Here is a 115,343-nt window from a genome sequence, read left to right on the forward strand (position 1 = left end):
TTTCGCCCACGCGCATGTCCTTGTATTCGAATTCGCCTGCGCCGGCCTTGGAACCGTCCACGTAGACGACAATCTTTGCGCCCTGGTAGTTCGCCTGGTCGAGCTGCTTGCCCATCTTCATGGGGGCGAGCGGGTGGCTTACGGAGCAGTTGCCGTACTTCGCGTCGCGGAACATCTGGGCGGTCTCGAAGACCTTCTTCATGTCATTCGTGAAGCTTGCGATGTAGAAGTCGACGCTCTGCTTGGGGCTCGGCAGCAGGTTGTGCTCGGCGAGGAGGTCTGCGAGGACCACGTCGCCCATGCCGAATCCGACTCCCGGGATGCGTTCGCCGCCGAGCTTTTCGGTGAGGCTGTCGTAACGGCCACCGCCAGCGATAGCACGCATGGATTTGCCCTTGTCGAACACCTCGAACACGATGCCCGTGTAGTAGGCGAGGCCGCGCACGATAGAGAGGTCGAGGTTCACGCATTCGCCGTAACCAGCTGCAGTCAGCGTGGCGAATAGGTCCTCGATTTCGGCGAGGGCGGCAGTCGCGTTTTCGCTCTTCACGGCGGCGCGGACTTCCTCGATGCTCTTGCAGCTCATGAAGTCATCGAGCTTTTTCACCTGGCCCTCGGTGAGGCCCGCTTCGGCGAGTGCCTTGGCAAAGGCCTCGGGCCCGATTTTCAGGCGGCGGTCGAGTACAGGGTAAACGAGCGCGGGGTTCGGGGCGCCGATTTCTTCGAGGTAGGTGGCCAAAAGTTTGCGGCTCGAGACGCCAATCGCAAATTCGCCGTCCTTGAGGCCGAACTTGCGGAGCATCGTCGCTATGGAGGCGAGCAGGTCTGCTTCGGCGTAGATGCTCTCGGTGCCGATAATGTCCATGTTCAGCTGGAAAAACTCGCGCAGGCGGCCCTTCTGCGCCTTCTCGTAACGGAAAAGGCGCGGCATGCTGAACCACTTGAATGGCTTCTTGAGTTCGCGGGCCTTCTGGATCACAAGGCGGGCGAGCGTCGGGGTCATTTCGGGGCGGAGCGCGATTTCGCGGTCGCCCTTGTCCTTGAAGTTGTAGAGCTGGCTTACGATTTCTTCGCCGGACTTGCCGGTGTAAAGCTCCAGATGCTCAAACATCGGGCCTTCATACTCTTCGTAGGCAAAACTTTCGGCGACTTGACGCCAGGTATCGAAAATGTAGTTCTGGATGCGTTGCGCTTCCGGGTAAAAATCGCGCGTGCCCTTGGGCAGCTGGGGGATAGAAATGCTCATAGTGTCACACAATTTAGAAATTTTTGCGCAATGTTTGCGCAAACGCGGTCAAGGATGTATATTCATAGGTTGAAAAGAAAGGGAAGGTGTTTATGGAAAAATCTTTCGTTAGGGCAATGCGCATTATCTGCGCTTCTGCACTTGTTTCGTCTACGGCGGTAATCGCCAAGCAGGTGAATGTTTCTACTGTCGCCGACTTGACTTCGGCTACTTTGAATGCCAAGGCGGGGGATACCATCTGGGTTGCCCCGGGCAAGTACGAACTGCCAACCTCCAACTGCAAGAACGACAAGTTCGTGAACGAGACTGGTCGCGATTGTGGCCTCATCTGGCTCGGTGCCGACGGCACGAAGGCCAATCCCGTTGTCCTTGCCGGTTCGGATCCTGCACATCCGTCAGAGATATTCAGCTCCGATTACAAGCACAACTACGGCGTTCACGTAACGGGAAATTATGTTGTTCTTAAAAACCTCAAGATCCATACCTTCAGCAAGGGCGTGGTATTCGACAATTCCGTCGGGGCCCTGATGGAAGACTGCGAGGTGTACCACACGGGAAATGAGATTGTCCATGTTCGCGATTCCAGCCAACAGGTGACACTGAACCGCAACTTTATCCACGGTTCTGGCTATGAAATTGCCAAGTACGGTGAAGGCATCTATGTCGGAACCTACAATACGGGATGGGCCTCTTCCCAGCAGGCCGACAGGGATGCTGGCTTTTGGGGGACTGACGCCTCACAACATCGCTATAGCGGCTATGACTGGCGCGTTAACGATACGAAAATCACATGCAACATCGTCAGCGGGACTACTGCCGAGAACATCGACGTGAAGGAAGGAACGGTCAGGGGATTTGTCCAGGGCAATATGTTCATTGGGGACAGTCTTGATTACAACGGCGAGGTGTCCTATGACGACGCAAATATCGACATGAAGGGCGCTTCTTGGACTGTTACCGGAAACTACTTCTATAATTCCAAAAAACAGGGGCTGCCTTATTACAATCCCCATTTCAACTATTTTGTGGAAGAAGTGGTGATGCCGTCAAACGGGAATAAGGCTGGGAGTAATATTGAAAAATACGAGAAAGCTGTTGGCTACGTGGTCAGCGTCGACAAATACGCGCAGAACGGCTGGTGCGACAACAGCGCAATCGATTCGAATGACTGCGTAGAAAGCAAAAATACCGTGGTAGAGGAAATACGGGAAGTTCGCAACGACTGCGAGGAACTTTTCAGAATTCCGACGTCCGAGATCGTATATTCGTCGAGCTTTACGCCGCCATCCAGCGCGTCGGTCAATCAATCCAGTTCCTCGGTCAGCCCGTCCAGTTCTTCGGCGGGGAATGAATCCTATGAGGCCGTGCGCTACGAGGCGGAGGCCGCGACTTGCACCGGGTGCACCGAGAAGACGAATGATGCTGCGTCGGGTGGCAAGTATATGCGTACCGAAACGACGGGCAACATCACGTTCAATATCAGTGTCCCTGCGGCCGGGAAGTATGAGGTTGTAATCCGCTTCAGCAACACCGCTTCAAACGCCAAGACTCAGGATATCCATGTAAACGGGACGAAGGTCAAATCCCAGGAATTCCCGGTAACGCTTGAAGGGAACTTGGGTGGGGCCGCAGCTGCCTTTGAGGATATGCCGGTGCAGGTGTCGCTCAACGCGGGGGCCAATACCTTCGCCATCATCAAGAACTGGGGGCATGTGGACGTGGACTATATCGAGGTGAAAGTGCCTGGTGGGTCTACGCGGGTTGCGGGCTTTACGCCTGTGGCGGGTGTAAAATTCCATGTGCAGGTGTCGGGTCGCAACGTTCACGTATCGGGAACGGACGGCGCTCCTGTCGCCATCATGGATATGCAGGGCAGGGGGTTGCGTTCCGGCTATTTGCAGGGGCGGCGCGGGCTCGATTTCCAGGTGGAACGGGCCGGCTCGTATCTTGTGCGCGTAGGCTCTGCGGTGCATCGCGTGAATATCGCCCGGTAGGGGAAGGTTCCTCGGGCGAACTGCTGTGCTCTAGGCGCGGTTTTGGGTGCGTCTCGGGGAGTTTTTGCGCGAAAATAGAACTAAACTACGCAAAAATGACCTTTTAGTCCTATCTATGGGCGCTTCAAATGCGTCGAATTCAAAAAATGTAGGACTAAATGCGCCAAAAGTGGCGATTTAGTCCTATCTTTGCGACGGTTTGACTCTCTTGGAGGATACTTTTTGTGCGAAAGTGACCTGTTTGATAGGACTAAAAAGGGTGAAAAGTGGGTTTTGGTACTATCTAAGGGCGTTTCAAAGGCGTCAAATTCAAAAAATGTAGGACTAAATGGATAAAAAGAGGTGGTTTAGTCCTATCTGGGGGCCTTTCGGGCGCATTTCGGACTTTCGGTGTGCATTTCAGGGCGCATTTCGTGCGCAGTTCGTGAGGCGTCGGCGCCTTGCTCTATAGCTACCAGGCAAATAAAAATGCAAGTGCTGAAATGAATGTTGCAAAAAGGACTAGGCCTTTGTAGTTTCGTTCTTTTATACAACGGTAGCCGTACTTGAATGGGGCCAGATAATAGAATTGCAACTGCGTTTTGAACATAGAAACAAGGTCGTTTTTAGAGTCATCCCGAGGATTATTCTTTTGCTCACTGTCGTACATAAATCCCAAGACCCCTAAAAAGGGAATGCATATTAAAAAAACGAATGCAACAAAATAAGTGGAGTTGAAGTTTATTATGTCCGGATATTCAGCAATAAATGCGTCTCTCGTTATCACGGTAAGACATGTAATTCCTATTGTGAATAAAATAAGCGCTGCGACATAGCGCTTGGAATACAGTCGTGTCTTGAGCGGGAGTTTTTTTTCGTCGATCTCGACTGTCTCATATTTTTCGTTAGAAGATTCTTTATGAGGCTTTGACGCTCCGCACCAGGGACAGCGGGGCTCAGAGAAATTGTAATGCTCACCACAGTTCGGACAGAACATTACAGGGAATCCTTATTTAGGTTGAGTCTTCTCACAGTTTTGAATATACATTTTTTTATTTTTCTACATTTGAGGCAATGGAAAACTGTTCCCTGAATGTCTTGATTCTGGCGGCGGGACTCGGGACGCGGCTCCGCCCGCTCACGAACGATGTGCCCAAGCCGCTCGTGCCCGTGGTGGACGCTTCGATTCTCGATTTGCAGGCCCGCAAGGCGCGTGCGATTGGCGATGTGCGCCTGCATGCGAATGCGCATTACCTGGCGGAACAGGTGGTCGCGGCGGGCGAGACTCTCGGATTTGAGAAAGTTTGGGTGGAACAGCCCGAAATTCTCGGGACGGCGGGGCCGCTGCATCGCATTTATGCTGCAGGTTACCGCGGTGGCCTGCTCGTGATGAACGGCGACGCCTACTGCAGTTTTGATTTGAAGGCTTTCGTGAGCAACGCGCAGACATTGGCCGCGCAGCCGGACGGCCCGCAGGTAGCGCTCCTTGCGGTGGACTTCCCGCAGGTGAACACCTTCCGGGTGGGCGCTGACGGTCGCTTGGCGGGCATTGCCGGGCGGTTCGGCGCTACGGAAGGCACCCCTGCGACGTTTTCCGGCGTATCGTGGTACAGCGACGCTGCCCTCTCGCGCATACGGGAAGGCGAGTTTGATATACGCGAATTCTGGAAGCAGGAAATTGCCGCAGGCCGCGCGCCCTTCGTGGACATGAGCCAGCTGAATGCCACCTGGATTGACATGGGGTCGCCCGAGGGCTTGATGCATGCGGTGGAGGCGCGCCTTGAGGAACTGGGCCGTAACCCGAACGAAGCCGTCGTCGTACCCGGCGTGGAACTGCCCGCGGGCGTGAAAATCAGGCACTCCGTGATTTATGCCGGCGCACAAATTGCCGAAGGCGAAACAATTGAGAACGAAATCCGCGGGAAAGGGTTTACCTGGAAGGTTTAGTTATGCGTAAATTTAGAGTTGTCCTAGTAGAACCGGAACATCCCCATAACGTGGGCTTTGTCGCGCGCGCCATGCACTGCTACGCCCTCGACGAACTTTATATCGTCTATCCGAAGCGTGACAAGGTGATTGAAAATTCCTATCACACGGCACCGAACAGCCACGAGGTCCTGGACAAGGCGACCATCGTGCACAAGTTCGAAGACGCCATTGGCGATTGCGCCTGCGCGGTCGCATTCAGCCGCCGCATTTACGGTTCTGCCATCAAGCATACGATGATGCCTGGGCTTTCGGAACTCTTGCCCGAGAACGGCACGATTGCGCTCGTGTTCGGGCGTGAATCCTGCGGGCTCGAAACCGAAGAAGTGAACGCTTGCACCTACCAATGCGAAATTCCTGTGCCGGGGCTCATGAGCCTCAACTTGGCGCAGGCGGTGACGGTCGGCCTGTATGAACTATGCCGCAGTGGCGCACTTGCGAACGGCGAAGGGCGCGCAAAGCGTGGCACGAAGGGGGCCTGCGAGACGGCTCCCGCGACGATCCAGCAGATTGACGGATTCAAGAAGTTCCTCGACCGCTACCTGACGGGGCAGTACCACGACCAGGCGTGGCGCGACAACTTCCTCAATACGCTTGTGCAGCGCCTGCACCCCACGCGCAACGAACTTTCGGCTCTCTTCGGGCTGTTGCGTAACTTGGCGGGAAAGCCTGCGCGTCTCGAACGTGCTGCAGATAAAGCCGCTGCCGAAAAGGCTGCGGCGGGATCTGTCAAGTTTGCCGAAAAAATCGAAAAATAATGTTTATTCGATGTACTTCTTTATGAGTCTTGCCATCAAGTCGGCGAGAATTTCCACTTCGAAGTCGCCAACAGATGCTTCCATGTGGTGGTATCCGATGCCGCTGTCGTCCGTGAGGAACACGTAGGTGCCGCCAGTCGCGAGGTCAAAGAACCTCAGCATGAATTCCGCGGGCTTGTCTACGCCGCTTGCCGCCACGGGGATCAGCTTGATGCCGTTCTTGGCGAAGAGTTTGATGGAATTCTGGAGGCTCTTGATAATCTTGTCTTCGTGGTGTGCGGGGGCGTCGAGGATGATGAAGGCGATGCGTGCGCGTGCTGATTCGTCCCAGGAAAGCTTCTGCAGCGTGGTTTCGAGGGCGGAGTGCACCGCTTCGGGGGTGTCGCCGCCGCCACCTGCATTTTGCTTGCTTATGAATGCCTGCGTCTTGGAGAGATCGCTGGAGAAATTGTCGTAGCGCGTGAGGTAGTCGTCCCCTTCGTCACGGTAGACTACCGCCGCCGTACGCAGGTTCACGTTATTTCCCGATTTGGCTTTCTCGATGATGTCGTCGAGGTCCGATTTGAGGAAGTCGATTTCGTCGCCCATGGATCCCGTGGCGTCCACGATGAAGGCGATGTCGGCCTTGGCTTCGGCCTGCTTGGCTTCGCTTACGACAAAGTTGATGTTGAGCTCTTCGTCGCCCTTGGCCGTAATTGCGAGCGGTTCCGTGTAGTCGACTCCGTCAACGCTGAGCGAATATTCGATGGTGGAATCGTCCGCAGCTCCGCTAAACAGGTTTATCCAGCAGTAGGCATAGCCTGTGTTGTCGGTCTTGGCAGCAAATTCCACATCGCCTCCCTTGAGGAGCTCGACGGAGACGTTTGCGATGCCGACGCTGTCTTCATCGATAACTTTTACTGCAACGAGTTTCTTCGGGTAAAATCCCCAGTATTCCGTATTGTTGTAGAACTCGTTCTCGTTGAGGAGATCAGTCCAGAACTTCCAATTGTCAAGGTCGTTCCATTCGCCGGCCGTGAGCAGGCCCGAATAGGTTTGATTGCCTTGTTCGACTTCCGCACCGCCACCTTCGCCAATGGCCCCACCTTCGCCGGGGGCTTCGCCACTGAAGCCATCCTTGGCGATGGCATCCTCGGAGAATTCGGTTGCGCCGGCCATATCCCCACAGCAATCGTCCGAGTTGTCACTGCAGGACATGCAGAGCGATGCAAGTCCCGCCATTAATAAATACCCGAATCCTTTTTTCATGTCGATTCCTCCTATTTATACGGTTCCCGAGGGAAGTCTATGTTAATTTTATTTTTTTTATGAAACAAATTCAAGATATTTTTTTGGCAAAAACGAATGTTTTTATAAAAATTTGTGGTCAAGTCTTTTTTATGAAACGTATTGTTTCTTATGTCGATAATGCTTTTTTTTGAAAAAAAAGATTGAACTTTTTTTATATTGTTGTATCGTGAAAATTCGCTTATCCACAGAGACTTTGAACCGGCTGAAGCGCTTCCGCAAGAACAAGCGGGCGTTCTGGTCGCTGGTGGTGCTTGTGGTGGCGTACTTCTTGTCGCTCACGAGCCCGTGGACGGTGAACGACGAACCGCTCGTGCTGCGTTACGAGGGCAAGACGTATTTCCCGGCGTTCGTGCGGTACAGCGATGCGGATTTTGGCGGGGAATACCAGACGGAAGCCGATTATGGCAAGCTTTTCGAGGCGGTTCGCGAGTGCGAGGAAGACGCTGCCGAGGGCTTTACCCGCGCGGGTGGCTGCCCCGAGGTTTGGGCGGTTATGCCCCCGATTGCGCATGACCCGCTGAAGGCGGACCTGAGCGAGGACGGAGCGCCCCCGTTTGCGCCGAGTGCAAGGCATTGGCTCGGCACAGATAGCAATGGTCGTGATGTTTTGGCGCGCCTGATTCACGGGTTCAGGATTTGTATCAGTTTTAGCCTGCTCTTGACGGTGCTCGGGACGTTCCTCGGGATTGTCATCGGCGGTATCCAGGGCTATCTCGGCAAGTTCTGGGATATTGGCATGCAGCGCATGATTGAAATTTGGTCGTCGCTCCCGATGCTCTACGTGGTGATTTTGATTGGAAGCATTTACGGGCGCAGTTTCTGGCTCTTGATCCTGATTATGGCGGCGTTCAACTGGATTTCGCTCAGCTACTATATGCGTGCGGAGTTCCTCAAGCTTCGCGGCATGACGTACGTGCAGTCGGCGAAGGTTCTGGGCATGGGGCACAGGCATATCTTTTTCAAGGAAATTTTGCCGAATGCGATGACGCCCGTGGTGACGCTGTTCCCGTTCACGCTCATTGGCGGTATCGGGAGCCTTACTTCGCTTGACTTTCTGGGATTCGGCCTGCAGCCGCCCACGCCCAGCTGGGGCGAACTCATGAGCCAGGGCCTCAACAACCTTTACGCACCGTGGATTTCGGTGAGCACGGTCGCCGCCCTCTTTGTGACGCTGCTCCTCACCACGTTTGTGGGCGAGGGCGTGCGGGATGCCATGGATCCAAAATCGGGAGATAGGTATGTCTAAAAAAGGATTGGTTCTCGAAGGTGGCGCGATGCGCGGCCTTTTTACCTGCGGCATTCTCGATACGTTCATGGAAGAGGGAATTGATTTTGATGGTGCTGTGGGAATTTCGGCAGGAGCCTGCTTCGGATGTAATCTCAAGTCAAGACAACCTGGCCGTGCCTTGCGCTATAATTTGCGTTTCGCTGGAGACAAGCGCTATTGTAGCTTCCGCTCGCTATTCCAGACGGGCGATATCTACAATGCGGATTTTTGCTATCGCAAGATTCCTCAGGAACTGGACCCGTTCGATTTCGAAACCCTTAAGAAGAATCCGATGGAATTCTACATGGGGGCAACCGATATCGAGACAGGCAAGGCGGTTTTCCCGAAACTCATAGATGGAAGCGACAAGGATTTGGAATGGATGCGTGCTTCGGCCTCGATGCCGCTTGCCGCGAAAATCGTAGAAATTGACGACGGTAAGTACATGGATGGTGGAATTGCCGATTCTATTCCGCTCCAGTTTATGCAGTCTGTTGGCTATGACCGTAACATAGTCATTCTCACGCAGCCCCGGAATTACGTGAAGGGTCCGAACAAGCTGATGCCACTAATGCGATTTATCTATCGCAAGTATCCAAAGTTTATTGAAGCGATGGCTCATCGCCACGAGATGTATAATGCCGAGACACGATTTGTATTCGAACAGGAAAAGTTGGGGAATACGCTCGTCCTTTGTCCCGAAGCCCCTCTTGGTATAAGCCGTATCGAAAAAAATCGTTCAGAACTCCAGCGTGTGTATGACATGGGTAAAAGGATTGCGTCGGAACGGATGAATGAAATCAAGAATTTCATTTCGAGGGATTGACATGGCTGAATCCTCAAGGAAGGTTGTTCTCTCGGTTGACGGTCTTTCCGTTGCGTTCGGTTTCGACAAGAAAGGAGCCCCGCGCGATGGGATTCCTCCGCTTCAGGTGACTGACAAGATATCGTTCGATATTCAGGAGGGCGAATTTTTTGCTTTGGTGGGCGAGTCGGGTTGCGGCAAAAGCGTGACCGCCATGAGCATCTTGAGGTTGCTTCCGCAGCCGAGCGCACGGATAGTAGAGGGGGCTGTCTTTTACAACGATGTCGGCGCCGATGCGACTCCTGTAGACCTTGCAAAAATTCCGCTGAATGAATTGCAAAAAGTTCGAGGTGCGGGCATTGCATGCATTTTTCAAGAACCGATGCAAGCGCTGAATCCTGTTCTGACCATCAAGAAGCAACTGCTAGAAGCGTTTTCTTTTGGAGCAAAATCGGAATCTCCTCTTGCCGAAATCAAGGAACAGCTTGCTGCGGCTGGTTTCAGCGATCCGGATCGTGTGCTGGATGCCTATCCGCATGAGCTTTCGGGCGGCATGCTCCAACGCGTATGCATCGTGATGGCGCTGCTTCCGAAACCGAAGCTGATTATTGCCGATGAACCTACGACTGCGCTTGACGTGACGGTCCAGGCGCAGGTGCTTGCGGTTTTGAAAGACATGGCGAATCGCACGGGAACAGCGGTCCTGCTGATTACGCACAACATGGGAATCGTCTCGCAATATGCAGACCGTGTAGCCGTGATGTATGCTGGCCGCATTGTGGAGTGTGGGCCTGTTCGTGAAGTAATCGATAAACCGCTGCACCCGTATACGCAGGGGCTATTGTCTGCGATTCCTGAGAACCATAACGACATGTGCAATCTGCGCTCCATCCCGGGCTCCGTGCCGCATCCGCGCGATTTTGTGAAGGGCTGCCGTTTTGCAGACCGCTGTGAAAAATGTGCTGGATTGTCTGCCGAAATTCAGGAGAAATGCCAATCGCAGGAATTGCCTCCGCAAGTGGGCTCAGAACATTTTGCCTATTGTTATTCCTTGGAACAAACCTAAAGGCGCAGTAAAAAATTCCTGCACTATTTGAGGTTGTATTTTTCCTTGATTGCAATACGGTCTTCTTCGGAGAGATTCTTCAGATAACTTCTCCAGCCGGGGCAGAAGTTGATGTGGAACCGCCAAAAACGCCCGATGAGGGACTTGGGGTTCTTGTCGTACTGGGCTCGGATTTTACAATTTGCACAGGCCATAGTGTAGCTCCTTTTTTATAAACATAAAAAATCCCTGCAGAGAACTGCAGAGATAAAAAATCAAGACGAAGTTTATCGGAGGATGGATGCAAGGCGTCCGTGCCCCGTAGCGTATAATAATACGTGAGGGGCGCGGCAACGAAGCAGACGCCTCCGAGAAACGAGTCTTACTTCACCTTGAGAGCGCCGCGTTCCAACTTAATCGTAAAGTTGGTAACGTCGCACACTTCGCTCGGACCCCAGTACTGGATCGGACCCGGATAGGTGTAGGATTCAGTCTTGGCCCAGACTTCGCGGTTCTTGGCGAAGAACTTGAACGGAGCACCGTCGAGTTCCACAAGAGCCTTCTGGATAACCGGCTTGTCGGCACCGTGACGACGTTCGATGTTCATCATCATGGTGATAGGAATGCCACCGGCAGTCCACTTTTCGATGCCCTTCGTGAGGTCACGCACAGAGCTCATGTAGCCGTTCATCTTGTTGAAGGCGAGCACAGAGGCGGTGAAGCCGAGGCTGTAGCAGTAGTCGGCGTCGAAGTTCGACGGTGCGGCGCAGCGGCCTTCGTAACCGAAGAAGTGGTTGAGGGCGCTGAACTTGCCCTTGAAGTTCTTGCGGCTCTTGAGTTCCTTCTTCACCATTTCGATGACGAGCTTTTCGGTTTCGATGAGAGAAACCTGCACGTTGCCGTGGCTGTCGCGGTCGAGCATCAGCTGGCCCTGAGTGGTGGAGGGGAGGCTCTTGAGGACTTCGGCAGAAGCCTTGGAAATCCACTTGCAGAGCAGTTCCACCTTGGCGGCGGTGTCGAGGCCTTCGACTTCCTTCTCGTGGTGGGCGAGGGCTTCGGAGAGTTCGGAAATGAGCACGCCCACATCCGGGATGAATTCGAGGAGGCCTTCCGGAATCAGGCAGACGCCGAAGTTCTTGCCGTCAGCAGCACGAGCAGCGACGATGTCAGCCACGTACTTGATGACCTGCTTCAGCTTCATCTTCTTGGCCTTGACTTCTTCAGAGATCAAGCAGATGTTCGGATGGGTCTGGAGAGCGGCTTCGAGAGCGATGTGAGAAGCGCTACGGCCCATGAGCTTGATGAAGTGCCAGTACTTCTGAGCGGAGTTGGCATCGCGCATGATGTTGCCGATGAGTTCGGAATAGGTCTTCACGGCGGTGTCGAAACCGAAGGAGGTTTCGATGTATTCGTTCTTGAGGTCGCCGTCGATGGTCTTCGGGCAGCCGCAAACCACGCAGCTAGCACCGTTGGCCTGGAAGTATTCACCGAGGACAGCAGCGTTGGTGTTGGAGTCGTCACCACCGATGATCACGATAGCGTCGAGCTTCTGGGCCTTGGCAACAGCCATGCACTTCTTGAACTGTTCTTCAGTTTCGAGCTTGGTACGGCCGGACTGGATGATGTCGAATCCGCCAGTGTTGCGGTAGGAGTCCATGATCTTTTCGTTGATCACGATGAACTTGCCGTTCTCGAGGCCGGACGGGCCGCCGAGGAAGCCGAGGAGCTTGGAATTCTTGCTGATGCTCTTGATACCGTCGAAGATACCCGCAATCACGTTGTGTCCACCAGGAGCCTGGCCACCGGAGAGAACCACGCCCACGTTGAGGGCCTTACCGGCAGCAGCCTTGGTAGCCTTCTTCATGCCGATGTACGGAGCGCCGTAGGTGTTCGGGAACAGGGCCTTGATCTTGGCCTGGTCACGGACGGACTGGGTGGGCTTGCCCTTCACGAGAGCAACTTTGAGAGCGCCGTCGCGGAGAGCGGCGGGGAGTTTCGGCTGGTAGGCCTTGCGGGCCTTGCCGAGGACGGACAGATTGTCAGCCATTGTTGTTTCCTTTTGAGTTTGCCCGGCGGGTTGACGCACAGGCAGGGTTAAAAAATTACGGGAGTAAATATAGAAAAATTTTTTGTGACAACGCCACGTTAAAAAAGATCCCCGGTCAAGCCGGGGATGACAAGAATGAGGCTCAGGATGACGCTTCGCGTCACTTAAACTGTGCGGTGATGGGCTGGCCGTTCGGAGTGAACTTGCGCGGGTTTTCTGTCGAACCGTCGCTCCAGCCGGTAAACACGGAGCCGTTGCTCGGCACTGCCTGCAATAACAGGTCGTTACCCGCGTAGAACTTGCCCTGGTAATTGCTCTTCGGGAGTTTCATGCCGTCAACCGTCACGCTGCCGCTCCCGCTCACGTTGATGCTCACGTTCACTGCATTCTGCAGGCCAAAGTATTGCTCCATTTCCTGGCGGACCGTCTGGGTGCGGTTCTGGGCATACTGAATAAGGTCGCTACCGTCGGGAGACCAATGGAAGCTGCCCTGGTTGCGCGGCCATCTCTGCTGGTCACGCTGCTGTTCGCTCGCAGGAATGGCTGCCATCATCTCTTGCACCTTCTTCTGCACATTTTCGTAGGTCAGGTAGTTGTCGAGCAATATACATGCGTTGTTGATGAACAGGCGCTTGAAATCGTTGTTGTCGAGAAGTTTGTTGAGCATCTGCGCGGGGCCCTGCTTTGCGCCGCCGAAGCCCCATCCGCCGCCGATATCCCAACCGCCCATGCCGGGGAATTGGCCCTGACCGGGCTGTTGCTGGCCGCCCTGCTGGCTGTTGTCCCTCGTGGCAGAGCCCAGCGCCCACTGGAACATGTTCTGGCTCGTTACGTCAAACCCGCTGATGCCCGGCGAGAAACCGAATCCGTGGTCGGTGTCGAATGCGACGAACTTGAACGGATTGCCGTTGCCGCCCCAGGCGCGGATGTTGTTTTCGGGCCAGTCGCCGTTGTGGAAGTAAAATTCGGCCAGCATGTACTGCGCGAAGCTGTTCATGTTGACCTTCTGCTTCATTTGTTCGTAACTCTGGTTGTTGTCGCCGGCAAAGTTGCCGTTGATAATCTGGTTCGCAATGTTCTTGTATTCGTCGGCAGAGGCTCCCTTGGTGCCGCTAGCCTCGGCGCTGTTGCCCTTGATGTTAATCATGTTGATGGACTTGCTGTCGATACCGTAGTTCGTCTCGACAAAGCTCCTGTTCAGGCGTTCGCGCAGGTCGTGAATTCCGAAGTATTCGCCGTTGTAGAAGACCACCACCTGCAGGCTGCGCTGGTAATCCACGTCGGTGCCTTCCATGAGGCTCGTCATCATGGCATCGCCGATGTAGTCCGTCCAGAAACGGTTGCCGTTGTTGCGCAGGTTGAAGCTCTTCATCTTCTTTGCTTCGGGGCGCGTCTTGAAGAACGAGTATTTGAGCACCTTGTCGCCCCATTCGTCGTTGTCCATCTTGATGGCGACGCTCTTCTTGGGCTTGTAGCGGCTCCAGTTACCGATAAGCGAAATGCCTGCATCGATTTCCCACGTCTTTTCGGTGGTGGAACTGCCCTTCTCGAAGTATTCTACGTGCACGGGAAGGGAATCTTCGCACCAGAAGTTCGCCTTGAAGCAGGGCTCGGCGCACTTGGAATTGTTGTTGTCGCTAAGGTTTACACCCATGCTCATCTGGTTGAAGTTCGGGTTGTTGCAACGGAGCTGGTTCATGGGGCCGGTCGCATAAAGGCCGTCGGTCGAGTCGAACATGTCGTGGTGATTCACGGTGAGTGCTACCACCGGCATCGAGACGTTTTCGCCGATAAAGTAGGTCTGCGTCGTGGTGTCGGCGGGCTGGCCATTCACGAACTCGCTACAGCGCACCACGGTGTTCTTGGTAATCTGCATCGCCGAGGTAATCGCCTGCGAACCCTGCGTGGGGAACGATCCGTCGAACGTGCACTTGATTTCGCCACCCTTCGTGGGGGTCGGCGGTTCAATGGTCAGGTTAGAGTAGAAACCCGCCTTGGGGAGGAACGTCGCTTTTGCCTTGTGGTTGTCGTCGTATTCCTTGAGCCCGACGGAAGAAGACATGGCGATTATCAGGGCCGACGAACTCGAAATGCCGGGCTGTGTCGTGCTGGAAATGCCGAGCTGGGCATTGCTTGATTGCGGATTGACAGGGCCCGTTGCGGAACTGAGCGGATTTTGTTGCCCCTGGCCCTGGTTCGGGTCTCCCTGCTGGTTGAGCGGATTGTCCGGATTCACCACGGGGATGGAGTCCTGGATGCCTCCGTTCGGGTCGATCGGGTTCGCGTTTGTGGGCTCGTCTGAACATGCCGCGAAGAATGTGGCGGCTGTTATAAACGAGAGAAGAGCGAGTTTTCTTTGCATAATTGACCTTGACGCTAAAACGCCCTAAGTCCACACACCATCCCTTAAATTAAAAAGATTTCGCCAATTTTGACGATTGTTAACGGATTCTTTACAGTTTTTGGAAGGCAAAAAATGGGGTGTTTTGACGCAAATCACACTCATTTCCAAAATGGCGTAACATATCTTCCCGATAATCGAAAATGTTTATATCTTGGAGGGGCCCAAAACACGATGAAGAAAGATATATCCGAGCTGTTTACCAATTTCAGGCTCCGGAAGCGACTGCTCGCGCTTGCGGACGGTTTCATCGTCGTTATTGCGGGACTGCTCGCGAATTTCCCGATTCCCATATATGCATCGCGAATCGGACGCCCTGAGCTTTTCTCGTTCATGTCGACGTGCGTGGTATGCTGCCTTGCCGCCCTCCTCCTGGTAGGTGCATACAACAAGCTTTGGCGCTACTTCTCGCAAAAGGACTACCTGAGTTGCATTATCGGTGTCGTGCTCGGTTATTCCGTCGCTATTTGCCTCTACTATATTATTACCGGGGTCTCGTATCTGCGTTTCTCGGCGCTTTCGTGCCTGCTTACCATTGTGGGCATCTGCCTGTTCCGTTTCGTGTTCCGCGACGCCTTCTTGACGATTGCTGAAGTCGGCCGCAAGGATGCGGAACGCAAGCGTACCATGATTATCGGCGCGGGCGAGGCGGGGAAGCTCCTGATTACCGAAATCAACAGGCTTTCTACGGGGGCCGCAAGCAGTGTCGAATCGAAAATAGAGCCCGTGTGCCTTATTGACGATGACAGGAACAAGATAGGATCCACGGTCTGCGGCATACTTGTTGCGGGCGGATCGCGCGATATTGTAAAGGTCGCGAAAGCAGAGAACGTGGAGCAGATTATCTTCGCGATTCCCAGTTGCCCCTCCAAGGACCGCCAGGCGATTCTCGCGATATGCAGCAAGACGGGGCTCCCGGTCAAAGTGCTGCCGTTTATCGGTAGCCTGCTCGATACTTCAAGCATTGGCGACGGCTCTACAAGCTTCGTGGAGCAGATTCGCGATATCAAGGTCGAGGATTTGTTGGGGCGCGACCCCATTACGTTTGATAACAAGGATGTCCGCGGCTATATCGAGGGCAAGGTCTGCATGGTTACGGGTGGCGGCGGCTCCATCGGCAGCGAACTCGTGCGCCAGATTGCGAAATACGACCCGAAACAGGTCGTCATTGTCGATATTTACGAGAATAACGCCTACGAGATCCAGCAGGAACTCCTTATGGAGTACGGGAATAGTCTCGACTTCGTGACCCTCATTGCGAGCGTGCGCGACTACAACCGCATGAACCAGATTTTCAAGAAGTACACGCCCGATGTGGTGTTCCATGCGGCGGCCCACAAGCATGTGCCCTTGATGGAAAATAGCCCGATGGAGGCGATTAAGAACAACGTTGCGGGGACTTTCAACGTGGCGTTCCTTTCGCTGTTCAACAAGGTCAAGAAGTTCGTGATGATCAGTACCGACAAGGCGGTAAACCCCACGAACGTGATGGGGGCGTCCAAGCGCTGCTGCGAGATGATTGTGCAGTACCTTGCCCAGCACAAGAGGAGCGGAACGGAATTTGTATGTACGCGGTTCGGAAATGTGCTCGGCAGCAACGGGAGCGTGATTCCGCTGTTCAAGCGCCAGATTGAGCAGGGAAGGCCCGTGACGGTAACGCATCCCGATATCATCCGCTACTTCATGACGATTCCCGAGGCGGTGAGCCTTGTGCTCGAGGCGGCCAGTATCGCGCACGGCGGCGAGATTTTCGTGCTCGACATGGGTGAACCCGTCAAGATCGTGACGCTTGCCGAGAACCTCATCCGCATGTACGGGAAGGTGCCTTACAAGGATGTCCCGATAAAGTTTGTTGGGCTCCGGCCTGGCGAAAAGATTAAGGAAGAACTCCTGATGGACGAGGAAGGCCTGCAAAAAACCGGCAACAAGCTCATCTTTATTGGAAAACAGCTTGAAATTGACAATGGCAAGTTTATTCCGCAGCTTCGCAAGCTCAGGGATGCGGCCTTTGCGAACGACGAGGCTGGAACCGTGCGTGCTTTGCACGAGATTGTGCCTACTTTTGTCTCCCCGGAACAGTACAACGCGACAGAAAAAGCTAAATTTGGCCAGTCTTTTTAACCGGAATGTTATGAAATTACGTTTTTTTTCTGTTTTGGTTTTGGGGTTTGCAGCGGCTTGCCTTGCCCAGACTGGCCTTATGGGTGGTTCCGACGGTGTCCACCAAATTAATACCCAGACGCTCGGTACGGGGCAGGTCATTGTTGGTACGGGTGGAAATTTTGCGATTGACCCGTGGGCGCTTTCGCGCGGAGGAATCTTCTACGACGATGGCGAAAGGAAAAAGCTCCAGCACCTGAAGGTTTCGGCGACAGGTAACTTCTTCGGCGCGGTCGGGCTCACCCGGTTCATCGATATCGGTGCCGCGCTCAACATCAACTACGACAGGTCGTATGCGGGCAGCTACTGGGAAGCGGCCGGCAATATCAGGCAGGGAGACCTGGACCTTTGGGCCAAGGCGCGCGCTCCCTTCTTTAGCGATTCGAGCGTGTTCAGCCTGGCCGGACAGTTCGAACTGTATCTCCCGATTGGCGTCCGTTCTATCGGTATCCGTCCTCGCCATGCGTGGTATATCCACGGGAAGGGCGAAACGCACCCCTATACGGCGGGCGAAGTGGTCGTCGGGATGAGCGCCGTGACGACTGTTGATTTGACAAAAGTGAACGTTCCCTTGCGCTGGAACGCGAATATCGGATTTGTCTATGCGAACGAGGGCTCGAATACGCTGGTTTATGGCACCGGTATCGACTGGGACATGTTCAAGTGGATGACCTCCTTTGTCGAATATAGCGGCGAATTCCGCGTAGAAAACAATGGGCTCCCGATTGATTTTTGGGAAGATCCGATGACCTTGACTCCGGGTCTCAGGTTCCATCTGCCGTGGAACCTGGAGCTTTCTGGCGGCATCGACTTCTCGGTGCGCATGCTCCGGACGCTCTATGACCGCGACAAGGAAATGAAGGATGTCGATAAGTGGACTATCGGCTACACCGACCAGAAGGGATACAAGAAGACGTATGGCTACACGCCGGCCCCGACGTATGCCCTGACAGGACTCCTGACGTGGAAGTTCGGCATTGCGGACAAGGTTTCCGAACGCCAGTGCCCGCAGGGACTCCCGCCCGAAGAGCCGCGCGACACGGTGACCGTGGCCCGCACGGATACGATTGTGCATGTGGACACCGTATACACGGTCGATACGGTGGTGCAGAAGCAGTCTTACGTGAAGGTGGATTCGCTGCCGGATAGCGACAACGACGGTGTTTCGGATGACCGCGACAAGTGCCCGGATACGCCTGCGGGAATTACGGTGGATACGACGGGTTGCCCGCGCGACTTCGATGGCGACGGTGTCCCCGATCATAAGGACATGTGCCCGAATACGCAGCCGAACATCGGCGTCGATTCGACGGGTTGCGCCATGGACGAGGACCGCGACGGTGTTGCGGACACGAAGGACCTGTGCCCCGCGACTCCGAAGAACGCTCCGGTGGATACGACCGGATGTCCGATGGATTCTGACCGCGATGGCATTCCCGACTATCAGGACAAGTGCCCGAACACCCTACGTGGCGTGAAAATCGACAAGAAGGGTTGCCCTGTCAACAAGCGTGAAGACCTGGAAAGGCTCAAGAAGGGAATCAACTTCAAGAGCGGCTCCACCGTGCTGACCAAGGCGAGCTACAGGACTCTCGACGACATTGTGAAACTGCTGACTAAGTTTGGCGACGTGAGCCTTGAAATCCAGGGCCACACCGATAACGTTGGCGGCGACGAATATAACGAGAACCTTTCGCAGGGCCGCGCCCAGTCGGCGGTTGATTATCTTATCCGCAAGGGAATCCCGGTCGAGCGTCTCCGTGCGGTTGGCTTTGGACCGCGCAAGCCCATTGCCGACAACAAGACCAAGAAGGGCCGTGCCAAGAACCGCCGCGTGGAACTGATTCCGTTCTATAAGGATGATCCTTAAAGGAGAGTCGATGCGTTTCGAGAAGAGAGTCTGGCTTGCTAGCCCCACCATGCATGGCGATGAACTCCGCTACATGCAGGAGGCCTATGAGACCAACTGGATGAGCACCGTCGGGAAGAATATCGACGAGGTGGAGCGCCAGGTGGCCGAGAAGGTGGGCGTGAAGTATGCCGTAGCGCTCTCGGCGGGGACTGCGGCGTTGCATTTGGCTACGCGGCTTGCGGGTGTCCGCTTGTTCGGAGTGCCCAAGGCGGGCGAGGGTTCTCTGCACGGGCAGAAGGTTTTCTGTAGCGACATGACGTTTGCTGCGACGCTCAACCCGGTGGCCTACGAGAATGGCGAGGCCGTTTTTATCGACAGCGAACGCGATACCTGGAATATGGATCCCGTGGCTCTGGAAAAGGCCTTCGAAATTTATCCGGACGTGAAGCTGGTCGTGCTTGTTCACTTGTATGGAACGCCCGCGAAGGTTGACGAGATTCGCGCAATATGCAAGCGTCACGACGCCCTGCTCATCGAAGATGCCGCCGAAAGCTTCGGGGCTAGCTACAAGGGAGTGCAGACCGGAAGTTTCGGCGACTTCAACGCCATCAGCTTTAACGGGAACAAGATTATCACCGGCAGTAGCGGCGGCATGTACCTTACCGACAGCAAGGAAGATGCCGACCGTGTGCGCAAGTGGAGCACGCAGAGCCGTGAGCCCGCGCCGTGGTACCAGCACGAGGAAATCGGCTACAATTACCGCATGAGCAACGTGATCGCGGGTGTGGTGCGCGGACAGCTGCCGCACCTCGAGGAACACATTGCGCAGAAGCGAGCCATTTACGAGCGATACAAGGCGGGCCTTGCCGGGCTCCCCGTGCAGATGAACCCCTATGACGCGGCGAATTCCGTGCCGAACTTCTGGCTGAGCTGCATGATTATCGACGAGAATGCGATAGGCGAGGGTAGAGGCAAGGCGACGCCCGCGAAAATCCTGGAAAGCATTTCTGCGATGAATGCCGAAGGACGCCCGATATGGAAACCCATGCACATGCAGCCTTTGTATGCGGGCCATGCCTTCGTGACCGCCTCGGGAGATGACGTCGGTGCCGATATTTTCGCCCGCGGGCTCTGCCTCCCCAGCGACAACAAGATGACCCCCGACCAGCAGGAGGCCATCATCGCTACGATCAGGGAGTGTTTTGAGGGGTAGCTGTCATCCCCGCAACATAGTCTGTCATCCCCGCGAAGGCGGGGATCTCCCAGAAAAACTTGTTATATTGAATTAAAATGTACTCCCGCTTCCTTAAACGCCCGATTGACTTCTTCTGTGCCCTGGCGGCAATCTGCTGCCTGAGCCCGCTGATGCTCGTGCTCACGGTTGTGGGCGCGTTCAAGATGAAGGGGAATCCGTTCTTCACGCAGCCCCGTCCCGGCAAGGACGAAAAGATATTCAAGCTCGTCAAGTTCCGCACCATGACAAACGAGAAGGATGCAAACGGCAAGTTGCTTCCGGACGACGTGCGTCTTACCGCATACGGTAAGTTCCTTCGCTCCACCAGCCTCGACGAACTCCCGGAACTATTCAATATTCTCAAGGGCGACATGGCGGTAATCGGTCCGAGGCCGCAACTCGTGCGCGACATGGTGTTTATGACCCCCGAACAGCGCAAGCGTCACACCGTACGGCAGGGCTTGAGCGGACTTGCCCAGATCAACGGTCGGAATGCTGTCACCTGGGAAACCAAGATCGCCTACGACCTGGAATACATCAAGAATATCACCTTCCTAGGCGACGTGAAGATTATCCTTACGACGCTCAACAAGGCGTTTATCAAGCGTTCCGACATTACCGAAGAGAACTGCGATACCGCCACAGACCTTGGCGATTACCTGCTGGCAAACGGACGCATTACCCGCGAGGAATACGACCGCGGTCAGGAAGAAGCGAAGAGACTGATAGCGGAGGCGAAATAGCATGTCCGCTTTGGTGTCGATTATCATGCCCAGCTATAACACGGCTCCGTACATTGCCGAGTCCATCAACTCGGTTGTTGCTCAGACCTATGCCGACTGGGAACTGATTATTGTTGACGATGCCAGCTCCGACAACACCGACGAGGTCGTGAATAGTGTTATTCAAGGCTGTCATCCCCGCGATTTATGCTGTCATCCCCGCGAAGGCGGGGATCTTTCATCGCGAATCCACTACCTAAAAAACGACCGCAACCGTGGTGCCGCCTACAGCCGTAATCGCGCCCTCCGCGAGGCAAAGGGCCGGTGGATCGCCTTTCTCGACAGCGATGACACCTGGACGCCCGACAAACTCGAAAAGCAGATTGCCTTCATGACCAAGAACGGTTATGCCTTCAGCTATACGCGTTACGAGGAAATGGGCGAGGACGGCAAGCCCACGGGAACGATTGTTGGGGGCCCGAAACGCATCACCAAGACCGGAATGTATAACTACTGCTGGCCCGGATGCCTTACCGTGATGTACGACCGCGAGGTGGTGGGCGATATCCAGATTGCCGAAATCCAGAAGAACAACGATTACGCCATGTGGCTGAAGATATGTCGCAAGGCCGACTGCTACCTCCTGGACGAAAACCTGGCCCGCTACCGCAAACGCGGTGGCTCGATAACACACTCCTGTCATCCCCGCGCAGGCGGGGATCTCCCATTGGGGCAATCTCGCCACTTATCTCTTATCAAGTGGCACTACAAGCTCTACCGCGAAGCCGAAGGAATGAACCCGGTCGTGTCACTGTTTAATACCGGCCGAAACCTCTTCTTTGGCGTGTGGAAGAAGATGAAGTATGTGGGGAGGGGGTGATTATTGCATTTCAAAATGTTTTTTATTATGTTTAGAATTGTACCTAGAAACAAGTTTTTTTAGATAGGGTGTAACGCTGATGCTGCTTGAAAAAATGATTTCCAAGGGCGAAAACAGTAAGGTTGAGTTCAAATCGTCCTTTAATCAAGAGACGATAGAATCTGTCTGTGCCTTTGCGAATAAAAAAGGCGGCACCATAATTGTCGGGTTAAAATCGCTAACGAAAGTACATGGTGTGCAAATTGGCGAAGAAAGTGTGCAGAACTGGCTGAATGAAATAAAAAGTAAGACCGAGCCCGAGCAAATACCTGATGTTGAGCTGATTGAGTATAAGGGCAAAAAGTTGGTCGCCTTAATTGTTCGTGAAAGCGCAATTAAGCCCGTGTCTGTTCAGGGGCGTTGCTTTATGCGTCATGAGAATAGCAACCATCTGATGTCTCCGTCTGAAATTGGCGACTGTACCTTGCAAACGCAGAACTCTAGCTGGGATTATGTCCTTGATGAATCTGGGAGAATGGACGACATATCGTTAAGGAAGGTCAAGCAAAGCATTGAACGCATAAACCGCCGTGGCTACCATTTGCCCTTGGATCCGGTTGATTTTTTGCGGAAAAATCGCCTGTTGCGTGATGGAAAACTGACGTTTGCAGCGGAAATGCTCTTTGCCAAGGACTGGCATATAAATACCGCAGTACAGATGGGTTTCTTCCAGACACCGACGATAATCAAGGATAGAGATGAGGCCCATGGCGACCTGGTGAGTCAGGTAGATCATATTTTTGAATTTGTAAAAAAACATATCAACTGTGCAGTCGTAATAACAGGTAAACCTGAAAACGACTTGGTTTGGGACTATCCGTTAGACGCTCTGCGTGAAATAATCTTGAATATGATAGTCCATAGGGATTATCGTTCTCCGTCTGAATCTTGTGTGAAGGTGTTTTCGGATTATATTGAGTTCTTTAATCCTGGAATACTTCCTGAAGATATAAGCGTTGACGATTTAGTGCACAACCGTTATCTTTCAACACTCCGTAATAAGGCTATAGCTAATCATTTTCACTTGCTTGGTGAAATTGAAAAATATGGCTCGGGCGTTACTCGCGTTATTCAGTTGTTCCGTGATGCAGGCTTGCAGGAGCCGAAGTTCGAAATTTTAGGAGGAGGTCTCAAAGTGACTGTATCCTCAAAAAAAGTAGCGGATAAAGTAGCGGATAAAGTAGCGGATAAAGTGACGGATAAACCTGAGAAACAATCTCCTGCCAGAGCCCGTCTGTTGTCATTCGTTAAGCAAAATCCTGGTTGCAGTATAGGAGACATGATGAATGCAACAGGTTTTTCTGATAGTTATGTTCGGAAAAATTTGAGTATTCTTGCTAAAGAAGGCGAAGTGGAGCATCGGGGAAGTCGAAAAACCGGTGGGTATTATGCAGAATAATATTCAGTTCCTATCCCTGTTTAATACAGGCCGAAACCTGTTCTTTGGCGTATGGAAGAAGATAAAGTATGTGGGGAGGCCATGTAGAATCATAAAACAAGGGGAAACTTGAATATGAATTTTCTTGGCAGACTAAAAAATGCATATGATGGCGGTGGCTTGAGGGAAATCGTTCGCAAGTCGTTCTGCCACATGGTTTATAGAATCAACAACTACAAGACGAAATTTTTAGTTGATAGAGCGAAATTTGATTACGGCTTAAATGCGACAGAAGAAAGAGAAACGAAAATCATTGTGTCGTTGACTTCTTTCCCGTTAAGGTTCAATAAAATCCATATTTGCCTAAAAAGTTTATTGCGGCAAAAGGTTAAGCCTGATAAAATTATTGTCTATCTAGGATCAGATTCTTCGCGAGATCAATTCACGAAAGAAATGTTGGCCCTGGAACAATATGGCGTTGAATACCATATTGATAGCGAAAGGAACCTGAAAGCGCATAAGAAATATTTTTATGCAATGCAGGAATTCCCCAACGATATAATAGTAACTGCGGACGATGACCTGTATTACCCGTCAAACTGGTTGTTGTCTTTGTTGAAAACTTATAAAAAATATCCAAATGCTATTAGTGCACGTCGCGTACATTTAATGAAGCAAAAAGACGGAATTCTTCTTCCTTATAATATGTGGAAAGACCAGTGCCGAAGCGTACTAGAACCTAGTTTTTCTCTTTTAGCGACGGGCGGAAGTGGAAAACTGTATCCGCCACATTGCCTTAAAAAGTGCGTTTTTGATGATACGAGATTCAAGGAACTGTGCTTTGACGCTGATGATATTTGGCTAAAATGTATGGAAATTGTTAGCGGGATTCCTGTGGTTTGGACAAAAAATTGGGAAGTCGACCAATTGGGTGTTGGCTCAAACGAAAAAGGAGCCCTTTCAAAACAAAATGTAGATTGCTCGCACAATGATGTCTGTCTGAAAAATGTGCTGAATTTCTATAATATTCCTACGAGCCGCTTTTTGGGGTAAATAAATATGGAAAACTTTGCCGTCGTCATATTGAATTATAACACATTCGAAGACACCGTTGTTTGTGTTGATTCTATTAAGAAATACACGGCATGTTCTTCTTATAAAATATTTGTGGTCGACAACGCATCGCCTGATAAGTCTGGTCAGTTACTGGTTTCAAAATACGCGCAAGACGACAAGGTGCAAGTTCTTATAAGTGAAACAAATTTAGGTTTTTCTGGTGGTAATAATATTGGAATTCGCAAGGCTTTGAAAGAAGGCTTTGAATATGTTTATCTTTTGAATAGCGATATTATCCTGCAAAATGATGCTTTTGCCTTTATGCAAGAAGCGTTTGCATCGAATAAAGATGTAGCTATTGTAGGACCTTCAATTTATAACCCTAAGGGAAAGTATGTCCAGTTTGCAAGGCATGGCATTACAGCGGAGTCTTATTTAACAAGTAAAAAATTATTCAAAACATTTTTCTCTGGTCAAAAAAATAAATCCCGTTTTATAGATTATCCCACGGACAAGGATTTTATTTTTAACGGAATGGTTTCCGGATGCTGTTTCGGGATGTCGTCTGCTTTCATTAGGCAAAATAATTGCCTGGATGAAAATCTATTTATGTATTATGAAGAAGATATATTGGCGTATGTTTTGCAAAATGCGAAAAAATGCGCCATGATTGCGAATGAATCCCGAGTCATACATAACGAGGGCATCTCGACACAGAAGAAAGGCGATGGGAAAATGTTGTTTACTCGTTTTTATCGCTGGACGTCCGTTATATATGTTCTGTTGAATTATGCAAAGTTAAATCGATTTGTGTGTGCGTTGCTCTCTTTACAGAATATTGGGTGTTGGCTGGTGATGTCTTTGTACAATAAGAAATACAGGGAGTCGCTGCGGGCTTTTGTTGCGGAAAACAAAAGGGCCCTAAGAAGTAGAAAAAGATAAAAGTATGCCACTATATAGAGTGTTCCCATATTTGTATTTTTTTGGCTGGATTTTTCTGGCCATCTTTCAATATATTTATAATACAAATTACTTGTATGAGCCGTTATTAATTTTTTTCTCGGTTACTGCATTGTATTATTCTTTTTATGTTATATCAAACTATAAATTACCTTTTTATTTTAAATGTTTGTTTTTATTTGTCGGTGTTTTATTTGCTTATGGCTTTGTCTTAATTTTTCTTGGAGAAGATGTTTTTTGGCAAGCCGTTGGCCATAATTTGAGGAAATATTTGTATATATTATGGCTTATTTCCTCAATGTTGTCTGTTGTTCCTGTATATGTTTTTACCTGTCGTGGTTGGCTTAATAAAAAAAGAATGCTATGGATTTTCATCCTATTATATGCGTTAAGCATCTACGCGTTTTATGGGGCGTTGGAAATTCAGAAATCATATGCTACATTATTGAAATTAGACCAGGATGAATATACGGTGACTAGTGTGTATTCTTTTTTGAGTATAATGCCTCTGCTATTGTTGTTGAAAAATAAAAAAGTTGTTCAATTTGCTTTATTGAGTGTAATGCTTGCTTTTTTTATACTTGGAGCCAAACGTGGACCTATAATTTTGGGTGGAACGTCTGCGTTTTTTTTGACATTATGTATGTTTGTGGGATGTTCCATAGAGGAAAAAATAAAACTTTTCTTTATAGAGGTACTTTTTTTTGCAGGAATTATTTTTTTTGTGGCCCATCAAATGTCGTTGAGTCCATATTTATCTTGGCGATTTGAGCAGACGTTAGTAGGTAATAGCAGTGGCCGAGATGCATATGTACAAACAATATGGAACTATTATTTGAATTCCTTAAGTAATAGACAAATGATATTGGGTATCGGGGCGCAAGGAACTCTCGCTGTAAATGTGTCTTTTGCTCATAATGACTGGCTTGCTATTTTGTTAGAGAATGGTATTTTGGGTGTGTTTCTTTATGGCTTATATTGGATTGGCTTTGTATACACATGGGTAAAATCAAAAATTGATAAAGATTCGTTTATTGCAATTGGTTTGCTTATTTTTATAGGAATTGGAAAATCTATTTTTTCAATGTATTATTTGCCGGCAACGTCCGAAATGATGTTTTCTTCTGGATGCTTTACTATTGCTCTTGGATATTATTTGGGAAAGGCTTTTCCGCAATATGATAAATATTCTGAATTTAATGACAACATTTTTTGAGAAATAGTTATGAAATTTGAACATATATATGTATTCTGTCCGAACGATAATGTATCGGGAGGCCCGGACGCCCTTCATCAAATTGTTTACTATTTAAACTATATTGGATGTGCTGCTGAAATAGTTTACTTTACACAGACAAGAAACAAAGACTATTCCATTCCCAAGCTATATCAAAAATATGTTTCTTCATTTTTGAAAGAAGACGAAGTTGAGGATAGTCAAAAAAATGCAGTTATAATAACGGAAACATTTGTCGGTTTGGCAAAAAGATTTAAGCATAGTACGGTCTTTATATGGTGGTTGGGCGTAAATAATAATGTGCTGCATGCAAATTTCTTCTGGAAAACTTTTTTCTTTATTTCTTTGCCATTAAGGATTGTGAAAAATTTCAAATATTATCGAGTTCATCTTTTAGATGCAATTCAAAAGACTTTGAAAAAGACTCCGTATACATTTAGAAAAGAACAACGAAATGTCAAACATATTTGTGCTTCTTTTCATGCGTATGATTATGTTTCAAAGAGAACAAAAAATGAAGTAGCAATAGGTATAGAACCATTAAGCAAGTTTTTCTTGGAATTATATAATGAAAACAAAAATAAAATTCCTTTTATAGAAAGGAATGATGTTGTTCTTTATAATCCAAAGAGGTGTGGCTATTTTGTTCGATACCTTTCCAAATTTTTGCCGGAAATTAAATTTGAACCATTAACTGGTTTAACGCAGGATGAAATTGTTTCGAAATATATGACATCTAAGTTGTATGTTGATTTCGGGGCTTTTCCTGGTGCTGAACGCATTCCCAAAGAAGCTGTTTTGTTCGGCTGTGCGATTATTACAGGGAAAAGAGGGGCGGCATCTTTTCATGGAGACGTTCCAATTCCAGATGAATATAAATTTGGTAGACCTAGTAAACAAATTCATGAGATTGCTGAAAAAATTCGCTTCGTGTTGCAGAATTACGAAAAAGTTTATTCTGATTTTGATGAATATCGTGAAACCATACTTAACTTGGAAGAAAATTTCAAAAAATCTTTAGGAAATATATTTCTGAAATGAGAATCGGTGTTGTGACATTTTGGCAATCTGCGGATAATTTTGGACAAATTTTGCAGGGTTATGCGTTGCAGAGAGCATTAAAAGCAATGGGAAATGCTCCCGTATTGATTCGTACTGAAAGAGATCAATGTTTATTACCATTTCCAAGGAAAATCAAATTATTTGTTCATAGATTTTTTCATCTTTCCTATTTAGGAAGTGGTGGAAAGAAAATTCGATGCTTTCGAAAAAAATATTTATCATGCTCTAAAAAAATTTTTAAATCAAAAGCAGATTTCCAGCCTTCAGATTTAACCTATGACGCTGTTATTTGTGGTAGTGATGTTGTATGGAGTGAAGGTGTTGGGTGTGGTGAATATGGTGAATTAAATTTTCTTAGTTTTGTACCTAAACCGATAAAGAAAATTTCTTATGCCGCAAGTTTTGGTGCTTCGTCTCTTTCAAAAGAGTTCTCAGAGTTTGTAAAAGAGAAAATATTTGATTTTGATGCAATTAGTGTTAGAGAAGATTCTGGAATAGATATATGTTCCCGGTTAGGTCGTAGTGATGCCGTTTCAGTTTGTGATCCAACCTTGTTACTAGAAAAAGAAGATTATGACACTTTGTTATCATCTGATAGAAGAAAACGTTCTTTTGCGTATTTCATTGGATGGCCAACTGATATCCCTGAAAAAGAAATCATAGAATATACACTGAAAAAAAAAGTACATTATGATCGGCTGGATTGTCAAAAATCAAGAAAAACATTAAAATCGGTTTTTTCCAAAAAGAAGACGATACAAGATTGGCTGGCATCCTATTCTTCTGCCGATTGTATATATACGAATTCTTTCCATGGGACAATTTTTGCGTTGCTGTTCAATAAACCATTTCTATTTTTCCCAGTAAAGGGAGATGCACGTCAATTGAATGATAGGATTTTAAACTTGTTAAAAAAAACAGATTTGCTTGATAGAGTGTGGAATTCGAATATGTCAATACAGGAACAAATGGAACAACCTATAGATTGGAATCAAGTGAATTTGGCAGTTGAAAAATGGCGAATTTTTTCGTGCGATTGGCTAAAAAATGCGTTGGAATTATAAATGAAATCCCAGCTTAAAATAGGCGCTTTACTCTCGTATGTGGTCCTTGCCCTGCAAAACCTTGTGGGCCTGGTCTATACACCGTTCATGCTCCGTATGCTTGGTAAGTCGGAGTATGGGCTCTATTCCATTGCTGCGTCCATTGTTGCTTATTTGACCATCTTGGATTTGGGTTTTGGCAACGCCATTGTCCGCTATACAGCAAAGTACAGGGCGGAGGGCAAGGTTGAAGAACAGCACAAGATGTTCGGGATGTTCTTTCTACTCTATTGTATAATCAGTTTTGTCGTTTTGGTTGCCGGGGGAATCCTGTGTCTGAATGCGGGGAACATTTTTGATGCTGCGATGACTCCCGTGGAATTGTCTCGTACCAAGGTTGTTTTGGCCCTGATGGTCGGTAACCTTGCTATAACGTTCCCGTTGAGCATCTTCGGCTCCATTATTACTGCGTACGAACAGTTCGTATTCCAAAAGGTAGTTGCGATTGTCCGCATTGTGTTGAATACGGCAACGATGATAGTCTTGCTTACTATGGGCTACAAGGCTATCGCTATGGTGGTTGTGGCGACTGTTTTCAATGTCGTGACATTGCTTGCAAACTACTGGTACTGCAAACGATTTTTGAATGTCAAGCTGAAGTTCGGCAAGTTCGAATTGTTATTTTTGAAGGAAGTCTCGCTTTATTCGTTCTGGATTTTCTTAAACGTTATCATGGACCGCATCTATTGGAGTACGGGGCAGTTTGTACTTGGCGCTTTTGCTGGTCCCGCAGCAGTTGCTGTTTTTGCGGTTGCGATCCAGTTAGAGCAAATGTACATGAGTTTTTCCACTGCGATAAGCGGAGTTTTTTTGCCTAAAGTTACTGCAATGACGGTAAATGATAGCGGCGGTAGGGCGATTTCCGATTTGTTTATTAAGACGGGGCGCGTTCAGTATTGCGTTATGGCTCTTGTACTGTCGGGCTTTATTCTTTTCGGTCGTCAGTTCATTAATCTTTGGGCTGGGGATGGCTATGAAGACGCCTACGTGATTGCACTCTTATTCTTTGTCCCGTTGACGGTGCCGCTGATTCAAAACCTTGGCATTGCGATTTTACAGGCGCGAAACCAGATGAAGTTTCGTTCGCTTCTGTATTTGGTGATTTCTTTGGTGAGCCTTGCCACTCAAATTCCATTGGCGAAACGTTATGGCGGTATTGGATGTGCCTGCGCCGTTGCCGGGGCGTTGGTACTAGGCCAAATAATTGTGATGAACGTCTATTACCAGGTGCGGCAAAAAATAAATATCGTCCGTTTTTGGGTAGAAATCCTCAAGATGTCGATAGTTCCGGCATTTGTGACAGTAGCGGCTTATTTCGTATTGTGGCAATTTGTCCTGGATTCTGTACAGAAACTCTGTTTAGGCATTATCCTGTACTTGCTCGTTTATTTGCCTTTGTTCTTCGCCTTCTCCATGAATGCCTATGAACGTGAATTGATATTGCAACCCATAAAAAGATTACAGAAGAAGTCCTAGATGAATATCCCCGTCAAAAATTGTTCATCCTGTGGTGCCTGCGCCAACGTATGTGCGCACGGTGCCATTACTATGATGTTGAGCAAAGAGGGGTTTTACAGGCCGGTGGTAGATCCGTCAAAGTGTGTTAAATGCGGCCTGTGTGAAAAAAAATGTCCTTGGGAAAACGATGTATTTAACCCTAACGGAAGTTCTAAAGCTCCGAAAACCGTTGCGGCTTACGTTTTGAACGAAGATATTCGCCTTCAGTCTTCTAGTGGGGGTGTTTTTACGATCTTAGCGGAAAATGTCCTGGACGATGGGGGTGTCGTCGTTGGCGTGGCCCAGCTAAGCTCGACCCGCTTTGGTCATATTGTTGTAGACAACAAGGCTGATTTGGCAAAACTGCGTGGTTCCAAGTATGTGCAGGCTGAATCAGGAACCATATATAGGGATGTCCGTGCATTGCTGAAAGCGGGAAAAAGGGTCCTCTTTTCGGGAACCCCCTGCCAGGTCGCCGCACTCTATGCGGTTCTTGGCAATCAGGCGAACTCGGCAAACTTGTTTACGGTAGATGTTGTTTGCCATGGAGTATCTAGTGTAAAGGTTTTTGAAAATTATATCAAAGAATTGGAACGTGAAAAATCAGCAATGGTGTTGAAAACGTATTTTCGAGATAAGAGTAAAGGATGGCGATTGTTTTCGATGACTTCGTCATTGAAAATGCCTGCAGGAAATAGAGAATCGTTCTCTCAAACATTGCATGAAGACACTTTTATGCGCCTGTTTTTGAGAAATCTTTGCTTGAATAAAAGTTGTGTTGCTTGCCGTTATGGGAAAATCCCTCGCATCGCTGATGTCACTTTGGGGGATTATTGGAATATTGCTGAAATTCACCCAGAAATGGACGACGACAAGGGAACCTCCGTTGTTTTGCTGAATACCGCCCATGGCGAGTTTTTGTTCAATTCTATTTCGAAAGGTCTTGTTCTTTGTGAATCGTCCCTTGAAAAGGCTGTGGCCGGAAATCCTTGCATAGTGCGTTCCATCCGCCCGCACAGGAACCGGGCGATGTTCTTTGAAAATCTGAATAAATACACACTTGAGGAACTAATCCAAAAATGTGATGGCAATTTGCCCTTGCATTGGCGCTTTTATTATATGGTTCGAGGTTGTCTTGGTCGTGTTAAGTTACGGATAACAAATAGATTGAGAAAATGACCTAATATTTTTATGTATATTTCCGATAACACTGTGATGGAATCTAAAAGATGGATGAGAACATAAAGAAAATACAACCGTTAGAAGGCTCGATAACGCTGCTCGATGTTGCTCAAACCCTTTGGAACAGGCGTTGGGTTATTTTCCTGTTCACTCTTTTGACAGTTGTCTTTGGGTATGCCTATGCCATGTGGGTCCGTCCGCAGTTCACGAGCGATGTTCTTCTTCAAGTCAATGTCAAGGGATCTAGCAGCAAGTCGACCAAGGCTCTTGGCGAGATGGGTGCAGTCCTTGACCTGGCAAGCCCTGCAGATGCCGAAATAGAACTTATCAAGAGCCGCATGGTTCTCAGTGAAGTGGTAGCGATCGAACATCTCCATATATGGACTATCCCTATCGGGGTGTCAGACAGGTTTACCCATAAGGAAGGTCGTATGGATGTCGATTCACTGATTATCCCGGAAAAACTCCGTGTAAAGAAGTGGATCGCAGTCGTCAAGGGTGAAAATTCCTATGCGGTAATCGCGCCGGATGGCAAGGTTGCCTTGGAAGGGCGTGTTGGCGAAGTCTATTCGGCTGTGTTTGCGGGCGATACATTGACAATCCGCGTAAATTACATGCAGGCTCGTAAGGGGCAAAAATTCCAGATTGTCCAGGGCTCGCCCTTGAAGGCGGAACGTGCACTAAAGGCGTCTTTAAACGTGGCTGAAAAAGGTAAGCAGACGGGTATCATTTCGGTCCGCTATAGCCATCGTTACCCGGATCGTGCTGCGTCCATCTTGAATACTATTGCGAAAACATACCTACGCCAGAATGTAGAAATGCGCAGTGCTGAGGCTGAAAAGACTCTGGAGTTCCTTGAAGGGCAACTTCCGGGAGTCAAGGCCAAATTAGATAGTGCCGAGAAGGTCTTGGCAGACTATCGCCATAAGGTTGGTTCCGTGGATATTGGCGGCGAGACCAAGGCGCATCTCGACAAGGAGGGTCAGCTTCAGCGCCAGATTATGCAGTTGGAGCAGGAACGTCAGTCTGCCCTTCGTTTGTTCAAAGCAGAACACCCCAATGTCATGACCATCGTCAAGCAGCAGAACAAGGTGAGGGCCGAACTAGCCCAACTTAAGAAAAATGCTGAAAAGATGCCGCTCACCCAGCAAGAGGTGAAACGGCTGCAAGAAGAAGTGGCCGTCAATAACGAGGTCTACACCAACATGCTCAACAACATCCAGCAGCTACGCGTGGTGCGAGCGGGCGAGGTGGGCAACGTTCGTATAGTTGATTTTGCACAAATCGAGCCGAGCCAGAGTAAGCCGAATAAGTCGAGAATTATAATAGCTTCCGTAGCTTTCGGATTTGCTTTAGGAATTCTATTTGTTGTTTTGATGCGATTCCTGAAAAACGGTGTTCGCAGCGCTTCCGAAATCGAACGTGAGACTGGTCTCAGCGTGTTTGCGAAGATCCCTCAATCGTCCAATAAGTTGCTGCGCGGTCATAAGCACCTGCACCATGGTTTACCGTTCGTGCTTCAGGCGGGAGAAGATAAAGTAAGTGAATCATTCCGCTCGCTGCAGACGGCTTTGATTTTCCTGATGCCGAAACCGGAACATAGCGTTGTGCTTGTAATGGGGCTGATTCCTGGTGTGGGTAAGAGTTTTGTTTCGCTGAACCTGGCGGCGACGATTGCGGCGAGTGGCAAGAAGGTACTGTTAATAGATGCAGATATGCGCCGTGGTGTAATTCACGGACGCTCAAAGTTTGGACTTGCTGATGTTTTGGCGGGAATTGCGACTCTTGACACAGCTGTTTCACAAAAACATGACGATAATTTGTTTGTAATGAACGCGGGCAAGACAAAGCTTGCCGCTTGCGAACTACTCCGTAGCGATGCCATGGACAAACTCCTTAAGGAAGCCCGTGAAAAGTTCGACCTGGTAATCGTCGACACTCCACCGTTGAACTTGGTGACCGATGCTGAACTTATTTGTCCGTTGGTGGACTTCTCGCTTTTCGTGCTCCATTATGGTCGCCATAGCATGGATGAAATCAAGGAAACTGTCGAACGCGTACGTCGCTATTCGGACAAGCCCGCCGCTATCGTGATGAACCACTGCGAACGCGAACCTGGCCACTATGGATACGGCTACGGGTACTACGGTAAGGGCTATTACGGCAAAAAAGCGTGATTTTTGTGTGATGCTCGACACTTTACGGAAATATTACATTTTTCTATATTTGGCCTAAATCTATAGGTTGAATATGAATTTTTCCCAAAAAATGGCCGTTTTGGCACTTTCGTTCGCTGTCGTGGGCGTTTTTGCCCAGGAAGAGGGCGCTATTCTTGGCGAATATGGCGCAATTACCGTTAAGATGCTTAATGGCAAGAAGACTGCCCTCATTAGCGGTACCTCGACGGAAACGGTCGAGATTGCGGAAGATGTCGAGGTGGATTCCATCTATTACGATCGTGATTATTCGGGTGAATGGGGCAAGCCTGGTACCTTGATGCTGCCTTTTGATTTCCCGAATGGATGTCTTTCTGAATTCGGTCAGATTTACGAAATGACGGGGATTGCATTTAATGGTTCCTCGGAAACTTGGCAGATTGATACGAAAAACATGGGCAGTAACGGGGATTTTTCCGCCAATAGGCCTTATTTCGTGCGTCCCAATAAAAACCAGGTTGTTTTTCCTGCATGGTGTGCTGGTAAAACAACCATGAAGAAGACGGTCGGTGCCGATACAAAGTTCTCTTTCGATAACTGGGAATTTCGGGGCATGTATTCCTATAAGACTTGGGATGAGGGAGACTCTGATATTGGTCGTGTTTATGGCTTTGCTGCAAAGGAAAAGGAAGTTGATGGCAAGACCATTAAGCAGGGCCAGTTCGTGAGGGTCAAGGCGGGTGCCTATATCCGTCCGTTCCGCGGCTATCTGATTTACAACAATAGCGCCGTTCTTACCAAGAGCGCTACGAATTCTGCAACCGCCTCTATCGATGTAGAAGATTTGCCTTCCACGATCGAGGTTGTTTTCCATGATGAAGATGAAACCACTGCAATTTACATGCTGAACCCGCACACGGGCGAGTTCTCAACGGCGACCGGCTGGTTTGACATGAAGGGCCGCAAGCTTGACAAGAAGCCGACCATCAAGGGTACCTATTTCCACAACGGCAACAAGGTTATCATCAAGTAGGGGTGGATATGAATTTGAAGTTTGAAAAGAAAGAATACGTTGCCCCGAAGCTCACTTTTATCGATATGCGCGGTGACATGTACCTGCTCGCTGGTTCCGGTGGTGACGGTCCCGATGCCGATGACTACGACGACGAACTCGGATTCAACCTGAACGAAGGTGCAGACCGTATCGCATAACGATTCTACGAGGCGTACGCGTCTCTTCTTTACACTCCTGCGATTTGCCATAGGGGCTTCGCGGGAGTTTCCTGTTTTTGGGGTGGGCGATATTTCTGCCGAAGACTGGGAATGGCTATACAGGCTGTATGGTCGGCAGTCGCTTTTGGGTGTTGCCTTTTATGCGATTCAAAAGCTTTCATCAGGGAAGCCCGAAACTCTCGGGATGCCGCGCCAGCTTTATCTCAAATGGTATTACCAGGCTGAGGGCGTCCGGTCGCTGAACGAGCGGCATTATGCGTGTTCTAGCGAGTTGACTCAGAAGTTTGCTGCGGAAGGTTGCCAATCGTTCATTCTCAAGGGGCAGGCGAATTCCCTGCTTTACCCGGACAAGTTTATCCGCCAGACGGGAGATATCGACATCTGGGTTTCTGGCGGGCGAGAACGTGTTCTTGAGCTGCTCCGGAAGATGGACTTGCTAGAAGATACGAAGATCTCTAGCCACGACGTCCTTCTTCCCAAGAAGGTGTTCGGGGAAGAGGTCGAGGTTCATTTCGGGTTCGGGGTCGACCGTTGCAGCCCTTTTGCGAACAAACGCATGCTCGCATTCCTTGACGCGGAAACGCACAACGCGACACTTGTGCCCGAGGGCTTTTATGCCCCTTCCAGCAAGTTCGCGCTGGTCATGCAGCTCTCGCATATCTACAAGCACATGCTGGGCCTCGGGGTAGGGATGCGCCAGCTGGTAGATTACTTCATGCTGCTTCAAGCATCGTCGAGTGAGGAACGTACCGAGATTGCCTCGCTGCTCGGGGCCATGAACTTGCGGCGATTTGCAGGTGCCCTCATGTGGGTGCTTACGAAATGTCTCGGACTAGAAAGTGAATACCTGCTTTGCCCGCCCGATGCCCGCCGCGGTCGCATTCTCCTTCGTGAAATCATGCGTGACGGCAACTTCGGGAAATTCGCGGATCGGCGTCGCGGTTCTGTCTGGCGCTGGTGGCTAAAAAACCGCCTCCGTCTGGTCACATTCCTCCCGTTCGATTTCTCCGAAGTTTCGTGGTTCCTGCTGCGCTACTGGGCTTCGTTCGTGTTCTTGATGCCCCAGCGCATTCTGGCCCTCCGCCAGTATAAAGAACGTCACAAATAGATATGGCGTAAAAAATATGCCAATTTTTTATAAAATTGGCTTGTTTTTTATGCCAATTTTGTGTATATTGTTGATATGGAAAAAGTAATTGCCGAAATTTTGCGTGAATTTTATGAGAATGGCGTGCCGACAGATGTTTGCCGTCGCCCTGTAGAATTTCTCGAAAAAAAAAGAAATGCCACTTCTATTATCGGTATGCGTCGCACTGGGAAAACCTATATAACGTACCAGCGTATGCACGAACTTATTGATGCCGGTTTGCCTCTGAATCGAATTGTTTATGTCAACTTTGATGATGAGCGTTTAAGGGGTATCAAGGTGGACGATCTCCATCTTATCGGTGATGTGCATGCGACAATGTTTCCTGAGGCGGCTCGGGAAAAATGCTGGTATTTTTTGGATGAGTTACAGGATGTTGATGGCTGGGAATTTTATGCTCGACGTCTAATAGATTCTGCGTTGGTTCAACTATGTGTGACCGGATCTTCATCTAAGTTGCTTTCATCAGAGGTGGCGACTCAACTTCGTGGTCGATCTTTGGATATGGAGGTCTTTCCTCTGTCTTTTTCGGAATTTCTGCAATTTAATGGGATTTTTAAGAATGTTCCTGAAAAACCATTTTCGTCTAGGACTAGTGGTTTATTGCGTAATGCCATGGCTCGATATTTGGACGAGGGTGGTTTCCCTGATATACAAGGGGAGAATGTTCGTGTCCGGAACAAGTTGTTGCAGGAGTATGTGAATGCCGTTGTATTTAGGGATGTTATAGAACGGCATGAAATTTCGAGTGTGCAGGCGCTTCGGTATACTTTAGATTATGTTATCCATAATTATGCGCGGAAAGTTTCGACTCGTGCCATCTCTGGCACGTTGAAGGCAATGGGGATTTCGGACAATCGTGAATATATTTCTAATTATCTTCGCTATTTAGCCGATGCGTATCTCATTTATCCTGTATCTATAAGGACGGATTCTGTTTCGGTGCGTAGAACAAATCCTGATAAATATTATATGGTTGATACTGGGGTTGTTCGTGCGATGACGCCAAAGAATGATGCTGAAAAAGGGTGGCTTCTAGAGAACCTTGTTTTTATGCATTTCCGGCGTGGAAATAATAAAATTGAGTATTATATCAATCGTGCTGGCGGCGAAGTTGATTTCCTTGTTACGAATCTTGATACGAAATCTAGGCGACTCGTTCAGGTTGCTTGGGATATGGAACAGCAGGACACGTTCAAGAGAGAGATAGATGCGATTCGTTTGGCGAAAGAAGAAATTAAAGTGAAAAATTGCTGCATCGTTACATGGAATTCGGAAGCCATATTAGAAAATGGCATTAATGTGATTCCAATTTGGAAATTCTGTCTCGAATAATTATGTAATAAAAATGGCGGCCCAACTGTCGCCAGATGGGGCCGCGCTTTTTTTAGAAAGATGCTCGACTTCTCCCCAAAGAGGATAACTCTACTATGGCAACAAGTTGCCAAGTATCGTATAGCGAGCATGACGATCGCCTTACTTCTTTTCGCCCTTGCAGCACTTGCATTCGGCCAAGCACTTGTATGCAACGCCGCCGATGACGCCGCCGAGAATCGGGGCGACCCAGAAGAGCCAGAGCTGCTTGATGGCGGCCCCGCCAACGAACACTGCCATTGCGGTAGAGCGGGCCGGGTTCACGGAGGTGTTGGTCACCGGGATAGAGATGAGGTGGATGAGCGTGAGGCAGAGGCCGATGGCAATCGGGGCGAAGCCTGCCGGAGCTCGGCCGTCGGTAGCGCCCATAATCACGAACAGGAAGATGGCGGTGAGCACGGTTTCTATCAGGAACGCGCCGCACATGCCGGTGGTCTTGCCGCCGAAGGCGTTCACGCCGTTGGTGAGCGTGTCGGACCAGCCGTTGGTGGCGAATGCGCCAATGCCTGCGTTGGTGAGGTCGGGCTGGGCGATGCAGTAGAGCACTGCCGCAGCGACGATACCGCCGATGACCTGGGCCACGATGTAGGCCGGAGCTTCCTTAGCGGGGAAGCGGCCGCCGGCAACCTGGCCCAGCGTGACGGCCGGGTTCAGGTGGCAACCCGAAATGTGGCCGATGGCGTATGCCATGGTGAGCACGGTGAGGCCGAATGCGAGCGACACGCCCATGTAGCCGATACCGGTGGTCGGAACGCCGCAAGCAAGCACGGCGGCACCGCAGCCGCCAAACACAAGCCAGAAGGTGCCGATAGCTTCGGCAATGGCACGAGTAGTAAGTTTCATAAACATCTCCATAGTTTGGGGTTAAAAGTTGTGCCTTAATTTAGCAAAGCGAATTGCATGAATTCAGCAAAAAAATGAGAAAAAAAGTTTTCGTGAGTAAACTCACAGTTGTATGCAAAAAAAATAGTCCGGTTGAACCGGACTACTTTGAAAGGGTAGATGCTCGCCTTCGCGAGCATGACGATAGCCTTACTTTTTGTCGGCGCCCTTGGGCATCTGCACGGAGATATGGATGTCCTGCAGCTGCTGGAGGTCGACTTCGCTCGGGCACTGGTCCATCGGGCTAGAAGCGCTTGTGTTCTTCGGGAACGCGATGAAGTCGCGGATGGATTCTTCACCTTCCATGGTAGCGACAACGCGGTCCAAGCCGAAGGCGAGGCCACCGTGCGGAGGAGCGCCGTACTTGAAGGCGTCGACGAAGAAGCCGAATTTTTCCTTCACCTGTTCTTCGGAGAGGCCGAGCAGGCGGAACACCTTCTCCTGCACTTCCGGGTTGTGGATACGGATAGAACCGCCACCGATTTCCACGCCGTTCAGAACGAGGTCGTAGGCTTCGGCGTTGCAATCCTTGAGATTGCCACCGAGCATCATGTCGAGGTGTTCCGGGAGCGGGTTGGTGAACGGGTGGTGCATGGCCATGTAGCGGCCTTCGGTGTCGCTGTATTCGAACATCGGGAATTCGGTAATCCAAACAAATTCGCGCTTCTTCGGATCGCGGAGGCCCTTGATGCGGGCGACTTCCAGGCGGAGCTGGCCCATGGCGGTTGCTGCAACCTTTTCGGGGCCTGCGATGAAGAACATCATGTCGCCGCACTTGGCACCGACGGCGTCACGCAGTTCGTTGAGCTGTTCAGTCGTGAAGAACTTGCCGACCTGGGTTTCCACTTCGTCGTTTTCCTTGACGCGCATCCACACGAGGCCCTTAGAACCGTACTTGCCCACGTAGGCGGTGAGTTCGTCGATCTGCTTGCGGGTGAAGTCCACGCAGCCCTTGGCGGCGATACCGCGAATCTTGCCACCGGCGGCAACGCAGTTCTTGAACACGCCGAATTCGGACTTGGCGCCGATTTCGGACACGTCGTGGATTTCGAGGTCGAAGCGGAGGTCCGGCTTGTCGGAACCGTACTTGAGCATAGCTTCGTGCCACTTCATGCGGCGGATGTGGCGCGGCGGTTCGAAGTTCCAAACCTTGCCCAAAACTTCAGTCACGAACTTGTCGAACATTTCCATCACGTCGTCCTGGTCCACGAAGGACATCTCGACGTCAATCTGCGTGAATTCCGGCTGACGGTCGGCGCGGAGGTCTTCGTCGCGGAAGCACTTGGCAATCTGGAAGTAACGGTCCATGCCGGCAATCATCAAAAGCTGCTTGTACTGCTGCGGAGACTGCGGGAGGGCGTAGAACTTGCCCGGGTTCACACGGCTCGGCACCAGGTAGTCGCGGGCGCCTTCCGGAGTGGACTTGCAGAGCACCGGAGTTTCAATGTTTTCAAAACCGTTAGCGTAGAAGAAGTCGTACACGGCCTTGAGGAAGCGGCTCTTGAGGAGGAGCTTCTTTTGGATCCACGGACGGCGGAGGTCTAGGTAGCGGTACTGTAGGCGCAGGTCATCGTTTTCTTTGCACTCTTCGTTCGGGTCGTTGATGGCCAAGGGGGAGGTGAGGGCCGCGTTCAAAATTTCAATCTGGTCGATCTTGACTTCGATTTCGCCCGTGGCGAGCTTCTCGTTAGCGTTGCCTTCTTCGCGGGCGTAAACCTTGCCGGTCACCGTAATCACGTATTCGTTGCGGAGCTGTTCGGCGGTCTTCATCACGTCGGCATTGTAGTCCGGGTTGAAGACGATCTGGGTCTTGCCATACTTGTCGCGGAGGTCCACAAAAATCACACCACCATGGTCGCGGCGGCGATCCACCCAACCGGCGAGTGTTACAGTCTGGCCAACATCTGCCTTGCGCAGCTGGCCGCAGTTATGAGTACGTTTCATGTTAGTATCCTTGGATAGTTTTTTTTCGGGTGTAAATATAGCAAAAGAGTTTGGGGCGAGTGAGGCGTAAAAACAAGGAAAAAGTGTAGAACAAGCGGGTCCGATATGATGAAATCAGGATGTTTCCCCCTGTGAACAGAAAAATGGGAGAAACTCCCGCTTTTGTTGTCAAAATCTTGTATTTTTAAGCAAAAAACATAAGGATGGAATATGGAAAATTTCAATTTCTACAGCCCCACGGAATTTATATTTGGCATGGACCGCGAAAACGAGTGCGGTGCGCTTGTCAAGAAGTATGGCGGCACGAAGGTGCTGATTCATTACGGTGGTGGCTCTGCGGTACGCTCCGGCTTGATTGACCGAGTGAAGGCGAGCCTTGACGCTGCAGGAATTCCGCATGTGGAACTGGGTGGCGTGAAGCCGAATCCGCATGATTCGCTTGTGTACAAGGGCATTGAGATTGTCCGCCAGAACGGTATTGACTTTATCCTTGCGGTGGGTGGCGGCTCTACGATTGATAGTTCCAAGGCCATTGCGATGGGTGCTGTTTACGATGGCGATTTTTGGGACTTTTACGATGGCAAGGCCTCGGCGGCGGCAGCGCTCCCGATTGGCGTGGTGCAGACGATTGCGGCTGCCGGTTCCGAAGGTAGCGGCGACTCCGTGATCACCAAGGAAGATGGCATGCTCAAGCGCGGTGCAAGCAGCGAACATATTCGCCCGAAATTCGCGGTGCAGAATCCGGCGCTCCTTTGCACGTTGCCTGCTTACCAGACGGCTTGCGGCATTACCGATATCATGGCTCACGTTTTTGAACGTTACTTCACGAACACGCTGGAAGTGGAAATTACCGACCGCCTGTGCGAAGCGGTGCTCCTCACGATGGTGAAGGAAGGCCCCCGCGCCATTGCCGACCCCGCCAACTACCAGGTGCGTGCAAACATTATGTGGGCGGGGACGGTAGCCCACAACGGCGTTGTGGGCTGCGGGCGCAGTCAGGACTGGAACAGCCACGCCATCGAACATGAACTTTCGGCGCTTTACGACTGCGCCCATGGCGCGGGCCTAGCAGTCATCATGCCCGCCTGGATGGAATACGTGGTGGACCACAACGTGATGCGCTTTGCTCAGATGGCAACGCGCGTGTTCGGCTGCGAGATGAATTTCGAGAACCCGAAGGCCACCGCCCTCGAAGGCATCAAGGCATTCCGCCGCTTCTTGCATTCCATCGGTATGCCGATTAACTTTGCAGAACTCGGCGCGAAGGAAGAGGATATCCCGAAGATGGTGGAAAAGCTGAACCCGGGCGACGGCTGGGGCTTCGTGCCGCTCAAGGCGAAGGACGTGACCGCGATTTACACCATTGCCGCCCACGCCTCTCTTGATTGATTCGCAAAGAAAAATATTTAGTCGCTGCTTTTAATATTTAGGACGAAAATTTTAAGCGAAAGTTAATCGCATTTCTTGAAGAAGCAGCTGCGGGCGCCCGTGTGGCAAGCGACTTGCGGGCCCTGCATGCGGACCTTGAAGAGCAATGCGTCAGAGTCGCAGTCGGCGGCCCATTCAACGACCGTCATCACGTTTCCGCTCGTGTCGCCCTTGTGCCAGTATTCCTTGCGGCTGCGGCTCCAGAATACCATCTCGCCGCATTCGTGTGTGCGGCGCAGTGCTTCTTCGTTCATCCAGGCCATCATCAGAACGTCGCCCTTGTCGGCGTCCTGCACGATTGCCGGCGCAAGTGCAACCCCGTCCACGACCACTTCGAATTTAATCTCTTTAATTAATTCATCAAAGCTCATCTTTCGCCTTTCGTCTGTAGGCGCAAAGCGCCGTTCTTTCGTCTAGTTATGCCCTCACCTGGCCGTTGCCGCGCAGAACCCACTTGTAGGTGCAGAGGCTTTCTACGCCCATCGGGCCACGGGCATGCAGCTTGTCGGTAGAAATGCCCACTTCGGCGCCCAGGCCGTATTCGCCACCGTCTGCAAAGCGGGTGCTGGCGTTCACCATCACGCTGCTGCTGTCCACGTTGGCGACAAAGTAATCCTGCACGCTAGCGTCTTCGGCGACGACCGCTTCGGTGTGGCGGCTGCTGTTCGCTTCGATGTGGTCGCATGCTTCGGCGACGTTATCGACGAACTTGACGCTTGCCTTGAGGGCGAGGTATTCGTGGTGGTAGTTGGAGTCGTCGCCGATGTCCTTGATGCGGCTGTCGTGGCTCTGGGCGTCCTTGTTGCCGAAGAGTTCCACGCCACGGTCGGCGAGGCAATCCAGGAGTTTCTTGACGTTGGCGTCATCGATATGGCGGTCGATAATCACGCATTCCATCGCGTTGCACACGCCGGTGCGCTGCGTCTTCGCGTTGATGAGGATGTTCACCGCCTTTTCGATGTCGGCGGACTTGTCCACGTACACGTGGCAGATGCCGTTGAAGTGCTTGATCACGGGAATCTTGCTCTGGTCGACCACGGCGCGGATCAGGCGTTCGCCGCCGCGGGGAATCACGAGGTCGATGCAGTCGCTGCGCTGCAACAGCATGCCCACCAAATCGTGGCTCGTTTCGGTCACGAGCTGCACGGCGTCTTGGTCGATGCCTTCTTCGGCGAGAGCTTCGTGGAAAATGCCCGCGAGGCACTTGGCGGAATTCAGCGATTCCTTGCCACCGCGCAAAATCACGGCATTGCCCGCCTTAAAGCAGAGGCATGCGCCATCGATGGTCACGTTCGGGCGGCTTTCGAAAATGAAAAATACGGCGCCGATAGGCACGGCCACGCGGCTAATCTTGATTCCGTTCTTCAGTTCGCGACTTTCCAGCACCCGGTTCAGCGGGTCGGTAAACGCGGCGATTTCTTCGGCGCCCTTGGCCATCGCTTCGATGCGGGCGTCGTTCAAAGTCAGACGGTCCATCTTGGCGTCGTCGAGCTTGCCGGCGGCGGCTTCAAGGTCCAATTTGTTGGCGGCAAGGATTTCCGGTTTTTTCTCGCGGAGCATTTTTGCCACGAGGTTGAGCACGGTACTCCGCTTTTCTCCGGAGAGCGTACGCAGGTTCTTGCTTGCTTTCTTGGCGTTCAGGGCCAGAAGATTTGAATATTCGTCCAAGTTGGAATAATTTTTCAGCATATTTTTAATATAGAAACTTGATTTTAGTCACGCTTTTGTGTATTTTACTAATACAGGTTTGTTTTTACCCGCGACAAGGTCTTGTAGTCGCCGGTATCGGACTTGGGTGTATAGACCCAGTGCGTTTCTCTCCGCACTGGGTCCTTTTTTGATGCTTTTTACGACTAGAGCTGGCTTACGATGGCCGTGAACAAGGCGTCGGCGAGGGCATTCGTCTCGAGGCCTTCGAACACGCTGAACTGATTGAAAACAATCTGTCCTGCACCGAACGGCAATTTCTGCAGGTCGACTCCCGTCTTGATTTCACCGTCCTTGATGCTTACGGAACGAGCGTATACGGTTGCACCCGGCAGTTCGTTCAGCGAAAGTCCCGGCATCACGGCTGCAGCATTGTGGTCTAGCACGCTCTTGTTCCCGAAAACGGGGAGGAGCGCCGAATCCTTGGGGAGGTAGTGCAGACTCGTGCCGTTGGCTCCCGTGCTCCAGTGCGCTTCCACCGTAAAGTCGAAGTTGTGGCTCTGGTTCAAGAAGTCGATATCTTCCTGCGTCATGTCCGAAAGCAGGAGCGTCTTTCCGCCGTTCTTGGTCACGTCCACGATCTTGGAGAGGATCTCGTCGGGCCAGGAACTGAGGTTCGCTGTGAAGATGATCTTTTCCGGACCGCTGAGGGCTGCGAGAGCGTCGCTGGATTCTTCACTGTTGTCGAGGAAGCAAACCTTGCTCATGGCGCTCTTCACGTCGGCCTGCTCAATGACAATGAGGTCTTCGGCAGAGGTGTTGATTTCCTTGCCGTTGTCCTTGAGCGAAATGCGGATTTCGTATTTACCGGTCTTGCGCGGAACCATCAGCGTGCAGATGCCAAGCTGGGTGAGGCTTGTCTTGCCGGCGGGTTCCTCCGGTGTCAGGCTCTGCGAGGCTAGCGACTTGCCGCTCTCGTCCACGAGGTTCACGTCGACGGAGACATTCTCGAAGCGGTCGTTGTTCAGGAGTGTGAGCTGGAAGCTGACCTCGCTCTGCGGTGCGACCACGTGTTCCAGTTCGCTGACCAGGACACGGCTCCTTGTCGTAATCGCCTTGCAGAAGGATTCGATGCCCTTGCTCTTGCGGTTTTCGTCGCAGATGCCGCTGAAATCGACTCCGTAGTCGGCCCACTGGCTAAGGAAGAATCCTGAAATTTGAGGATTGCTCTGGAATGCGGTAATCTGGTCGAGCTTGCTCTTGGTTGCGATGCTGTTTGCATCCTTGATGAATGAATCGACGCTATCCCAAACGGAAAGACCGGATTCCTTGACGAAAGACTCGAGCAGCTTGTAGAAGTTCTTGACTGCCTTCTGGTTCTTGATGCCACGGGGACCCTTGATATTGGTCGCGCTCTTCGGGAGGAGAGTGTGGTTCTTGAGTGTCACGAGCATCTTGTTTTCGATTTCCGTGGCGTTTTCGTCTTCGTCCTGGAAATGGCTGTCGCCGAGTCCAGAATCCGGGACCATCAGTTCTTCCTCGTCCTTGTTGAAGCAGTGGGCGAGGTAGTGCGAGTAGGCGGCATTCGGGTTCATCTTCGGATTTACGGCGAGTGTCGCAAACTGCGAGATGCGGTCGACGGAAACAGGAAGCAGCTTGCCGATGTCCTTGTGGAAATTACCTTCGTTGTCGATGTAGATGCTGTCCAGGTTGCTGATGGCCGGACGCGTCATGTCGATGGGGCTGATGGCGTTCAGCAACTTGTTGCCGTTCTGCAGCATGAAGGTCCCGTTTTCGGAGCCCATGACCCATGCGACGATACACGGATGGTGGTGCTGTTCCTTGACAATGTCGCTGATAAGCTTCTTGGCGTATTCAAGTCCGCTGGGGGTCGACTTCATGGTGTGGATGGGGAATTCCTGGAACACCAGAAGGCCGATGGTATCGCATATGTCGAGGGCTTCCGTGCTGAGAGGCGCGCCGCAGCTGCGGATGGTGTTGAAGCCTGCGTCTTTTACGGCCTGAAGGTCCTTCTTGAGGTTCGGGTTGTCGGTCGTCCAGAGCCCGCCTTCGCTCCACTGCTGGTTGTAGCAGACGCCCTGGATTTTCACGATGGAATCATTCAGGTAGAAGTCGCCCTTGAGGCAGTCAAACTTACGGAAGCTGAAGGTGCGCATGACGGGGAAAGAGTATTCCGGGTCCTTGCCCTTGCCGCCCTTGATTTCCATCTGGACTTCGACGGCGAACATGTTGGGGTGGTCCGGGCTCCAGACGCACTTGCTGCGGTTGAAGTCCTTGATGCCGAGCACGATGCGCAGCGTCGCGTTTTCCTTGTCGAGTTTGGGACTGTCCTTGAACCATTCGTAGACGTCGCCGTTCGGGTTCCTCATGAGGATGCGGAGGCGTGTGTTGAAACCGCGGGGGTTGTTGAAGCTGATTTCAAGCGCTACGCGTTCCTGGTCCATGTCGGGCTCGACATGGAGGTCGGAAATGAAAGCGGCGTTTCCAAGGATGAGGTCCACGTGTCCGAAGATACCGCCGAAGGGGTACTGGTTCCAGGGGAGGCCGACGGGCATTTCGCCGGGGTGGGCAAAGCGGTCGTTCGCGCCTTCGTGGGTTTCTCGGCCGAAGTCAATACGGCTGTTGGCTGCACCCATGTTCGCGACGCGGATGCAGAGGATGTTTTCTTCGCCGAGCTTGATGGCCTTTTGCGTTTCGAGGACAAAGGGGGTGTAGGCGCCGAAGTGGTCGCCGAGGAGCTTGCCGTTGAGCCATACGGTCGCGTGAGTCGCGATGCGTTCGAACCTAAGGAATATGCGCTTGGTGACCTGTTTTTCGTCGTCGATAGTGAATCTCTTGAAATAGAAAGCGCAGTCCTGCGACATCAGAAGCTTTTCGAATGACCTTTCCCAGATATGCGGAACGGTTACGGTCTCCGTGTCTTCGGGATAGGTGGCGTACCAGCGGTTGGAAATACCGGAATCTTCAGTGTCCCATTTCATCTGCCAGTCGCCGTCAAGGCTCATAATCTTGTTCATTCGGGTGTCCTTTATGAAAATTTCGTGGAAAATTTAGAAAAAATTGGCCGATAGGGGGTCAAATCCCTTTACAATTCCTTGAATTTTGCTACATTTGGAGTCCCAATAGCAACCAAAAAGGATTACAAAAATGTATTCTATTGTTGAAACAGGTGGTTTCCAGTATAAAGTCGAGCTGGGCAAGGCCTACAAGGTCCCCACTCTTGACGCCGCTGTTGGTTCCGAACTGGAGCTCAAGTCCGTTCTTCTTTTCGCAGGAAAAGAAGTGCAAATCGGCACCCCTGTCCTGAACGACGCCTCCGTGAAGGTCGAAGTGCTTGCCCACGGCAAGTACGACACCGTCATCGTATTCAAGAAGAAGCGTCGCACCCGTTACGAACGCCGTAACGGTCATCGTCAGGGCTATACCGAGGTGCTGGTTACGGAACTTCGCTCCGGCGCAGAATCCGCAAAGGTCGATTCCAAGGTGATTGAACGCAACCGCGCTCGCGTGGCCGCGCTCGCCAAGCAGAAGGAGCAGGTCAAGCCCCTTACTCGCAAGGAAAAGATTGCCCAGGGTATCGCAAAGCCCGCCAAGGTCAAGAAGAACTCTCTGCGCAAGGCTAAGGAGGCTTAATCCATGGCACATAAGAAAGGTCAAGGTTCAGTACGTAACGGCCGCGACAGTAACGCCAAGTATCTTGGTGTTAAGAAGTACGCGGGCGAAACCGTCAAGGCTGGCAACATCATCGTTCGTCAGCGCGGTTCTCACTTCCACAGTGGCGTGAACGTGGGCATGGGCAAGGATTTCACCTTGTTCTCTCTCGTCGATGGCAAGGTGAAGTTTGAACGCCTCGATGCTAAGCGTCAGAAGGTCTCCGTCTATCCGGAAGAAGCCTAATCTGATCTAGAATCGGAATTGAAAAACCGGACGCAATCGCGTCCGGTTTTTCGTTGTTTCTGGAGGTGAGGGGAGTCGAACCCCTGTCCAAAATCACGTCCATGTCCATTCCTACAAGCTTTCCCTTCGTATTTAAGGTCTCGCCTTGTCCACGCCCAAGAAGGTCGGTGCAGATTTCGGCCAGCCTAGTGAATCTCGGACTCTAGCCCCAGGCATGCGAGAATCCTATCCCATATTTCGTCCGGACGTTCATCCCGATGGGAGCGGAATGAGGCCCGGCGTTGCCGCTAATTAGGCAGCGAGTGCGTAGTTTTCGTCAGCACTTATTTTTTTTCAGACTTTTTTACGAGTGCCCTCGTCTGAGACCTCGGCTTGCAACTAACACTTCGGTAACCCTGTCGAAACCAGATCACCCCCGGTGTATTTCCCAAATATACAAATTTATCGTCAAAAAGGGAAGATTTGTAAAGTTCCATCTTTAATCGCTCAAAAAAGGTGGTATTTATATATATTTATACACGAAAAAATGATTTCGGAGAAAAGAAGTATGAATTTAGCGAATGCGAAGCCGGGTTTCTTTGTCCAAGGGCGCTACCTTTACAGCAAGGACAACGAGAAGGTGGTTCTGCGCGGAATCAACCATATGTTCATTTGGACTGACCGCGAAGGCAAGACCATTCCCGAAATAGCAAAGACCGGCGCGAACTGCGTCCGCATTGTCTGGAACACGCGCGGTCGCGTGAGCGATCTCGATACGATTGTGGGCCTCAGCATCGCAAACAACATGATCCCGATTGTTGAAATTCACGACACGACGGGCAACTGGGACCGCCTGACGGAGGCTCTCGACTTCTGGCTCCGCGACGAGACGTTACAGATGATCTCGAACCATCAGGAATACCTGATCTTGAATGTCGGCAACGAACCGGGCTCGCATGAAGTCGAATCCGAGGAATTCTTCTCTGCGTACAATATCATCGTGACGCGCATGAGGGCGGCTGGAATCCGCATTCCTATCATGATCGATGCCGATTACTGGGGCCAGAACGAAAAGAACCTGCTTTCCGTGGGGCCGCGCCTGTTGCAGGCGGATCCGGAACACAACCTTATTTTCTCTATCCATATGTGGTGGCCCAGCGAACGCCACGATGCCAAGGCGACTGGCTTTGCTACGGTCCAAGATCGCATCACGGCTTGCCTCGAAAAGTCCGTCGAGATTGATCTGCCGCTGGTGGTGGGCGAGTTTGCCCCGATTGCGGCGGGAGACGTCAAGGCGATTCCTTACAAGCATATCATGTCCGAATGCGAACGCCTGAATATCGGCTGGCTCTGCTGGAGCTGGGGCCCGGGCAACTTCGACAGCACCGAGATGGACATGACCGAGCACGGCTCGTACAACACGCTCGTGGGCTGGGGTCGAGAGGTGGCCGTGGATAGCCCGCTCGGAATCCAGAATACGAGCGTCATTCCGATGTTCATCCAGAACAAGGACTATACAACGGGCTCCCTTGGCGGTGGTGCGAACATCATCGAGAACGGGGACTTCTCTGCGGAAAATCCGCTCGATTGCTGGACTACCGACTTCTGGGGCGGCAAGGCGAACGTCCGTGTGGAAAATGGAGAAGTGCATTTCGATATCGAGCAGGCGGGCAAGGAGACCTGGGGCCTCCAGTTCAAACAACACCTGACCTTGCGCAACGGCGTCACCTATATATTCAGCATGCGCGCGAAGGCGGCTAAGCCACGCACCTTGAATGTGAATATCAAGCGCGATTCCGAGGAATATACCCCCTATGCCAACGGCCGTATACTCGACTTGAGTACGAGCTGGCAGAACTTCAGCTGGAAGTTTACCATGAAGGAGGACACCGACCCCGATGCGCTCCTGATTTTCGACATGGGCGGTACCCCGATCTCGTGGACGCTCGCCGACATCAGCCTGGTGCAGGCCCGCAGCGTGGCTGACCGCTTGAACCGTACCTTCCAGCGCAACGTGCAGAAGAACTCCGGCTACTTCAACGCCCCGAACGGGCCTTGGGAACTCCACCTTTACAACGCCCAGGGCGAGCTCGAGGAAGTCCTCGACCGCGGCAAAGGCGGGGAAGGAATGCGCAGCTACCCGAAAATCGAGAAGGGCGGCATCATGGTCGTAAAAGACGTCCAGGCCTAGTTTCTTGGTTTGCGATTTTTGACGACGGGAATCACCTAAATATTCCTTTTCGCAATATTCTGGTGTGGAATATCATTCGTTTTCGACAAGTGTGTATCATGTATTTTTGCTAAAAAATGGTCATTTTTTATAAAAATGTTGAATTTTATGTAAATTTTTAATTTTTGTATCATGAATCTATTGCGCGACGCGAAAAAAAGATATATATTCAAAAATGTATGAAACCTGTGATGGAATACCAGAATTTTCGCTTTTTCGTGCGCGACTACTACGCCGAACGGAAGCTCCGTTCCGGCTTTACGTGGCGTGATTTTGCGAAAGCGGCCGGTTATTCCTCCCCGGTTTTCCTCAAGCTTGTTTGTGACGGCAAGACAAACCTGAGCGAAGTCGGCATCGAACGTGTGGCAGAAGCCATGGGCCTTGTCGGCGCTGATCTCAAGTATTTCCGCGCCCTCGTCAACTTCAATCAGGAAAAGGATGCCGCCCAAAAGAAGTCCCTGTTCAAGGAACTTCGCGCTATTGCGAAAGAAAACGCCTTTACGCTGGTGGGCGAGGACCAGTACGATTATTACGAATCGTGGGTGAATCCCGTGGTTCGCGAACTCGCCCCGCAGATGCCGGGAGCCACGCCTTCGCAGATGGCCGACAACATCGCCTTCGACATGCCGACCTCCGAGGTCAAGAAATCCCTGGCGCTGCTTCAGAAGGTAGGGCTCCTGAACAAGGATTCCGACGGGAATTTCGAACAGTCCTCTAAGGGAATTTCGACCGGCAACATCGAGGTGGCTAGCCTTTCCGTTCGCGAGATGCACCGCCAGATGGGTGAACTCGCTGTCCGTGCGCTTGACGAAGTGCCCGTGCGCGAACGCGACATTTCGGGCCTCACGCTGGGGATTTCCGAGGATGCTTTTTATCGCATCTCGAAAGAGATTGAAGATTTCCGCCGTCGCGTGGCCGCTATCGTAATGCAGGACCGCGGTGACGAACGTGTCTATAGGCTGAACGTGCAACTGTTCCCCCTGACCAAGGAAATCAAGAAGGGGGTGGAAAATGTTTAGGAGAACCTATCTTGGATTGTTCGCTTTCGCCTTGATGTGTGCGGGATTCGTCGGTATTTCGACTGTCGGCTGCTCTGACGGAAGAATTTCCGGAGGCGTGAGCGAAGAGACGAACACCGTCGCTGGAATACTTGTGGACGGTTCGGGCAAGGCGGTTGCCGGCGTTCCCGTGTGCGCGATGCACTTCACGGTCGATTCGATCGTTTTCAACGATACGACGGATAGCGATGGCAAGTTCGGATTCCCGTTGATGAAGCGTGGACAGTATGGCGTCAGCGCACGTCGCGATTCCATGTCCTATTATGAATCCGTTGATTTCGAAGGATCGGAAATCGAAATTGCCGCAAAGCTTCAAAAGACGGGAGTTGTGGAAGGCAATTTCCACTTGAGGCTCGATACGGTGTCAGCCGGAATCAAGATTGGAATTCCGGGATCCCCGTGGCTGACGGAGACGGATGAAGACGGTTCTTTCGAATTGAAAAATGTGCCGCTTGGTGTTCAGCCGCTATTGGCGAAATCTCCGGATCCGATTCATTTCCAGGATGCCATCTACGTGGTGAGCGTGGGCAAGAAGTCATCCAAGTTCCGTGGGCCGATTCCGACAGGACTGTTTGAAATCTTCGCTTCGAAGGCTACCGAAAGCGAGAGCGAACCCTCGCACAGTACCGACACGTCTAAATCCGCCGGCGAACCTTTCAATGGCAATGATTCCTCGCTAGTGGGGGCTTTGCCGACAACTTCTTCGGACGAAATAGTGCGTGATGCCGACGTGGTTGCCTCCAAGAGCCTCCAGTTCCCACTTTCTCCGGAGTTCGGGCTTCGCAGCTGGTGGTCGATGGATTTCTTGAGCGAAGTGGCGAAAGACACGAAAAAGGTGGGCGATGCGCGCGGCTGGACGGAAGGAATCCTCCTCTATGGAGTTGATTCGCTAGAAAATGGCCCTTCGCAGAAGGCCCTTGCGCTCTATGGAGCCGATGAATTCGGTGTTATCGAGAATGACCGGGGCATACTCGACAGCGCAACCGCGTTGACGTTCGAGGCCTGGATTTACCTGTCTAAGCTCAAATCCGGTGAGTATCGCAAGAACATCGTTGGAAAGCTTGGTTTCGGCTCGCCCGAAGACAAGGACGTGTTCAGTATCGCCGTGCTGGATGGGGAATGCGGACGCGAGGACATTTCTCTTGGGTTCTTTATCGCGGATGGTTCTTCGAGCGGCTTTGAATGCAGCGATGCAGTGTTCTCGACTTACGAAAACTTTGACAAGTGGGTGTATGTGACGGCAGTATGGGATGGGAAAACTTCTTCGCTCTACATCAACGGAAATCTCGCTTCGCAGAAGAAGGTGTCTGTTGAACGCATCGGAGTTTCTCCTGAACCGATTTTCTTCGGTAAGGAATCCATGGATATCAAACTGGACGATGTGCGGCTGAGCACCACGGCGATTACCGCGTCGGATGTGCTTTACCGCTACTATCTCAAGGGAGGTGCAATATGATGGCCGAAAACGAAAACAATCTCGATATCGCGCGCTTCGAGGTCAACCAGAGCGGGCGAATCCTCTCGGGCAACAAACGGTTCTGCCGTATGTTCGGGTTCTCCGAATCCGAAGTTGTGTGGCACTACATCACCGATTGTTACCGCTATCATGGTGACTGGGAAATGTTCAGCAGCTGCGAAAACCTTTCCCAGACGAAGTTTATCTTCCGCATGCGAAACCGCAAGGGACGTAGCTTCAAGTGCTGCCTCTCTCGCGAAATCGTCCAGGATGCCGATGGAAAGATCACGTTCCGCAACACGGTCAGCCGTCTTGGCGAACCCGTCTTGGCGAAGGAGCAGGCTCCTGCGGAAGAAACACGGTCTGTGGTGTTCCTTTCCAAGTGCGCCCATTGCGGAGAGCATGTGCGCGTGAATACCCTTGCCGAAACCCGCATGCGTGTGCTGTGCGACAATTGTGCCGCGAAGGCCTATCCTGAGGCTTTCAATCTCGCTGCCGCGCAGGTGTAAAAGCATTCTAGACAACTTCGTCCTTCATAGAGTAATCCTTAAAAAGGCCGTGCATCAAATGATGCGCGGCCTTGTTTCTATTGAGCAATAAGGATGAGTATGCTTATGAAGGTCTAGTATATGAACAACATCTCCCGGTACTTCGGCAGGGGCCATTTTTCGTCGGGGATGACCTTTTCGAGCTTGTCCACCTGCACGCGGAGATCCGCCATCGCTTCGAGAATGTTCTCGTGCTTTTCACCCAGGGCCTTTTCCATGCGTTCGATTGCAGAGGCGAGGGCCTTGTAGCCTTCTCCCAGTTCCTGGGCGTAGGAATCCACCGCGGCAAAGCCCTGTTCCTTGGCCATGGCGTTGGTCTTGAGGGCAGCGCTGTAGGCGCAGAGCACCTGCGGCAAGATGACGTTCTTCGCGATGTCGTCGGAAATCTTTCCCTCGATGTGGATCTTCTTGTGGTATTCTTCCAGGTTCACTTCGTAGCGGGATTCCAGTTCGCGCTTGTTGAACACGCCGTACTTTTCGAAGAGGGCGACGTTTTCGGTCTTGTTCAGGGCCTGGAGCGCTTCCATGGTGGTGCGGGTGTTGGGGAGGCCGCGCTTGGCTGCTTCTTCCACCCATTCGTCGGTGTAGCCGTTGCCGTTGAAGATAACGCGCTTGTGTTCCTTCACGATCTTCTGCAGCAAGGACTGCAATTCTTCATGGAACTTGTCGGCCGGAACCTTTTCGAGCTTGTCGGCGATGATGTCGAAAGCTTCGGCAACAATCGTGTTCAAGATGACGTTCGGTTCGGAGCAGCTCTGGCTAGAACCCGGAGCGCGAAATTCGAACTTGTTGCCGGTGAAGGCGAACGGAGAAGTACGGTTACGGTCGGTCGCGTCGCGCGGGAGAGGCGGCAGCGTGTCGGAACCGAGCTTCATGACGCCAGCCTGCTTGCTGGACTTCGGGTCGCCCTTTTCGAGCTGGTCGATAACGTCGGCAAGCTGGTCGCCGAGGTACATGGAGATGATTGCCGGAGGCGCTTCGTTGGCACCGAGACGGTGGTCGTTGCCCGCGCCCGAAACAGCCATGCGGAGCAGGTCGGCGTGGGTGTCGACGGCGTAAATCACGGCGCAGAGCGTAGTGAGGAAGATGGCGTTCTGGTGCGGGTCCTTGCCCGGGTTCAACAGGTTCGTCTTGCCGTAGTTTACGGACCAGTTGTTATGCTTGCCAGACCCGTTGATGCCGGCAAACGGTTTTTCGTGCAGCAGGCACACGAGGCCATGACGGTCGGCCACCTGGCGGAGCACTTCCATAATCTGCATGTTGTGGTCGCAGGCGAGGTTCACTTCCTCGAACATCGGGGCAAGTTCGAACTGTGCCGGGGCGACTTCGTTGTGGCGGGTCTTGGCCGGAATGCCGAGCTTCCAGAGTTCCTTTTCCACGTCGTTCATGAAGTTCAGAATGCGGGCAGGAATGCTACCAAAGTAATGGTCTTCCATCTGCTGGTGCTTTGCAGGGGCTGCACCGAACAGCGTACGGCCGGCCTGGTACAGGTCGGGGCGCTGCAGGTAGAAACGCTTGTCAATGAGGAAGTATTCCTGTTCGGCACCGAGCGTGACGGTGACCTTCTGCTGGGCAACGCCGAACATGCCCATGAGACGATCGGCGGACTTCTGCAGGGCCTGAATGGAGCGGAGCAGCGGAGTCTTCTTGTCCAAGGCTTCGCCGGTGTAGCTACAGAAAGCGGTGGGGATGCAGAGTGTTGCACCGTTACCGTGACGCTTGATGAATGCGGGGCTGGTCGGGTCCCAGGCAGTGTAGCCGCGGGCTTCGAAGGTGGAACGCAGGCCGCCGCTCGGGAAACTGGACGCGTCCGGTTCGCCGACAATCAGGTTCTTGCCGCTGAAGGCCATGATGGCCTTGCCGTTTTCGGGTTCCAGGAAGGAGTCGTGCTTTTCGGCGGTGGAACCGGTGAGCGGCTGGAACCAGTGCGTGAAGTGGGTGGCACCCCGGTCGATGGCCCATTTCTTCATGGCGTGTGCGACTTCGTTCGCGATGCTCGCGTCAAGGGGTGCGCCTTCGTCGATGGTGGCGAACAGTTTCTTGCAGATGTCCTTGGGCAGGTAGGCGCGCATGGCCTCCGCGTTAAAGACGTCCTCGCCGTAAAAGTCGAGACTTGCGGGTGCTGCGGGCATGTTTGCGCCCGCGGCTTCGCTCGCGATTTCCTTGATGGCTTTCAGCCTGTATTCGTTGCTCATGGCAATCTCCTATGATTTTTGATTTCGGTGCCATAGATGCAAAAATTGTGCCAATATGAGTAAAGCGATATTTTTAGCACGGAATCGGTAAAAACGGCCGATTACATTAATTTGATTTTTTCCAGAAAATGAAAGAAAATTTTTTTAATTACAAATAATGTAAACTACATCGCTGTGTGGGCGACTGCTTTTTTTTATTAAGGGGCGTGCGTGTCGAGCAGTTCCATTTCGAAAACGAGGACGCTGTGGCCCGGAATCTTGGGCGGCCGTCCGTTCTCGCCATAGCCGAGTTCGGGTGGAATCCAGACCATGACTTTTTCTCCCACCTTCATGAGTTCGAGCATCTCGGTCCATCCCGGAATGACTGCGTCAATCTTGAACTCGAGTGGTTCGCCGCGGTCGAATGAGCTGTCGAACTTTTTTCCGTTGATGAGTGTGCCCGTGTAGTGGACCTTGACGATGTCGGTGTGGCCGGGAGTCGCACCCTTGCCCTTGACGATGACTTTGTACTGGAGACCGGATTTGGTTGTCACGATGCCTTTGGCTTTCTTGTTCTTTACGAGAAATTCGTCATTGGCGCGCCGCCTTTCTGCATTCTTCCGCTTGGATACGTCCAATAGGATTGCATGTGCTTCTTCGTCGCTCAGCAGGTACTTGGCGGAATTTTCCTTGAAACGAATCTCGAAGGCCTGGCAGAAAATATCGATATTGAGGTCGACAGAATCGCGGGCTACGACTTGATCATGGACCTGTTTGCCGAGATATGCGCCCAGTGCGTAGCCGACCGTGGTTCCCTTGTCGAGGAGTGTCTCGGATAGTTTTTGCTTTTCTTCCTGCGCCACGTGCTGTAGATTGCGGAGTGCCTTGTAGATGGCGTCCTCCTTCATCAGGTAGTGTGCGGTGTCCTGGCGAAAATGGATCCTGAAGGCCTCGAGGTAGAGGTCCAGGTTAAAGTTGACGGAATCTCGGGCCGTGAGCTGGCTGTGGGCGCTTTTGGCGAAGAATGTTCCGAATGCGTAGCTGACGGAGTCCTTCTGCGTGGCGAGGGGTGCTGCTATGGCCAGGGCGAGTATCAGGTTGGAAAACATATATTATCTGTGGTGCGGGGAGCAGGGATGTCGTAAATATAACTCTTTTTTTGAGAGGACGGGCCTTTTGGTTTTGTATATAACTTTTACAGAACTTGTAAAAACTAACGATGTTTTTTACATTCTATGTAAAAGTTTTAGAGCCTTGAAATTGACTTTTTTAATTAAAAACGTCATTTTGGGGTTGAATATAACATTTTTTGTAAAGTTGGCATAATTTTTGCATTTGAAGGGCAAACGAAACCCTTTATAAGGTATATAATGACAAAATTCTCGAAATGGACCGGGCTGGGCAACGATTTCGTGCTGCTGGAGCCGGGTGAGTCGCCGGATTATGGCGACGGCTTTGAACAGCGTGTAAAGAAACTCTGTGACCGCCGTTTTGGCATAGGTGCCGATGGCGTGGTTATCGTGACGCCGATGGATGCCGAGGGTTGCCTGGTGCTTGGCGATGCGGGTGTCGGTCCTGCTTCGAAGTCCGCGCCGAACGGCGTGGATTTCGAGATGCGCATATTCAATGCCGACGGTTCGGAGGCGGCGATGTGCGGTAACGCTACCCGCTGTGTCGCGAAGTTCATTGTGAGCCGCGGGCTTGCAAAGCCGGGTCAGAAAGTTTTCAACCTGCACACCAGAAGCGGGCTCGTGAAGCCTGCACTCCTGGACGATGGACGCGTGTGCGTCGACATGGGGAACCCGAGGAATTTTCTTGGGAGCATCAAGCTTACGGCAGGCTGCTTTGACTTTACCGCGGAGACGGTTTCGATGGGGAACCCGCACGCAGTCATTTTCGTGGACGACATCGAGAAGATTCAGCTGGAAGACTGGGGGCGCGTGCTCGAATGCGACAGGCAGTTCCCGGACCGCTGCAACATTGAATTCGCGCAGGTTTTGCCAGCAGTTCAGGGGGCGCCCACCCAAATCCGCATGCGGGTTTGGGAACGGGGTTGCGGCGTTACCATGGCCTGCGGCACTGGTAGCTGCGCAACCCTCGTTGCGGCCCAGCGTACGGGCCGCGTGGGCGTAGAAGCCGACGTGATTCTCGACGGCGGAACGCTCCACATCAAGCACGAAAACGATGGCCCGGTTCTCATGACCGGCCCCGCACAGGAAGTTTTTAGAGGAACCATTTAATGAACGCGTCTATCATCAATCCGAATTACGACTTGCTGCCCGGCAGTTACCTCTTTTCTACCATCGCAAAGAAGATCTCCGAATACCAGGCCAAGAAACCCGATGCCGATATCGTGCGCCTGGGTATCGGCGACGTGACCACTCCGCTCATTCCCGAAGTCATCAAGGCCATGCACAAGGCTGTCGACGAGATGGCCGAGAAGGGGAGTTTCCGCGGGTACGGGCCCGAGCAGGGCTACGATTTTTTGCGCCAGGCGATTGTCGCGGGCGAGTACACTTCTCGCGGTATCGAGATGGATCCGGACGATATCTTCGTGAGTGACGGTTCCAAGTGCGATGTTGCGAACATCCAGGAACTTTTTACAGAAAATGTAAAAATCGCCATCCCGGACCCTGTCTATCCGGTCTATCTGGACTCGAACGTGATGGCAGGGCGTGCCGGCGTGTTGCAAGATGACGGACATTTTTCCAAGGTCACCTACCTTGCATCGACAGCGGAAAACAACTTCCAGCCCGACCTGCCCAAGAACCCGGTGCAGATGATTTACCTGTGCAGCCCGAACAACCCGACGGGTACGGTGCTCAGCCGCGAGACGCTCCAGAAGTTCGTGGATTACGCCAACGAGAACGGGGCGATAATACTCTTTGACGGGGCGTACAACTGCTATATCCAGGACGAGAGCCTCCCGCATTCCATCTTCGAGATTCCGGGGGCCCGCACCTGCGCCATCGAGTTTAGGAGCTTCAGCAAGACTGCCGGCTTTACCGGCGTGCGCTGCGCCTACACGGTAATCCCGCACGAACTTTCGAAACTCCATTCCATGTGGAACCGCCGCCAGTGCACCAAGTTCAACGGCGTGAGCTACGTGACCCAGCGAGCAGCCGAGGCCATTTACAGCCCGGTCGGCTGGCAGCAGACGAAGGCCGTTATTGCGGGCTACATGAAGACCGCGGGCGTCATCCGCAAGGAACTTACCGAGGCAGGCTACACGGTGTTCGGCGGCGAGCATGCCCCGTACATCTGGTGGAAGATTCCTGACGGCGAAAAGTCCTTCGACTTCTTCGACCGTCTGCTTGCCACCTGCGAGGTCGTGGGCACCCCCGGTAGCGGTTTTGGTCCCTGCGGCGAAGGGTATTTCCGTTTGACTGCCTTCGGCGACTACGAACGCACCTGCGAAGCCCTCAGGAGAATAAGGGAAAAACTTTAATTTTCGAGGAATTTCTATTTTATGTCCATGCCCATTCCTATAGGCTCAGAAATTTCGGTCATCCAGAAGATTAGCGTCGCCATCATTCATGAGCGCAATGTGGAAAAGTTACTCGAGAATGTGCTTGGCATTCTTGAATCCGAGCTCGGCATGTTGCGCGGCACTTTCGCTCTCCTATTTGGCGACACGCTCAAGATTGAAGCCTCGCGTGGTCTTGACGAATCCGAAAAACAGAAAGGCCTGTACCGCATGGGCGAGGGCATTACGGGCCATGTGGCCGAACGCGGCATCAGCCACGTGATTCCCGACCTCCGCAAGGATTCCCGGTTCCTGAACCGCACCGGAAGCCGCCATTACGAAAGCCAGGTGGCCTTCATCTGCGTCCCGCTGATTCATGACGGAGTTGTCATCGGAACGCTTTCCATAGACCGCCCCGTGGATGGGGCCACCGATCTTGACCGCGATGTTGCCTTGCTCGAAATTATCGCCAACATTACGGGCGATGCCGCCAACGAATGTATTGAGCTGCACAACGAACGCGAAGCCATGCTGGAAGAGAACCGCAAGCTCCGCGACATGCTTTCCAACAATCCGGGCGACCTGGTGGGTAACTGCCGGGAGATGCAGCAGATTTACGAACAGGTACGCCAGGTAGCTCCCAGCGACGCTACGGTCCTGATCCGTGGCGGTAGCGGTACGGGCAAGGAAATGATCGCGCGTGCCATCGTTAACCTTTCTTCAAGGAAGGACAAGCCGTTTATAACGCTCAACTGCGCGGCCCTCCCGGAAAACCTGGTGGAAAGCGAACTTTTCGGCCATGAGAAGGGGGCGTTCACGGGTGCCATGAACCGCCGCATCGGCCGTGCTGAAGCAGCTAACGGGGGCACGCTCTTCTTGGACGAAGTCGGTGACCTTACGATGCAGACGCAGGTGAAGCTGTTGCGCTTCTTGCAGGAACGCACCTTCAGCCGAGTGGGGAGCAACGAGGAACTCCATTCCGACGTGCGCTTCTTGGCCGCGACGAGCCGCAATCTCGAAGAACTGATAGCGCAGGGCAAGTTCCGCGAAGACCTTTTCTACCGCCTGAACATTTTCCCGATTTCGATGCCCGACCTTGCGAAGCGCAAGTCCGACATCATCCTGCTCGCGGAGCATTTTATCGAGAAGATGAACCTCCGCTACAGCAAGAAGGTTGCGCGTCTTTCGACAACGGCCATCAACCTGCTCATGAGCTACCATTGGCCGGGCAACGTGCGTGAACTCGAAAACTGCATTGAACGTGCTGTGCTTACGGCGAGTGACGACTGTATCCACAGCTACAACCTGCCGCCATCGTTGCAGACGAGCCTGAGTGTCGGGAACGACGGGACGGTTTCTACGAAGATTGCCCCGCTCGAGGTGATGATGAACAATTACGAACGCGAAATCATTACGGAAGCTATCAAGCGCAACAACGGGAACCTCTCTGCCGCCGGTCGTGACCTGGGCGTGTCTCCGCGCATGATGAACTACCGTATGAACAAACTCGGCATCAAGTCCGGACGCTAAAACAGCATCTTTACGCCGATGCCTATCAGGATAATCCCCGCGATGATTTCGGGGATTTTTGTCTTGAATCTCTTGGCGGCGTGGCGTCCGATTTCGTAGCCGATGACACCCATGGCGAAACTCGCGAATGCGATGGAAGATGTCGCGATGGCCATGTTCGCGTTGATGAATGCAAACGAGATTCCCACTGCGAATGCATCGATGCTTGTCGCGACCGAGAGTAGCAGGATGTTGGCGACGGTGAGGTTCTTGGCCGCGATCTCTTCGCCTTCCTTTTCTCCGGCATCGCCGTGGATGGCTCCCCACATCATGCGTAATCCCAGGATGCAGAGTATCGTGCAGGCGATGGGCGTGCCTACGGAGCTGAACCAGCGCTCGGCGAAACTTCCGAGGAAATACCCGAGGAGCGTCATTCCGCCCTGGAAAATGCCGAAACTTACCGCCTGGAGCAGCGCTCGGCTATAGCGGATTCCCGACTTGGAAAGCCCTGTAGCGATTGCGACAGCGAAGCAGTCCATGGCTTCCGCTATTGCGATGATGACGATTTCAACGATTCCCATTTTGGATTTTTCTTGTGTCGGGGCTAAAAATTAGAAAATATGCGATGGAATTGGGTGTTCCATGTCACTTTTTACGGATTTCATGTTGCGCCCTTGTTCATTTCTTGAAAAAAAGGTTATTTTGTAAAAAACGTATAGCGGAGGTTCCCGATGAAAAAAATTGCTTTTTTGCTGTTCGCGTGCTCTGTCGCGTTTGCGCAGGTCGATGATAGTGGCTATGAAGAAGTCGGGAATGAAGAGGTTGCCGCTGGTGCTGATTCTTCCGTCCAGGCGCCCGCTCCGCAAGAGGAATCCATGGCGACGCCTCTGCCACAAGAAAGCGCATCTCCTGCACCGGAACCGCCTGCGCGTGTGGAACCTATCGTCTATGACGATACCAAGGCGGTACAGCCTGCTGCTCCGAAAGAGGAATCCTGGGAGGATGCCTGGCAGAAGAGACGTCAAAATGTCAGCGTCTTTTTTGGATTCCTGCCGCTCTCCTCTTGGCTGGATATCATTATCCATGCGGCGCATAAAGATGATCGTGACCCGGATGTGATCGCCTATTCTCTCGGCTACGGTTTCGAACTGTTCTACCTTTTGGAAGTGGGGGTCATGGTCGACTATACGACCGTGGACAGTCACGCGATTATCTCGGTCATTCCGAGAATCAAGCTGAACTACCTGAACTTCAAATATTTCAGGCTCTATTCCTATGCAGGCATTGGCGGCGTGTTCTGGTATGACGGCCACGGACTGATGTTCAATGTCGGTGTTCTCGGTTTCGAATTGGGAGGCCCCATCTCCGTGTTCGGCGAATATGGGTTAGGGCAGGCCGGAATGCTGATCTGCGGTGTCAAGTACGCTTTCTAGCCGTTTTTCCTGTCGAACGTTTCGAGCTTCACCTCGCGGACATTTTCCGAGATGATTTCGATGGTTATCTTGTGCGTGATGTCGCCGGTATCGCCGTCGAGCCTTTCGGGCCATTCGATGAGCGTGATGCCTTTTGAAAGGTAGTCGTGGTCCAGGCCGACTTCGTAGAGCTCTGCGCCCGGTTCCAGACGGTAGAGGTCGAAATGGAAAAGGGGAGGCTCGTTCGGGTATTCGTGCAGGATGGTGTAGGTGGGGGAACAGACGGAACCTTCAAAACCGAGTCCCTTACAGATTCCCCGGCTCATTACCGTCTTGCCGGCCCCCAGGTTCCCGTATAGGGCGACCATGTCGCCCGGCCTGAGCGATTTGCCGAATTCCACGGCCCAGTTGTAGGTCTCTTCTTCGCTATTGAAGGTCATCTACAGCTTGTCCTTGAACTGCTCGTACGTGAACTTGTGTAGCAGGTGGAATTTGCCTTCCATGTCGAACTTGCCGATGCTCGGGTGCCTTACCCCGTTGAAGAAAGTAGTCTTCACCATGGTGTAGTGGATCATGTCCTCGAAAATAATCCTGTCGCCGACCTTTAGCGGGTTGTCGAAGGAAAAGTCCCCGAGCTGGTCGCCCGCAAGGCAGGAACATCCGGTTAGTTTGTATGTAAACTTCTTTTCGCCGGGCATTCCGGAACCCGTAACTGCAGGCCTGTAGGGCATTTCGAGGCAATCGGGCATGTGGGCGCTCACAGAAATGTTCAGGATGGCGATGTCCATTTCGTTGTGGACGATGTCCTCGACCGTAGCTACCAGTTCGCCGGTTTGCCAGCCGACCGCTTCCCCCGGTTCCAGGATGACTTCGACTCCAGGATGGCGCTGCCTGAAACTGTTGATGATGCGCACGAGGTCGTCCCTGTGGTAGTCTTTGCGTGTGATGTGGTGGCCGCCACCAAAGTTTACCCATTTCATGCGGTCGATGTACTTGCCGAAGTGCTGTTCGAAAGCCGAGAGAACACCTTCGAGTGCGTCGGCGTCCTGCTCGCAGAGGGCATGAAAGTGAAGCCCTTCGATTCCATCCAGGAGTTCCGGTTTGAATTCTGCCTCGGTGACGCCGAGTCTCGAAAACCTGCCGCAAGGGTTGTAGATGTCGGTTTCTACGGTCGAAAATTGCGGGTTGACGCGGATGCCGGCGCTCACGCCTGCGGCAAGGGTCTTTGCCTTGAACCGCGCCCACTGGCTGAAGCTGTTGAAGCTGATGTGGTCGGCAAGCGAGAGGATCTGGTCGATTTCGTCATTGCCATAGACTGGGGCGAATACGTGGACCTCTTTTCCCATTTCTTCGCGGGCAAGGCGAGCTTCGTTGAGGCTCGAGGCGGTGGCTCCGGGGAGGTAGCGTGCGATGAGCGGGAAGGAACGCCAAAAACTGTAGCCTTTGAGGGCGCAGATTATCTTGGCGCCAGTTCTTTTTTGGATATCGTCCAGGATTTCCATGTTCCGGACGAGCCTTTTTTCGTCTAGAACGAAGCAGGGACTGGGGACTTGGGTGTAATCGAGCATGCCCCAAATATAAAATTGTGCCCCGTTTTTGTGTAGACTGCTTTTTTTTGCCGTTTTTTGAGTTGACCGAGCCTTTTTTTTAACTCTTTAACTAAATTTTAGACGATGATTTTGTCTATACATAAGTGTATTTTTGCAGCGTTTGTATCCCTTGCTTTTGCGGGGGTGTCTTTTGCACAACAACCCGTCGACTCTGTCGTCGCATCCCGTGGCGCACAGGGGACTCTCGACGAGATGATTCAGCACAAGCTGGATTCCTTGAACTCCGCAAACCAGTCCAGTGCCCCTAAGGCTAATTCCGATAGCCTTGCGAAGGCGAAGGCCGACAGCGTGCGCAAGATGATCCAGGCGGGCAAGTATGTCCAGCGTGCCAAGTATGACAAGAGTAACTTCGACCACTGGAAGGTCGATACGCTTTTCCAGAAGAAGGTCAAGGACCAGGTCAACGGCGTGTGGCGCACTCCCATCGTGGCCCACGGCCACGCATTCCGCGATGCCGAACTCCAGTTCAACATGAACGACACGCTTACGGGTGCCACCCGCACCTATGCGTCTGCCGACCGCTACCAGAAGACGGGTGACTACGCCTACAAGGCCCGTTACCGTTTCGACAACGATTCTTCCATGGTGACCCGCGAAGTGTTCCGCGACCGTCAGGTCATCCGCTGGGACTACGTGACTTTCAAGATTTCGGGCGATACGCTCAAGCACAACCTGAAGAAGCTCGAGTTCCGCGACCTGAATGACAACTGGCTTAACGCACTTCAGGGCTTCGAGAATGTTCCTCCCGAGAATTACGTTCGCGACCAGAAGGCCTCTGACGAACTTAAGAAGCAGGATCAGGCCAAGGCTAAATCCAAAAAATAAGGGCTTTTGATGAAACGGATAGCCCTCTGTTTCGGGACGCTTTTTCTAGGCGTTCTGTTTTTTTCTGTCTGGACGCTGGTGTCTGGTCCGGTCGACGTTCCGTTCTCGAAATTACTCGATTCACTCATGTCTCCGGATTCTTCAATGGTGTCGCGGATCCTTTGGGAGCTCCGCATCCCGAGGGTGGCTGCCGCCGTCCTTGCCGGGATGTCGCTTGCCGTGTCGGGCCTTTGCCTACAGACGGTGTTCCGCAATCCCCTGTGCGGGCCCTTTGTGCTTGGCATCAGCAGCGGTGCAAGTTTTGGCGTTGCGCTTGCGTTGCTTGCGGGAATTAGTATCGGACATTTTGGAACGCTCGGGGCTGCATCTGTCGGTGCGCTCGTCGTCACTCTTGTGATTATCGCGTTCGCATCCAGGTTCTCTCAGAGCTCGGTCTTGCTTGTGGCGGGACTTTTGCTTGGCTACTTTATCGATGCCCTGGTGAGCCTCCTGATTGCCGGGGCCGAAGGCGAAAGCCTCCAGGTGTATGTGGCATGGGGCTTCGGGAGTTTCGGGCGGCTCACGCTTGACGGCATCTGGGTGTTTGCCCTGGCGGTCGCGGTCGGACTTTTGCCGGTGGTCCTGTCCATGCGCTACCTGAATTCAGCTCACCTGGGCGATGAATTTGTTCGCGGACTGGGCATCCAGGTCGGGCGTTCGAGGCTTTGCGTCCTTGTCGGTTCGAGCATTCTCGCCGGCGCAGCGACGGCGTTCTGCGGGCCTGTCGCCTTTATCGGAATTGCCGTGCCGCACTTGTCTTATCTGATGTTCAGGACAACGAACCATCGGGTTCTTCTGCCGGGCTCAGCATTGTGCGGTTCGTTGCTCGCGTTGGTAGCGGGTGTGTTTCCGCAATGGATTCCTTTGAACGCAGTGCTGAGCGTTGTTGGTGTTCCGGTTATTTTGTATGTACTCGTGCGCGGGGCGCGGCAGGGGAGGTCGCTATGAATTCTGCTGATGAACTCCTGCAAGTCGAGAATTTGCTTTTTGGCTATCCGGGACGGGAACCGTTTACGTCGGCTTTCGATTTCGAACTGCATGGTGGTGAAGTCGTTGCCTTGATGGGCGAAAACGGATGTGGCAAGAGTACGCTTTTGAAGACGTTTGCTGGCCTATTGTCCCCGCGGGGCGGGACGGTCCTGCTTTGCGGCAGGACCGTTTCAGCCGCGCGCTCGGCCGACCGCATGTCGGACCGCGAGCGTGCGCGGCTGGTGGCGCTCGTCCGCATGGGCGTCGCGCCTCCCGCCCGCATGACGGTGCGCGAGTTCGTTAGCCTTGGCCGAACGCCTTATTCGGGAATCCTCGATGGAAGAAGTGCAGAAGACGAAAAGTGCATTTTTGATGCGATGGATCTTCTTGATGTCTCGCGCTTTGCGGATCGCGCCATTGCGGAATTGAGCGACGGCGAACGCAGCCGTGTCTTCTTGGCTCAGGCGGTCGCGCGGGAGGTGCGCGTCCTGTTGTTGGATGAGCCTAATGCGTTCCTCGATATTCCGCGAAGCCATGCGCTCTTCCGTACCCTTCGGTCGTTGGCGCATGACCGCAACATGGGAATTGTTGTGTCGACGCATTCGCTCGAATATGCGGAAAGGTACAGCGACCGGATTGCCGTCCTCGATAGCGGAACCATTCGTGTCGCCCCTGCATCCAATGCCCGTGCCGAAGGACTCTTCGGCTGGACGGGCGAATTCTAGGTGTTAAATATGAAAATCGTTTTGTTCAGTCTTGTATTCGCGTTGTTCCTGATAGGATGTTTCTCATTCAATAGCGACAGTGCGCAGAAACACCTCTTTTGGAAGGTCTCGGATTCCAATTCCAGTGTCTATCTTCTCGGAAGTGTGCATTTTGCGGATTCCTCGTTCTATCCGCTCGCTTCCGAGATAACGGATGCGTTTGAACATTCGGACGAACTGGGTGTCGAACTCGACATGAGCGATACTTCCGTTGTCAAGGAAATTATGGTGCTTTCTGCGCAGCGCGGTCTGCTCCCGGATGGTGAAAGCCTTGACAAGATTTTACCTGCGGATGTGCAGAGCTCGCTCGATAGCCTCTGCATGGCGTGGTACATTCCGTTAGGGACGTTCAACCCATACAGGCCTTGGGCAGCGGCAATGACCTTGAGTTCCGTAGCCATACAGCGAAGGGGCTTCCATCCTGAATATGGAATAGACCTTTATTTTCTCATGGCTGCCCGCAAAATGGGGAAACCTATTGTTTCGCTCGAAACGGTCGAAGAACAGGTCAATGCGCTTTCGGGCGAGGGAATCCCAGATTCTCTAGGCATTTACTACATGAGGAGTACGCTGCGCGATATGCCGCTGCTCGATTCGAGTATCACGCTGATGATGCGTGCGTGGAAAACCGGCGATGTCGCAATGTTCCGCGATGCTATGGAATTGGAATCGCACCCGAAGGATGCTCAGGATTCGCTTCTGACAGAGGAACTCAACGAGCGCATCTATACTTCGCGTAACCGCAAGATGGCAAAAACGGTCGAAGGCTTGTTGGCCTCCGACCGCAAGGTCTTTATCGTCGTAGGTGCGGCGCATCTGGCAGGGAAGGACGAAAACGCCATAGAACTTCTCCGCGCCAAGGGCTTCACTGTCGAACAGAAGTAATTACTTCTTGAATTTCTTCAAGATTGCGGCGGCCTTCACGAACTGCTGCTTCACGGATTTGGGACCGGTGCCGCCTTCGATGTTACGGCGACTTACGCTGTATTCGAAGGTGAGGGTCTTCTTCATCTGCTTGACGTTCGGAACACCGGCGCTGGCCCAGGCCTCATCAGAGAGGTCCGTGAATTCGAGGCCTTGGCGGGCGGCTTCGCCGACCAGGCTACCGACCACGTGGTGGGCATCGCGGAACGGCACGCCAGATTCGACCAGCAAGTCAGCGAGGTCGGTGGCCAGCAGCGCCGGCAGCATCTTCGCGTGCATCTTGTCGAAATTGAAATGTGCGCTTTCCAAGGCTTCCTTCATGACGCGGAGAATCACCTTCACGTTATGGACGGAGTCGAAAACCGGTTCCTTGTCTTCTTGCAGGTCGCGGCTGTAGCTGAGCGGCGCACCCTTCACCAGCGTGTAGAGGGCGCTGAAGTTGCCGAGCATGCGGCCGGACTTTCCGCGGATAAGTTCCATGGAGTCGGGGTTCTTCTTCTGCGGCATCATGGAAGACCCGCTAGAGAAGGCATCGTGCAGGGTGAGGTAGCCGAATTCGCTGGTGCTCCAGTTCACGAAGTCTTCGGCGTAGCGGCTCATGGTGTTTGCGATAATGGCGAGGTCGGCTTCGAATTCGAGCATCATGTCGCGATGGCTCACGGCGTCGATGCTGTTCGGGCTAACGCCGTTAAATCCCAGTTCCTTTGCCACCAAGGCGCGGTGGTACGGGAATGCGGAGCCTGCCATGGCACCGCTACCGAGCGGGAGTTCGCTGTGGAGTTCCAGGAAGTTGTCGAGGCGCTTCACGTCGCGGCTCACGGCAAAGAACATGCTCATCAGGTAATGGCTGAAGTAGATGGGCTGTGCCTGCTGCAGGTGCGTGTAGCCCGGCATCATCTTGCCGAAGTACTTTTTCGCGAGGTCGAGCACCGTTTCCATCAGGCTCACTTCGAGAGCGCGGATTTCGGTGGCGCGGTGACGCATGTAGAGTTTGAAGTCCGTGCAGACCTGGTCGTTACGGCTACGGCCCGTGTGAATCTTCTTGCCGAGTGCACCGATGCGTTCGGTGAGCACGCGTTCCACGGCCATATGGATGTCCTCGTCGGATTCCTTCCACAGGTTCTTGCCGGCCTTGTAGTCCTTGAGGATGCTCTCGAGTCCGTCGCAAATCTTCTTGTAGTCGGCCTTGCTTAACACACCGGATTCCACCAGGCCCTTGCCGTGGCCGATGCTTCCTTCGATGTCCTCTTCGATGAGTTCGGCGTCGAATTGCAGGCTGAAGCTCAGGTCCACCATGCTCTGCGCCATGCCGCTAGCGAAACGGCCGGTCCACATGTTGGTCTGGGTGCCTTTTTTCGAAGTGTTTTTTCCGTTGGTCTTTGCCATGATTAATGTCCTTTTGTTTTTCATGCGCAAATATAGAATTTTATTGTTTCTCGTATGTCGCCGCTGGTTTATAGCCTTGATATGCAGGAACCCCGAAGATTAAGAAAGTGTCTCTTTTTTCTATATTTTTACGTGAAATGAAACAATTATTAGATTTTGACAGCGAGCATTTGTGGCACCCGTATGCAGCGCTGAAAAATACTCCCGCAAGATTTCTTGCCAAGACAGCTCACGGAACAACGATAGAAACGGCAGACGGCTTGAAACTGATTGATGCCGTGTCTAGCTGGTGGTGCATGGCGCACGGGCACAATGCACCTGAAATTGTCGAGGCGATTCAAAAACAAAGTGAAAAGATGTGCCATGTGATGTTCGGCGGTTTTACGCACGAGCCCGCAATTGAGCTTGGCGAAAAGCTGGTGAATTTTTTGCCCGAAGGACTCGACAAGATTTTCTTTGCGGATTCGGGAAGCATTTCTGTGGAATGTGCCGCCAAGATGGCAGTGCAGTATCAGTATTCCCTCGGACATTCGGAGCGCTGCAAGTTGGTCGCCTTGAAGGGCGGCTACCACGGCGATACCGCTGGGGCGATGGCGCTTTCTGACCCGGACGGCATGCATACGCTTTTCCGCGGAATCATGCCGCACCATTACTTTGCGGAACGTCCGAACTGCCGTTTTGATAGCGCCTGGGATGACAGCGATTTTGTTTCGATGGAACACGTCGTCGAAGAACATAAGAATGAAATTGCTGCCGTAATTTGCGAGCCCATTTTCCAGGGCGGAAACGGCATGTGGCTTTACAATGCCGGGTATCTCAAGCGACTCCGCGAACTCTGCGACCGTTATGGAATTTTGCTGATTCTAGACGAAATTGCCGCTGGCTTTTACCGAACGGGGCCGCGATTTGCGATGATGCATGCGGGAATAAAGCCGGATATTATGTGTATTGGCAAGGCGCTCACGGGCGGAAGCATTACGATGGCGGCCTGTGTTGCGTCCGAGAAGGTCGCCGAAACGATTACGAACAGCAAGATTCCTGCATTCATGCATGGTCCCACCTACATGGCGAACCCGCTCGCCTGCGCTGCGGGAATCGCTTCGTTAACGTTGTTCGAAAACCGTGATTATGCGGGGGAGGTTGCTCGAATCGAAGCTCGCCTCCGCGCCAATCTGGAACCGCTCCGTGCGCTTGAAAATGCGGCCGACGTGCGTGTTCTCGGCGCTATCGGAGTCTTGGAACTGAAGGCGAAACCTTCCGCAGACGACATTCTGTGCGTGATTCGCGAAACCGGCGTGTGGCTCAGGCCTTTCTGCAATTACGTGTATACGATGCCTCCGTTCATTACGACCGATCCTGAAATCGACCGCATCTGCGAAGCCATCAAGATGATTGGCGAATGTGAACCCGCGCCTGTCGTAGAAGGCGAAGACGAATTTCATGAGTGATATGGATTATTATAGCTTGAAAATGCGTGCCTCGCAGCAAGTGGGCGAGGGCGAACAGAAACGTGAGCAGCACATATCCGGTGCCGAGCGCATCGTGAACCGGGATTCTGTTGAGGCTGTGTGTGCGGCGATGGTGCGCCGGGCCATGACGCATTCCAAGGGCGACCCGGATTTCATCAACGTGAAAATCGAGAAGATTCACGAAAGCGATATCCAGATTTTGAAGGCCTTGCCGGTGACGCGTGTAGACGTGGAAACATGGCAGGAAGGGTTGGAGAAGGCTTTTGGGTTGGTCGGTAAAGCTGTGATGGAAGTTCATAAAGAAAGTTCCCTGAGCGTGCCGAAGGGAACGAGTGAAAAAGCCTGCCTTCAAAACTTCGCCGCAAATTTGCCAGAACTTTTGCGGGCGACATTTCCGATGCGCGGCGCGATGCTGTACGATATCGCGACGTGCGAACGCCTGGAACCTGACCACGAACGCGGCGTGCGTGCGACTTATATGGATGCGCTGCATTCGAGCGAAGTGGACAGTTGCAAAAATCACTTTAACGAAGCCATCGTGCTTGCGACCAAGGTGGCAAACGCCCCGGGGATGGTTGCGGAATTTTGCGTGAGCGACGACCCGAACTACGTGACGGGCTATGTGGCGAGCAAGGAACTCGGCTACGTACGCATCATGAAGATGAAGGAAATGGGCGACGAAAACGGAGGCCGCATTTTCTTGTTCGATTCGCGCAAGGCATCTGCCGAAGAGTGTATCGAGTACTTGCAGAAGAAGAAAATTTTGGTGGATGTCGGGGCATGAGTCGCATTCTTGACATTTTTACGAAAGACGCTTTGGAAACGGCTCGGGCGAATAACACTTACCGCACCATGCGCTTGATGGAAACGCCGGAATCGTCGTGCGTGAAGATTCGCATGCCCGATGGCGATTCGCAGGAACAGATTCTGCTGGCTTCCAATTCATACCTGGACTTGGCGAACGTCGACGAACTCAAGCAGGCGATGGTCCAGGCGGTTTTGGAGTGGGGAACAGGAAGCGGCGGCGCTCGCCTTACGACAGGCAACAAGTCTCCGCATCAGGAATTAGAGGAATTTATCGCAAAATTCAAGGGTGAAGAATCTGCCATCACGTTCAATACGGGTTACATGGCGAATGTCGGCACGATTTCGGCTTTGTGCGGCAAGAACGACTTTATTTTTAGCGATGAACTGAACCACGCGAGCATTATTGACGGCATCCGCCTTTCGCGAGCCAAGTGCTTTGTCTATAAGCATAACGACATGGCAGATTTGGAACGCGTGATTTCGACAGCCAAAGCAGAATTCAGCACACGTGAAAAGCCTGCAGAACAAGATGCGCGGACCTTTCGTGGGCTTATCGTGACCGATGCTGTTTTCAGCATGGATGGCGACCTTGCGAACTTGCCGGAACTTCTTCGGATTGCGCACGAAAGCGAATGCCTCCTGATGATTGACGAGGCGCACGCCACGGGCGTGCTCGGCAAGACCGGGCGAGGCCTTGCCGAACACTACGGCTGTGCTCATGCCGACGTAACCGTCGGCACATTGAGCAAAGCCGTTGCCGCCGAAGGCGGCTTCGTGGCGGGCAAGCAGCAGCTGATTGATTTCCTCCGCAACAAGGCCCGCAGCTTTATTTTTACAACAGCGATGGCTCCTGCCGTTGCCGCGGCCGCCTGCAACAACTTGCGCTACATCGATGCGCATGCTGAACGCGTGCAGAACTTGCGTGATAACGTGAAATTTTTCTGCGATGCCTTGCTGCATGAAGGCGTGAACGTCGTCCAGTCCCCGTCTGCGATTGTTCCGATTGTCATCGGCGACGAAGCCTGCGCGCTTAAAATATCCGCAGCGCTTCAAGATGCGGGAATACTTATCCCCGCAATTCGTTACCCCACTGTTGCCAAGGGGCAAGCCCGCCTACGCGCAAGCCTGATGGCCACGCACACGCACGAACAGCTCCAAGCCGCCGCAACAGTAATTGCGCAAGCAGTAAAGGAGTGTGTATGAGTAAAGGATATTTCGTCACAGCCACCGGAACGGATGTCGGCAAGACCTTTATCACCGCCCTTCTCGTTAAAAAGTGGCGCGATTTCGGCATCGATGCGGGCTACTACAAGGCCGCCCTCAGCGGCGCAGAACTCCGCGACGGCAAATGGGTCGCCGGTGACGCCGACTATGTGAAAAACATTGCAAATCTTCCCGATACGCAAGAACAGCTCGTGAGCTACATCTATAAAGAAGCCGTCTCGCCACATCTCGCCGCCCGCAAAGAAGGCAACCCCGTAGAACTTTCGAAAGTCCAGGCTGATTTTGAAGCGGCTTGCGCTCGCCATGAATTCATTTTTGCCGAAGGCAGCGGGGGAATCATTTGCCCCATCCGCTACGATGATCAGAAAATTTTCCTCGTCGATATCATGAAGACGCTGGGCCTTCCGCTGCTTGTCGTAACGACGGCGGCCCTCGGCTCCATTAACGCTTGCGTGCTCACCGTAGAATACGCCCGTAGCCGCGGCCTTGATGTTCGCGGACTCATCGTGAACCGCTATGGTTGTAGCGGCAACCTGGAAATGGAAGACGACAACATCCGCATGATGCAGGATTTGACAGGTCTCGAAATCCTTGCAAAAGTGAAAGACGGCGACACCGATTTAGGTGTGCAGCCGTTTTAGTCTGGTGGTTTATTTTACGATAACGTTCGCTTCGAATCGGATCCCGTTGCCGCGAATGATTGCAACGTATCGTCCTGCAGAAAGGTTGTCAAATCTTACTGCTCCATAAGATGTTTTGCTTTGGGCAAGAACTTGACCTAATGGCGAAATCAAGATAATGTCAACGGAATGGCCGATTGTATTGATGATGATGCTTTTGCCCTCCGAATAAATGTGGGGGAGGGAAAGGCTTCTTTTTTGCGAAGCAAGGCTGTTTGAGGAATCGCCAGAAACAATTCCAGAAGAATCCTGTTTGGAACTGTCTGCTTTCGTCGTGTCGCCCGCGGCGTACAGCGGGGCGAGCGCTTCGGCCCACAGGTGGTGCATCGCCTGCCCGCCCTTCTTGTCGCCGTTCGGGTGAACGCCGTCGCTCGCGAGCTGTTCCGGATGTTCTTTGAAGTAGGCGAAAAAGTCGGGACCCTTCGGGAGGTTGTTTTCTTCGGTCAGCTTGTCGACAGCCTCGAGGAATGCGGGGTTCACCTGCCAGCCCGCCTTGGAAGAATCTGTCGCGATGATGCGGGCGATAATCGGGGTGATTCCGTGCGCCTTCGCCGAATCGATAATCGTCTGCATGTTCTTTTTGTATGTGGCGAGGTTCCAGTCACCACCACCCCAGGCATCGTTCGTGCCCATCTCGATGGCCCAGAACTTCACGTTGCCTGCGTACTCCAGGTATTCGCCCAAGTGCTCGACGACCTCGGAACTGTTGATGCAGCCGATGCCTCCGCGGAGCATGGCGGGCGTGTATTCCGGGAACTTCGCGTGAATGATTTGCGCCGTCGTGGAGTCGGTATCCTGCTGCTTGATTCCCATCTGGCTGATGCTTGTGCCCATGAAGAACCACGTGTCGGTACCACCCGCGCTCATGTCGAATGCCTCGATTTCGAGAATCTGGCCCACGTCGCCTTCACTCACGAACTTGAACCACGACTTTCCCGCAAATTCGATGTCGACGCCGCGCGCCATTACGGGATTGTTCTTGACGCTTGCCGCCTCGACCCAGTCGCCGTCTTTGCCGTCGGTGGAATTCGCGGAGGTCAAAATCTTGAAATTCGAAAGCGCGACGCCGCTATGCCCGCAGCCGCTCGTAAAGTCGGTAGCCCAGGCGCAATCGCCGAACGATTCCCAGTTGATTCGCAGTTTCGTGGGACCTTCGCCCACGTTCAGCGCGATTTCCTTGGCGTTACTGCTCTTCCAGTTCGTCAGGTAACCGTCTGTTAAATAATCGGTCGTTGCCGCCCCCGTATGTGCCGGCAAACCGCCAGAAACCAACTTGTTCGGGACTATGGCGTTTGCCAAACCAACCCAGAAAAACACAGTAGAGGCGACAACGACTTTTTTGTTCATGTATCCCATACACACATCCATTTTTTTTGTCCAGTTATTTCTTGAGGTAAAGCGTATTCACGACGTGGCCCTGCACCTGCTTGCGGATGACGTAGCGGCCCTGCGGAAGCCCCTGCGTAGTGAGTCCCACGTAGTGGCCGTTCATGTCGAAAATTCCGATGGTGGTTGCCGTCCCGAGCAGGCGCGGTGCGGTCGCGATGCGGGTCGTGCCGGAGTCGGGAGGCGTTACTGTCGTATCGGGAGTGACGTCCGCCGTGTAGTTGTCCCAGCCGGGCATGTCCTCGAGAGAAAGGACTCGTTCGTCGTCCATGTTGCTCTTCCACACGGCGTCCTTCGTCTGGCCGGGCCAGGTTCCGCTCCAGGTGCTATACCACGGCATCCACCAGCTCCATACCGCTTCGTCGGTATGCATGTTGTTCACGTCGGGGATAGGCCCGTTTTCGCTGAGTGCGAGAATCTTCGTGCCGTTCGATGCGCTCTTGAACTTGTCGAAGGCGCTTGCGTTGCTGGAATGGTCGTTTGCGCTGTTGTAGATGTCGATGGAGAGCACGTCGTAATATTCGCTGCCCGGATTCCAGGAGGTGACGGTACTCCCTTCGGGGTTGAACACCCAGATCATGTTCTTCACGCCCTTGACTTTCACCATGCGGTCATAGACAAGGCGATAGAGGGCGGCGAACTGGTCGCCCGAATTGATGCTCCACCAGAACCATTTGCCGCCCGCTTCGTGCAGGGGGCGGAAAATGCCCGCCACGCCTTCTTTCTGCAGTTCGAGGAAGTAGTCGGCGATGTGGTCGATGTCGGCGATGATTCCCTTGTAGGCTGCACTTTCGGTGTTCCATTCGGTAGTGCCGGCCTTGAATCCGGTCGCGAAATCGAAGGTCGTGTATCCCTGGCCGTTGTCTGCGCCCTGGATATAGAACGCGTCATCCTTGTCGAGCGGGTCTTTCCAGTGCCAGGTGAATGCGGGAATGCCGCCAGCCTTCCAGAGGCCCTTTGCAATGGATATCGCCTTGTTGGTGTATTCCATATTCCAGCTTTGCGATGCACTCGGACCTGTTGCGAAAAGGAAGTCGAGGCCGACAAGTACCGGGTACTTGCCCGTGCGCGTGTAGATGTACTTCACGTCGTCGTGGGTCTTGAAGTCGGCGCCCAGGGTGTATCCGCTCATGTCGCCGGTCATGATGCCGCTAATCGTTTTTTTGCCGAAGTTCTCGCGCAAGAAACTGTAGAGCTTCACGGCGCTTTCGGTCGCGTTCGGGGTGACCGGGGTCGCGGAGAGCTTGAAGGGGGAGGATTCGTAGGGTTCCACGTCGATATAGTCCACGCTGATCCAGCCCCAGTACTTTTCGAGTGAGATGGTGTTCGTGCCCGCCTTGAGCGTGACGACGGTCGAGACGTCGGACCAGTTGGAGGTGCCCTCGAAGTCGACGGTACCCGAGGTGGCGCCGTTGACCACGATGTAGTTCGCCTTGAAATCGCCCGCCTTGTAGCGGATGGTCACCTGGTACTTGCCCGCCTTTTCTGCGGTGACGCCCGCGAAGGTGATGTTGCCTTCCTGCATGTCGGCGTAACCCGTGCCCGAGACGCCCGAGGCGTTGACATTTTTGGCACCTCCGGAGAGCGTTGCCGATTCCGCCTCGTACTTGGTGGCAAATGCCGCCGTCGAGACGCACAGACCGAGAATTGCGAATTTAAGGCCGATATTCATTAGAACTCCTTGGTTATACTGAATATACCTTGTTTTGCGGGTTGCCGCCAGCAAAATGTCCACGGGTGTGGACAAAAAAGTCAACATTGTTGTGAAAAAATTTACAAATTGACCCGAAAAAATTGGAAATTTAATAGCGAGAAACTATATTTATACCGGCAGGCCCGCCATGTTTTCGAAAAACAAGATCAACATATACGACTATTCCGACTACCGCAAGTTTTTGCAGGAGTTCTACGAACTGGAAAAGTCGCTGGACCCGACGTTCAGCTACCGCGTGTTCGCCACTGCGGTCAATATGGATGCGAGCCTCCTGGTAAAGATTTTGCAGGGCAAGCGCCACGTTTCGCCCAAGTGCATCGAGACGTTCGTGCAGTTCTTCCGCTTCAAGGAGGCGAAGGCGGAGTATTTCCGCGAGATGGTCGCCTACGGGAAGGCGAAAACCGACGAGCAGGTGCGCAAGCATTTCGAGACGCTGCAGAAGATGCGCCCTGCCGCCTGCCGCGAGCTGGACGAGGCCCGCTACCGCTATTTTCAGCAGTGGTTCTACCCGATGATACGTTCGGCCCTCGACGTGTTCGACTACCGCGGCCCGCAGGATGCCGCAAAGCTCGGCGAGAGCAGCGTCCCGAAACTCACCGCCACGCAGGTACAGGCCGCAGTAGACGCGCTGTTGCAGCTCGGGCTCGCGCATACCCGCAAGGACGGCCGCGTGGTGCCTACCGAGGCCCACCTCAAGACGAAGGAACACTGGCTGAGCGCCTGCATCAGCGACTACCAGGCGAGCATTGCGGAACTTGCCCGCAAGTCCATCGCCGATACCCCCAAGGAAAAGCGCGATATCAGCACGCTCACGATGGCGCTCGACTCGAAACAGATTGAAAAAATCCGCGAAATCCTCGCCGAGACGCGAAAATCCATCGTAAATGTGGTCAATGCGATGCCTTCGCAAATTTGCGACAGCGTTTATCAGTTAAATTTCCAGTTGTTCCCGATGATGAAAAAGGAAGAACGATGAAAAGGGCTGTGGAGTGTTTAATATTGGGCGTGGCCTTGCTTGCCGGTTGTTCCGACAGCGGCTCCGAGACTGCAGGCGCCACGAGCGAGACGACGAACGGGATTGCCGTCGCGGTGTATGATGTAAATCGCGATCCGATTCCTCAGGCGCGTGTTACCTTGTATTCGAAGGCAGATTTTGCAGTAGTCAATAGTGCCGTCGCCAACGATTCGGGACTAGCCCACTTCGATTCGCTCGCAGAAGAATGTTCCAGCGGGAACTGCTTTGTCGAAGGTATCGCCGGGGCAGATTCCGCACTCATGAACTGGAGCGAATTCAAGCCCGCGGTTTCTGAAACCGAAATTGCAACGCAAATCGAGCTCGCCCCGTCGGCATCGCTCACGCTGCGTACGGGAGCGACGACTGACGAAGAGGTCTTTGAATTCCTGCGCTTGGAATCTACCCCCTACATGGCCTCGCGCTCCGGAAGCGATTACGTATTCGCTCACGTCCCCGCAGGCATGTTCACCGTGGTCGCCGGAGATTCCGCTGTCGCCACGTTCTCGCTCGAAGCAGGAGCCGAAGCCGACACGCTCGTGAACGTTCCCGGAAAGACCCGCGAATTCGTCTTCGAGGATTTTGACGATGGCGACAGCCTGAACAACCTCGCGAAGACTTACAAGAACTACGGCTGGTACTATATCGCCTCGGGTACGGCAACCTGGATAAAGCCCGATTCTGCAGGCGGATTCGGCAGTGCCATCGTGGACGGTGACCGCGGGAAACATCTTTCCCTGCAGTTCGATTTGGGCGATTCCGGCTACGTGCTTCTCGGCACGCATCTCGGGCTCGACACGGGCTATTACGACCTGAGCGCGCTCACCGCCATCCGCATGAAGGTTCGCGGGGACTGCGATTTCAGTTTCGCGCTGGAACACTACAAGGATCTTGGCGACAATAACTTCCAGAAATCGCTCTGGCACGCGACTGCCGACACCGCCTGGAAGGAATTCGTGTTCAGGCCCGGCAGGGAAAAGCTAAATGCATCCGTGTACCAGGTGGAATGGAAAAATATCGCCCACGAAATCGGGTTCGTGAGCATCTTTGCCAGTAGCGGCAGTTTCCTCGAAATCGACGAAATCGTCTTTGAAGGCGTAGAATTCTAGCTTCTGCCTATTCCTCCAGCACGTGCCGGAGCGTATCGAGGAAAAGTTCGCCTGCGCGCGTGAACTGCTGGCCCCGCCGCCAAATGATGTACATGTTGGTGGTGAGCTCGGGCATGAGCGGCCTGAAGCAAAGACGCGAACTGCGGCTCGTATCCACCAGGCCGTCGAAAGTGAGCAGGTAGCCCGTGCCCTCCTTCGCAAGCACCGAACCGTTGTACGAAAGATCCAGACCCACAATCACGTTCAGCTTCGAAATATCGTCGCCGAACCATTTCGGCAAATCCGCCACCATCGCCTGGCGCGACGCCAACAGCGGCTTGTCGAGCAAGTCCTTCGGCTCGATGAAATCCCGCCTGGCCAAAGGGTCGTCGCGACGCATCACCACGCCCCAACGGTCCACCGAACGCACCGCAAGGCAGTTGTACTTTTCCAAATCAACGTTGTCTACAACCACCGCGAAATCGAAAATGCCCTTGTCCAGCTTTTCCAGGGCGCGCTCGCTGTCTCCCGAATATAAGTTGTACTTAATCTTCGGATAGTCGTCCCGGAGAATCCCGATGCACTTCGAAAGAAAATTCACGTTCCGCGATTCCGCGCAGGCAATGGCGATTTCACCCACCACCTCGTCTTCCTTCAGCGACTTGAAATCCTGCACCGTCCTGTCCGCCATCGAAAGGATATCCTCCGCACGCTCCCGCAAGAGTTCCCCCGCAGGCGTCAGCCGAATCGCGTAATTCGTGCGCTCGAAAAGCTTCTCGCCCAGCTCCTCCTCCAACTCCTTGAGCTGGCGACTCACCGTCGGCTGCGTCACGCAAAGATTATCCGCCGCGCGCGAGACATTCCCCAACCGCGCCGCCTCCAGAAAATACCGCAAAACTCGAAGTTCCATACCCGAAAACTAATAAAATTCAAGCCCCGCGGGTATGAAATTGTAAAAATAATGCCCGGAAGGAATAACTAAGGCTTGTGAAAACTTATTTTCTATGCTTTACAAGCATATCTAGTTATGAAAACAAAGTATTTGCAATATCTGAAAAAAGAGGTATATTTGAACATGTAAAGACTTCAACCGAGAGGAACCTATGAAAAAAGTATTGGTCTTGTCCAGCAGCTTGCGCAAGGGAAGCAACTCCGAAACCCTGGCGCAGGAGTTCGCGAAGGGTGCCGCCGAGGCGGGCAACAAGGTGGAATTAGAGTCGCTGCGCGGCAAGAAGATCGGTTTTTGCATGGGCTGCCTCGCTTGCCAGAAGAAGGGCAAGTGCGTCATCAAGGACGACGCTCCCGCCATCACCAAGAAGATGGAATCGGCTGATGTCATCGTGTTCGCGACGCCGATTTATTATTACGAGATGAGCGGCCAGCTCAAGACGATGCTTGACCGCGCGAATTCCCTCTATTCCAGCGATTACAAGTTCCGCGAGATTTACCTGCTCACGTCTGCCGCCGACACCGACGCGAAGGCCATGAACATCGCAAAGCGCGGCATTGGCGGGTGGATTGCCTGCTTTGACGGCGTGAAGCTCAAGGGTGCCCTCTGCGCCACGGGTGCCGAAAGCGCAGGCGACGTCAAGAAAAATTCTGCGCTCCTGAAAAAGGCGTTCGCCATGGGAAAAAAGGTTTAACAACAAGGAGATAAATCATGAAATCCAGATTCTTAAAAGCGGCGTTTGCCGTGGCTTCCGCATGCACCCTGATGGCGTGCACCCCCGCAACAGAAACTGCTCCCGCAGCACAACAGACAAAGGACGAAAATATGAACAAGCTCACGCTCACCGCCGAATGGGATAAGGTTTTCCCCAAGAGCGACAAGGTCGAACATTCTAAGGTCACTTTCAAGAACCATTTTGGCATTGAACTCGCCGCCGATATGTTCGTGCCAAAGGACACGAGCCTCAAGGTGAACGGCAAGTTCCCCGCAATCGCAGTCTCGGGCCCGTTCGGTGCCGTCAAGGAACAGTCCAGCGGCCTTTACGCCCAGCAGATGGCGGAACGCGGATTCCTGACCATCGCATTCGACCCGAGCTTCACCGGCGAATCGGGTGGCGAACCGCGCTACATGAACAGCCCGGACATCAACACCGAAGACTTCATGGCGTCCGTAGATTTTCTCTCGACCCGCGACAACGTTGACCCGGAACGAATCGGCATCATCGGCATTTGCGGCTGGGGCGGCATGGCGATCAACGCCGCCGGCATCGACACCCGCGTAAAGGCGACGGTCGCCTCGACCATGTACGACATGAGCCGCGTAACCGCGAACGGCTACTTCGATTCCGCAAACAACGCCGACGCCCGTAACGAAGCCCGCAAGGCTCTGATGGCCCAGCGCACCAAGGATTTCAAGAACGGCACCTACGACTTGGCCGGCGGCGTGGTGGACCCGCTTCCGGACGACGCTCCTTACTTTGTCAAGGATTACTACGCCTACTACAAGACCCCACGCGGCTACCACAAGCGTTCCCTCAACAGCAACAAGGGCTGGGCCGCTTCCGCAGGCACCTCGCTCATGAACACGAAACTCCTCGCATACGCCGACGAAATCCGTAACCCGGTGCTCATCATCCACGGCGAAAAGGCCCATAGCCGCTACTTCGGCGAAGGCGCATTCGAAAAGATGACCGGCAAGAAGGCGAACGTCCCCGCAAAACTCGACGCCACCAAGAACTGGAGCAAGACCGTCGGCAACAAGGAACTCCTCGTCATCCCCGGAGCCTCCCACGTGGACCTCTACGACAACCTGGAAAAAATCCCCTTCGAAAAGCTGAACGAATTCTTCAAGGCGAACTTGAAGTAAGATCGAATTCAACAACATTAAGCGAAAAGCGGCCTGCAAATTGCGGGCCGCCTTTTATAATGCGGCCAGAATCGCCGGGATTAATGTCTTTGCATCCTCCATTTTTTCAAACGCAAAACACGCCTTGCCTAAATCCTTAAGCGACGCACCAATATGATACAGTTCCTTATTGTCGATAATCAAGAATCGGTCGTGCATCTTTGGGGTGTAGTCCATAACTGCAGTCGGGTATTGCGCGTTGAACAGTTCGACATCAATTTTTTGCAATTCTGCTTTTGGGTGCGTGAAAATTTTTACAGCAACATTCTTCTTTTTTACTGCAAGCCTTTCCAAAACAGACAAGTCAACATAACCATCAATAATGACAATTTCTTTTGTTGCAGTCTTTATGATGTCTTGAAAAAAGGCGTAAGCATCAAAGATTTGCCCCTTGAAAAACACCCCTTCCTTCGCCCTTTGGGGCGAGGCGTCCAACTGGTTGAAGATTTTCGAGAAATTTTCGTCAATCTTTTCAAATTTGATGTCGTGTTCAACAAATCTTGCGTTAAACCTGTTTTCTACGGCATCAAGGCGGTTTGCGATGGCGATGTTGCCGCGCAGGTAATGTCGCATCTGCACGAAAGCGTTCATGATTTCAATGCTGACCTTGATCGCCCTTTCGCTGCGAAGCACAGCCGAAAGCATGGCGACACCCTGTTCTGTAAAGGCAAAAGGGGCATAACGCAACCCTTTTTGGTCAGATTTGGAGGTCACAAATTGTGACCTCCAATCTGCAAATTCGTCACCATCAAGTTCAAAACAGAAAGATTCTGGAAACCTTTCAATGTTTCGCTTTACAGATTGCTTTAACACTTTCGTGTCTATTTCATACAATTCGGCGATATCTCTATCAATAATCACCTGCACATCGCGAATTACCACGATTTTGCTTGCGATTTGCGCATTCGACAATTTGGAGGTCACAAATTGTGACCTTAAAACTTTCCCAGAATGGACTTTTTCCATGTTTTACCCCCTTGGATAACGAAGTTTTGTTCCGCATTTCGGGCACCGCAAAACCATTTCCTTGAGCCGTCTGATTTCAGCGTCCTTTTCTTCCAGGGTCTTGGCGAAATCCCCTATGCCGTTATTATTGCTGGGGTTTGGACTCCCGTTAAATTTTCCGAAAATTTCTTCGAACATAAAAACTCCTTGTTGAAGTAAGCCCTCAACATGTTAGCAGGAATGCGCCTGCGAATACAGAACGCATTACGCCTTTGTTTATTTTTGAATGTTTGGGATGATCGTGCGATGTTGTTGGCGGGGGTATTCCCCGGCGTTACTTGCCACCCCCGAAGGGGTGAACTCGAGCAGGTCGTGTTCCTGCCAGCTATCCAACAGCATCAACAAGAAGGTTGATGGGCCCCACCGCGGATGCACGTACGGACCGAAAGGTCTATGCCGACTGTCGCAGGGATTGTCGAATTACGAAAACAATATACATAAACAATGTGGCATTGTCAAGCAATATAAATTTTGGCACTTCAGAAAACAAAAAAGCGACCTGCAAATTGCGAGCAGCTGTATTTCTATAAACAGAAATGTAAGGAAAGGGCGTTCCCCTCCTTGGTGGCCATGCGCACTAAACAACAAGTTGTTAAGTGCTGTCCGCCCACTGACGTGGGTCGGGCTATATTTTAGCGGCAACCGTCATCGCTTTGCTCGCCGCTAGCCTGCTAAAACGGTGCCTCAGCACCGCCCCAAGGGGTCATGCTTCGCAGGCTCGCTATCCCTAACGCTTAGTCGCGGCAAAGCATCCTTCGCCTGTGATGGCTATGAAAATGTCGTTCCCGAGCATTAGGGTGTCGCCGGAAGTTATTTCGTAGATTTTCCAGACCTCGTTGCCGTTAAAACGGTCGTCGTGACAACGCTTGTAAGGCGGCGTTGTCTCGCGGCATTCCGTGTAAGTATAGTCCAGGCGTGTATCGAAACACCTTTCGAACTCAGAAATCCGATAACAGACCCGCAGCGGATCGTCCTTGTTTTGCAGGACCTTTACACGAAAGTCAACATGCGTTTCTTCAGAAAGATTCGTCCGGTTTAGGCAATGGATTTTTGCGACACTGTTAAAGTTCGAAGAAGCTAGTTCATCGACGCGTTCTTTACCACCTTGCGTAGAAACGCAGGCGCAAATGAGCAGGGCAAGCGCAAAGACGACGATAAATTTTCTCATTTACCCATCCGTTTTCCGTACACGCTCCTCGGTCGTTCCCATTGGTCCCATCCGTAGCCGGGTTTCAGCTGTATCCAGTCGTATGTGTCGCGATACCTTATCTGGTTTTCGTATTTCTTATCGAACCTGTCAAGGACTTCCCTCGTATTCGATAGGGTCTGCCTGATGGGTGCACCATCCTCGTAATAGATGGCCTGGTTCTCCATAGGTTTGAACCAGTATTCGCCAATTACGTCGAACCCACCATTGACGGTAGCCAGTATGTCGGGGCAATTCTCACGGTACACGTCGTTGGTCAGAAAATTGCCGCCCATATCGGGAAAAGACCAGTCGTATGCACAGTACAACCCGATAATCTTCCCGTTCTCTTCCATGGCTTGGGCGAGTGCCAGATGAAGAATAAGAATATCATCACAGAAGCCATCCTTATTAGGCGGGAAATTAATTTGCCCAGCATAATGGCATACCAGCCTGTTGCCCAAGTCGATGAGTTCGCCCGGATGGTTCCAAGCCGTAGATTGCATGGAATTGGTGCGGGCAAAACGCCATGTTCCTGAAGGCTTATCGGCAAAGGCAAACATAACAAAGAAAAGCAAGACAACAAGGAGCTTACTCATTGGCATCTATAGAATTAATTTTTGAACAAAAAAACTCTTCTATTTCTTCCGCCAATTTTTCAAACCCCGTCACATCATTCTTTCCGCCATCCTTTATCAATTCTACATCCTCTTTTGTACGATATATTCTAACTGTAATTTGCGCAACATCTCTATTTCCATACTTCAAAACCAAATTAAATTCTTTTCCAATAAATTCACGAGGTTCATTTTCAATTTTTTTAAGATGATATTTTTTATAATTCACCTCATTACAAGCTGCTACAAAATCTCTTTCAATTTTTCCAAACATTCTAAGCAATTTATTTTGTTTGTCATCATATTCTTTTCTCTTTACCTCGCTTTCATCCTTAGCGTTTTGATTTTTTTCTTCTTCGGCAAGATTTCTTTCTTCCTCGCATCTTTTTGCAACAGCAAGTGCTTCCTTGAATTTCATTTTTTTACCCTCGTTAAAGAACATTTTTGATGAGACAGACATTTAAAACCAATCATTTCGAACATCTTTTTCGATGTTTTTGATTAGTATTCATCGTATTCGACTTCACATATTGATTTAAGATTAGGCGAGATGTCCTTGCAGTCTTCGGAAATATTACATATGCAATTTTCCGTGCTAATACATCTTATAATCCAATGGCAGGTTGTTCCAAGAACATCTTCTTTTGCGTCCATTTCGAGTTTCCAGTCAATGCCTCCTAGTTCTGTACCTTCCTGGAATTCAAAATATTCGGATTTGGGCATTTTAAAGCCAATTACATTCCAAGTTGGATAATCATTGCATCCGTTTTTACATGCCGTTTTATACGCTTCTGCTTTTTTCTTATACACTTTCATCGCAGGAATGATTTCCTTCATCGCCTTTTTCAAAGCAACTTTCTGTGCATTCCCTGATTGATTGACAAGTTCTTTTTTTCGAGTCGAAGTTTGCTTCGATGCCGTTTCTATTTGAGAATTTGCAGGAGCAACAACTTCACTGGTTTGAGAAGTATTTGCATTACTTTCATCATCTGCGCTATCAGATTCATTAAACTTCGCCACAAGAACTAATAGAATAAGAACAAGAATTACAAATCCAGCCTTTCTCGCCCTAAACCAGAAAAAAGGAGCACCGGCTATAAAACCTATTATGAAAGCAACACCTATAAGATGAAACACTCCAGCAAAAAGAAAGAACAAGAGTACGGCAGCCACGGCAGACAACGCTGCAATATTCCGTTCCTTTTTCCCTTCTGGAGTCGCATCATAGGCAGCTCGAGCTTCTTTTGCAGCCTGATTTTTCGCCCTTTTGGCCATTTTTTTAGCCTGATCTTTAGCTTTCCATTCAGCTTCTTTTGCTTCTCGTTTTGCAGTACAACGAGGGCAATATTCTCCTCCCAATACTCCGGTCGTCCATCCTTCAGGAATTCCCGTACCCTCAGGCACTCTTCCCATTGCACTTTTACATTCATCGCATCGGTAAACATCATATCCATTTTTATTGAAATCCACAAGCATAAATGCTCCTTGGTTTAAGGTTAGATTATACCCGCAATATTATTGTGCACCATGCCGTGCGGACTGCGACAAAGTGTATCTTTAAAGATTATAAAAGAGCTATCAAATTTTCGACCTCAAAAAGATTACCAACAAAGACACAAATAGTAGCGAGCTTTCATTTAAGATTGCTGTAAATTAAGTTCTTTTCGTATTTCATTAATGGCATTGAGAGCTCCCTCTATATCAGGGGATTGTGTTTCCAAAGTTCGACCTTCAAAATCGCCACTATATGAAGTTTTTTGAAAGCAAATCACAGCTTTTAAAACTTTTTCAATTTTGTTTAAAGAATCGTCAATCATTAGCAACATCCTTACTATATCCCACACTCTATTGCACACCATATCGTGCGGGTCTCGACATGATGCGTTTTGCATATGCAAAAAGTCTTAGTCAGGTTCTGTTAAAAACCAGGAGTTCCGCCCCTGCTCAGCAAGGAACTTCGCCAAATTTTGTATGGATACAAAAAAAGGCGCAGATCGTTGCGTTTACCTGTACGGGGCTCTAGACATGCCTCAATGCGATAAACGCAAACGACCCACGCCCCAAACGGGCTGTTGCCCTTGGTCATACGACCAAAGACCGGTTGAAAAGCCGGTCACGACAAACCGAGATACACCGCAAAACGGCATACCTGCGTGAGCGTTCGCCTTGTCCTCGCATTGGGAAATTGTCTAGATTTCGTACAGAGGGCAAGAGCTAAACTCTCTATTTCACACTAAAAATAACATAAAATAGTCTAAAAAGCGCACGAAAGTGCAGAAAAATTCTTTTTTTTTCGGAAAAAAGGCGTTTTTTCTCAAATGTGTATTCCATAATCGGCTCTTCCTTGTAGTTTGGACGTACCCTGTCATAGTATTGTTTTTTGCACGGGAAATGTAAAAGGCTACGTCCAAAGCGTTATAGACATCTTTTACAATTTTCGATGGGGAAACGGAAATCTTAAAATTTGACGTTTTTTCGTCATTTTCGGTCGTTTAGCCACTAGCGATGACTTTAGCCCGTGCATACCGATGAAAACGGTTTTTTGATTACGGAAATTATCGACTTTCTGAAAACAGGTGCCGGCAAACTTTTGGGCTAGCGTATAAGGCTTCACAACGCGTAAAAGCATAGTGAGTCATAGCAAATAAGTATTAATAGCTTATGCAATTATTTATTTTCGGTGAAATAAACGTATATTTAAGCCAAACGCCTGGTACACAACCTTGTGGACCACAACTTTGTGTACTTTTTGGTGCACAATCTTGTGTACCGATGAAAAATAATGTATATTATAGGCGGAGGTTCCCATGAACGACGCTTTTATATATGGTTATGCGGTTGAGGGCGAAAACTTTACGGATCGCGAAGCTGAGACCAAAAGGCTCAAGGCGAATTTTGAGCATGGGGTAAATACCTTGCTTATCTCTAATCGCCGTATCGGCAAGACATCTCTGGTTCGCCATGTCGGCCGCTTGGTGAATCCAAAAAAGGCCTCAGTCGTCTATTTGGACATTTTTGACTGTCGCAGCGAATACGATTTCTACAATAAACTTGCGACCGCAGTCTTGCAGCAGACTTCGTCAAAGATTGATTCTATCCTGCAAAATGCGAAGAATTTTTTGAGCCGGGTTTCGCCTAAAATCAGTATGGGGCCGGATCCGACGTCTGAATTTTCGCTTTCGCTGGGTATCACTCCGAAGGAAAACGCTCCCGAGCAAATTTTGGAATTGGCCGAAAATATTGCGAAAAAGCAAAAGAAGCGCATCGTTGTTTGCATCGACGAGTTTCAGCAGATAGGCGAGTTTCCGGATTCGCTCTCTGTCCAGAAACGGCTTCGCGGTGCATGGCAGTTGCAGCAGAATGTATCGTACTGCCTGTTTGGTAGCAAAAAGCACCTGCTCACAAACATCTTCCAGAACAAGAGCATGCCATTCTATCAGTTTGGCGACGCGATTTACCTGGGTGTCATTTCTACCGAAAATTGGGTTCCCTTTATCTGCGATAAGTTCAAGAAGCATGGACTTCGTATCGACAAGGAACAGGCTTCAAGAATTTGTGGCGATGTGGAAAATTATTCTTCTTACGTGCAACAGCTTGCCTGGCTGGTAATGCTGCACACGGAACGCGAAGTTACTTCTGAAATAATTGATACCGCCATGAATGAACTCATCGCCCAGAATGCGGCGCTCTTTATGCAGCAGACAGAGGGGCTTTCCAGTTACCAGATGAACATGCTTCGAGCGATAGCCGCAGGAATTCATAACGGTTTCCTGTCGCAGGAGGTGCTGGAGACCTATCGCCTCGGGACTAAATCGAATATTCCCCGAATAAAGAAGGCCCTGATAGACCGAGATATAGTGGAACAGCGTGAAACGGGTCTCTATATCAGCGACCCCATATTCAACAAGTGGTTTAAAAGGTTTTAAAAATGAACATCAATTCTCTGCCGAAAGACTACCGTAGCCGTTTACTCCGTGAAACGAACTGCATCCACAAAGAACCGATTCCGTCTAAGACTCTTGCAAAACTTCTGAATGCTTGCCCAAAGGATCCCGTCCAGGATATTCATTTCTGCACGACGCCGGAACCAGAAAAAGACGAGGTTTGCGAAGAACAATTGCGCAAGGCCGAGTACATCGAAATCCTTAAAAAGCGAATTCCTAAAATATTCGAGAACTTTGTCAAGTATTCCGGAGACTTTGAATTTTCGCTGTTCTTGGACCTTATGTTTGATGAATACGCAGGTGAGTCTCCCTTCAAGGAAATGTTCCCGGAAGGTTATCCTGCAAGATTCAATTTCCCGAACATTGACGAGCGCATTTTCAAGTTCGTAGAACAGAATTTGTCTATTGGGTTTATGTTCCTTTTCGGAACGGATGAAGACAACTTGACATTGGTTGTTCCTGAGGAATTTATTGAAATTGTGGATGGAACAAAACGGTCTATGGCAGGGTTCCATGACTATTGCAAGGTTTACGCCAACCTTTATGGCGTATGCAATCCCGAGACGGTCATCAGCAAGTGGAACATGGACCATGTCGACCGCACCCTGACCAAGAAACAAGGAGTTGCGGCGATCAACGAGTGCAGTTTGTTTACCCGTTATTTTACGAGCTATGGCGTGTGCCTTTGCGCCTGGAGTGTCGAAACATCTGTAGTGATTGAGCACATTATTGAAGAGCGCAAAATCCATCGCCCCTATAGGCCGACCAATGAGGAATTTAACGAGTGGCTTGACTATACGGACGATATCAATGAAAATCTTGCGGAATTCAAGACCATCCGCGATCACTTTAAAAAGTATTCGGATAAACCCGCCTTTGCTGATTTTGATGCGCACTGCCTCCTGGATGATTTGCGCATGGCTATGGAACATCCTGCTGCAATTGTTGAAAGGTATCGTCGGCAACTCGGCTTTACCCGTATCGATATGGACAAGATTACACCCATTATCAGTGCCATTATGGAATTGAACAACAAGGCTAGACTTTGGGTTACTTACGGAAATGTTCCAGATGAATTGTCTTCGTCTCAAGAAAGTGGCTTTGGAATGAAGCGGAATATTGCCGTTGTTCGCTCGACGTCGAAAGTGGGGCGCAATGATCCTTGCCCTTGTGGTAGCGGCCTCAAGTACAAGAAGTGTTGCGGCAAAATGGTGAATTAGGGTTTGTTGAAACTTATTTTACTGGGATTTGGTTTATTGGCGGCTGTTTTTGTGCTGAAATGACATTATGCCGGATTTGGAAACTGCAGATGAAATGTTTTGTCTTCAAGACGAACTTGAAGTAAGCAAAAGACACAAAACCGCGACGATTCTCGCTGCTGTCCAAGGTCACAAATTGTGACCTTGGTTGCTTTTTGTCATTTTTTGCCATTTTTAAATGCTATTTTAGGGATATGTGCGTAAATGTCATATTGACAATTAGACATTCAAAACCTATTTTTAAGTGGAGGAATAAACCTATGGCAGTGGCAATAAGATCCATACCAACGCTTCAAGGGGAAGACGCTGAACGCTTTCTCAAGGAAGCCGAATACGCCGAAAAGAACGAGCGTAAACAGGATTTTGGTGATAAAATCCTGCTCGTTAGGAATTTCCTCCGCGAACAAGGTTTCTAGACATGACCCTTGCCGAATTTTTGAACCGATGCTCCTTTGCTCGGCTTTCTCCGGAATTGTTGCAAAGTTGCAACCCCTTCAAATGCGGAAATGAAGACCTTGACGAATTTTTCAGAGAGGATTTTCGACTATACGGTGAAAAACTTTTGGGAAAGACTTATGTCTTTCGTCTAAGAGAGCGTCCCGAAAGCATCGTTGCTGCATTTACAATATCAAACGATTCAATTCGAATCAAACAACTTGCTCCTGAAGACAAGGCGAAGATTGAACATGTCACGGAGAATGGCGAGAAGAATCTTCGCCGCTATCCCGGAGTTTTGGTCGGTCGTCTGGGGACGAATATTGAATTTGCCAAACAAGGTTTTGGCTCTGCAGTAATGGACTTCATCAAAGCTTGGTTCCGTAGCGACGAAAACAAGACCGGTTGCCGGTTTATCATCGTTGATGCAATCAATAAACCGGAAGTCATTCATTACTATCAGAAAAACAATTTCAAATTCCTTTATAGTTCCGAAATTAACGAAGCAAGGGCTCTTGGAATAAACGTGAAAATGCTGGGAGAAAAACCTTTGCATACACGTCTGATGTATTTTGATTTGATTGATATTAAATAAAGATGTTTTACTTCGGTGTTTATTTCCGTGAATTCATGCGCAAAAGGCATAGTGAGTCATAGCAAATAAGTATTTTGAATAGCTCGCATAATTATTTATATTGTGTATATGCGAAACATTGTCCTTATAGCGTTGTTCTTTCTCGTGGCCTGCAGCGATGCCGCGAGCCATTCGTCGCAACCCGAAGCTCAGACGCCGAAATCGTCCGCCAGTAAAACGTCCGGTGTAGTGCCAGCAAGTTCATCGGCCGGTTCAACATCTAAAGTGGGGGAGGCTCCCGTGAAACTCAAAATCCATGTGAACGATACCACCTTCACGGCAACGCTCGAAGAAAATTCCTCGGCCGAGGCCTTCGCCGAATTCCTTGCGCAGGGCGACCTCACGCTCGACATGCACGACTACGGCAGTTTCGAGAAGGTGGCCGACTTGCCGCGCAGTTTTCCGCGTAACGACAAGCAAATCGACACCGACGCGGGCGACATCATCCTTTACCAGGGCAATTCCATCACCATCTACTACGACAAGAACTCCTGGAACTTCACGCGCCTCGCCCGCATCGACAATGTGAACAAGAAACGCCTCCAGCAGATCCTCGGCAAAGGGAACGTGAAGGCGACATTTTCGGTGGAATAAACAGCGAAAGCTCTAACAAACCCTCGCTTTTGTAACTAAATTTTTACACAAAATTTCTAGTTGTTCTATTGACATTACAACGATAATTGGATATATTTTGTGTTGTAACGATTAAAGAACAACAAAAACGGGCTTGGCCCAAGGAGATTCAAAATGGAAAAGAACAACTTCAAGACCGTAAATCTTGGCAAGGGCGTCGTGGAAGTCTACGATTTCGGCGCGGTCAAGCTGCATGCCTACAAGACAAACGACCTGATAACCGACGAATGTTTCTTGCTGGAAAAGGGCGGCAAGATGTTCATGGTCGAAGCCCCTTGTTTCTTCGACAACATCAAGGAACTGGAAGCCTACATCAAGGGCCTTTCGGTAGAATTCGTGGGAACGGTGATTGCCTACCATGGCGCGGGTGCGACCTTCATGAAGGGAGCTCCCGTGTACAGCACCCGCCATGCCGACGATTACAACCATAACGGAGGCGGTGCAGCCCTAGTCAAGAATTTCACGGCGGCTTTTGGCGATGCTTTTGACAGCTCCATTTACGCGACGACAGACTTTATCGAAGGCGAGACTTTGAATCTTGCGGGCATCGACATGCGCATTGTCGCGACCCAGGAGGCATTCAATATCGAGTTTCCCGAAATCAACGTTGTCTACACCCACATGATGGGCCACGACGTCCATTCCATCGTGGCAGGGAGCAAGCACGCCGATGCCATCATCGCGCAGCTTACGGATTACATCGACCGCGGAATTTCCCTGATTCTCACGTCACACTACACGGTGGAAAATCTGGAAGATGCCCGTGCAAAAATCCAGTACCTGAAGGTGATGAAGAATATCGCCCTCAAGAACGTGAACCCGGCGGCATTCAAGAGCGCCATGAAGCAGGAATTTACGAACTACTCTGGCGAAAAATACCTGGACATGACGGCGGGAATGTTCTACAAATAGACCAAGGTGCGTGTGAACGCAGGCAACAATTGTTAAATTGCGGATTATGAAAGTCAGCGTTCGTTTTACGGCAGCGGTCCACACCTTGCTTTGCATCCACTTCTTCGAGGGGGCGGAGCGGGTGACCTCGGAATTCATATCGAGCAGCACCGGCGTGAATGCGGTCATCATCCGCAAGGTCCTTTTGCAGTTGCAAAAGGCGGGCCTGGTTGAGACGGCTCCTGGCGTAGGGGGCTCTCACCTTGCGCGTCCTGCCGACAAGATAACGCTCCTGGATGTCTACAAGGCCATCAACGATAACGACGAGGAACGGATCGTCTTCAGTTTCCACCCGGAACCGAATCCGCTGTGCCCCGTAGGCAGGAACATCCATCGCCTGTTGGACCCGGCCCTGAATTCGGCGCAGACGGCTCTGGAAATGGAACTGGAGAAGACGACCCTGAAGGGACTCGCCACACAACTCAAGACCGCCCCTGAGTCATCCGGGAGGAAACATGAACCAAGCAGAGCGCAGACTATTCCTGATAAAGTATCTACTGGCGGAAAGTCCCAGGTACAGCGGCACGACCATCCCCGCGGACGCCGAAGGACAGAAAATCCTGCTACGTTCCTTGATGAACGTGCGGGAGGCCGCCCCCGCAAGCGATGAATTCTACAGGATTCAGGACGAATACCTGCAGGAATCCATCCGTGGTCGTGGAATAACGGATGTCGCGGACATCGAAAGTATCGGCAGTCGCTTCAGCGCGGGTGCGCCGGACATGTTTGGCGATTCCCTGTTTTTGTGGCGCGGCGACATCACCACTCTCAGGGTAGATGCAATCGTAAACGCGGCAAACAGCGGCATGACGGGTTGCTGGCAGCCTTGCCACAGCTGTATCGACAACTGCATCCATACCTTCGCGGGGGTCCGCCTCCGTAGCGCTTGCGACGCCCTGATGAAACGGCAAGGGCACCCCGAACCCACAGGACAGGCAAAAATCACGCCGGCCTACAACCTGCCCTGCAAATACGTGCTGCACACGGTGGGGCCAATCGTGGGCTACGGCCTTACGGAACGGGACTGCGAGTTGCTGGAATCGTGCTACAGGAACTGCCTCGATGTTGCGGCCCGGAACGGCGTGGAATCGATCGCCTTCTGCTGTATTTCTACAGGTGTATTCCGTTTCCCGCCGGAACGTGCCGCCCAAATCGCGGTGGATACGGTGCTGGAATGGAAACGCCGTACGCAAACCCCCATGAAGGTTGTCTTCAACGTTTTCAGCGAAAAGGACGAGGCTATCTATGCGCGGATTTTTGAAAAAATCAACGGATGATTTTTCTGCCGAAGTATCGAGACTGAAAAAGGCGCTGGCAAGGGCGGATGCCGTCGTCGTGGGCGCGGGCGCCGGACTATCAACATCGGCGGGATTTACCTATTCCGGGGAACGCTTTGTCAAGTACTTCGCCGACTTTTCTGTAAAGTACGGCTTTTCGGACATGTATTCCGGCGGCTTTTTCCCTTACGGCACACCCGAAGAAATGTGGGCTTTCTGGAGCCGCTATGTCATGATAAACCGCTACATGGCCGCCCCGAAACCCGTCTATGAAAACCTCCTGAAAATCCTACGGGATAAGGATTACTTCGTCCTTACCACCAACGTGGACCATTGTTTCCAGAAAGCGGGCTTTGACAAGGAACGGCTTTTTTACACCCAGGGCGATTACGGGCTTTTCCAATGCAGCAAGCCATGCCACCCCTGCACCTACGACAACGAAAAGCAGATTCGTGCCATGTTCGACGCCCAGGACTTTTCAAAAGAGACTGGCTTGTTCGCCGCCATGACCGTCCCTGCGGAACTGTTGCCCAGGTGCCCCATTTGCGGCCGCCCCATGTCCATGAACCTGCGTTCCGATTCCACCTTCGTAGAAGACGACGGCTGGCATCGCGCTGCAAAACGTTACCGCGAATTTCTCGACAGATGTAACGCCATGCGCGGCGGAAACGTGCTGTTCCTGGAACTGGGCGTAGGCATGAACACCCCCGGAATCATCAAGTACCCGTTCTGGCAAATGATCGCCCTGAATTCGAACGCCACCTACGCCTGCATCAACTACGGACAGGCCTACGCTCCCGACGATATCGGAACCCGCTCGATATGCATCGACAGCGATATCGGCGAGGTGGTGACGTCTCTCTCGGTGGAATAAACGTTTTCTTGTCACCTCAAGAAAAAAAATACAATTATTCTCTTGCTTTTCAAAAATAATGTTTGTATATTTACGAACAACGAACAGGAACCGAAATGGCCAAAAAAAGCAAATACTGTGAAGAAACCGAGACTTTGGCGAGGTATGCCAAGGCTTTGGCGCATCCCGCACGCATAAGTATCATGCAGTTCTTGGCCAAGCGCAATACCTGCTATTTTGGCGATATCCACGAAGAACTGCCCATTGCGAAGGCCACGGTTAGCCAGCATTTAAAGGAACTAAAAGAGGCCGGTTTGATCCAAGGTGAAATTGAAACGCCCAAGGTCAAGTACTGTATAAACAAAAAAAACTGGAAAAAGGCCCAGGCACTGTTCGGTGATTTTTTCAATAAGGATTTTTGCGATAGGGGATGCGATTGCTAAAAAATTTTACCATATATGTTCGTTATTCTACGAACTACAAACAAAAAAAGAGGAAATAATGAAAAACATAAAAATACTCATGAGCCAGTGTGGCTGCAACATTGCTTTCGCCGAATCTGTTGAAAAAATCGTTAAGGAATCGGGCCTAGATGCTTCAGTTTCCCGCATTGACGATGTTGTCCAAATGCTTCCGTACAATGTCATGACTTTACCCGCGCTTGTTATCGATGAACGGCTTGTGTCCACAGGTAAAATTAGCGAAGATAAAATAAAAGAACTTATCAAAGGTGAAATATGAAGATACTCTTTCTTTGTACAGGCAACAGGTGCCGTAGTCAAATGGCCGAAGGATTTCTCAAGGCACTGGATTCGTCGTTGACCGTATGTTCTGCAGGAACGTTTCCGGCAAAGAACGTGCATCCGACTGCAATCGAAGTGATGAAGGAACGAGGGGTTGACATTTCCCTTAATAAGCCAAAAAATGTATCGCAGTACCTTGATACATCGTGGGACTACGTTGTCACCGTCTGCGACAAGGCGAAAGAAAGTTGTCCGATTTTTTTGGGGGGTGTCAAGAACAGAATTCATCTTGGCTTTGATGATCCTGACGCGTTCAGAGGGACTGAAACCGAAATTCTGCAGGAATTTCGTCGTGTAAGGGATGAAATAGACATGGCAGTAAGGGCTTTCTATGATACAATTATTCACCGATAATCTTGTTTACAACATCATTGGATTGGATGGCTCGTCTCCTTTGGGCTCGACGATAAATTTTTTCGTTTACGACAGCCTCAAAATTATCCTGATATTGCTTTTTATTAGTTTCCTGATGGGGCTGCTGAATACATTTTTCCCGATTGAGGCGATTCGCAATTTTTTGTCGTCGCATCGTTTGTATGGAATCCAATATTTCCTCGCCGCAATCTTCGGAGCGGTCACCCCTTTCTGCTCATGTTCCAGTATTCCCCTGTTCATCGGTTTTGTCAGGGGCGGCATCCCCCTTGGCGTCACGTTCAGTTTTCTTATAACATCGCCACTTGTAAACGAGGTTGCTATTGCTATGCTTGCGGGAACATTCGGATTGAAAGTGACTGTGATTTATGTAGGTTCCGGCGTGTTTCTTGGAACATTTTTAGGGATGTTCCTAGAACGGTTCAAGCTGGAAAGATTTCTAAGCGATTGGGTGAAAAATTTGCAGCGGACAAACGAATCCGTCAACAACGATGCAATGCCATGTAGCCTTAAGCAAAGGGGCGTTCAAGTACTGCAGAAAATACCCCAAGTAGCAAGGGATGCCCTTGGTGTAACGCGTTCGGTTTTGCCCTATGTGCTTGCTGGCATTGCGATCGGCGCATTAATGCACGGTTATGTTCCCTCGGGATTTTTTGAAGAATACCTGTCAAAAGACAAATGGTTTGCCGTTCCCCTGGCGGTAATTCTTGCCGTTCCCATGTACGCAAATGCAGCTGGAGTTATTCCCATTGTCGAGGTTCTTGTTCAAAAGGGTGTCGCTCTTGGCACGGCACTTGCCTTTATGATGGCCGTTGTGGGACTCTCGCTCCCCGAAGCCATGCTTTTGAAAAAGGTCATGACACTTAAGCTGATATTTGTCTTTTTCGGAACGGTTACAGCGGCAATCATCGTTCTTGGGATCGGTTACAATCTTTCTATAAGTTCCTGATTATTTAGTTTGTATATTTTATAAGGATGTATTTACGGAATATAGCGACATTTAAAAAGATATTGGTGCTTGTGCTGTTCACGGCATTTGCAAGTTTCGCACATGCTGAAACGCCCGCAGCCGATTCGACAAGCGTGGATTCCGCAGCCATCGATAGCGCACAAAAGCTTTCTTCGCTCAACCATCTGGGCCATAACATGTTGCTGAGTGCGTTCGGCTGGCCGCTCGGATTCCACATGCTCGGCGGTGCGCTTACGTACAAGTTCTCGATGGAAAACAACGACCTGATGGTGGCCCGTTTTGCGGCACGTCAGGACCAGTTGGCGTACGGCATCGCGTTCACTCCCGGCATGATGATGGGGACGTTCTTCCCGATTCTTGTTCCGGGCTACATGTACTTTATCAGCGACAACCGCACGCTGAACAACACCGGTGCCGTCGCCGTGCAGGCCACCGCCGTGGCGTTCCTCTACAACAATATTCTCAAGGCGATTTCGGCACGCGAACACCCCGACGCGGAACTCAACAGCGGCGGGCGTTCCCGCGATTTCAAGTGGGGGTTCTTCAGGCGCGGAGTCTTTTACGGCTGGCCCTCGGGACATTCCATGACCAACGCGGCCATGGCCATGAGCATCGCAAGCTACAACCGCGACAAGCCCCTCGTCGTGGCGGGCTGCGCCCTGTATGCAGGCTACATCGCCACAAGCATGGTGCTCGGCGCAAAAGGGGAGGCCCACTGGTTCTCCGACGCCGTCGCGGGCACCCTGATGGGAGCCTCCATCGGCTGGTACATCGGCAGCGTGTTCTACAAGGAAAAAGTCGGCGAAAAGCAGACCCCGCCCAAGGTCACCATTGCCCCGCTATTCTTTGACGACACCAAAGGCGCCGTGCTCAGCGTGAGAATTTAGGGATTTACTTTTAAGAAGGCCTACTCTTCAATACCGTAGAGTCGGTTGTGGGCGAGGCAGTCGGCGAGTTTTTTGTATTCGGAAACAAAGGCTTCGCGGCTCGGGGCATCTCCGAGTGCCCGGTAGAGCGCGCTCGAGAGTGTTCCGCGGTCGAGCATCTTTTCCATGGTGCTTGCGGAAACTTCGGTGAGTTCGTTTTTTACCATGGCAAAGATGTGTTTCCAGAGTTCGCCGGCTGTGCATTTTTCGCTCATGCCGAAAACAGAGAGGTATTCGGGCCAGTCGATGACGGTGTCCTCGGCATCGCGGGAGGTTGCAGTAAGGAGTGCCGAGAGGCGTTCCGTATCAAAGTCACGAAGATTCTTGCCCGCAATGGCCTTGAGCGTCGCAATTTCGAGTTCCACGATGGCGATGTCCGCGTTTGGGCATTCCTGGATGTCCACGAGCCGGATTTCGATGGCTCCGCGGTCAAAACGCGCGATGGCCCCGCGGCTGTTCAAGAAGAAATGGTTCAGAAGGTGCTCGGGGTCGTAGGGCGCGATGGCCTTCTTGACCTTGTCGAAGATTTGCCTGTTGTATTCGTCGTAGGTGTATGCCTTTTCGGGAATCACGAGGCCCGCGATTTCGGGGACCTTGTCCTGGTTGTGGCGGTAGACTTCGATGCGGGCATCCTTGAAGCCCGTGTACTTGCCGTCGAGGTAGGGGCTGCTCGCGGCTATGGCGGGGATGAGCGGCAAGAGCAGGCGGATAGCAGCATGCAGCTCGCCGAATTCCTCGTCGCCATCGAAAGAGAGGTTCAGATGAGTGCTCTGCAGGTTCGCCCAGCCGTGGCCCTTGCAGTTGAAGATGCGGTCGTACGTCTGGTAGATGTCGTTGCAGTCGTAGGGCCAGAGCTGCATCTCCGAGGGGTCCATGAAGGGGTGCGCAGCGCTTGGCAGTAGCATGGCGTTAATTTTTTCGAGCTTCTTGTTCGCGCGGCGGATTTCGTGGAAGAATCGTTTGCCGAGCCCGTCGAAGGTGGATTTGGGGTGTGCACACTTGAATTCGAGCACATGGCTCACGAGTTCGTTCGAAAGCCCGATATCGTCGTATTCCACGTCGGAAAGTTGGTTGCCGTCCTTGTCCTTGCCGAGCGGGATGTCGGCGCGGGGCAGCACCTGCAGCGTTTCTCGGTCTACGATCATGAATTCCATTTCGACGCCGAAGCGTTCCCAGATTTTAAAGTTGCTCATGACAATCTCTCTTCGTCAAATCCTTTCAGGGCTCAGGATGACGTCTCGTTAATAATTCCAAAAGTCTTTCTCGTGCTGGATGAGCTTGTGTTGCGCGGCGTGCATGCGCTCCTCGATGCGGTGGCGCAGGCTCCTCATGATGGTGAGGTAGAGCTTCTTCTTGCCCACGAGGTCCTCGATGCCGTGGTCGATACTCGGGTTGTCGTTCACCTCGATCACGACCGGGTGGCCGTTGATTTCTTTGAGGTCCACGCCGTAGAGCCCGTTACCGATGAGGCTTGAAACACGGAGCGCCGTCTTCACGATGCCGTGGGGTACGCTCTCTATTGGCAGACAGTCCCACTTGCCGCAGGTACCCTGCTTGTCCTTGCTGTCCCAGTTGTAGATTTGCCAATGGTTCTTGGCCATGTAGTACTTGCAGGCGTAAATGGGCTTGCCGTCGAGGATGCCGATGCGCCAGTCAAAGTCGGTGGGCGTGAATTCCTGTGCGATAAGCAGGTCGCTGTGCTCGAACATCGTGTCGAGAATCTGCTCCAGTTCTTCCTTGTTGTTCGCTTTCTTGACGCCCATGCTGAAACTCGAATCGGGCGTCTTGATGACCATGGGGAAGCCGAGTTCCTTCGCAAGCGTATGGCGGTTTTCGCTGTGCGCGATGATCGTCTTGGGCGCGGGAATCTTGCCTACGGTCATGAGCTCTTGCAGGTAAACTTTGTTTGAGCAGCGCAAGATACTGTCGGGGTCGTCGATGACGGCGATGCCTTCGCTCTGGGCGCGGCGCGCGAACGCGTAAGTGTGGTGGTTCACGTTCGTCGTCTCGCGGATGAATATGGCGTCGAATTCGCCTACGCGGTGGTAGTCCTTCTTGGTGATGAGCTCCACGCGGAATCCCGTATCCTGCGCAGCCTCGATGAAGTTGTGGATGGCCTGCTTGTTGCTCGGCGGTTCCACTTCGTCGGGATTCACGAGGATGCCGAGGTCGTACACGTAGTCTTCGCTCTTCGCGGAGGTGTAGCGCGTCTTCTCGAAGTACTCGATGGCGAACTGGTCCACCATCTCCTTGTGCGTCTCGGGGATTTCGTCGACGCTGATGGGGCGGATGCTCTGGATGAACCACTTCTGCTTGAATACGAACTTGGCGCGGAGCAACGGGGCCTGGAAAATGCGGTAGAGTTCCTGCGAGAGTTCCAGGTACTGGGCGCTCACGTTCTGGCCGAAGTAGATGGAGAGCACGAATTCGGTGCCGGTCAGCTTGTGCAGGCTCTTCTGGATGAGTTCGTCGATGTCGTCGCTGATGATTTTCACGACGGCCGGGGCCTTGAAGTCGCGGATGTTCTTGACGTTCGGGATGACCTTGTGGCCGCGCGCCTCGGCAAGCAGGCTCACGTAGTAGCCCTTGCTCTGGTAGCTGTAGTCGCGGCAAAGGTTGAATATGCGCACGCTCTTTTGGGTGGTAAATTCCGGATTGGTCAGGTAATCTTTTGCCGATACGATTTCGGCTTCGGGGATGTGGAATTTCCAGTTTTTCGGATTGTTGACGACAATGATCTTTTTCATAATCTGTATAAAAGTTATGAAATAAAAGGGTGCGTGGCTAGGGGTGAAATTTTTTTACTATATTTGGGTTCGCTCGGGGTGTAGCTCAGCCTGGTAGAGCGTCTGCTTTGGGAGCAGAATGTCATCAGTTCGAATCTGGTTACCCCGATATCAAAAGGGACCCCTTTATGGGGTCCCTTTTGACATCTTAGGACCAGATCGAACTGATGAAATCAGTTCGGCAAAAACGCCGATGAGCGAAGCGAATGTAAAGGAGTTTTTGAGCTTATGCGTTAGCATAAGCCCGTAGGGCGGCGCGAAACGAAGTGACAAGCCGCAATCTGGCTCCCCCGATAGGGAAAGGCTCCTTAGGGGGTCTTTTATTATATTTGTAAAAGTTTTTATTAAGGGACTATAATGAATTCTCAAAAATTTTTCGGTTTGGCGGCAATCGTGGCTGCTTTGGGCCTTCTCGCTTGTGATGATTCTAGTACCTCTGCTCCGTTCGAAATTGCACCTTCCGAAATAGGGTGTAACGTGACTTATGGTAATGATTACGTTTCTCTTGTAAACGTGACTGAAATATCCAAGATTTCTCAAGTGACGACTTTTAAGGGCGAGTATGCGGTTGAAACGACGACTTACAGGTTTGCTGAATCGGCTCCGCAGTCGGCCGTAGACAAAGCTTGTGCGAATGAGAAAGAAAACGCGTCTTCACAAGATAAGGTTACGTGTTATTCTAGAAAAGTTGAGGTCGTTAAAACGTTATGGAGAGGCTCAAACAGTAAAATGATTGTTTCTGCCTACCTTAACTCGGTCGGATCTTCTTACGAAGCTAAATGCGAGCGCATAAAGCAGTAATCTGCTCCAAAAGCTAGACGATTTTCCTTTCCGCAATCCACTTGCGCACGGCTTCTTCGGCGCGGGAGGCAAGGATTTCTTTCTTGTTCTTCTTCTTGAGCCCTTCGTGGTTGGGGAGGAGCCCGAAGTTGAAGTTCATCGGTTGGAAATCCTCGTTCTCTTCCACGAGGCGGTTCATGAGCGATGCGATGCAGCTCTCGTTCGGGAGCGGGTCGGCATGCCCGTGCAGGATTGTCTGCGCCATGTTCCATGCGGCATACCAGCCGGTTGCGACCGCTTCGGTGTAGCCTTCACTGCCGGTAATCTGGCCCGCGAACCACGTGGGCGGGATTCCCTGGGCGCAGGGGAGGTCTGGGCGCAGGCGCAAGGTCGCGTCCAGGAACTTGGGCGATTCGATAAACGTGTTGCGGTGCATGCAGCCGAGGCGGGCAAAACGGGCGTTCCGGAGGGCGGGCACCATCGTGAAGATTTCTTTTTGCGTGCCCCACTTGAGGCGCGTCTGGAAGCCCACCATGTTAAAGAGCGTCTTCTGCTTGTTTTCGGCGCGGAGCTGGATGACGGCGTACCACAAGTGGCCGTTATTGCCCAAGCCAAGCCCGATGGGGCGCATGGGGCCATGCCGGAGCGTCTCGTAACCGCGGCGGGCCATTTCTTCGACGGGCAGGCAGCCCTCGAACAGTTCGTTCTTCTCGAAGGGGCGCGGCTCCACGGCTTCGGCTTCGCACAGCTTGCGTACAAACTCGGCGTAGGTTTCCTTGTCGAGCGGGCAGTTGATAAAGTCGGCCGTTTCGCCCTTTTCCCAGCGGTTCATGTAGAAGGCATGGTCGAAATCAATGCTGTCAGTCTCTACTACAGGAGCGATGGCGTCGAAGAAATGGAGGCGCTCGCTACCCAGGCGCTTGAAGATATCGTCGGCGAGCGCGTCGCTGGCCAGCGGCCCCGCCGCTACGAGGGTAGGGCAGTCGCCTTCGAGGCTCGTGACTTCTTCGCGGTGGAGCGTTATGTTCGGGCACTCCGCAATCTTTTTTTCTACGGATTCGCTGAAGATGTCGCGGTTTACGGTCAGGGAATCGCCAGCGGGCACGGCCGCCTCCCGAGCGCTATCCAGCAGAAAGCTCCCGAGCATCGTGAGTTCCTGTTTTAAAAGCCCGTGTGCACTCGTAATGCCCAGCGCCTTGAAGCTGTTAGAACAAACTAACTGCGCCAGGTGGCCGTCCTTGTGGGCGGGAGTGTTCTTGACCGGGCGCATCTCGTAGAGGTCTACCTTGAAACCGCGGCTCGCCAACTGCAAAGCCGCCTCGCAGCCTGCGAGACCACCACCGATTACGCGTACTTTATGGGTCATTCTTCCTACTAAATCCTTTCGTCTTTCGTCTGTAGGACCGTAGGTCCGTTCTTTCGTCTAGTTAGCCACCACTTTACGGTAGCTTTTCGCGTTGCCGATCCAGAGCTTCACGAGCAGTTCCTCGAGCGAGGCGGTAGACACGCATTCCGGGTCGGCATCCTGTATTTCGTCCGAAATCAGGTTCGCCTGCGTCAGGTTGAGCATCCCGTAGTACATCGCTTCCATCAGTTGCGACGCGAACTTCGGGGAAATGTTCGCCACGTAGTCCATGTCGTTGAGCGGCGGCAACTGCTTGTTGTCGGGGCTGAACTGGTCGAGGTTGTCCATCGTCCACATGTCGGCAGCCTTTCCCATGTCGGGCGAAGGCGCAACCTTCAGGAGCTTTTCCTTGTATTCGCGCCATTCGACATCGGTCGTGCGGCCTGCCTTGCGGACAGACTTCAGGAAGGAGAGGACCGCGTAGTAGAGGTCCTTTTCCTTCTGGTTCGTTTCTTTCTGCGACACGGGAGGCATACGCAAACCCTTAGTGGCGGAAGTGCCTCATGCCGGTGAACACCATGGCCACGCCAAGCTTGTCGCAGGCTTCGATGGAGAGGTTGTCCTTCTTGGAACCACCCGGTTGCACGATGTACTGGACGCCAGCCTTGGCAGCGGCTTCCACATTGTCGGGGAACGGGAAGAAGGCGTCGGAGCCCATCACGACTTCGCTGAACACCTTCTTTTCCAGAGCCTTGAGACCGGCCTTGTCGATGCACTTGCCCTTTTCGTTGAAGAACTTCTGGGCGGCCTTCATGCGGGCCACATTGTCGCGGACGCGGGGCTGGCAGAGGCGGAGGTTAGAGTCAATGCGGTTCGGCTGGCCGGGGCCAAGGCCGATGACCTGGAAGTAACCGCGGGCGTATTCGTAACCCATGACGATGGCGTTAGACTTCGTGTGCTTGGTCACGATCCAAGTGAAGCGGGCGAGGGCTTCCTTGTTCTTTGCGAACTTCTTCTTGGTGACGCATTCGAACTTTTCGTAAACGTCGACGTCGCGGTCCTGAACCAGCATGCCGCCGATGACGTGCTTATAGACCTTGCAGCGGGTTGCCTTCTTGATCTTGCCCACTTCAAGGAGACGAATGTCCTTGGACTTGTTCTTCAAAAATTCCAGAGCGTCCTTGTCGAATGCCGGGGCGAGAAGGATTTCAACGAACTTGCCCTTCAGGAATTCGGCGGTTTTCAGGTCCACCTTCTTGGTAACGGCAATCACGGAACCGAAGGCCGACACCGGGTCGCCTTCCCATGCAGCTTCCATGGCGTTACGGAGGGTCTTGCCGGTAGCGAGTCCGCACGGGTTCATGTGCTTCACGATAACGACCGCATTGTCGTCGCAGAATTCGCGGGCCATCTCGAGGGCTGCGTCGGCGTCTACGATGTTGTTGTAAGAAAGTTCCTTACCCCAGAGCTGCTTCGCGGTGGCGAGGCTTGCTTCGGTGCAGGTCGGGTCGCGGTAGAAGATGGCGGACTGGTGGGAGTTTTCACCGTAGCGCATGGGCTTCGGGTCAACGAATTTCAAAACGAGTTCTTCGGACATATATTTTCCTTTTGGAGTTTTTACACCCTCAAATATAGAAAAAAGCCCCTGGCAGAGCGCCAGGGACTTTTTTATGGTTACCAGAAACACTGAATAAAATTCAATGTTTCTAGTTCGGAATTACTTGAGCGTAATGCGGGCGGACTTGACGGTACTGCCGGCCTGCACGCGGACGATGTAACTGCCAGCCGTCAGGTTCTCGAGAGAAACCGTATGGGCACCGGCCTGCATGTTCTCGGAGACGTTCTTGACGCTGTGGCCGGTCAGGTCGAACACATGGACCTTCACATAACCCGCCTTCGCGACGGAAATATTGAGGCTAGAACCCTGGGCGGCAAGCTTGATGCCCTGCGTGGAGGTTCGGGCGATACTCTTTATTCCGACGGTCGTACTGACGCACTTCAGGTCGTCCACATAGAGATAGTTGAGCTTCGGTTGAGTTTCGGAATTCTTGTAGCCGATGACTTCCCAGGCCATTTTCTTGATGTTGGACTTGTTCAGCTCTACGGGCACACCCCAGGACGGCTGAATCAATTCTTCCCAGGGAATAACGACGGTCTTCCATTCTGCGGAATCAAGCTGCCTGCGCTGGTGGAAGGCGTAGTCCTGAACCTGACCGTCCTGAACCTTGAAGGTGTGGCGGCTTCCCTTGTAACGGTAAGAAATGGCCTTGCACGAACTCAAGTCATATCCGGCAGAGGTATCGGCCATCATGTTGATGCCAAGAGCCACAAAAGGAGCCTCTTCGTAGGTACCCTGGTTCCATACAACGCCTTCGAGGCCGACGAAGCCCTTGGTCCCGTTGGTCGGATCCTTTGTTCCCGGGAACACGACGACATAGCCTGGAAGTGCCGGATCGTAGACGTTCGTGATGCTGGAAAGTCCGCCTGGTTCCTTGTCGGTATAGGCATACCAGGTGCCTGTCGTGTTGAGAATTTCGTCGACATCTTCGACGTCATCGATGACGAAGAGGTCGCTAATCACAACAGAAGAAGAGACCGGCGGCTCGATGGCTAAAGAGGAACTCGAGCTCGTGGGGGTGACGCTGGAGCTGGAATTTGCCGAAGAGGAGGATTTTGCAGAAGAAGAAGACTTGGCGGAAGACGACGATGTCGGAGTGGTGGTTCCGGAAATGGCAGTGATGCTAACGCCGTCGCAACGTATATCATCGACATAGAGATAGTCGTAAAGCGGCTGAATTTCAGAAGCCGGACGATCAACAACACCATTCACTTCCCATGCCAGACGTTTAGCCTTGCCCAGGTTCTTGCTCAGGTCCATAATCTGCGGATTACTCCAAGTGGTATGCTGCTGGAACATGTCCATAGTCAATTCTGCTGTTTTCCATTCGCCGGAAGCTTCTGCCTCGGCATAGTGGAAGTTGTAGTTGGTAATTGGAGAAATCTCGATACGGAAGTTATGGGCTGCACCTTTGTATTTGTAAGAAATTGTGGAGCAGTTCGCAAGTTGAGCGAATTCTGAAGTATCCTTCTTGAAGTTTAGGCCCATGGCGACATACGGAGCCCAAGCATACGCACCCTGGTCTATGTAAATTTTTTCCAATGCGGCCATGTATTTGGATTCATTGCCATCCTTGGCTGGGACAATCACGTCATAGGTTTCTTTTCCAAAGTCGTTTACCCATTTCTTGTTGGAAATCTTTGTTGCTCCGTTTTCATCGGCGTCAGACCAGGCAGACCAGAAACCGCCTGTATAGGTATAGCGGTCACCATCTTCCATGTCGTCGATGATGTTTGTGGTAGCTCCGTTTGCGACACCCTGGGAGAATCCGGATTCGGCAGAAGAAGAGCCGAGGCTGTTTCCGAGGCCGCAATCCTTATAATTATGGCTACCGGCGAGGTATCCCTTCACCATGTTTCCGGAAGTAGAATACTTAAGTCCCTGGTTCAGGGTGAGGGACGTAAAGGCAGCGGATTTTTCGTTGATGGCAGAAGCAGACCAGTTTGCCCAAGAAATGCCATTCTGGTTCATCCAGTTCACCCAGGACTGGCTTGAGCCAGAGTTAGGCTCGCCGTTACCATCGGCAGAAACGGTTCCCCACTCAGAAGCGAACACGGGGACACCATTTGATATTGCCTGTGCTGCACGTTCATTGTAGCCTCCGTTACCCACAAAATGCGTCGCTGCATAGAAATGGAGTGTGCAGGCAAAATTCTTCTTTGAGTCTTGGATACCGGCAGTAGCGCACTGTTCCGGATGGCTGGACCAATCGGGGCTACCCACAAGAATCAGGTTGTCGGAATACTTGCGGATGATGGGAATCACCTGGTTTGCATGAGATGCGACCGTACCCATGTCGGCGCCGTTTGGTTCGTTCCACACTTCGAAAATCACGTTGTGGGTCTTGCCAAATTCCTTAGCAGCCCATTCGAAGAACTCCTTGGCTTCGTTTGTGTAACCCTGGGCACTTTCGATATGCCAGTCAAGGATGATGTAAATATCGTTTTCGACGGCTGCATAGACCATCTTCTTGACCATGGCCTTCTGGTCATTTGCGCCACCTGTGGTATAGGAACGTTTGTGGCTATCGAATTTTTCATCGGCAACGCCCAAGGCGAAACGGATAACTTCAATCCCCATGTCATTCACCATAAGGCCCATGGCCTGGGAAGTGTAGTACGCAAGTGCGCTATCTGCAGCGGAACTCCAGAAAAGGCTCATGCCTTTTACCTGGACTGTTGAATTGGTGTACTGCGGGCAAGTGCCGGACAGTTTGCCACCGTTGGCCTTAAGCGCACCGTAGGTGCTCACGGGACCAACTCTAGTCGGGACAACGGCCATTGTCGCCGTCGCAGCAACGAGCATCATTGTTGCAAGAATTTTTTTCATTTGACATCCTCTATTTTGGGGTTTACACCATCCCGGAATGAAAAATAACTTTATATGCTGTAAAAGCATGTAATATTTGCAAAACACGCAAAAAACGCGTTTTTTACCGCGCTTTGAAAATATGATTTTACAGGATATTCTTTGGAAATTTGCCTAGAGCAGGCTTGCGGGCGGATTGTTGTCGTCAAGGCCGGGAAGGTTCGGGTTCGGCGCGATGTTGTCGAGCGGGTCCTCGGGTTCGACAATCAAGTTGTAGTAAACGTTGTTCTTGAGCTCGTCCTCGATGTAGAAAAGCGTGCCGCCCATGGCAGAACCGCAGCCCGCACAAGCGCCCTGGTAGCGAATCTTGAGGCGGTTGTCGTCAGTGAGGTCGAGCACTTCGAGGTCGCCGCCGTCGCCCTGGAGCATGCCGCGGACGGACTGGTGGAGCCATGCTTCGACCTTCTCGATCTTTTGCGCCTTGGTAAGCGCATTCCATTCGGCATCGGCCTCGGCGCGTCCTTCGGCAGTCTGCGTGCGGTACTTGATACGCTCCATCTTCTCGCGAACGAGGATGGCGGTCGCCTTTTTCTCGGGATAGCTTTCGAGAATCTTTTTGATGAGCGTATTCGTCTGTGAAATCTCGGGTGCATTTAACGGAATGGCGGGGGAGTCGGGCGTGTCGCGCAACTCCTGTTCCAGGCTCTCGGCGGTTATGGCGCATGCTTCGTCGATGGTCGCCATCTGGATTTTCTTGCAGAACGTGTCGGCTAGAGCCGTGAATATGGGTCCGCCGTAGGTGAAAAAGCGGGTCTCCAGAATCTTGTCGCATTCGGGGTCCACCATCAGGTAGACCTTGAGGCTTGATTCCTTGGCATCGACCAGGGCAAGTCCTTTTTCGTCGGCTTCAATCTGGAAAATAGCACCCCTGTACTTGGGGGCCTTCGCTATCTCTTGAACCTTGCTGGAGAGGTTCGCACACAAATCTTCGCTCATAATGACGCCAAATTTAGCAAAAACATTAAAATAACGCTGGGTTTACTGCACGTCTATGGTCACCTTGTACATCGGTTTGCCGCGGTAGCTGCTCAATGCGTTTGCCGGCGCGGTTATAACCTGGACATTCTTCTTGGTGACGCCTTTCTGTTGCGTGAGCACTTTCAGAAGGTCTTCGTTTCTCTTTTTCGCGAGTTCGGAAAGTTCTGCGCGGAGGGTCTTCGCATCGACCTTGTCCCCGTTTTCCTTGAGGTAGGCCTGGAACCCTTCGTCGCTGTCCTTCATTTCGAGGATGGCACGGTGGTCAAGTTCGGTCAGCTTTTCCTTGCCATGCGTCTTCTTGTAGTATTCCGTCTTGAACTTTACGGTGCGGTAGGCGTCGGTTGTCTTGCGCACGTTGTAGTATTGCGTGAATATGAGCTTCAGGTTCTTGTCCTTCGAAAGTGCTTCCGTCATCTTGGATGCCTTCGCGTATTGTTCGCTCGTGAATGTGGCGCTCGTGGCGTCGATAATCACTTCGTTGTTCTTGCCGAGATCGAGCCCCATAGCCCCTGCTCCCGTGGCAGCGAGGTTCCCGACAATCTTGAGGGGGGATATCGCAACCTTGATAAGCAGGTTCATCACCGTCTTCCAGATGATTTTGCCGATGGAAAACTGCGGATCCTTCATGTTGCCGTGAACAGGGATGTCAAATTGAATCTTGTCGTCCTTGTCCTTGAGAATGTAGAGGCCGACCTTCATCGGAACTGTGAATTCGGGATCCGAGTTCGGGTCCTTGTCGCCCACGTCGATGTTGTAGATGTCAATGGTGTTCTTGCTGTCGAGTTCGAAGTTCTTGATCTTGTTTTCGCTTGCGAAAGCGAGGGTGCCGGCACTGAGCGGGTAGCCCGTGTAATGGTGGCTGTAGTTGCTGAAGTATTTGAGCGCGAGATTCTTTACGCTGATATAGGCATCCATCGTGCCGAGGTTGTTGAGTGCGCCCTTGTACTTGACTGCGAGCTTGCCGCCTTCGGGGAATGCCGCAGAAACGTTGATGGCGCAGGGTGTGTCGAAGTTTATGTTCGAACCGTTTACGGTAATCGCACTTACCGTGTAGTTGAACGGCTTTGTAATGGAATGGTCAGTGGCGCTAACCTTCGTATTCTGGACAATCAGACGGTCGATTTTGGCCTTGAGCTTCTTGGCGGGTTCCTTCGATTCTTCTTCCGCTTTCTGTGTAGTGGTATCTATGGCAAGTGAATCCATGCCGCCAAGCACCAGCTGTTGGTCAGCTGCAAGTTGTGCACTGTCAGGTTCGTCGGCAGATCCTTTTTTCAGAAGCACGTCGATATTTGTCTTGCCGTTCTTGTAGAGGTCCAAATGCGCAAAAGCCCCGTCGACCACGACGGAATCCACATGGAAGTTGTTCTCGTTGATGTTTGCGCGTGCGATGCCTACGCCTACATGGTTCACGCCGAGCGATTTTCCGCTCGTTTCGGTGAGCTCGATGCCGTCCACAGAAACGGTTCCCTTGATATTCGAGGAGAGAATATCGTTCAGGTTGCCCGTAAGGTTCATGTCGACAGAGAGCGAACCCTTGAAATCCTTGTAGTTGATAAAGTCGTTCAGATAGGGCTTAGCGCAGGCGAGCGCGAAATCCTTGAGCGCAACATTCAGGTTGAAATCGTTAGTTGCCGCGTTCGCTTCCACTTTCACGTTCAAGTCTCCGCCGTCGGCGAACTTGAGGCTTAAGCCTACATCGGTCTGCTTGTTGCTCAGGTAAACGGCGGGAATATTGAGAGAGAAATCTTGCAGATGGATTTTAGAACCGATTTTCGTATCCTGATAGATGATGTTGCCCTTCTCGAACATGATATTTTCGACAGAGATGTTGAAGGGGAGGCCTTCTGCGATTTCTGCCGCATTTACCATTCCCGCAGAATCAGCGGCGACGCTATCGGCCGCCATGGCAATGGAATCGGTCGACGTCGTATCGCCCTTGGCTAGGAATTCGAGGATGTCGGTAAAGTTGAATCGGTCCCCGTGTTGCAAGACGCGCGTGTAAAGTCCTTTTAGGTAGATTTCGCTCACAGCGACCGTTCCCGTAAGCATCCTCAGCGGGTCGGCGTTCACACGGAACTTGTCAAAGGAGACGAACGGGGTTTCCCCATCTTTCTCGTAGACGGCAAGGCTGTCGATTTCGAGTGTGAAATTGAACGGATTCAGGCTGATGCTTTCGATGGCAACCTTGCGTCCGATTAGGTCTTCGGAATTGTTGACGATATAGCTCCTTGCAACCATGGGGGCAATCTTGAGACCGGCAATGACAAGAATTGCAAGCGAGGCGATGACGATGGAAATGATGATTAGAGCTTTCTTCATACGAATAATTTAAAAAAAAAGGAAGTTTGTTTGAAATCTGCAATCTAATTTGTACTTGTTGAATCTGCCTTCGCCTTGAGGGAATCCGTTTTTGCGGAGTCTTTGGGCTGTTCGTTAAGAGAATCCAGCTTTAAGGGTTCTTTTGTGGGCTCCGGGGTGGCCGAGGGAATCAAGCTTTGTAAATCAAGAAGGGGACTTTCTTCTTCGGCCTTGGAATGAATTTTCCAAACATTTGTTGAGTCTTTTTCGGTAAGGGGCGTAGCTCCTAGAAGGTCAAAACAGGAAACTGCCAACGCGAACCACTCCCGAATCCACATCTTGCGGGATTCCCGATTGAATAGCCAGGTATTCGGATTGTATACGTGGTCGCGAATGTCTGCTGTCAGGTAAACAGGCGAGTCCCCGGAAAGTGTCTTGAAAATTTTCGCAACACGGCGAGTGGCCGGGGCTGAGGTGACCAGAAGGACCGTGTCGGCCTTGTGTTTTTTGAGCCATGGAATCACTGTTTGGGCTTCGAACAGCGTAGAAGGATCGTCATGGTGCACTATAAAAATTGCTTCGGGATTGAATCTCCCTTGCGTCATGAAATCTTCGACATAAAAATCAGCGTTGCTTTTGGTGCGGTAGACACGGCGTCCGAGAATCATTACCGAATCGACTTTCCCCTGGGCCATGAGATCGGCCACATAGTCGTTTCTTTCGAGATTGGCGGACTGTCCGTCGAGAATGACTGCCCATTTTACATGTTCGAATTCGTCGTCCTTGACAAGCCAATGCCCGCTCATTGTAACGGTCGCATAGATAAAGACTGCGGCAAGGGCCACCAGGATGCCAATAAGCACAAATATTTTCTTGTGGCTCTTGCGGACATTCTTGTCGTTCATGAGAATCTTGGACAAACTAGACTCCTTTATGTTGCCTTTACGTATAAAATTGCATTTTCACCGTCGGCATAGTACTTCTTGCGCTCTGCGTAAGGCTCGAAGCCGTGCTTCTCGTAGAAGCGGCGGGCTTTTGTATTGCCTTCACGCACTTCGAGGAACATTTTATCGCCATTCTCGAAATCAAGATGCGCAATGCCAGCGTTCAATAGCGCAGTGCCGATTCCTGCGCGCTGGTGCGAATCATTTGTAGCGATACTCAGGAGTTCGCTGTCCGGGCCCATCAGGTGGAAGATGGCATAACCCAATATATCCTTACTGTCATTCTGGAGGGGCGAAGCCCCGATAGAATCACGGGGATCTTCGTTGGTGTTAAACTGCGCCTCCACGTAAACGACGCACAGGGCATAGTCCGCCGTGATTTCGGCAATAAACTGCCGCTCGTTCCAGTCCTGGAAGGCAAGCGCCTTCTGGATTTGAAGGACCTGCGGCAAGTCATCAATTTTCATTTCGCGAACGGGCATCGGCAAACCTTCCGCAAGCCCGCGGGCTACGATTTCAACTTTTCGAAATAGGACGGCTGAATGTAGTTTGCTTCCTGGATGAGCGACGGCTTGACGGTACTGAACAGCGGGGCCCACATGTCGAGCGGCTTGCCTGTGTCGGGCGAAACGCTTGCGCCAATTTCAGCAAAGGCGTCCTTGAGCGTATCGTCTTCCTGTGCGGGGGCGTCCGCGACAATCGCCTTGACTTTCGCGTTCTTGATGCGTTCGATAACCTCGGGCGTCTCGATGAAGAATTCCTCACCGTTCAGCCTCATGTACCAGAACCCGGTGCGCGCGCGGATAATGACTGCGGCATCGGTACACGCAGGTGTATTGCCCGCGGCATCGTGCGCAAAACAGGCAAGCGCCTGCAGGGTCGTGACCCCGTAGAGTTCGCGCTTCCCGCTGAAGCAAAGCCCCTGGCAGAATGCCACTCCGGTCCTGAGCCCGCTGAAAGAGCCGGGCCCGAGCGTCACCATCACGCGCTTCACGTCATCGAGAGTCGCGCCCACGCGCGTGAGCAGCGTGTCGAGCGATTCCCCGAGAATTTCCCCGCGGGCCTCCGTGTTCACGATTTCCTCGTAAACGCGAGCGATTGCATCCGTAGTTCGCGCATTCATAGGCTGGCCGCTGGTCGCAACCGCCATCGAGATGCCCTTCCGGGAAGTATCTACGTATAAGTCAATAGTCATTGGTCTTTAGAATTCAGGCCTATCGCTTAATCGTGAGGCTCTTGTCGATAATCATGTCAATGAGCTGGCTGTAGGTAATGCCGTTGCAGGCCGCCTGAGCCGGGAGAATCGACGTGGGAGTCATGCCCGGGAGCGTGTTCGTCTCGATGGCGTAAATCTGGCCATCCTTCGCGATGCGCACGTCCGTGCGGCTGTAGCCTGCACCGCCGAGCGCGAAGTGAGCGTTCTTGGCGAGTTCCTGGATGCGGGCTGTCAGTTCGGCAGGGAATTCCGCGGGAGTCACTTCCTGACATTCACCGTTGTACTTCGCCTCGAAGTCGAAGTATTCACGGGTTGTCATGCGCATCTCGGTGGGCGGGAGCGGCTTTTCGCCTTCGATGTAGCCGCAGCTCGCTTCGCCGCCGGCAATAAACTTCTCGCACAGCAGGCGGTTGGAATCCTTAAACAGGTCCTGCGCAATCTTGCCGGCTTCGTCGAGATTCTTGGCGATGCCAATGCCGATGGAGGAGCCGCCCAGCGGGTCCTTGATGACGAGCGGGAACCCGAGTTCGTCAGCGACGCTCACGAGCGTATCGCCCGTAAAGTCGTGCTTCCAGATGACGCGGTACGGCGGGGTCGGGATGCCATTTGCGCGGTAGATTTCCTTGGACTTGATCTTGTCCATCGCGAGTGCCGAGGCAAGCAGGCCGCAACCCGTGTACGGGATGCCCCAGTTCTCGAGCATCGCCTGGATGTGACCATCTTCGCCCCACTTGCCGTGCAGTGCCAAAAACGCGATGTCGGCAGCCGGGAGTTCGGAGAGGGCGGGGGACTTCTTGGTGCAGGCTGCCGAGCCCTCGAGGCTGCGGAAGTAGTTCACCGAGAAGTTGTCCTTCTGGTACGGGGAAAGTTCGCGGGCGGACCAGTGCCAGGTGCCGTCCTTGTCAATCAAAACAGGGTGGATGTTGTAACGTTCCGGATCCATGGCGCGCACCACGCCGGTGCCGCTGACTACGGAAACATCGTGTTCGGTAGAAGGACCGCCCATCAAGACCAAAACGCGTAAGCGGGACATAAAAACCTCGTTGAAAATTGTATGGCATAATTATAGTAAAAAGCTTTTTGATAGGTTGAGGGGGCTTTCTAAAATCCCCATCTTTCGTTTTTTGACGAAAAAAGTGACCTAAGACGGGAAAAATGTATATTTTACAAAGACGAAATCCCATAATGCGGGCGAGAATGGATATTGAATACAACATTTCTGCGCGAATTCTTGCGAAGGGCGGGACAATCAAGGTCCCTGCCGACGAAATCCTCGGCGGCGTAAGGCCTGCGGACTTTACCGCAGACGCTCTCGCGGCTTATTGTTGCGAAGCTTCCTCCCGCAACACCTGCAAGGTCTATGCGTGGCTTGACCGAGAAGAATACGGCAACGCGAACGTTTTCAACGGCGGGTCCGATTACGAGGTGGTGAATGAGGTTTGCACCCTCTGCATTTGCGATAACGGTGTGGTAATCTTGCGGGAGCGCACGGACCACTGGAACGAAAAAATCGACGAAGTTCTATAGCGCGGAGTCAAATGAATATCGAACGCAAAAAAGTCGAAAGCATTGGTGAATTTGCCCCCAAGACCAAGGCGAGGCTCGTCGCCCTTTTGGGGCTTTCCGCGGCATTGTCCGTTCCGGCGGAGCCTCAGGGTAGCGATGCAGTTATTCCTACGCCCCCGACGGATTCAACAAACACGATCACGCAAGATTCTACCGTTTCTTTAGAGAAGGATTCGACATCCTCTGAATCAGGAAATTATGATTGGAACGATTCTCCCGGGGGCATTATAGTAGATCTTTATGAAGATGAACTCACCGATGAAGAAATGATTAATAATGCTGTTGATGCCGCAGTCGAACGGAATTATTTCAGGCGATGAATTTCTAGATTCGTTGATGTGGGTATATCATTGAACGAAAACCCTTTTGAACTTCTGAAAAAGAGCGACTGCAGCAAGGCCCGCCGCGGCCGGCTCCACACGGCGCATGGCGTCGTGGAAACACCGATTTTTATGCCGGTGGGCACTCTTGCGAGCGTGAAGGGGCTTTCGTCGCGGGACCTGCGCGAAATGCAAGCGCAGATCATTCTCGCGAACACGTACCACCTGTACTTGCGCCCGGGCACGGAACTTGTGGCCAAGATGGGCGGCGTGCAGAAGTTCATGGGCTGGAACGGCCCGATGCTCACCGACAGCGGCGGATTCCAGGTCTGGAGCCTCAAGGAGTTGCGCCACATCACCGAAGAGGGCGTGGAATTCCATAGCCATCTGGACGGCTCGCGCCACATGTTCACTCCGGAATCGGTGATGAAGGCCCAGCGCGAAATCGGGGCCGACATCATCATGGCATTTGACGAATGCACGCCTTACCCGAGCACCGTCGAAGAAGCGTCTCAATCGCTCGACTACACGCTGGCCTGGACAAAGCGCGCGATGGATTGGCTTGAAAAGAACCCGCCGCTTCACGGCTACCCGCAATTCTTTTTCGGAATCGTGCAGGGCGGCATGCACAAGGAACTCCGCAAAAAATCCATCGAAGCGCTCAAGGAACTTGGCCCCGACGGCTATGCGATGGGTGGCCTTTCCGTAGGCGAACCCGTAGAAACCATGTACGAGATTGCGGATTTCTGCACCAACTACCTGCCAGAGGACCGCGCCCGTTACGTGATGGGGGTGGGCACTCCCTGGAATCTGCTAGAACTTATCAAGCGCGGAGTCGACATGTTCGACTGCATTCTGCCTGCTAAGAACGCGCAGGACGGCCTTGTGTACACCAGCAGGGGAGTGCTCCGCTACAAGAACGCCAAGTTCGCCGATGACGACCGCCCGCTCGATCTGGAATGCGACTGCCATTGCTGCCGGAACTACACCCGCGCCTACGTGCGCCACCTGTTCAAGACCAAGGAACCCCTCGGCTGGACGCTATCGACGTTGCATAACCTGCATTTCTACCTGCACTTGATGCAACAGGCCCGCGACCACATTGAAGCCGGTGATTTCGAGGAATGGTCCGCACAAATTATCCCGCAACTCCAGCGCGACGCGAAATAAGGAGTTTTTATGTCGATGATCACCGTAATCGTCATTATGTATGGTTACACATTACTGGCGTCTTTTCTATTGACCTGTATAGTTGCTTGGAGCTATAAAATAAAAGAAAAAAATTTCTTGATTCAAATTGCGTTTAAGCTGTTCGTGGCTTTGTATATGCTTTTATCACCGTATGTATTTCTGTTAATAAGCAAAAAAGCGGAATCACAAGATGAAGGAGATATTCATTCCATCATATGCTTAATCATCTACATGTTTGTGTTTGTGCATGCACTCGCAAAGTATGATCCAAGAGCACATGAGAAAATTTCATTCCGGTTTAAGAAAAAAGATAAATAAGGAAATCCGCTCCTTATGCCGTAAAAAATTGTATTTTCTAGAAGATGATAAACTTTAAGACCCCAGAACTTTCAGACCGGGCGGCAGCGGCAAATGCCGTGGCCGATTCGGGCTATATCGGCAGTGACGCAAGCTTCGCGAACATTTTCCTGCTACGGCAAAAGTACGGCACACAGATTGCGCTGCAAGATGGGTTTCTTTTCCGCTACTATAACGGAGTTGGGAGCCGTCGCGGGTACGCTTTCCCGCTCGGGTCGGGGGAGCCGCAAGCAGCTCTCGCGCTTATTGCCGAAGACGCCCGCGAATCGGGTCGTCCGCTGGAATTCTGCCTTGTGGACGAGCCGCGGGCACAGATTTTGCGGGAGTATTTCGATGCGAATTCCTTCGTCGAAACGGATGGAGTTTTTGGCAAGGAATGCGCCGAGCCTCTACTCCGTTTCGAAGAAAACCGCGGCGACAGCGACTACATCTATTCTGCCGAAAGCCTTGCCACCTTGGCCGGAAACCAGTACAAGAAAAAGCGCAACCACGTTTCCCGATTCAACAGGACTTACTCGGACTACGAAATCCGCGCACTTACGTCGGAAAATTTTGCGGATGCACTTGCGGTCGAAAAGAGCTGGCTCAACATCGAAACCTTGGGCGAATCCAGCGATACCGACTGCGAATGCACCTGCGAATGTCGCGAAGCCGCCTGGGCGGAACGCTCCGAAGATGAAAAATCTAGGCTCTCGGAATACTGCGCTATCCGCGAGGCTCTTGAACACTTTGATGCTCTCGGCATGAAAGGGGCGGTGCTCTATATTGGCGGAGCTTCTGCTGGCATGACGATGGCGTCAGAAATTTTGCCCGGCGTCTGGGACATCCACTTCGAAAAAGTCATCGACGAATACGCCGAAAACGGCGGCTATGCGATTATTAACAAACTATTTGCCGAGCGCCTCGTGGCTGCGGGCGCGAAGTTCATCAACCGCGAAGAGGACATCAACATCGAAGGCCTCCGCAAGGCCAAACTCTCGTACTACCCGCAAACTATATTAGACAAGTCCCACATCGTCATTCTGGAGGGGTGAAACCCCGATAGAATCCATAACATTTAAAGAAAAATGCTCTCTCAAATTCTCTCTAAATCCAGTTGCGCCGCCTGCAAATTCTGCTGCTCTTTCCGCAGGCAGAGCCTCTGGGAAACGCCGCTGTTCCTGCCCGAAGTCGTTGAAAAACTCAGCAAGCCTAACGAATACGGTGTGGTGGGGGAGTTCCGCGACGGCCAAATAGTCCTTGGCGGATACAAAACCGCTGACCCCGAAGAAGAAGTGCCCTGCACCTTCCTCGACCCGCACAAAGGCTGCATTTTAAAGCCCGAAGACAAGCCCTTCGACTGCTCCATCTGGCCGCTGCGCATCATGAATAAAGACGGCGAACTCGTCATCGCCCTCACGCCCACCTGTCCGAGTGTCGGCGCAGTTCCAAGTCAGGCTCTCGTCAATCTCGTAAAAAACGGCCTCGGCGATAAAATTTTCGAATACGCCAAGACGCATCCGTACATTATCAAGGAATATCGCGAAGGATTCCCGATAATTTAATCCGATTGCGTTTTCACGCCTTTAATGCGAACCAAGTGACAAGGCAATCTTCTTGCATTTGGCAATTTCTTTGGGCGTAAGGCCTTTACTCTTGTGGGTTCCGCCTTTTTGAATCACACCTGCAATCTTGAATCCGCTCCAGCAAAGGATTTCCTTGAGGGCGCGAACGGTACCC

Annotated in this window: 107 protein-coding genes, 1 tRNA gene, 1 other RNA gene and 1 pseudogene (1 of these 110 running past the window's edge); 69 read left to right on the forward strand and 41 right to left on the reverse strand. The window is 51.8% G+C overall.

Annotation, left to right across the window (positions count from 1 at the left end; all coding sequences use genetic code 11):
- A partial coding sequence (gene hisS / locus B2952_RS06560) for a histidine--tRNA ligase (protein ID WP_290781543.1) occupies positions 1-1,246 on the reverse strand: 1,246 nt, incomplete at its 3' end.
- 92 nt (positions 1,247-1,338) lie between these two features.
- Here hisS and B2952_RS06565 point away from each other — a divergent pair.
- Positions 1,339-3,240, forward strand: coding sequence for a CBM35 domain-containing protein (locus B2952_RS06565; RefSeq protein ID WP_290734815.1), 1,902 nt, complete (start codon positions 1,339-1,341; stop codon positions 3,238-3,240).
- A 451-nt stretch (positions 3,241-3,691) separates the two neighbouring features.
- On the opposite strand, the gene B2952_RS06570 is transcribed toward B2952_RS06565, so the two are convergent.
- Positions 3,692-4,216: a hypothetical protein gene (locus B2952_RS06570; protein WP_290734813.1), complete on the reverse strand. Its 525-nt coding sequence runs from the start codon at positions 4,214-4,216 to the stop codon at positions 3,692-3,694.
- Between the two features lie 77 nt (positions 4,217-4,293).
- Here B2952_RS06570 and B2952_RS06575 point away from each other — a divergent pair, with 77 nt between their 5' ends.
- Entirely contained in the window at positions 4,294-5,166 is an 873-nt protein-coding gene (locus tag B2952_RS06575; RefSeq protein WP_290727186.1) for a sugar phosphate nucleotidyltransferase, read from the forward strand.
- A 2-nt stretch (positions 5,167-5,168) separates the two neighbouring features.
- Positions 5,169-5,963, forward strand: coding sequence for an RNA methyltransferase (locus B2952_RS06580; RefSeq protein WP_290734811.1), 795 nt, complete (start codon positions 5,169-5,171; stop codon positions 5,961-5,963).
- Positions 5,964-5,966: 3 nt separating this feature from the next.
- Here B2952_RS06580 and B2952_RS06585 read toward each other — a convergent pair whose 3' ends face one another.
- Positions 5,967-7,211, reverse strand: coding sequence for a vWA domain-containing protein (locus B2952_RS06585; RefSeq protein WP_290734809.1), 1,245 nt, complete (start codon positions 7,209-7,211; stop codon positions 5,967-5,969).
- Positions 7,212-7,419: 208 nt separating this feature from the next.
- On the opposite strand from B2952_RS06585, the gene B2952_RS06590 reads away from it, so the two are divergent.
- From B2952_RS06590 to B2952_RS06600, 3 genes are read left to right on the forward strand one after another with little or no spacing between them, the layout of a single operon-like run.
- Positions 7,420-8,499 (forward strand): ABC transporter permease, encoded by a 1,080-nt coding sequence (locus B2952_RS06590; protein WP_173366688.1) that lies wholly within the window; start codon positions 7,420-7,422, stop codon positions 8,497-8,499.
- Complete coding sequence (locus tag B2952_RS06595) at positions 8,492-9,346, forward strand: patatin-like phospholipase family protein (protein WP_290729693.1); 855 nt, start codon at positions 8,492-8,494, stop codon at positions 9,344-9,346. The genes B2952_RS06590 and B2952_RS06595 overlap by 8 nt, the downstream gene beginning before the upstream one ends.
- Before the next feature lies 1 nt (position 9,347).
- Entirely contained in the window at positions 9,348-10,391 is a 1,044-nt protein-coding gene (locus B2952_RS06600) for an ABC transporter ATP-binding protein (protein ID WP_290734807.1), read from the forward strand.
- Positions 10,392-10,414: 23 nt separating this feature from the next.
- On the opposite strand, the gene B2952_RS06605 is transcribed toward B2952_RS06600, so the two are convergent.
- From B2952_RS06605 to B2952_RS06615, 3 genes are all read right to left on the reverse strand, one after another.
- Positions 10,415-10,585 (reverse strand): hypothetical protein, encoded by a 171-nt coding sequence (locus B2952_RS06605; RefSeq protein WP_173366685.1) that lies wholly within the window; start codon positions 10,583-10,585, stop codon positions 10,415-10,417.
- 167 nt (positions 10,586-10,752) lie between these two features.
- On the reverse strand, positions 10,753-12,417 hold the full coding sequence (locus B2952_RS06610) for a diphosphate--fructose-6-phosphate 1-phosphotransferase (RefSeq protein WP_290734805.1): 1,665 nt from the start codon (positions 12,415-12,417) through the stop codon (positions 10,753-10,755).
- Positions 12,418-12,577: 160 nt separating this feature from the next.
- Positions 12,578-14,779, reverse strand: a complete 2,202-nt coding sequence (locus tag B2952_RS06615) for a CotH kinase family protein (RefSeq protein ID WP_290734803.1) — start codon at positions 14,777-14,779, stop codon at positions 12,578-12,580.
- Positions 14,780-14,992: 213 nt separating this feature from the next.
- Between B2952_RS06615 and B2952_RS06620 the strand changes: the two genes are divergently transcribed.
- From B2952_RS06620 to B2952_RS06705, 18 genes are all read left to right on the forward strand, one after another.
- Entirely contained in the window at positions 14,993-16,939 is a 1,947-nt protein-coding gene (locus tag B2952_RS06620; RefSeq protein ID WP_290734801.1) for a polysaccharide biosynthesis protein, read from the forward strand.
- Positions 16,940-17,018: 79 nt separating this feature from the next.
- A complete protein-coding gene (locus B2952_RS06625) occupies positions 17,019-18,848 on the forward strand; it encodes an OmpA family protein (RefSeq protein ID WP_290734799.1) in 1,830 nt (609 codons plus the stop codon).
- A 10-nt stretch (positions 18,849-18,858) separates the two neighbouring features.
- Positions 18,859-20,043 carry a DegT/DnrJ/EryC1/StrS family aminotransferase gene (locus B2952_RS06630; RefSeq protein WP_290734797.1) on the forward strand — a complete coding sequence of 395 codons (1,185 nt, stop codon included), beginning with the start codon at positions 18,859-18,861 and terminating at the stop codon, positions 20,041-20,043.
- Between the two features lie 77 nt (positions 20,044-20,120).
- The gene (locus B2952_RS06635; RefSeq protein ID WP_290734795.1) at positions 20,121-20,807 is read left to right on the forward strand and encodes a sugar transferase; all 687 of its coding nucleotides are present in this window, start codon (positions 20,121-20,123) and stop codon (positions 20,805-20,807) included.
- A 1-nt stretch (position 20,808) separates the two neighbouring features.
- Complete coding sequence (locus B2952_RS06640) at positions 20,809-21,666, forward strand: glycosyltransferase family 2 protein (protein ID WP_290734793.1); 858 nt, start codon at positions 20,809-20,811, stop codon at positions 21,664-21,666.
- Positions 21,667-21,745: 79 nt separating this feature from the next.
- Complete coding sequence (locus B2952_RS06645) at positions 21,746-23,104, forward strand: RNA-binding domain-containing protein (RefSeq protein ID WP_290734791.1); 1,359 nt, start codon at positions 21,746-21,748, stop codon at positions 23,102-23,104.
- 114 nt (positions 23,105-23,218) lie between these two features.
- A complete protein-coding gene (locus B2952_RS06650; protein WP_290734789.1) occupies positions 23,219-24,136 on the forward strand; it encodes a glycosyltransferase in 918 nt (305 codons plus the stop codon).
- A gap of 6 nt (positions 24,137-24,142) precedes the next feature.
- A complete protein-coding gene (locus B2952_RS06655; protein WP_290734787.1) occupies positions 24,143-25,081 on the forward strand; it encodes a glycosyltransferase in 939 nt (312 codons plus the stop codon).
- A gap of 187 nt (positions 25,082-25,268) precedes the next feature.
- On the forward strand, positions 25,269-26,315 hold the full coding sequence (locus tag B2952_RS06660; protein ID WP_290734785.1) for a hypothetical protein: 1,047 nt from the start codon (positions 25,269-25,271) through the stop codon (positions 26,313-26,315).
- A 9-nt stretch (positions 26,316-26,324) separates the two neighbouring features.
- Positions 26,325-27,377 carry a hypothetical protein gene (locus B2952_RS06665; protein WP_290734784.1) on the forward strand — a complete coding sequence of 351 codons (1,053 nt, stop codon included), beginning with the start codon at positions 26,325-26,327 and terminating at the stop codon, positions 27,375-27,377.
- Complete coding sequence (locus tag B2952_RS06670; RefSeq protein WP_290734781.1) at positions 27,374-28,462, forward strand: polysaccharide pyruvyl transferase family protein; 1,089 nt, start codon at positions 27,374-27,376, stop codon at positions 28,460-28,462. The genes B2952_RS06665 and B2952_RS06670 overlap by 4 nt, the downstream gene beginning before the upstream one ends.
- Positions 28,463-29,977: a lipopolysaccharide biosynthesis protein gene (locus tag B2952_RS06675; protein WP_290734779.1), complete on the forward strand. Its 1,515-nt coding sequence runs from the start codon at positions 28,463-28,465 to the stop codon at positions 29,975-29,977.
- Positions 29,978-31,177, forward strand: coding sequence for a Coenzyme F420 hydrogenase/dehydrogenase, beta subunit C-terminal domain (locus tag B2952_RS06680; RefSeq protein WP_290734777.1), 1,200 nt, complete (start codon positions 29,978-29,980; stop codon positions 31,175-31,177). It abuts the gene before it with no gap.
- Positions 31,178-31,227: 50 nt separating this feature from the next.
- Positions 31,228-33,357: a polysaccharide biosynthesis tyrosine autokinase gene (locus tag B2952_RS06685; protein WP_290734775.1), complete on the forward strand. Its 2,130-nt coding sequence runs from the start codon at positions 31,228-31,230 to the stop codon at positions 33,355-33,357.
- A 91-nt stretch (positions 33,358-33,448) separates the two neighbouring features.
- Positions 33,449-34,369, forward strand: a complete 921-nt coding sequence (locus B2952_RS06690) for a hypothetical protein (protein ID WP_290727214.1) — start codon at positions 33,449-33,451, stop codon at positions 34,367-34,369.
- A gap of 8 nt (positions 34,370-34,377) precedes the next feature.
- Complete coding sequence (locus tag B2952_RS06695; RefSeq protein WP_173382260.1) at positions 34,378-34,548, forward strand: hypothetical protein; 171 nt, start codon at positions 34,378-34,380, stop codon at positions 34,546-34,548.
- An 82-nt stretch (positions 34,549-34,630) separates the two neighbouring features.
- A complete protein-coding gene (locus B2952_RS06700; RefSeq protein WP_290734773.1) occupies positions 34,631-35,677 on the forward strand; it encodes a nucleotidyltransferase family protein in 1,047 nt (348 codons plus the stop codon).
- A 75-nt stretch (positions 35,678-35,752) separates the two neighbouring features.
- A complete protein-coding gene (locus tag B2952_RS06705) occupies positions 35,753-37,051 on the forward strand; it encodes an ATP-binding protein (protein WP_290727216.1) in 1,299 nt (432 codons plus the stop codon).
- 141 nt (positions 37,052-37,192) lie between these two features.
- On the opposite strand, the gene aqpZ is transcribed toward B2952_RS06705, so the two are convergent.
- Entirely contained in the window at positions 37,193-37,933 is a 741-nt protein-coding gene (aqpZ, locus tag B2952_RS06710; protein WP_290734771.1) for an aquaporin Z, read from the reverse strand.
- 189 nt (positions 37,934-38,122) lie between these two features.
- On the reverse strand, positions 38,123-39,916 hold the full coding sequence (gene aspS / locus B2952_RS06715) for an aspartate--tRNA ligase (protein ID WP_290734769.1): 1,794 nt from the start codon (positions 39,914-39,916) through the stop codon (positions 38,123-38,125).
- Between the two features lie 210 nt (positions 39,917-40,126).
- Between aspS and B2952_RS06720 the strand changes: the two genes are divergently transcribed.
- A complete protein-coding gene (locus tag B2952_RS06720; protein ID WP_290734767.1) occupies positions 40,127-41,305 on the forward strand; it encodes an iron-containing alcohol dehydrogenase in 1,179 nt (392 codons plus the stop codon).
- Between the two features lie 62 nt (positions 41,306-41,367).
- Here the strand turns inward: B2952_RS06720 and hisI are convergent, their stop codons facing one another.
- The 3 genes from hisI to B2952_RS06735 form a co-directional block, all read right to left on the reverse strand.
- Positions 41,368-41,715 (reverse strand): phosphoribosyl-AMP cyclohydrolase, encoded by a 348-nt coding sequence (gene hisI, locus B2952_RS06725; RefSeq protein WP_290734765.1) that lies wholly within the window; start codon positions 41,713-41,715, stop codon positions 41,368-41,370.
- Positions 41,716-41,761: 46 nt separating this feature from the next.
- Positions 41,762-43,033, reverse strand: a complete 1,272-nt coding sequence (locus B2952_RS06730; RefSeq protein ID WP_290734763.1) for a glutamate-5-semialdehyde dehydrogenase — start codon at positions 43,031-43,033, stop codon at positions 41,762-41,764.
- 164 nt (positions 43,034-43,197) lie between these two features.
- Positions 43,198-46,029, reverse strand: coding sequence for a glycoside hydrolase family 2 protein (locus B2952_RS06735; protein ID WP_290734761.1), 2,832 nt, complete (start codon positions 46,027-46,029; stop codon positions 43,198-43,200).
- A gap of 130 nt (positions 46,030-46,159) precedes the next feature.
- Here B2952_RS06735 and rplU point away from each other — a divergent pair, with 130 nt between their 5' ends.
- The gene (gene rplU / locus B2952_RS06740) at positions 46,160-46,645 is read left to right on the forward strand and encodes a 50S ribosomal protein L21 (protein WP_290727222.1); all 486 of its coding nucleotides are present in this window, start codon (positions 46,160-46,162) and stop codon (positions 46,643-46,645) included.
- A 3-nt stretch (positions 46,646-46,648) separates the two neighbouring features.
- Entirely contained in the window at positions 46,649-46,909 is a 261-nt protein-coding gene (rpmA, locus tag B2952_RS06745; protein WP_163441840.1) for a 50S ribosomal protein L27, read from the forward strand.
- A 57-nt stretch (positions 46,910-46,966) separates the two neighbouring features.
- Here the strand turns inward: rpmA and ssrA are convergent.
- Positions 46,967-47,326, reverse strand: a transfer-messenger RNA (tmRNA) gene (ssrA, locus tag B2952_RS06750).
- Between the two features lie 130 nt (positions 47,327-47,456).
- Between ssrA and B2952_RS06755 the strand changes: the two genes are divergently transcribed.
- The 4 genes from B2952_RS06755 (at position 47,457) to B2952_RS06770 (ending at position 52,141) form a co-directional block, all read left to right on the forward strand.
- Positions 47,457-49,079 carry a cellulase family glycosylhydrolase gene (locus tag B2952_RS06755; protein ID WP_173382820.1) on the forward strand — a complete coding sequence of 541 codons (1,623 nt, stop codon included), beginning with the start codon at positions 47,457-47,459 and terminating at the stop codon, positions 49,077-49,079.
- A gap of 218 nt (positions 49,080-49,297) precedes the next feature.
- Positions 49,298-50,137, forward strand: coding sequence for a TIGR02147 family protein (locus tag B2952_RS06760; RefSeq protein WP_173365535.1), 840 nt, complete (start codon positions 49,298-49,300; stop codon positions 50,135-50,137).
- The gene (locus tag B2952_RS06765; protein ID WP_290734759.1) at positions 50,130-51,632 is read left to right on the forward strand and encodes a LamG-like jellyroll fold domain-containing protein; all 1,503 of its coding nucleotides are present in this window, start codon (positions 50,130-50,132) and stop codon (positions 51,630-51,632) included. Before B2952_RS06760 ends, B2952_RS06765 begins: the two co-directional genes overlap by 8 nt.
- Positions 51,629-52,141, forward strand: coding sequence for a PAS domain-containing protein (locus B2952_RS06770; protein ID WP_173365537.1), 513 nt, complete (start codon positions 51,629-51,631; stop codon positions 52,139-52,141). Before B2952_RS06765 ends, B2952_RS06770 begins: the two co-directional genes overlap by 4 nt.
- Before the next feature lie 113 nt (positions 52,142-52,254).
- On the opposite strand, the gene B2952_RS06775 is transcribed toward B2952_RS06770, so the two are convergent.
- Both B2952_RS06775 and B2952_RS06780 read right to left on the reverse strand, forming a co-directional pair.
- Positions 52,255-54,375 (reverse strand): glutamine synthetase III, encoded by a 2,121-nt coding sequence (locus tag B2952_RS06775; RefSeq protein ID WP_290730039.1) that lies wholly within the window; start codon positions 54,373-54,375, stop codon positions 52,255-52,257.
- A gap of 197 nt (positions 54,376-54,572) precedes the next feature.
- Entirely contained in the window at positions 54,573-55,463 is an 891-nt protein-coding gene (locus B2952_RS06780; protein ID WP_290730041.1) for an FKBP-type peptidyl-prolyl cis-trans isomerase, read from the reverse strand.
- A gap of 261 nt (positions 55,464-55,724) precedes the next feature.
- Here B2952_RS06780 and dapF point away from each other — a divergent pair, with 261 nt between their 5' ends.
- Genes dapF through B2952_RS06795 form a run of 3 tightly spaced genes read left to right on the forward strand, consistent with a single transcriptional unit; the run spans position 55,725 to position 59,350 of the window.
- Complete coding sequence (gene dapF, locus B2952_RS06785) at positions 55,725-56,594, forward strand: diaminopimelate epimerase (protein ID WP_290734758.1); 870 nt, start codon at positions 55,725-55,727, stop codon at positions 56,592-56,594.
- Positions 56,594-57,802: an LL-diaminopimelate aminotransferase gene (locus B2952_RS06790; RefSeq protein WP_290734756.1), complete on the forward strand. Its 1,209-nt coding sequence runs from the start codon at positions 56,594-56,596 to the stop codon at positions 57,800-57,802. The genes dapF and B2952_RS06790 overlap by 1 nt, the downstream gene beginning before the upstream one ends.
- A gap of 27 nt (positions 57,803-57,829) precedes the next feature.
- Positions 57,830-59,350 carry a sigma 54-interacting transcriptional regulator gene (locus B2952_RS06795; RefSeq protein WP_290727230.1) on the forward strand — a complete coding sequence of 507 codons (1,521 nt, stop codon included), beginning with the start codon at positions 57,830-57,832 and terminating at the stop codon, positions 59,348-59,350.
- Here the strand turns inward: B2952_RS06795 and B2952_RS06800 are convergent.
- Positions 59,347-59,910: a manganese efflux pump MntP family protein gene (locus B2952_RS06800; protein ID WP_290734754.1), complete on the reverse strand. Its 564-nt coding sequence runs from the start codon at positions 59,908-59,910 to the stop codon at positions 59,347-59,349. The genes B2952_RS06795 and B2952_RS06800 overlap by 4 nt on opposite strands.
- Before the next feature lie 150 nt (positions 59,911-60,060).
- On the opposite strand from B2952_RS06800, the gene B2952_RS06805 reads away from it, so the two are divergent.
- Positions 60,061-60,762 (forward strand): hypothetical protein, encoded by a 702-nt coding sequence (locus B2952_RS06805; RefSeq protein WP_290734752.1) that lies wholly within the window; start codon positions 60,061-60,063, stop codon positions 60,760-60,762.
- Here the strand turns inward: B2952_RS06805 and tsaE are convergent.
- The gene (gene tsaE, locus B2952_RS06810; protein WP_173382667.1) at positions 60,759-61,181 is read right to left on the reverse strand and encodes a tRNA (adenosine(37)-N6)-threonylcarbamoyltransferase complex ATPase subunit type 1 TsaE; all 423 of its coding nucleotides are present in this window, start codon (positions 61,179-61,181) and stop codon (positions 60,759-60,761) included. The genes B2952_RS06805 and tsaE overlap by 4 nt on opposite strands.
- Positions 61,182-62,309 (reverse strand): carboxynorspermidine decarboxylase, encoded by a 1,128-nt coding sequence (gene nspC / locus B2952_RS06815; RefSeq protein WP_290734750.1) that lies wholly within the window; start codon positions 62,307-62,309, stop codon positions 61,182-61,184.
- Positions 62,310-62,474: 165 nt separating this feature from the next.
- On the opposite strand from nspC, the gene B2952_RS06820 reads away from it, so the two are divergent.
- Genes B2952_RS06820 through B2952_RS06835 form a run of 4 tightly spaced genes read left to right on the forward strand, consistent with a single transcriptional unit; the run spans position 62,475 to position 65,833 of the window.
- Complete coding sequence (locus B2952_RS06820; protein WP_173382665.1) at positions 62,475-63,176, forward strand: hypothetical protein; 702 nt, start codon at positions 62,475-62,477, stop codon at positions 63,174-63,176.
- Between the two features lie 9 nt (positions 63,177-63,185).
- Entirely contained in the window at positions 63,186-64,163 is a 978-nt protein-coding gene (locus tag B2952_RS06825; RefSeq protein ID WP_173382664.1) for a FecCD family ABC transporter permease, read from the forward strand.
- Positions 64,160-64,909 carry an ABC transporter ATP-binding protein gene (locus B2952_RS06830; protein ID WP_290734748.1) on the forward strand — a complete coding sequence of 250 codons (750 nt, stop codon included), beginning with the start codon at positions 64,160-64,162 and terminating at the stop codon, positions 64,907-64,909. Before B2952_RS06825 ends, B2952_RS06830 begins: the two co-directional genes overlap by 4 nt.
- A 9-nt stretch (positions 64,910-64,918) precedes the next feature.
- Complete coding sequence (locus tag B2952_RS06835) at positions 64,919-65,833, forward strand: TraB/GumN family protein (protein WP_290734746.1); 915 nt, start codon at positions 64,919-64,921, stop codon at positions 65,831-65,833.
- Here B2952_RS06835 and argH read toward each other — a convergent pair whose 3' ends face one another.
- Positions 65,834-67,258: an argininosuccinate lyase gene (gene argH, locus B2952_RS06840; protein WP_290734744.1), complete on the reverse strand. Its 1,425-nt coding sequence runs from the start codon at positions 67,256-67,258 to the stop codon at positions 65,834-65,836.
- A 137-nt stretch (positions 67,259-67,395) separates the two neighbouring features.
- On the opposite strand from argH, the gene bioA reads away from it, so the two are divergent.
- From bioA to bioD, 4 genes are read left to right on the forward strand one after another with little or no spacing between them, the layout of a single operon-like run.
- A complete protein-coding gene (bioA, locus tag B2952_RS06845) occupies positions 67,396-68,706 on the forward strand; it encodes an adenosylmethionine--8-amino-7-oxononanoate transaminase (RefSeq protein WP_290734741.1) in 1,311 nt (436 codons plus the stop codon).
- A gap of 1 nt (position 68,707) precedes the next feature.
- Positions 68,708-69,511 (forward strand): 6-carboxyhexanoate--CoA ligase, encoded by an 804-nt coding sequence (locus tag B2952_RS06850; RefSeq protein WP_290734826.1) that lies wholly within the window; start codon positions 68,708-68,710, stop codon positions 69,509-69,511.
- Positions 69,508-70,737, forward strand: coding sequence for an aminotransferase class I/II-fold pyridoxal phosphate-dependent enzyme (locus B2952_RS06855; RefSeq protein WP_290734739.1), 1,230 nt, complete (start codon positions 69,508-69,510; stop codon positions 70,735-70,737). The genes B2952_RS06850 and B2952_RS06855 overlap by 4 nt, the downstream gene beginning before the upstream one ends.
- A complete protein-coding gene (bioD, locus tag B2952_RS06860; RefSeq protein ID WP_290727243.1) occupies positions 70,734-71,399 on the forward strand; it encodes a dethiobiotin synthase in 666 nt (221 codons plus the stop codon). Before B2952_RS06855 ends, bioD begins: the two co-directional genes overlap by 4 nt.
- Before the next feature lie 9 nt (positions 71,400-71,408).
- On the opposite strand, the gene B2952_RS06865 is transcribed toward bioD, so the two are convergent.
- The gene (locus B2952_RS06865; RefSeq protein WP_290737211.1) at positions 71,409-72,794 is read right to left on the reverse strand and encodes an SGNH/GDSL hydrolase family protein; all 1,386 of its coding nucleotides are present in this window, start codon (positions 72,792-72,794) and stop codon (positions 71,409-71,411) included.
- Between the two features lie 25 nt (positions 72,795-72,819).
- Positions 72,820-74,496, reverse strand: a complete 1,677-nt coding sequence (locus tag B2952_RS06870) for a glycosyl hydrolase (protein WP_290727245.1) — start codon at positions 74,494-74,496, stop codon at positions 72,820-72,822.
- 169 nt (positions 74,497-74,665) lie between these two features.
- Between B2952_RS06870 and B2952_RS06875 the strand changes: the two genes are divergently transcribed.
- Both B2952_RS06875 and B2952_RS06880 read left to right on the forward strand, forming a co-directional pair.
- Positions 74,666-75,514 (forward strand): TIGR02147 family protein, encoded by an 849-nt coding sequence (locus B2952_RS06875; RefSeq protein ID WP_072809215.1) that lies wholly within the window; start codon positions 74,666-74,668, stop codon positions 75,512-75,514.
- Positions 75,511-76,659, forward strand: a complete 1,149-nt coding sequence (locus tag B2952_RS06880; RefSeq protein WP_290734735.1) for a hypothetical protein — start codon at positions 75,511-75,513, stop codon at positions 76,657-76,659. Before B2952_RS06875 ends, B2952_RS06880 begins: the two co-directional genes overlap by 4 nt.
- 7 nt (positions 76,660-76,666) lie before the next feature.
- On the opposite strand, the gene B2952_RS06885 is transcribed toward B2952_RS06880, so the two are convergent.
- Complete coding sequence (locus B2952_RS06885) at positions 76,667-77,548, reverse strand: LysR family transcriptional regulator (RefSeq protein WP_290734733.1); 882 nt, start codon at positions 77,546-77,548, stop codon at positions 76,667-76,669.
- Positions 77,549-77,741: 193 nt separating this feature from the next.
- Between B2952_RS06885 and B2952_RS06890 the strand changes: the two genes are divergently transcribed.
- Positions 77,742-78,281, forward strand: a complete 540-nt coding sequence (locus B2952_RS06890; protein ID WP_290734731.1) for a flavodoxin family protein — start codon at positions 77,742-77,744, stop codon at positions 78,279-78,281.
- 17 nt (positions 78,282-78,298) lie between these two features.
- Positions 78,299-79,453, forward strand: coding sequence for an alpha/beta hydrolase (locus B2952_RS06895; RefSeq protein ID WP_290734729.1), 1,155 nt, complete (start codon positions 78,299-78,301; stop codon positions 79,451-79,453).
- Between the two features lie 54 nt (positions 79,454-79,507).
- Here B2952_RS06895 and B2952_RS06900 read toward each other — a convergent pair whose 3' ends face one another.
- The 7 genes from B2952_RS06900 to B2952_RS06930 all read right to left on the reverse strand — a co-directional run bounded on the left by B2952_RS06900 (position 79,508) and on the right by B2952_RS06930 (position 84,117).
- Complete coding sequence (locus B2952_RS06900) at positions 79,508-80,458, reverse strand: ORF6N domain-containing protein (protein ID WP_290734727.1); 951 nt, start codon at positions 80,456-80,458, stop codon at positions 79,508-79,510.
- Between the two features lie 3 nt (positions 80,459-80,461).
- Complete coding sequence (locus B2952_RS06905) at positions 80,462-80,635, reverse strand: hypothetical protein (RefSeq protein WP_290734726.1); 174 nt, start codon at positions 80,633-80,635, stop codon at positions 80,462-80,464.
- 589 nt (positions 80,636-81,224) lie between these two features.
- Positions 81,225-81,665 carry a hypothetical protein gene (locus B2952_RS06910; protein WP_290734724.1) on the reverse strand — a complete coding sequence of 147 codons (441 nt, stop codon included), beginning with the start codon at positions 81,663-81,665 and terminating at the stop codon, positions 81,225-81,227.
- Positions 81,662-82,282, reverse strand: coding sequence for a hypothetical protein (locus B2952_RS06915; protein ID WP_290734722.1), 621 nt, complete (start codon positions 82,280-82,282; stop codon positions 81,662-81,664). The genes B2952_RS06910 and B2952_RS06915 overlap by 4 nt, the downstream gene beginning before the upstream one ends.
- Positions 82,275-82,718: a hypothetical protein gene (locus B2952_RS06920; RefSeq protein WP_290734720.1), complete on the reverse strand. Its 444-nt coding sequence runs from the start codon at positions 82,716-82,718 to the stop codon at positions 82,275-82,277. The genes B2952_RS06915 and B2952_RS06920 overlap by 8 nt, the downstream gene beginning before the upstream one ends.
- 83 nt (positions 82,719-82,801) lie before the next feature.
- Positions 82,802-83,776: a hypothetical protein gene (locus B2952_RS06925; protein ID WP_290734718.1), complete on the reverse strand. Its 975-nt coding sequence runs from the start codon at positions 83,774-83,776 to the stop codon at positions 82,802-82,804.
- Positions 83,777-83,937: 161 nt separating this feature from the next.
- Positions 83,938-84,117, reverse strand: coding sequence for a hypothetical protein (locus B2952_RS06930; protein ID WP_290734717.1), 180 nt, complete (start codon positions 84,115-84,117; stop codon positions 83,938-83,940).
- A 990-nt stretch (positions 84,118-85,107) separates the two neighbouring features.
- Here B2952_RS06930 and B2952_RS06935 point away from each other — a divergent pair.
- From B2952_RS06935 to B2952_RS07000, 14 genes and pseudogenes are all read left to right on the forward strand, one after another.
- Positions 85,108-86,226 carry an AAA family ATPase gene (locus B2952_RS06935; RefSeq protein WP_290734715.1) on the forward strand — a complete coding sequence of 373 codons (1,119 nt, stop codon included), beginning with the start codon at positions 85,108-85,110 and terminating at the stop codon, positions 86,224-86,226.
- 2 nt (positions 86,227-86,228) lie between these two features.
- A complete protein-coding gene (locus B2952_RS06940) occupies positions 86,229-87,464 on the forward strand; it encodes a YecA family protein (RefSeq protein WP_290734713.1) in 1,236 nt (411 codons plus the stop codon).
- A 299-nt stretch (positions 87,465-87,763) separates the two neighbouring features.
- Positions 87,764-87,919 (forward strand): hypothetical protein, encoded by a 156-nt coding sequence (locus B2952_RS06945; protein WP_173352310.1) that lies wholly within the window; start codon positions 87,764-87,766, stop codon positions 87,917-87,919.
- Between the two features lie 2 nt (positions 87,920-87,921).
- Positions 87,922-88,533: a hypothetical protein gene (locus tag B2952_RS06950; RefSeq protein ID WP_290734711.1), complete on the forward strand. Its 612-nt coding sequence runs from the start codon at positions 87,922-87,924 to the stop codon at positions 88,531-88,533.
- 108 nt (positions 88,534-88,641) lie between these two features.
- Entirely contained in the window at positions 88,642-89,166 is a 525-nt protein-coding gene (locus tag B2952_RS06955; protein WP_290734709.1) for a cyclophilin-like fold protein, read from the forward strand.
- 153 nt (positions 89,167-89,319) lie between these two features.
- Positions 89,320-90,117 carry a hypothetical protein gene (locus tag B2952_RS06960; protein WP_290734707.1) on the forward strand — a complete coding sequence of 266 codons (798 nt, stop codon included), beginning with the start codon at positions 89,320-89,322 and terminating at the stop codon, positions 90,115-90,117.
- Between the two features lie 46 nt (positions 90,118-90,163).
- A pseudogene (locus B2952_RS06965) lies at positions 90,164-90,580 on the forward strand (Rrf2 family transcriptional regulator); the annotation flags it as partial.
- A 31-nt stretch (positions 90,581-90,611) separates the two neighbouring features.
- Positions 90,612-91,433 (forward strand): protein-ADP-ribose hydrolase, encoded by an 822-nt coding sequence (locus B2952_RS06970; RefSeq protein WP_349679829.1) that lies wholly within the window; start codon positions 90,612-90,614, stop codon positions 91,431-91,433.
- Entirely contained in the window at positions 91,402-92,307 is a 906-nt protein-coding gene (locus B2952_RS06975) for an SIR2 family NAD-dependent protein deacylase (RefSeq protein ID WP_290734703.1), read from the forward strand. Before B2952_RS06970 ends, B2952_RS06975 begins: the two co-directional genes overlap by 32 nt.
- 95 nt (positions 92,308-92,402) lie before the next feature.
- Entirely contained in the window at positions 92,403-92,729 is a 327-nt protein-coding gene (locus tag B2952_RS06980) for an ArsR/SmtB family transcription factor (protein ID WP_072797224.1), read from the forward strand.
- 58 nt (positions 92,730-92,787) lie between these two features.
- On the forward strand, positions 92,788-93,027 hold the full coding sequence (locus tag B2952_RS06985) for a thioredoxin family protein (RefSeq protein WP_083585204.1): 240 nt from the start codon (positions 92,788-92,790) through the stop codon (positions 93,025-93,027).
- Positions 93,024-93,443, forward strand: coding sequence for an arsenate reductase ArsC (locus B2952_RS06990; RefSeq protein WP_290734698.1), 420 nt, complete (start codon positions 93,024-93,026; stop codon positions 93,441-93,443). The genes B2952_RS06985 and B2952_RS06990 overlap by 4 nt, the downstream gene beginning before the upstream one ends.
- Positions 93,421-94,410 carry a permease gene (locus tag B2952_RS06995; RefSeq protein WP_290734696.1) on the forward strand — a complete coding sequence of 330 codons (990 nt, stop codon included), beginning with the start codon at positions 93,421-93,423 and terminating at the stop codon, positions 94,408-94,410. Before B2952_RS06990 ends, B2952_RS06995 begins: the two co-directional genes overlap by 23 nt.
- 71 nt (positions 94,411-94,481) lie before the next feature.
- On the forward strand, positions 94,482-95,318 hold the full coding sequence (locus B2952_RS07000) for a phosphatase PAP2 family protein (protein WP_290781548.1): 837 nt from the start codon (positions 94,482-94,484) through the stop codon (positions 95,316-95,318).
- Positions 95,319-95,338: 20 nt separating this feature from the next.
- On the opposite strand, the gene B2952_RS07005 is transcribed toward B2952_RS07000, so the two are convergent.
- Complete coding sequence (locus tag B2952_RS07005) at positions 95,339-96,550, reverse strand: carboxylate-amine ligase (RefSeq protein ID WP_290734692.1); 1,212 nt, start codon at positions 96,548-96,550, stop codon at positions 95,339-95,341.
- A 48-nt stretch (positions 96,551-96,598) separates the two neighbouring features.
- Positions 96,599-98,104, reverse strand: coding sequence for a RimK family protein (locus B2952_RS07010; protein WP_173366820.1), 1,506 nt, complete (start codon positions 98,102-98,104; stop codon positions 96,599-96,601).
- Positions 98,105-98,178: 74 nt separating this feature from the next.
- On the opposite strand from B2952_RS07010, the gene B2952_RS07015 reads away from it, so the two are divergent.
- Together B2952_RS07015 and B2952_RS07020 are read left to right on the forward strand one after the other, a co-directional pair.
- A tRNA-Pro gene (locus tag B2952_RS07015) sits at positions 98,179-98,252 on the forward strand.
- Between the two features lie 248 nt (positions 98,253-98,500).
- Complete coding sequence (locus B2952_RS07020; protein WP_173381177.1) at positions 98,501-98,944, forward strand: hypothetical protein; 444 nt, start codon at positions 98,501-98,503, stop codon at positions 98,942-98,944.
- 13 nt (positions 98,945-98,957) lie between these two features.
- Here B2952_RS07020 and trmFO read toward each other — a convergent pair whose 3' ends face one another.
- The 10 genes from trmFO to B2952_RS07070 form a co-directional block, all read right to left on the reverse strand.
- Positions 98,958-100,289 (reverse strand): methylenetetrahydrofolate--tRNA-(uracil(54)-C(5))-methyltransferase (FADH(2)-oxidizing) TrmFO, encoded by a 1,332-nt coding sequence (trmFO, locus tag B2952_RS07025; protein ID WP_290734689.1) that lies wholly within the window; start codon positions 100,287-100,289, stop codon positions 98,958-98,960.
- 57 nt (positions 100,290-100,346) lie between these two features.
- The gene (locus B2952_RS07030) at positions 100,347-100,802 is read right to left on the reverse strand and encodes a hypothetical protein (RefSeq protein ID WP_173365914.1); all 456 of its coding nucleotides are present in this window, start codon (positions 100,800-100,802) and stop codon (positions 100,347-100,349) included.
- 10 nt (positions 100,803-100,812) lie between these two features.
- Positions 100,813-101,865 carry an IMP cyclohydrolase gene (locus B2952_RS07035; protein ID WP_290734686.1) on the reverse strand — a complete coding sequence of 351 codons (1,053 nt, stop codon included), beginning with the start codon at positions 101,863-101,865 and terminating at the stop codon, positions 100,813-100,815.
- Positions 101,866-101,985: 120 nt separating this feature from the next.
- Positions 101,986-104,715, reverse strand: a complete 2,730-nt coding sequence (locus B2952_RS07040) for a CIA30 family protein (protein WP_290734684.1) — start codon at positions 104,713-104,715, stop codon at positions 101,986-101,988.
- A 153-nt stretch (positions 104,716-104,868) separates the two neighbouring features.
- Positions 104,869-105,690: a NifU family protein gene (locus B2952_RS07045; RefSeq protein WP_290734682.1), complete on the reverse strand. Its 822-nt coding sequence runs from the start codon at positions 105,688-105,690 to the stop codon at positions 104,869-104,871.
- Between the two features lie 42 nt (positions 105,691-105,732).
- Positions 105,733-108,051, reverse strand: a complete 2,319-nt coding sequence (locus B2952_RS07050; protein WP_290734680.1) for a DUF748 domain-containing protein — start codon at positions 108,049-108,051, stop codon at positions 105,733-105,735.
- A 44-nt stretch (positions 108,052-108,095) separates the two neighbouring features.
- Positions 108,096-108,935 carry a YdcF family protein gene (locus B2952_RS07055; protein WP_290734678.1) on the reverse strand — a complete coding sequence of 280 codons (840 nt, stop codon included), beginning with the start codon at positions 108,933-108,935 and terminating at the stop codon, positions 108,096-108,098.
- Positions 108,936-108,961: 26 nt separating this feature from the next.
- Positions 108,962-109,456: a GNAT family N-acetyltransferase gene (locus tag B2952_RS07060; RefSeq protein WP_290734676.1), complete on the reverse strand. Its 495-nt coding sequence runs from the start codon at positions 109,454-109,456 to the stop codon at positions 108,962-108,964.
- Between the two features lie 26 nt (positions 109,457-109,482).
- On the reverse strand, positions 109,483-110,169 hold the full coding sequence (gene tsaB / locus B2952_RS07065) for a tRNA (adenosine(37)-N6)-threonylcarbamoyltransferase complex dimerization subunit type 1 TsaB (RefSeq protein WP_290734674.1): 687 nt from the start codon (positions 110,167-110,169) through the stop codon (positions 109,483-109,485).
- Between the two features lie 19 nt (positions 110,170-110,188).
- A complete protein-coding gene (locus B2952_RS07070) occupies positions 110,189-111,223 on the reverse strand; it encodes a D-alanine--D-alanine ligase family protein (RefSeq protein ID WP_290734672.1) in 1,035 nt (344 codons plus the stop codon).
- 164 nt (positions 111,224-111,387) lie between these two features.
- Here B2952_RS07070 and B2952_RS07075 point away from each other — a divergent pair, with 164 nt between their 5' ends.
- From B2952_RS07075 to B2952_RS07100, 6 genes are read left to right on the forward strand one after another with little or no spacing between them, the layout of a single operon-like run.
- Positions 111,388-111,717, forward strand: coding sequence for a hypothetical protein (locus B2952_RS07075; protein ID WP_290734670.1), 330 nt, complete (start codon positions 111,388-111,390; stop codon positions 111,715-111,717).
- 11 nt (positions 111,718-111,728) lie between these two features.
- Positions 111,729-112,076: a hypothetical protein gene (locus tag B2952_RS07080; RefSeq protein WP_290734668.1), complete on the forward strand. Its 348-nt coding sequence runs from the start codon at positions 111,729-111,731 to the stop codon at positions 112,074-112,076.
- Positions 112,077-112,100: 24 nt separating this feature from the next.
- Entirely contained in the window at positions 112,101-113,246 is a 1,146-nt protein-coding gene (gene tgt, locus B2952_RS07085; RefSeq protein WP_349679831.1) for a tRNA guanosine(34) transglycosylase Tgt, read from the forward strand.
- A gap of 9 nt (positions 113,247-113,255) precedes the next feature.
- The gene (locus B2952_RS07090; protein ID WP_290734664.1) at positions 113,256-113,585 is read left to right on the forward strand and encodes a hypothetical protein; all 330 of its coding nucleotides are present in this window, start codon (positions 113,256-113,258) and stop codon (positions 113,583-113,585) included.
- 44 nt (positions 113,586-113,629) lie between these two features.
- Positions 113,630-114,658, forward strand: coding sequence for a DUF2156 domain-containing protein (locus B2952_RS07095; protein ID WP_290734662.1), 1,029 nt, complete (start codon positions 113,630-113,632; stop codon positions 114,656-114,658).
- Between the two features lie 33 nt (positions 114,659-114,691).
- A complete protein-coding gene (locus B2952_RS07100) occupies positions 114,692-115,168 on the forward strand; it encodes a hypothetical protein (protein ID WP_290734660.1) in 477 nt (158 codons plus the stop codon).
- 21 nt (positions 115,169-115,189) lie between these two features.
- Here the strand turns inward: B2952_RS07100 and B2952_RS07105 are convergent, their stop codons facing one another.
- Positions 115,190-115,343, reverse strand: the 3' portion of a protein-coding gene (locus B2952_RS07105) for a flavodoxin family protein (RefSeq protein ID WP_290734658.1). 431 nt of this gene lie beyond the right edge of the window; 154 of the gene's 585 nt are visible here — the last part of the coding sequence; the start codon falls outside the window, past its right edge; its stop codon occupies positions 115,190-115,192.

The sequence above is a fragment of the Fibrobacter sp. UBA7003 genome, from assembly GCA_002449765.1.
GTDB lineage: Bacteria > Fibrobacterota > Fibrobacteria > Fibrobacterales > Fibrobacteraceae > Fibrobacter.

Coding starts and splice junctions, on each gene's coding strand:
- B2952_RS06935 (WP_290734715.1), top strand. CDS start 85,108: ATGAACGACGCTTTTATATATGGTTATGCGGTTGAGGGCGAAAACTTT.
- tsaB (WP_290734674.1), bottom strand. CDS start 110,169: ATGACTATTGACTTATACGTAGATACTTCCCGGAAGGGCATCTCGATG.
- B2952_RS06795 (WP_290727230.1), top strand. CDS start 57,830: ATGCCCATTCCTATAGGCTCAGAAATTTCGGTCATCCAGAAGATTAGC.
- B2952_RS06580 (WP_290734811.1), top strand. CDS start 5,169: ATGCGTAAATTTAGAGTTGTCCTAGTAGAACCGGAACATCCCCATAAC.
- B2952_RS06680 (WP_290734777.1), top strand. CDS start 29,978: ATGAATATCCCCGTCAAAAATTGTTCATCCTGTGGTGCCTGCGCCAAC.
- B2952_RS07055 (WP_290734678.1), bottom strand. CDS start 108,935: ATGAACGACAAGAATGTCCGCAAGAGCCACAAGAAAATATTTGTGCTT.
- B2952_RS07080 (WP_290734668.1), top strand. CDS start 111,729: ATGAATATCGAACGCAAAAAAGTCGAAAGCATTGGTGAATTTGCCCCC.
- B2952_RS06650 (WP_290734789.1), top strand. CDS start 23,219: ATGAATTTTCTTGGCAGACTAAAAAATGCATATGATGGCGGTGGCTTG.
- B2952_RS06985 (WP_083585204.1), top strand. CDS start 92,788: ATGAAAAACATAAAAATACTCATGAGCCAGTGTGGCTGCAACATTGCT.
- B2952_RS06565 (WP_290734815.1), top strand. CDS start 1,339: ATGGAAAAATCTTTCGTTAGGGCAATGCGCATTATCTGCGCTTCTGCA.
- B2952_RS06850 (WP_290734826.1), top strand. CDS start 68,708: ATGGATTATTATAGCTTGAAAATGCGTGCCTCGCAGCAAGTGGGCGAG.
- B2952_RS07070 (WP_290734672.1), bottom strand. CDS start 111,223: ATGTCCCGCTTACGCGTTTTGGTCTTGATGGGCGGTCCTTCTACCGAA.
- B2952_RS06975 (WP_290734703.1), top strand. CDS start 91,402: ATGCGCGGATTTTTGAAAAAATCAACGGATGATTTTTCTGCCGAAGTA.
- B2952_RS06950 (WP_290734711.1), top strand. CDS start 87,922: ATGACCCTTGCCGAATTTTTGAACCGATGCTCCTTTGCTCGGCTTTCT.
- B2952_RS06585 (WP_290734809.1), bottom strand. CDS start 7,211: ATGAAAAAAGGATTCGGGTATTTATTAATGGCGGGACTTGCATCGCTC.
- B2952_RS06765 (WP_290734759.1), top strand. CDS start 50,130: ATGTTTAGGAGAACCTATCTTGGATTGTTCGCTTTCGCCTTGATGTGT.
- B2952_RS06830 (WP_290734748.1), top strand. CDS start 64,160: ATGAATTCTGCTGATGAACTCCTGCAAGTCGAGAATTTGCTTTTTGGC.
- B2952_RS06695 (WP_173382260.1), top strand. CDS start 34,378: ATGAATTTGAAGTTTGAAAAGAAAGAATACGTTGCCCCGAAGCTCACT.
- B2952_RS07005 (WP_290734692.1), bottom strand. CDS start 96,550: ATGAGCAACTTTAAAATCTGGGAACGCTTCGGCGTCGAAATGGAATTC.
- rpmA (WP_163441840.1), top strand. CDS start 46,649: ATGGCACATAAGAAAGGTCAAGGTTCAGTACGTAACGGCCGCGACAGT.
- B2952_RS06595 (WP_290729693.1), top strand. CDS start 8,492: ATGTCTAAAAAAGGATTGGTTCTCGAAGGTGGCGCGATGCGCGGCCTT.
- aspS (WP_290734769.1), bottom strand. CDS start 39,916: ATGAAACGTACTCATAACTGCGGCCAGCTGCGCAAGGCAGATGTTGGC.
- B2952_RS06770 (WP_173365537.1), top strand. CDS start 51,629: ATGATGGCCGAAAACGAAAACAATCTCGATATCGCGCGCTTCGAGGTC.
- tsaE (WP_173382667.1), bottom strand. CDS start 61,181: ATGACCTTCAATAGCGAAGAAGAGACCTACAACTGGGCCGTGGAATTC.
- B2952_RS06945 (WP_173352310.1), top strand. CDS start 87,764: ATGGCAGTGGCAATAAGATCCATACCAACGCTTCAAGGGGAAGACGCT.
- bioA (WP_290734741.1), top strand. CDS start 67,396: ATGAAACAATTATTAGATTTTGACAGCGAGCATTTGTGGCACCCGTAT.
- B2952_RS06640 (WP_290734793.1), top strand. CDS start 20,809: ATGTCCGCTTTGGTGTCGATTATCATGCCCAGCTATAACACGGCTCCG.
- B2952_RS06990 (WP_290734698.1), top strand. CDS start 93,024: ATGAAGATACTCTTTCTTTGTACAGGCAACAGGTGCCGTAGTCAAATG.
- dapF (WP_290734758.1), top strand. CDS start 55,725: ATGACAAAATTCTCGAAATGGACCGGGCTGGGCAACGATTTCGTGCTG.
- B2952_RS06930 (WP_290734717.1), bottom strand. CDS start 84,117: ATGATTGACGATTCTTTAAACAAAATTGAAAAAGTTTTAAAAGCTGTG.
- trmFO (WP_290734689.1), bottom strand. CDS start 100,289: ATGACCCATAAAGTACGCGTAATCGGTGGTGGTCTCGCAGGCTGCGAG.
- B2952_RS06775 (WP_290730039.1), bottom strand. CDS start 54,375: ATGAGCAACGAATACAGGCTGAAAGCCATCAAGGAAATCGCGAGCGAA.
- B2952_RS06705 (WP_290727216.1), top strand. CDS start 35,753: ATGGAAAAAGTAATTGCCGAAATTTTGCGTGAATTTTATGAGAATGGC.
- B2952_RS06885 (WP_290734733.1), bottom strand. CDS start 77,548: ATGGAACTTCGAGTTTTGCGGTATTTTCTGGAGGCGGCGCGGTTGGGG.
- hisI (WP_290734765.1), bottom strand. CDS start 41,715: ATGAGCTTTGATGAATTAATTAAAGAGATTAAATTCGAAGTGGTCGTG.
- B2952_RS06760 (WP_173365535.1), top strand. CDS start 49,298: ATGAAACCTGTGATGGAATACCAGAATTTTCGCTTTTTCGTGCGCGAC.
- B2952_RS07020 (WP_173381177.1), top strand. CDS start 98,501: ATGAATTCTCAAAAATTTTTCGGTTTGGCGGCAATCGTGGCTGCTTTG.
- B2952_RS06905 (WP_290734726.1), bottom strand. CDS start 80,635: ATGTTCGAAGAAATTTTCGGAAAATTTAACGGGAGTCCAAACCCCAGC.
- B2952_RS06755 (WP_173382820.1), top strand. CDS start 47,457: ATGAATTTAGCGAATGCGAAGCCGGGTTTCTTTGTCCAAGGGCGCTAC.
- B2952_RS06955 (WP_290734709.1), top strand. CDS start 88,642: ATGCGAAACATTGTCCTTATAGCGTTGTTCTTTCTCGTGGCCTGCAGC.
- B2952_RS06800 (WP_290734754.1), bottom strand. CDS start 59,910: ATGGGAATCGTTGAAATCGTCATCATCGCAATAGCGGAAGCCATGGAC.
- B2952_RS06970 (WP_349679829.1), top strand. CDS start 90,612: ATGAACCAAGCAGAGCGCAGACTATTCCTGATAAAGTATCTACTGGCG.
- B2952_RS06920 (WP_290734720.1), bottom strand. CDS start 82,718: ATGAAATTCAAGGAAGCACTTGCTGTTGCAAAAAGATGCGAGGAAGAA.
- B2952_RS06665 (WP_290734784.1), top strand. CDS start 26,325: ATGAAATTTGAACATATATATGTATTCTGTCCGAACGATAATGTATCG.
- B2952_RS06655 (WP_290734787.1), top strand. CDS start 24,143: ATGGAAAACTTTGCCGTCGTCATATTGAATTATAACACATTCGAAGAC.
- B2952_RS06610 (WP_290734805.1), bottom strand. CDS start 12,417: ATGGCTGACAATCTGTCCGTCCTCGGCAAGGCCCGCAAGGCCTACCAG.
- B2952_RS06670 (WP_290734781.1), top strand. CDS start 27,374: ATGAGAATCGGTGTTGTGACATTTTGGCAATCTGCGGATAATTTTGGA.
- B2952_RS06730 (WP_290734763.1), bottom strand. CDS start 43,033: ATGCTGAAAAATTATTCCAACTTGGACGAATATTCAAATCTTCTGGCC.
- B2952_RS06915 (WP_290734722.1), bottom strand. CDS start 82,282: ATGAGTAAGCTCCTTGTTGTCTTGCTTTTCTTTGTTATGTTTGCCTTT.
- B2952_RS07060 (WP_290734676.1), bottom strand. CDS start 109,456: ATGCCCGTTCGCGAAATGAAAATTGATGACTTGCCGCAGGTCCTTCAA.
- argH (WP_290734744.1), bottom strand. CDS start 67,258: ATGGCAAAGACCAACGGAAAAAACACTTCGAAAAAAGGCACCCAGACC.
- B2952_RS07045 (WP_290734682.1), bottom strand. CDS start 105,690: ATGAGCGAAGATTTGTGTGCGAACCTCTCCAGCAAGGTTCAAGAGATA.
- B2952_RS06685 (WP_290734775.1), top strand. CDS start 31,228: ATGGATGAGAACATAAAGAAAATACAACCGTTAGAAGGCTCGATAACG.
- B2952_RS07030 (WP_173365914.1), bottom strand. CDS start 100,802: ATGCCTCCCGTGTCGCAGAAAGAAACGAACCAGAAGGAAAAGGACCTC.
- B2952_RS06615 (WP_290734803.1), bottom strand. CDS start 14,779: ATGCAAAGAAAACTCGCTCTTCTCTCGTTTATAACAGCCGCCACATTC.
- B2952_RS06900 (WP_290734727.1), bottom strand. CDS start 80,458: ATGGAAAAAGTCCATTCTGGGAAAGTTTTAAGGTCACAATTTGTGACC.
- nspC (WP_290734750.1), bottom strand. CDS start 62,309: ATGCTCGATTACACCCAAGTCCCCAGTCCCTGCTTCGTTCTAGACGAA.
- B2952_RS06870 (WP_290727245.1), bottom strand. CDS start 74,496: ATGAATATCGGCCTTAAATTCGCAATTCTCGGTCTGTGCGTCTCGACG.
- B2952_RS06630 (WP_290734797.1), top strand. CDS start 18,859: ATGCGTTTCGAGAAGAGAGTCTGGCTTGCTAGCCCCACCATGCATGGC.
- B2952_RS06835 (WP_290734746.1), top strand. CDS start 64,919: ATGAAAATCGTTTTGTTCAGTCTTGTATTCGCGTTGTTCCTGATAGGA.
- B2952_RS06855 (WP_290734739.1), top strand. CDS start 69,508: ATGAGTCGCATTCTTGACATTTTTACGAAAGACGCTTTGGAAACGGCT.
- B2952_RS06600 (WP_290734807.1), top strand. CDS start 9,348: ATGGCTGAATCCTCAAGGAAGGTTGTTCTCTCGGTTGACGGTCTTTCC.
- B2952_RS06570 (WP_290734813.1), bottom strand. CDS start 4,216: ATGTTCTGTCCGAACTGTGGTGAGCATTACAATTTCTCTGAGCCCCGC.
- B2952_RS06575 (WP_290727186.1), top strand. CDS start 4,294: ATGGAAAACTGTTCCCTGAATGTCTTGATTCTGGCGGCGGGACTCGGG.
- aqpZ (WP_290734771.1), bottom strand. CDS start 37,933: ATGAAACTTACTACTCGTGCCATTGCCGAAGCTATCGGCACCTTCTGG.
- B2952_RS06690 (WP_290727214.1), top strand. CDS start 33,449: ATGGCCGTTTTGGCACTTTCGTTCGCTGTCGTGGGCGTTTTTGCCCAG.
- B2952_RS06805 (WP_290734752.1), top strand. CDS start 60,061: ATGAAAAAAATTGCTTTTTTGCTGTTCGCGTGCTCTGTCGCGTTTGCG.
- B2952_RS07100 (WP_290734660.1), top strand. CDS start 114,692: ATGCTCTCTCAAATTCTCTCTAAATCCAGTTGCGCCGCCTGCAAATTC.
- rplU (WP_290727222.1), top strand. CDS start 46,160: ATGTATTCTATTGTTGAAACAGGTGGTTTCCAGTATAAAGTCGAGCTG.
- B2952_RS06865 (WP_290737211.1), bottom strand. CDS start 72,794: ATGGGATACATGAACAAAAAAGTCGTTGTCGCCTCTACTGTGTTTTTC.
- B2952_RS06605 (WP_173366685.1), bottom strand. CDS start 10,585: ATGGCCTGTGCAAATTGTAAAATCCGAGCCCAGTACGACAAGAACCCC.
- B2952_RS07075 (WP_290734670.1), top strand. CDS start 111,388: ATGGATATTGAATACAACATTTCTGCGCGAATTCTTGCGAAGGGCGGG.
- B2952_RS06880 (WP_290734735.1), top strand. CDS start 75,511: ATGAAAAGGGCTGTGGAGTGTTTAATATTGGGCGTGGCCTTGCTTGCC.
- B2952_RS06940 (WP_290734713.1), top strand. CDS start 86,229: ATGAACATCAATTCTCTGCCGAAAGACTACCGTAGCCGTTTACTCCGT.
- bioD (WP_290727243.1), top strand. CDS start 70,734: ATGAGTAAAGGATATTTCGTCACAGCCACCGGAACGGATGTCGGCAAG.
- B2952_RS06625 (WP_290734799.1), top strand. CDS start 17,019: ATGGGTGGTTCCGACGGTGTCCACCAAATTAATACCCAGACGCTCGGT.
- B2952_RS06925 (WP_290734718.1), bottom strand. CDS start 83,776: ATGCTTGTGGATTTCAATAAAAATGGATATGATGTTTACCGATGCGAT.
- B2952_RS07035 (WP_290734686.1), bottom strand. CDS start 101,865: ATGTCCGAAGAACTCGTTTTGAAATTCGTTGACCCGAAGCCCATGCGC.
- B2952_RS06675 (WP_290734779.1), top strand. CDS start 28,463: ATGAAATCCCAGCTTAAAATAGGCGCTTTACTCTCGTATGTGGTCCTT.
- B2952_RS07090 (WP_290734664.1), top strand. CDS start 113,256: ATGTCGATGATCACCGTAATCGTCATTATGTATGGTTACACATTACTG.
- B2952_RS06780 (WP_290730041.1), bottom strand. CDS start 55,463: ATGTTTTCCAACCTGATACTCGCCCTGGCCATAGCAGCACCCCTCGCC.
- B2952_RS06910 (WP_290734724.1), bottom strand. CDS start 81,665: ATGAGAAAATTTATCGTCGTCTTTGCGCTTGCCCTGCTCATTTGCGCC.
- B2952_RS06790 (WP_290734756.1), top strand. CDS start 56,594: ATGAACGCGTCTATCATCAATCCGAATTACGACTTGCTGCCCGGCAGT.
- B2952_RS07040 (WP_290734684.1), bottom strand. CDS start 104,715: ATGAAAAAAATTCTTGCAACAATGATGCTCGTTGCTGCGACGGCGACA.
- B2952_RS06960 (WP_290734707.1), top strand. CDS start 89,320: ATGGAAAAGAACAACTTCAAGACCGTAAATCTTGGCAAGGGCGTCGTG.
- B2952_RS06980 (WP_072797224.1), top strand. CDS start 92,403: ATGGCCAAAAAAAGCAAATACTGTGAAGAAACCGAGACTTTGGCGAGG.
- B2952_RS06735 (WP_290734761.1), bottom strand. CDS start 46,029: ATGAACAAGATTATGAGCCTTGACGGCGACTGGCAGATGAAATGGGAC.
- B2952_RS06635 (WP_290734795.1), top strand. CDS start 20,121: ATGTACTCCCGCTTCCTTAAACGCCCGATTGACTTCTTCTGTGCCCTG.
- B2952_RS07010 (WP_173366820.1), bottom strand. CDS start 98,104: ATGAAAAAGATCATTGTCGTCAACAATCCGAAAAACTGGAAATTCCAC.
- B2952_RS06995 (WP_290734696.1), top strand. CDS start 93,421: ATGATACAATTATTCACCGATAATCTTGTTTACAACATCATTGGATTG.
- B2952_RS06720 (WP_290734767.1), top strand. CDS start 40,127: ATGGAAAATTTCAATTTCTACAGCCCCACGGAATTTATATTTGGCATG.
- B2952_RS07050 (WP_290734680.1), bottom strand. CDS start 108,051: ATGAAGAAAGCTCTAATCATCATTTCCATCGTCATCGCCTCGCTTGCA.
- B2952_RS06620 (WP_290734801.1), top strand. CDS start 14,993: ATGAAGAAAGATATATCCGAGCTGTTTACCAATTTCAGGCTCCGGAAG.
- B2952_RS06895 (WP_290734729.1), top strand. CDS start 78,299: ATGAAATCCAGATTCTTAAAAGCGGCGTTTGCCGTGGCTTCCGCATGC.
- B2952_RS06890 (WP_290734731.1), top strand. CDS start 77,742: ATGAAAAAAGTATTGGTCTTGTCCAGCAGCTTGCGCAAGGGAAGCAAC.
- B2952_RS06825 (WP_173382664.1), top strand. CDS start 63,186: ATGAAACGGATAGCCCTCTGTTTCGGGACGCTTTTTCTAGGCGTTCTG.
- B2952_RS06645 (WP_290734791.1), top strand. CDS start 21,746: ATGCTGCTTGAAAAAATGATTTCCAAGGGCGAAAACAGTAAGGTTGAG.
- B2952_RS06875 (WP_072809215.1), top strand. CDS start 74,666: ATGTTTTCGAAAAACAAGATCAACATATACGACTATTCCGACTACCGC.
- B2952_RS07095 (WP_290734662.1), top strand. CDS start 113,630: ATGATAAACTTTAAGACCCCAGAACTTTCAGACCGGGCGGCAGCGGCA.